Origin of the sequence: Haemophilus pittmaniae, assembly GCF_900186995.1 — a bacterium.
GTDB classification, from domain to species: Bacteria; Pseudomonadota; Gammaproteobacteria; order Enterobacterales; family Pasteurellaceae; genus Haemophilus_D; species Haemophilus_D pittmaniae.
Map to the genome: position 1 here is coordinate 1,900,074 of NZ_LT906463.1, position 115,343 is coordinate 2,015,416.

Here is a 115,343-nt window from a genome sequence, read left to right on the forward strand (position 1 = left end):
TTTCTCTAATAAACGTACCGGTTTTGGCGTGTCAAAAGGTGGAATTTCAAATAAGTCACGAATATTTTTAGCTGCTTCTTGGTTATCTCCTACATCATCTCTAAATAGTATTGTAGATGGTGTAATTCCTTGTTTTACTTCAGTAAGGAACTTTTTGATTGCAGGGACATTATTTCCATTGGTCCCAAACCACACTCGATTATCGGCTAATAATTTTTCAAAATTTTCTTTTGATGTTCGCCAACAACGACTTGGTGGCGGATTCACTATTCTTCCGGATGGAGTTTTAATTGGATAATCATAATTTGCTGAATATGTTTTTACAGAGAAATCCGTTGCTTTCCAAACTCCACGTTCATCATTATCCGGATTTGAATAACGTGCATTTTGTTCTTCTGTTCTTTCTAGTAAATTTGGTCTCCAAATTTCTTTATTTTTGGCATAACAGAAAATGTAATCATGCATCGTAGAAAACCATTTAGCATCATTTTGTGGACTATATTTTTTCTGCCAAATTAAATCAGCTACAAAATTCTCCTCCCCAAACACCTCATCACATAACAACTTCAACTGCGCCTGCTCATTGTCATCAATGGAAATAAAAATCACACCATCGTCTTTCAGTAAATTCTTTGCCAAATGCAAACGGGGCAACATCATATTTAGCCATTTGCTGTGGAAGTGCCCGTTTTCCTTACTATTTTTCTTGAAAGCCAGTTTGAGTTTGCCTGCCTCATCTAATTCGCCGCTTTGTTCCTGGTAATCTTTAAGATCCTGCTTAAAATTGTCGTTATAAACAAAATCATTACCGGTGTTATAAGGCGGATCGATATAAATCATTTTGATACTATTGAAATAGGATTTTTGTAACACTTTCAACACATCCAGATTTTCCCCTTCAATAAAAATATTTTCAGTGGAATCAAAGTTGACACTTTCTGCAGGTTGCGGTGTAAGGGTTTTACAAGTTTGTGCTTGTAATATGCGATAGGCTTCCGATTTTCCCGCCCAGTTCAACATATAACGCTCGGGGTCAGAAGTGATGTGTTCAGAGAAAAGTTGTTGGAATTTTTGGAAATCAATTTGCTCTTCGCAAAAAATTTCAGGTAATAAAGCTTTTAGTTGAGAAAGTTGTTGCGCTTTAAGTGAAAAGTTAGCAAGGCTGTGCTGTGCTGTGCTGTGCTGTGCTGTGCTGTGCTGTGCTGTGCTGTGCTGTGCTGTCAGGCATGATAATGTTCCTTTTGATTAACTCAATAATAATTGAGCATTTTTAAAATTAATAAATCCAGTGTCAAGGACATACTCAATGAAATTCCCTTAATCTAAAGATAAAAGTAAACGCTTTTTACTAGATATTATATTTCTTCATAGGCAATGTATGATTTTTAAGGGGGCAAGGGAAAGAATGAATGGGAAACAAAGGTAACTAAAAAAGTTACCCTTGTTTAGAATGGATTTTATACAACAAATTAATATCATCTATTTAGTTTAATTTTCCGCAGCTAAGGCAATAGAGATACTGTCCTTGTGGATCATTGAACTGGCGTAAAAAGGATAGCGGCCGTTGAGCTTGTGTAAACACGTTTGATAAACCAAACCATTCGGCTAAATAGCTTTGACTCTTTTCTTTAAAGCGGCGATCCAAACGGCCAAGCCAACTATCATCTTCCTCGACTAACCATTCCACAGAAAAATCTTCCATTGCACGTTCCGGTTGTTGGTTTACTAATTCGCCCGCTTTCTCTACTGCTGCATCAAAATCCCCCAATTCATCCACTAGGCCGAGTTTTAACGCATCACTTCCCAACCACACCTGTCCTTGGGCTATTTTATCCACAGCTTCCGGTAATATTTGGCGGCCACGGGAAACGATATTTAAAAAACGTTGATAGCCATTTTCAATGGCCAATTGATAAATTTCTTCACGACTTTTATTCATTGGGCTGAATGCCGAACTTTCTGCCAATTCTCCGGTAGAGACACCATCGGCATACACGCCCCATTTTTTGATACTGTTTTCAAAGGTTGGCGCTAAGGCAAAAATCCCAATGGAACCGGTAATGGTATTTTTATCGGCCATAATGTAATCCGCGGTGGAAGCAATCCAATAACCACCGGAGGCCGCCATTCCGCCCATGGAAACCACCACCGGTTTACCGGCTTTCTGTAGATTTTCGGTTTCTTGGCGAATCAATTCGGAAGCAAAAGCACTCCCGCCCGGTGAATTGATACGTAATACTACGGCTTTCACCCGTGGTTCATCGTAAGCCTTGCGTAATAAGGTAACCACGCTATCACCGCCGACATTATCCGAATCACTGTCACCATCAATAATTGCACCTTCCACATTCACTACAGCAATCAAATTTTGTGCCTGCTCCTGGCCTTCTAAACGATCCGGCAAGGCATCTAAATAATCCTCATACGCCAATAATTTCGGTGCGCCTTCTTCATCTTTGCCAAATAGCTCGCGTAATTTGTCATCCACTTCTAAACGGGTGGCAAAATCCGTCACTAATTGACGCTGTTTCACATAGGCCGTTTCATCACCGCGTAAGGCCTTAAGTTCTGCAATATATTGACGTGGTGCCGGCAATAATTGGGTTGACGTAATATGTCGATTGGCCATAACCGTTTGCTGATAATGTTGCCACATGCCGCTTAACCATTTTTGAGCGTTGGCTTTGGCTTGAGGTGACATATCATTGCGTAAAAATGGTTCTACTGCGGCTTTGTAGGTGCCTACACGGAATACGTGCGGTTCTACTGCCAAATTATCGAGTAATTCTTTGTAGTACAGGGTTTCTTGACGTAGCCCGTGAATATCCACCACACCAAGACCGTTTAAATAAATCTGATCGGCAAAGCTGGCTAAGAAGTACTGGCCTTGCGAATAATTATCCGCATACACAATCACCGGTTTCGTGGATTCTTTAAAATTACGGATAGCCTGCCCAATATATTCTAAGGATGGTAAATCGCCGCCCTCAAAGTAATTGAGATCCAATACTAAACCACGAATACGTTCATCATCTTTGGCATTTTCTATCGCATAAACTACATCAAAGGTCGAAATTTTGCCCGCCACACGACGATTATCCAAGCGTAGCAATTCATCCTGCCAGCGCGGCATCATTTCCCGATTATCCGCTAGATAACCATCAAGGTTTAATAGCAAGGCACCTTGATCGCCGGATAACAATGTATGGCTTTTCGAGGCAGCAAACAGCCCGATAAATGTGAGTAAGCATAGAGTGAAAAGAATAAAAACGGCATTCATCACCAGATTGCGCACAAAATTAAGCACCATCCAGCAGCCCTTAAGGAGTTTAAAAAAAGGATTCATAAACTTGATTTGGTTAGCAAAAAAGTGCGCGTAGCGTATCACAAGCAGGCGTTAAAAACTATGCTATAATCCACCGTCTATTTGCTTAATTAAGGATTTATTATGGATGCTTTAAGCCTTTTAACGAGCCGTCGCTCGACTAAAAAACTGAGCGCACCGGTACCGAATACCGAGCAACTCAATGCATTATTTGCTGCCGCACAACGCGCGCCCGATCACGGTAAATTACAGCCTTATCACTTTGTCGTTATGCAAGGCGCCGGCCTGCAACGTTTGGGCGAATTATTGAAAGCCGCAGTAGAAGAATTCGAACTGGGTGAGGAGCGCTTAAAGAAAGCAGAAAATTTCGCTGCTCGTGCACCTATGGTCATTGCGGTAATTGCGAAAATTAACCAAGAAGCGGAAAAAGTGCCGGGTTGGGAACAGATGCTAACCGCCGGCTGCGCCACCTATGCCTTGCAATTGGCTGCTGCGGCGCAAGGCTTCAGCAGCTTTTGGGCGAGCGGTCCCTTTGTCAATGGTAGTGCTTTACGTCAATCCTTGGGCTGTCGGGAGCAGGATAAAATTGTCGCCCTATTACAGCTTGGTACGGCAATCGAGCCTTCCGATAAGCCATTACGAACTACTAATCTAGAAGAACTGGTCGACTACTGGGAATAATTTCATTTTAAAATCAACTCTAATAAAATCAATGACTTAGAATTGATTTTTGAGAAAACTCTAATAATTAAGGGGGCGTTTGGCCGGCGGACTTAGTCCTTGGTTAAACGCTCACTACCGCAATAAACATTGGCTCGACCCGGACGAACAAAACCAAGCAGGGTCAAATGATAGCGCTCAGCCATAGCGACTGCTAAATCAGTGGCGGCAGAAATTGCTGCTAACATTTCAATCCCGCAACTAATGCTTTTCTGTACCATTTCATAACTGGCTCGACTGGACACCAATACAAAGCCTTGCGGCTTGCCTGCTTTAGCATGCCAACCAAGTAATTTATCCAACGCGACATGCCGCCCCACATCTTCGCGAATCGCCAACATTTCACCTTCAGCCGTAAAAAACGCTGCAGCATGAGTAGCGCCGGTAATCTGCGCCAATTCCTGATGCGCTTGTAATGTTTCTAAGCATTGATCTAACTGCTGTGGATTGACTTTTAAATGCTGCTCGAGCGGAGTTAATTTTTTATATACCTGATCGATTTGCTCGGTGCCGCAAATACCACAACCGGTGCGTCCGGTTAAGGTGCGCCGATGCTCCTTGAGCGCCATAAAACGACGCGAGGAAAGCTCAATTTGCACTTCAATACCATTACATACTTCCACCACATCAATACCATAAATCTCCTGTGGTTGCTCAATAATACCTTCGGTAAGGGAAAAACCGAGGGCAAAATCCGCCAAATCCTGAGGTGTGGCCATCATCACGGTATGGGCAATGCCGTTATATACCAAAGAAATTGGCACTTCACAGGCGAGGTTATCGGTTTTGTCGGTTAAGGAAAATTCTTCGTCAGAACGACGAAAAAATTGGATATTTTTTTCGAGAAATCGATTCATAACAATGGTTAATATTGAGAGCTATTTTCATTTAACGAGGTATTTACTTTTTTTTAACAAAAATAGGTAAATTTGTGATCTAACGCAAACTTTTCCCCCGAACTACCCCGTAATGATTGTAGATTTTTGGTTAAAAAATAAGTATTCTGAGCCACCTTTAATTGGTTTATATCGACCAATTGGGCGTTACAATATTGTAACGAAATTCAATCATTTAGTCAGACGAATTTTTACTATCTAATACTCTAACGTCAATAGTCGTTGGAAAAGGAGTGATTATGCAGGTCTCCAGAAGAAAATTCTTTAAGATCTGTGCAGGTGGTATGGCGGGAACTTCTGCCGCGATGCTGGGTTTTGCCCCGGCTACGGCATTGGCAGCACCACGCGAATATAAACTTTTGCGTGCTTTTGAATCCCGTAACACTTGTACTTATTGTGCGGTAAGCTGTGGTATGTTGCTATATAGTACCGGCAAACCTTACGATACCTTAAGCAGCCATACAGGCACCAATGTCCGTTCAAAATTATTCCACCTCGAAGGTGACCCAGACCATCCAGTAAGCCGTGGTGCACTCTGTCCTAAAGGTGCGGGCGCATTGGATTACATCAACAGTGAAAGCCGTAATCTATATCCAGAATACCGCGCGCCGGGTTCCGATAAATGGCAACGTATTTCTTGGGAAGATGCAATTAAACGCGTTGCTCGTTTACTCAAAGATGACCGTGATGCTAACTTTGTTGAAAAAGACGCAAGTGGCAAAACCGTTAACCGTTGGACAACTACAGGTATTATGACCGCCTCCGCCATGAGCAATGAGGCTGCACTTCTTACCCATAAATGGGTGCGAATGTTAGGCATGGTGCCGATGTGTAACCAAGCGAATACTTGACACGGACCAACGGTAGCAAGTCTTGCTCCATCATTTGGTCGCGGTGCGATGACAAATAACTGGGTTGATATCAAAAACGCCAATCTTATTCTTGTGCAAGGTGGTAACCCTGCTGAAGCTCACCCTGTTGGCTTCCGTTGGGCGATCGAAGCGAAGAAAAACGGTGCAAAAATCATCGTGGTTGATCCTCGCTTTAACCGTACAGCTTCTGTTGCTGACCTTCATGCACCAATTCGTTCCGGTTCTGATATTGCATTCTTAATGGGTGTGATCCGTTACCTATTGGAAACCAATCAAATTCAACACGAATACGTAAAACACTATACCAATGCTTCATTCTTAGTTGATGAAGGCTTCAAATTTGAAGATGGTTTATTCGTTGGCTTTGATGAAGAAAAACGTGCTTACGATAAATCTAAATGGAATTACCAATTCGATGAGAATGGTTTCGCTAAACGTGATATGACCTTACAAGATCCACGTTGTGTAATTAACATCTTGAAAGACCACGTTTCTCGCTATACGCCAGAAATGGTTGAACGTATCACTGGTGTAAAACAAAAAACCTTCTTACAAATCTGTGAAGAAATTGGTAAAACCTCTGCGCCAAATAAAACCATGACGCACTTATACGCGTTAGGTTTTACGGAACACACAATCGGTTCACAAAACATTCGTTCAATGGCGATGATCCAATTACTCTTAGGTAATATGGGTATGCCGGGGGGCGGTATTAATGCATTACGTGGACACTCAAATGTTCAAGGTACTACAGATATGGGCTTATTGCCGATGTCTTTACCGGGTTATATGCGTCTACCAAATGACAAAGATACCTCTTATGAGCAGTATATCAATGCGATTACGCCAAAGGATATCGTACCAAACCAAGTAAACTACTATCGTAATACTTCGAAATTCTTCGTCAGTATGATGAAAACGTTCTACGGTGATAAAGCCACCAAAGAAAATGGTTGGGGCTTCGATTTCTTACCAAAAGCAGACCGCTTATACGATCCTATCACTCATGTTAAGTTAATGAATGATGGCAAATTAAACGGTTGGATCTTACAAGGTTTCAACGTATTGAACTCATTACCAAACAAAAACAAAACTGTTGCAGGTATGAGCAAATTGAAATTCTTAATCGTAATGGATCCGCTTCAAACTGAATCCTCTGAATTCTGGAAAAACTTTGGTGAATCAAACAATGTAAACCCAGCAGATATTCAAACTGAAGTATTCCGTTTACCAACCACCTGTTTCGCAGAAGAAGATGGTTCTATTGCTAACTCAGGCCGTTGGGCACAATGGCACTGGAAAGGCTGTGACCAACCGGGTGAAGCCTTACCAGATGCTGAAATTCTTTCTATGATTCGTGAAGAAATGCATCATCTTTATCAAAAAGAAGGTGGTCGCGGTATCGAATCATTTGAAGCTATGACTTGGAACTATGCTCAACCGCATTCGCCAAGCGCTGTAGAATTAGCGAAAGAGTTAAATGGTTATGCACTTGATGACCTTTACGATTCTAATGGCAACTTAATGTATAAAAAAGGCCAATTACTCAGTGGTTTTGCCCATTTACGTGATGACGGTACCACCTCATCGGGTAACTGGATCTACGTTGGTCAATGGACCGAAAAAGGTAACCAAACCGCAAACCGTGATAACTCTGACCCATCGGGTTTAGGTTGTACATTAGGTTGGGGCTTCGCCTGGCCGGCAAACCGCCGTATTCTTTATAGTCGCGCATCACTTGATATTAACGGTAATCCTTGGGATAAAAACCGTCAATTAATCAAATGGAATGGTAAAAACTGGAACTGGCATGATGTAGCTGACTATGGTACACAACCACCGGGTAGCGATACGGGGCCGTTCATTATGTCTGCAGAAGGTGTAGGCCGTTTATTCGCTGTAGATAAAATTACATCAGGTCCATTACCGGAACACTATGAACCAATTGAAAGTCCGATTGACACAAACCCACTACATCCAAATGTAGTCTCCGATCCGACTGTTCGTATTTATAAAGAAGACCGTGAATTTATCGGCTCAAACAAAGACTTCCCTTATGTGGCAACGACTTATCGTTTGACCGAGCACTTCCACAGTTGGACAGCTCAATCTGCATTAAATATCATCGCGCAACCACAACAATTCGTGGAAATCGGTGAAAAATTAGCTGCAGAAAAAGGTATCCAAAAAGGTGATATGGTGAAAATTACTTCTCGCCGTGGCTACATCAAAGCCGTTGCAGTGGTAACGAAACGTTTGAAAGATTTAGAAGTCGACGGACGCACCGTACATCACGTGGGTATTCCAATTCACTGGAACATGAAAGCCTTAAATGGTAAAGGTAATCGTGGTTTTGCGACTAATACCTTAACGCCTTCTTGGGGTGAAGCGGTCACTCAAACACCGGAATATAAAACATTCTTGGTAAACATTGAGAAAGCGGAGGCATAACATGGCAGGAAATGGTCAAGGCGTTCAAACGCAAGACATTATTAAGGTCTCCGCTACGTCAGGCTTAACGCCGGCACCTCAAGCGCGAGATCATAAAGTTGAAGTAGCAAAATTAATCGACGTATCCACCTGTATCGGTTGTAAAGCCTGTCAGGTGGGCTGTTCAGAGTGGAATGACATTCGTTCTGATGTTAATGCTCAATGTGTGGGGATCTACGATAACCCAGTAGATCTCAATGCAAAAGCATGGACTGTGATGCGCTTTAACGAAGTGGAAGAAAACGATCGTTTAGAATGGCTAATCCGTAAAGATGGCTGTATGCACTGTTCCGAACCAGGCTGTTTGAAGGCCTGCCCTTCACCGGGTGCGATTATCCAATACAAAAATGGTATCGTAGATTTCCAATCGGATAAATGTATCGGCTGTGGCTACTGTATTGCTGGCTGTCCGTTCAACATTCCACGTATGAATCCAGACGATAACCGTGTGTACAAATGCACTCTTTGTGTGGATCGTGTTTCTGTAGGCCAAGAACCGGCCTGCGTGAAAACCTGTCCAACCGGTGCAATTCGTTTTGGTTCTAAAGAGGAAATGAAGGTTTATGCAGAACAACGCATCGCCGAATTAAAATCCCGCGGTTACGAAAACGCAGGACTTTATGATCCGGAAGGTGTTGGCGGTACACATGTTATGTATGTATTACATCATGCCGATAAACCAGAACTTTATAGCGGTCTACCGAAAGATCCACAAATCGACCTCACAGTAACCTTGTGGAAAGATATCTTGAAACCGGTAGCTGCGGTAGCAATGGGTGGTTTAGCACTTGCTGAAATCGGCCACTACTTAGCTGTAGGTCCAAACGTTGAAGAAGACGTAGAAGATCATCACCATAAATTTGAAGAAGAAGATAAAAAAGGGGGCAAAGATGAGTAAGATTGAGATTAGCAATGATACTCGAATCATTCGTCATAGAACGCCTGCTCGTTTCAGCCACTGGTTACTCGTAATCTGCTTTTTTATGACGATGTTCACTGGTGTGGCATTCTTCTTCCCAGATTTTGCGTGGTTAACTGAAATTTTAGGTACTCCGCAACTGGCTCGAGCAATTCACCCATTCACCGGTATTATTATGTTCGCTGCCTTTATTTTCCTTGGCTATCTTTACTGGGATCACAACATTCCAGAGAAAAACGATATCCGTTGGTTAAAAGGCATGCTTGAAGTATTAAAAGGAAATGAACACGCTGTTGCTTATAACGGTAAGTATAACCTTGGTCAAAAAATGTTATTCTGGACATTGAACTTGGCGATGGTTACCTTGCTTGTAACTGGCATCATTATGTGGCGTCAATATTTCTCGCACTACTTCTCTATTCCAGTATTACGTTTTGCGATTTTACTTCACTCTTTAAGTGCATTCATGTTGTTTACCGGTATCTTGGTACACATGTACATGGCATTCTGGGTGAAAGGCTCCATTCGTGGTATCGTGGAAGGTTGGGTAACCGTTCGCTGGGCGAAAAAACACCACCCTAAATGGTATCGTGATGAAGTCCTTCCTGAATTGGAAAAAGATCTCCAAAACGAAGCTGAAGGCAAACATGTCAAAACAAAAGCTTTATTTAAAGGCATCAATGGCTAAAAACTAAAGCTTAAAAGAGCGACCAATTGGTCGCTCTTTTTATTATCGACAATATTTTTTCTAAATAATACGCCCCACTATTTTCCAGAATTTTTCTAAAAATACAATATAAGTCATTGATTTTATTATGGTTGTCTAAAAATATCCTTTATACAAAAAAATAATGGCAGTATTTAAATCCAAGACATAAAAAAACCGCAAACTAATAAACAGATTGCGGTTTTTTTATATAAACAATTTAAATACGACGTACTTGCCAAAAAGTTTTCGTCCAATAAGGACTATTCATTGAAGAATAAATCACTCCACCTTTAGTTGATGCGTGCAAGAATTTATCTTCTTTAACATAAATTCCTACATGGTATCCATTTGGCCCTCGGCCGGTTTTAAAGAATACCAAATCGCCAGTTTGAATGTCCTGTTTACGCACCAATTTACCGTATCCGGCCTGATCACTGGTTGTTCGCGGTAAACTGATATTAAAACGATCCATAAAGGTTTTTTGTACGAATCCGGAACAATCAATACCATTACGCGATTGCCCCCCCAGCACATATGGCGTTCCAGCCCACTCGTATTGCTGCTCACTCAACATCGCGATCGCCATAATAGGATCATCAATTCGTCCTTTATAGTTCATTGCATATTGATTGCCACCAAGCCCAGAACAGGCCGTTAGACATAAGAAGCCACCGACTAATAGAAAATGCTTTAATGATTTCATTGCATGCCTAAAAAATGCGGTTCGATAAAACCGTCCCGCATCTTTATTGCTAAGGTTTAACCTTTACATGTTCAAGGCGGCCGCGTAATTTTTGTCCTGGTTTAAAGGAAACAACACGACGTGCTGAAACCGGTACGCTTTCCCCGGTTTTTGGATTGCGTCCTGGGCGCGAAGCCTTATTGCGCAATTCAAAATTGCCAAAGCCTGATAACTTAACTTCTTCACCAGAAGCCAACGCAATACGGATTTCTTCAAAAAAGCCCTCAACCAGCATTTTTGCATCGGCTTTATTCAAATTGTGTTTTTTACTTAAAAACTCAATGATGTCGATTTTGGTCACTGTCATAATTTACTCTCTTAACTCCGCATTAAAACGTTGTTTCACTTCTTTTAAAACTGCTGAAATCACAGTATTGATTTCTTCGTCAGATAAGGTTTTTTCATTATCCTGGATTGTTAGGCCGATTGCTAGGCTCTTATAACCACTTGGCACACCAATACCTTGATAAACATCAAATAAATTAACTTGGACAAGTTTCTCGCCACCTGCAGCTTGGCATGCTGATAGTAAATCACCTGCCGGCACATCTTCAGCAACCACTAATGCCAGGTCACGACGGTTCGCAGGGAAGCGGGAAATTTCTTTCGCAGTTATGACTTCACGCACAGCTAGAGGTTCCACTAACACTTCACAAACGAATGCTTTACCATTAATACCGATTTTTTGTGCGATAGTCGGATGTAATTGACCAATAAAACCAATTTCTTGCCCATCCAATTCAATTGAGGCTGATTGTCCTGGATGGAGTGCGGCAAAGCTTTTCGCAACAAATTTTACCCGTTTGCCCGCAGCACTCAACGCAAAGAGATTTTCCACATAGCCTTTCAGATCGAAGAAATCTGCAGGTTGGGATTTTTCTCCCCAAGATTCGTTGTTTTTCGCACCAGTCATTACCGCAGCGAACACCGCTTCTTGACGCACTCCGAACTCAGCTTGACTATCCGGAATAAAACGAAGTCCGTGTTCAAATAAACGGATACGGCTTTGTTGACGATTTTGGTTGTATAACACCGCCCCTAATAAGCCTGTCAAAAGTGACACTCGCATTGCAGACATTTCTGAGGAAATCGGATTTGGCAACACAATCGGCTTAATTTCCGGATGTAACAAGCTCTGGATTTTCGGATCAACAAAACTATAGGTAATCGCCTCATAGAAATCGCAACTAACTAATGCGGTTTTGAAGGTTGAAATTTCAACATCGGACTCCCGATGCTCACGCATTCTTAAATGTGCTAATGGCGCATTGTTTGGAATGCTGTTGTAACCATAAATTCGTGCAACTTCTTCAATCAAATCTTCTTCAATTTCAATGTCAAAACGCCAGCTAGTCGATGTTACCGTCCATACATTATCCGCGTAATCTACGGCAAAACCTAATCGATTGAAAATATCGGTGACGGTTTCAGTCGGAATGTGGTGACCTAATAATGCATCTAATTTTTCGCGACGTAAGCTAACGGTATTGACTTTCGGTAGATAGGTTTCATCCACAACCTCACAAATCTCACCGGCTTCCCCACCACAAATTTCCAATAATAATGCCGTAGCCCGTTCCATTGCCTGACGCTGTAAATTGAAATCCACACCACGTTCAAAACGATGGGATGAATCCGTATGTAAACCATATTGTCTAGCACGGCCGGCAATAGCCAACGGAGCAAAAAAGGCGGCTTCAAGGATAACATCTTTAGTTGTTTCAGCATTCACGCCACTGGCTTGTCCACCAAAAATACCCGCCATAGCCAATGGACCGTTGCAATCAGCAATGACCAACGTATTGGCTTGTAATTTTGCCGTAGAGCCATCGAGTAAAACCAAACTTTCACCTTCTTTGGCTAAACGCACCTGTACCGGCTGAGCAACTTTTGCTGCATCAAATGCATGCATCGGTTGACCTAATTCAAGCAATACATAGTTGGTAATATCCACAATCGGATCTATTGAGCGAATATCGCAACGGCGTAATTTTTCCTGCATCCAGATTGGTGTTGGCGCTTTTACATTGACATTTTTCACCATACGCAACAAATAGCGCGGACAGGCTTCTGGGGCTTTTAACTCAATAGAAACTTTATCGCTAATCGTAGCAGCAACCGGTGTAATTGAAGGTTCTTTCATTGCTTGTTGATTGATTACTGCAACCTCACGAGCAATACCCGCAATACTTAAGCAATCAGCCCGGTTTGGCGTCAAACTGATTTCAATGGCTTTATCATCCAAATCTAAGTATTGACGTAAATTCATGCCAATCGGCGCATCCTGTGGTAATTCGATAATGCCATCTGCATCAACATCGATACCTAATTCACTGAAAGAACAAAGCATACCTTCGGACGGTTGGCCACGCAGTTTAGTTTTCTTAATTTTGAAGTCACCTGGTAATAAGGCACCTTCGGTTGCACAAGCTACTTTTAGTCCCTGACGACAATTAGGTGCACCACAAACAATATCTAATAAACGTTCGCCACCGACATTAACTTTTGTCACTCTTAATTTATCGGCATCCGGATGTTGTGCACACTCAACAACTTCACCTACAACCACGCCATTAAACTCACCAGCAATTACATCAACACCATCGACCTCTAGGCCAAGCATGGTAATTTGTTCACATAATTGCTCAGTTGTTACCGCCGGATTTACCCATTCTCTTAACCAATTTTCACTAAATTTCATATTTTATCCTTTACTCATTAACGCAATGTGCTTTCTTATTCACTGTCGATTATTTAAATTGTTTTAAGAAACGAAGATCATTTTCAAAGAATGAACGTAGATCAGTCACGTTATAACGCAACATTGTTAAGCGTTCCACCCCCATTCCCACAGCAAAGCCCGAATATTCATTCGGATCAATACCAACATTGCGTAATACATTCGGATGCACCATTCCACAACCTAAAACCTCAAGCCATTTACCATTTTTCCCCATAACATCCACTTCGGCAGAAGGTTCAGTAAACGGGAAATAAGATGGGCGGAAACGAACTTGTAAATCCTCTTCAAAAAATGCACGTAAGAAATCATGCAATAGACCTTTAAGTTCAGTAAAGTTTGCTTTTTTATCTACATAAAGCAATTCAATTTGATGGAACATTGGGGTATGGGTTTGATCGTAGTCATTTCGATACACTCGACCTGGCGCCATAATTCGAATTGGTGGCTGCATTTTTTCCATTGTACGGATTTGCACACCTGAGGTTTGGGTTCGCAATAGTAATTCTGGATTAAACCAAAATGTATCATGATCCGCACGAGCCGGATGATGCTTCGGAATATTCAATGCGTCAAAGTTATAGTAGTCACTTTCAATTTCAGGACCACTCTCTACACTGAAACCTAATTCAGAAAAGAATTTTGTCACACGATGAATAGTTAATGTCACAGGATGCAAAGCCCCCATATCGACCTTACGACCAGGTAAACTAACATCAACCCTTTCCATCTCTAATTTAGCATTAAGCTCTGCAAGCTCCCAAGCCGACTTGGTTTCATTTAAAAAATCTAATGCAGCCTGTTTAGCCTCATTAATTTTTGCTCCTATAGCCGGCCGCTCTTCCGCGGCGACATTGCGTAGTTCTTGCATCAGTTGGGTAAAATGTCCTTTTTTACCAAAATATTCCACTCTAATTTCATCCAATGCGGATAAGCTTTTATCTTGAATTGACTCGATTGCCGATTTTGCCTTTTCGACAAGCTCTTGTAGATGTTGCATAATTTCCTCTAGATTCTTACTACGTAATACAAAAAATTTCGCCAATAATAATACCTACGCCCTAAAAAATCACGTTTTTATTTTATAATTCAATATGTTTCATCAGTTTATCCGTTCATCTAAAAACAAATATTTAATCATTTTTTAAACGCCTAGTTATAAAGTCTCGCATCATATCCTATTAAGCTCAGTATCATTTATTCAATTGAATTGGAAAAAATAAGCTCAATGGGCGCTTTTTCACAATTTGACAAACTTCATGCCAAATTGGCCACCAGCTATCAATTTCCGCATTCAAAGAACGCAATGCCACCCAAAGCGTTAATGAAAAACTGACAATTAAATTCACTAAACCAATCAACAATACAAAACCAATGCATTGTAAAAGCAATGAATAGGCGAATTGTCCGCTCACTGCAATATAGCCTACATTCGCAGATGAAAATGCCACATGACGAATATCTAACGGAAGATGCGTTAAGTAACCTACCACACCGGTAATCCCAAGCAACATACCAAAACAAAGGTTACCGATAAGCGAGCCATAATTCTCATGCATATAATTAGCAAATTTAACGCGAGACTTCTCCGACATCAATTTTTTCAATAACGGATGTTGCGTTAAACGCATACGCATATTCAAATAATTGCTACGGTTATCAAAATACCCCGAAATAATCCCCGAGCAGAATAACCATACACCCGCAATGGCTGCAAACCATAAGGTTCCCGCAAAAGGATCAATACTATGCAACTGATAAGCGATTTGATCAGCATTCATCAACGGCTCACCTGTTTTATATTGGTAACCAAAAGCAATCAATGCGGCCAATCCCATCGCTATGAGCACATTGCCTAGCACTGCAATACTTTGAGAGCGAAATACATCCACTAATAATTGGGCTAATTTCATATTGACGGTTTTACCTTGAGGCGTTTTCTCGACGGCCTCAGCAAAACGAGCGGCTGTCATGGCAGGCTGTTTCGTTGCAACAGTAAAATGCAACATAAAGATCACCATAAAACCTAAGCCGTAATTCAAGCCTTCTGCAATGCCTTTCCAGACTTTGTCATCAATGATACTGCCTAGATAGGTTTTAAATAGCGCCATCAATGCAATTAATACTCCACCACCTGCGGCAGAATAAAACATTGCCCAATACTCTTTTTTATCTCGAGTAATGTAATGCTCACCATGATCGCCTGCATTCTGCGTAACACTACGAGCCATTAATCCTGAGCTTTGTTTCCATAGTCGCGAAATACTATGACGTTCTGCTGCCGCACGGGCAAAACAACCGGTTAATAATAAGATTCGACGCGGCAAATAGCGATTTGAAACAAAAATCGCCATCAACGTTTCTAATCGTTCTAAAGTCTGGGAAAGACGTTCCAATAAATACGCCGTATTTAAGGACGATCCCACTACCGCTCCTCGTTTTTGCAAACGCTCAACTAATTTTTTACATTGGCTAAACATTACCTGTAAATGGCCATCATCAAAAATCGTTGATTGGCGACGCGCCTGCAGCCAATCCACCACTTCACGGTGTAATGCCACAAAAGGAGAATCGGCATTCAACAGAGATGGTTCCATTCGCATCAGTTCAGGATCCATATCTTCAGCAGCAATCCAAATTGAAAGCATTTCAATGGCAAATAATCCTTCACTTTCAATATGGTTTCTTAAACGTTCACGATCTTTTTGTTCTGTATAACGGGTTAAAATACCAAATACGCCTCGCCACGTTTTTAAGGGAACGGCATCAATCCAACGAGCATCATTTTTATCGCTAAACAATAAATAGAAAATATCACGTAAATCATTAATATCTTTAAAAGACGGATTGAAACGCTCATAAATACGCGTTTTCATTTCTTGTCCAAAACCGCCACGTGTAAGAATGCCGCTACTAATAAACAACGGGTAAAGGCGTAAGTCACATAACCAACCACATAATAATTTCGAAACAGAACAGCCTAATTCTTTATCGTTCTTTAAGATAAACTTAAACAAATGCAAGGTTGGAGAAATTTTTTCTGTGGGGCTATTACGTAATAATTGGCATAGCCCTTCCACAAGACCAAAGGCATCGTTTTCCTCGACTTTATTACGCAAAAATTGCGGTAAAGTATCAGGTTTTATCATGCTTTCCTCCTTCAATCGTTTATATTCAAAGGGCAAATATTATACAGTTCTGTTGAGGAAAATAAAAATGAGAGGAAAAGTGCGGTCAATTTTGAAAGGATTTTAAAAGAAAAGGCGTATGTTTCCATACGCCCTTAGATTGACATTATTTCTCTTTTTTCAACAAGAAAATACCTTGTTCAGAGAAGTTCACATAAGCGTGTTTGAGATTAGCATTGAAGTCTTCTGGTTTGGTGTTAATGAGCAATTCTTTGCCAGCCCAAATTGCCACCACTTCCCAATGGTTACCCATATAGACTGCACTCTTAATTTCACATTGTTGTGCTGCCTCGCCTTCTGCTTTTAAGTAAATCGCTTCAGGACGTACGCCCACTAAGCATTCGCCATCGGGTAAATTAAATTGCGCGGCATTACTTAATGGCAATTTGTAACCATTAACATCAATAGTGTTATTTTCCAATTTAGCTTCAAAGATACTCGATTCGCCCATGAAGTTTGCTAGGAATAAAGAGTTTGGACGCAAATAAAGCTCTTTTGCAGGTGCCTTTTGCATGATTTTACCTTTATTCATGACGATAACTTCATCGGATACCGCAAATGCTTCAGTTTGGTCATGAGTCACATAAAGTGAGGTAATGCCTAAACTTTGTTGCAGTTCACGAATTTTTTCACGCATAGAACGACGTAAGTTGGCATCTAAGTTACTTAATGGTTCATCAAAAAGTAATACTTTGGGTTTTAACACTAATGCACGCGCTAATGCCACACGTTGTTGTTGACCACCTGAAATTTGATCCACGAAACGATCTTCAAAACCTGCTAAGTCAACCAACTCTAATGCTTCTTTTACACGTTTAGCGCGTTCTTCTTTGCTCACGCCTTGCATACGTAAACCATAGCCTACGTTATCACCGATACTCATATGTGGGAACAACGCATAAGATTGGAATACGATACAAATATCACGATTTTGAATAGATGATTTGGTTACGTCTTCACCATCAATAAAAATCTGACCTGAAGTTGGGTTTTCTAAGCCAGCCACTAAACGTAACACAGTAGTTTTACCACAACCAGATGGCCCTAATAAGGTCACCATGGTGCCACGTTTAATAGTTAAATCTAAATTATCAATGACTGTGGATTTACCAAAAGATTTAGTGATATTTTTTAATACTAAGAAATCATTATTACTCATAATATTTACCTACAACTTAACGAGTTAATTCATTTTTTTCGCTTTAGAACGGGAAATTCGGGTATCACCCACAATCCAGTCAAAGAATAAAATAATGGCCATCATAACTACTATCAGAATTGAACCATACGCAATTGCTATGCCATATTCACCATCTTCTACACGATTTAGAATATAAGATGTGGCAACACGAGTATCTGCTGTAACTAAAAATACAATTGCACTTACTGTAGTCATTGCTCGAACAAAACTTGTGACAAGGGCTGAAAGTAAAGCCGGCTTCAATAAAGGGAAAACAATAAAACAAATCGTTTTAAAGGAACTACCTTTTAACGATAAGGACGCCTCATCTAAAGATTTGTCTAATTGCCCCAATCCTGCAATAGCCGCCCGCATACCTACAGGCATATTACGCATAACCATTGATAAAACTACAATTAATGCTGTTCCTGTTATATAAATTGGGGCATCATTAAAGGCCAATATATAAGATACCCCAGCAACTGTACCTGGTACGGCAAAACATAACAAAGTGAGAAACTCTAAAGTTTTTTTGCCTTTAAACTCCCGTCTCACTGTAATATAAGCAATAAGCAAGCCAAATAATGCTGTTATTGGTGCTGCTGTTGCAGCAAAAATAACTGTTTGAATTAGAGATGGCCATGCACCATCACTAAAGCCTTGACCAAATAACGTAATATAATTTTTAAGTGTTAAAGTATAATCAACACCCCAATTCACCGTAAAACTACCGTAAAAAATACTACCATATAACAGTACATTAAATACTATCCAAAATGCTAACACAAAAGTAATAGCGTACTTCATGGTTACAGGAAGATCTTGCACATCACCACGATAAGACTTACCCGACACAGTAGTGTATGAGCGATTACCAATCCACCAATATTGAATAATAAAAATACCCAATGAGAAAATAAGAAGGATTGTTCCCAATGTACTTGCAGATGCATAATCTAGCTGAGACCCCGCTATATAAAAGTAAATTTGAGAAGAAATAACATCAAAGCTTCCGCCCAAAACTAATGGCGTACTGAAATCTGCTATAGACTGAATTGCAACAACTAAAAAAGAATTTGCTAATGCAGGTTTAAGTAATGGAAAAATGATATTGAAGAAAGTTTGGTAACGATTTGCACGCAAGGTGTAAGAAGCTTCTTCAATTGATGGATGGATAGACTTTAAAGCGCCTTCCAATATCATGAAAGACATTGGCGTCAGAGCAAGTGTATGTGCAATTACAATCCCTGTAAAACCATATAACCAGTTACTTTCAAATCCCAAATACTCAACTAAATAATGGGTAATATATCCTGAACGACCAAGCATTAATGTCACCCCCAAGCCAACAACAAATGGAGGGGTCACAATTGGAAGAATAGAAAATATTTTACCAATAACTGCACTACGCTTTGCAATTCTAGTGGTATAAAGAGCAAATACTAAACCAAACGCTGTTGCCAGAATACCTATTGTCCCTGCTACAGCAAGTGAGTTTAAAATGATACGTACAACATAAGGCTGTTTAACAATATCGAGTACCTGCCCAGGAACAAATTCATCTCCTTTATAAAACATAGAGATAAAAATGGCTAAAGTAGGATAAACAATAAAGAAAAATATAAGTAAAACAATACTCAGTAATGATGCGATAACAAATTTATCACTTTGCATTACTTTCATTTTTGCAAGAGCGTTCGTTGAAATACCTATTAAGGCAATTGTAAGAATAAATTCAGAATAACCTAGACTGAATTTTTCAACACTTGCAGAAATCATTACAAAAGAAAAAATTAAGCAAGCTAAGAAAAACTCTACTTTACCTTGTAGTACGGTTCCTCTTCCTCTATATAAAAAAGAAAATATTGGAATAAGAAACAAAGAACCAAACCAAAACCAACTCAAATTTATTGAACTCCATCCCATGGCCGCAAGGATTTCATCTTCTGTTGAATCAAAAATACCATAATATAATGCCATAGAAGGTAAAAGGGCAAAGCCTGCCATAGCAAGCATTACCCAAAATAGATTGGAATTGAGAAAATAATACTGCTTTCTCATAAAGCCTCCATTTATTTATTTAATTTAACTTCTCTAACCCAGCGATCAATTAAGCCACTACGAACATCTGATGCACCAAATTTATTAAAATCATAATTAATTAAATTTAACTCATTAGATTTCAATGCATAGGGAGAAGATGTAGCATTTACATTTGTAAGAATGTGGTGAGATTGTGCTTCTTTCCAGGAAATTTCTTGTGCTTCTTTAGACATAACCCAGTCAACAAACAATTCTGCATTTTTTAAATTTCTAGCATTCTTAATTACACTCACCCCACCCAATTCATAACCGGTACCTTCGCAGGGAACAACAACTTCAATTGGGGCGCCATTCTGTTTCTCAAAAGAATAGTTTTGTAAAAAGCCAATACCAATTGTAGTTTCACCCCGAGCTAAGTTATGAGCAGGTGCTGTTCCAGCTTTAGGATACTGTGAAATATTTTTATCTAGTGCTTTTAAATAATTAAATGCCTCATCCTCTCCCCAAAGCTGTACAAATGTTGCTATTGCGGTATACGCCGTTCCAGCACTTTGGGGATCTGAAATTTGAATTTCGTTTTTAAATTTAGGATTAAGTAAATCTTTCCAACATTTTGGAATTTCAGTAATTCCTAATTTTTTCAGTTTTTCTGTATTAACTCCAAAACCTAATACCCCCATATAAACTACTGAGCTATAGTTTCCCTTACGGCGCCCAGGATCTTTAAATTGAGGCATAACTTCTGCCAACATTGGTGATTGATATGCAGTTAATAAATCCATCTCTGCTGCCTGAGAATGGGTATCAAATGTTCCGCCATACCATACATCAGCCTGAGGATTATTCGTCTCAGCCTTTATTTTCGCTAAGGTACTCCCTGAACTGTTGCGAATAAAACTAGCATCCACATTGTATTTTTGAGCAAAAGATTGCACTTGTTTTTCACATACTGAGTTTTGGGCGCTGCAATACACCACTAAACGGCCTTCAGCAATTGCTGAGCTATTAAAAAAGATTCCACTAAATAAAACTGCTGACAGACTCAAAGATATAGTTGATTTTTTCATCGATTCACTCCCTTTTATATTTTTAGCTACAAACTAAACAAATTAGGCGGGCATCACCCCGCCTAATTCATCTGTAAATTATTTCGCTAACTTAACATCTTGAACCCATTTTTCAATTAAGGCTTTGCGTTGTTCGGTCGCACCATATTTTTCAAAGTCGTAATTGATCAGGTTAAGTTTATTTGGATCAAATGCGGTTGGCGATTGCTCTGCTGTGGTATTAGTTAAGATTTGTAAGGAGTCACCTTGTTTCCATGCTAACTCTTGACCTTCTTTAGATAATGCCCAATCCACGAATAATTTTGCATTATCGATATTACGCGCACCTTTTAAGATACTCACGCCACCTAATTCATAGCCGGTACCTTCACAAGGTACAACTAATTCCAAAGGCGCACCTTGACGTTTTTCAAGCGCATAATCGTGTAAGAAACCAATACCTACAGCGGTTTCACCACGTGCCGCATTGCGAGATGGAGTTACACCTGATTTAGTGTATTGAGATACATTTGGATGCAATGCTTTCAAGAAATCAAATGCTTTTTCTTCGCCCCAAAGTTGGACGAATGTAGCAAGAGCCGTGTACGCTGTACCTGCACTTTGTGGGTCCGCAATTTGCACTTCACCTTTTAAGCGAGGATCTGTTAAATCTTTCCAGCATTTTGGTACTTCTTTAATACCTAATTTTTCTAAGCGTTCGGTATTCACTCCGAAACCTAAGATTCCCATATAAATAGCTGATACATAATGCCCTTTGGTCTTAGCTGGATCACGGAAACGCTCTATGATTTCATCAATATGTTTTGATTTATAAGGTTCTATTAAACCTAATTCTGCAGCTTGAGCTTGCGGGTCGAATGTACCGCCAAACCAAACATCTGCCTGCGGATTATTTTTTTCAGCTTCAACTTTGGCAAAAGTACTGCCAGAACCATTACGAATAAAAGATGTTTTTACATCGTATTTTTCACCAAACGCTTTTGTGGTTGTCTCACATAAGATGTTGGTTGCACTACAATACACAACCAAACGACCTTTAGCGGCAGCATTACCGGAAAAAGCTAATCCGGCTGTCAATAAAGCGGTAGATACGGCAAAAGAAACTCTAGCTAATCGCATAACAATAACCTCAGTGTTAATTTAATAAATAAAAACGTGCTGATCCTAAAAGAAAAAAGCCCAAAATACCGTGAGCTCGTTCACAAAATAAAAATTTTCCAAATAATGAATTCCTAGCAATTTTTCTTTATAATTACTTCTAATTTTTCTTGAAATTAGGTCGCTCTATGTCCAATCAATCCTGCATTATCATTGCAATTACCGGCGCTTCCGCCTCTGGTAAAAGCTCCATTGCCTCCACCGTCCACAAAGAACTTTGTCACGAATTGGGTTGTCAAGAAATCGGTATTATCGCCGAAGACAGCTACTACAAAGATCAAAGTCATTTGGAAATGAGCGAGCGGATAAAAACCAACTACGACCATCCAAATTCAATGGACAGGGATTTACTAATTCAGCATCTAAAATTCCTCAAAAACGGACAAGCCGTAGATATCCCGGTATATAGTTACGTGGAACACACCCGCACCAATGAAACCAACCACTTCACACCTAAACGAATTGTTATCCTGGAAGGCATATTGTTATTGACCGATGAACGGGTTCGTCAATTGGCCGATATTTCTGTATTCGTTGATACTCCGTTAGATATTTGCTTTATCCGCCGTTTGCAACGAGATATGGAAGAACGTGGACGTTCATTACAGTCAGTAATTGATCAATATCGCGCGACCGTGCGGCCGATGTTTTTACAATTTATTGAACCATCCAAACAATATGCCGATATTGTGATTCCTCGAGGCGGTAAAAACCGGATTGCGATCAATATGCTGAAAGCTCAGATTCTTCACTTACTTAACCAAAAATAAGGACATCATATGCGCTTGTGCGATACTGATATTGAACGCTATCTGGACGAAGGAACTATCTCACTAACCCCTCGCCCGGCCAATGACAAAATTAACGGAGCAACCATCGATGTTCGCTTAGGTAATTCCTTTCGAGTGTTTCGTGATTATTCTGCACCTTATATTGACTTAAGTGGCCCAAAAGAAGAAGTTTCCGCACAATTAGAATCAGTGATGAGCGAAGAGATTATCATTGCCGATAACGAAGCCTTCTTTCTTCATCCTGGCGTGTTAGCGCTAGCAACAACCTTAGAATCTGTCAAACTACCAGACAATATTATTGGTTGGCTTGATGGTCGTTCTTCGCTTGCCCGATTAGGTTTAATGGTGCATGTCACCGCCCATCGCATAGACCCAGGTTGGGAAGGCAAAATCGTACTGGAATTCTATAACTCCGGTAAGCTTCCATTAGCATTACGCCCTAACATGGTAATTGGCGCACTTAGTTTTGAAGTGCTTAGCGGACATGCTGCACGGCCTTATAATCGTCGCCAAGATGCTAAATACCGTAACCAACAAAGCGCTGTTGCTAGTCGTATCGATAAGGATGAGTAAAAAATGAAAAAGATCGCAATCGGCCTTTTGATCGTGCTAATTGCGGTCTTTGCCTTTTTTTATCTGCGTCTTAACGGCTTCGTTAATCAAATCAATGAACAGCTAAGTCGTCGTCAAATAGCCGTACAGTCCATCGAGCTATCGTTCATACCAACTCCGGCAATTACCCTTAGCAAGGTAAAATATCAACAATTTTCAATGGCATCGCTAAATGCCCGTTTAGATCTTGGCCAATTTATTCAAGGTCATGCCATCTTGCGGGAACTATCCATTCACGAGGCCAAATTTAGCGATGATGCCATCAATAGTATCGATGTTGATGCGCAATTTAGCGGGCTTTATCTCAATAATTTATTGACCCGTAATTTACCTTTTAAGAGCAACGGAGAAATTCATATCAATCTGGCCAAGCCGGTTTATGGTAACAATCGCAAATTTGTGTTTGCTTTCAATAAAGGCAATATTTCCAGCCAACAAAACGGCCACTATTTATTGCAATTTGTTGATAGTCGTTTAAATGGGCAAGCCATAGGCTATATTGAAAGTTATCTGGATCTCTCCGAGCCAGATAAATCATTTACCGCCTATATGCGTCCTGATTGTCAAACTAGCTGTTTAGCTACCTTAAAAATCGCTAAACAGAGTAGGAACGGACAAAGCAGTTTAAATTTCTTTGGGAATAATTTTCCGATTGAGCGTTTAAGTAAAATCCTTAGCCTGCCGAATACTCTAACTGGCAATGCAGATTTTGATATTCAACTACAATTTAAACAGTCCTTACTAAGCCGTGGACAAATGGATTTCGATGTTTACAATGGCGAGCTTCTTGGTTTTAACCTACTAGATTTGGCAGCGCAATATCTACCAATTAATTATAATCAGCAACTACTTAATGGTAAGGAACTCAATACGGCCTACCAACACCTGAGTTCAAGCGCCTCAATTGATGAAAATAAATTCCGTATTCAAAAACTACAATTACAGGCACCACTATTTGAAGCTAAAGGACAAGGCGAAGTGAATTTAACTCAGGCGACATGCGATTTCGAAATAGGCTTAAGTCCGACAAGCGAAAAATATCGTCGATTAACGCTACCTATTCATTTTTTTGGTAGCTGCTATTCACCACAATACAAAATTCAATTCAACAAGGATGTACGGGATCAAATCAAAGCATTGCTTAAAGAGAAGTTAAAATAATGTCGTTTTACCACAAAGTGGAAAAAATTCAGTCCTGGCGGGTCATTCTAATGGCTTGCGCAGCCTTTGTATTCAACACCACAGAATACGTTCCCATCGCCCTCTTATCGGATATTGCCGAAAGCTTTTCCATGACCACCGCCCAAACCGGGCTGATGGTCACCGTCTATGCTTGGACAGTACTGACTATGTCTCTACCCGGCATGCTATTGACCGGAAAAATGGAGCGTCGTGGGCTTCTGATTAAACTTTTTCTACTCTTTATTGCCAGCCATATTTTGTCGGTGATTGCGTGGAATTACTGGATCTTGCTACTTTCCCGTATCGGCATAGCACTCGCCCATTCCATTTTCTGGTCAATCACCGCGTCCTTAGTAATGCGGGTCGCGCCGAAAACTAAGAAAACCCAAGCCTTGGGGATGTTGGCGGTGGGCACGGCTCTTGCGACTATTTTAGGCTTACCGCTCGGTCGCTTAATCGGTCAAGTCGTAGGTTGGTGGGTAACCTTTGCCATTATTGGAGCGCTTGCGCTAGTCATCATGCTGTTGTTGATGCGCATTCTGCCGAATATTCCAAGCAAAAATGCCGGTTCCTTAGCCAGCCTTCCCGTCCTGGCCAAACGTCCGTTGTTGTTAGGCATCTATGGTACCGTCTTGATTGTGATTGCCGCACACTTTACTGCCTACACCTACATTGAACCTTTTATGTTACAAATCGGTGGGTTGGATCCAAATTTTGCCACCGCGGTATTATTGATTTTTGGTGTGTCAGGATTGCTAGCTAGCCTTCTATTTAATCGCTTATATCGTCTTGGCCCGGCCAAATTTATCGTAAGCGCCGTATTATTGGTGGGATTGTCGCTCGCCTTGCTATATTTCTTTGTGCAAAACGAAATTTCCATGGTGGCAATTGCCTTACTATGGGGAATCGGCATTTCTTGCATCGGTTTATCCATGCAAATGCGGGTGTTGCAATTGGCTCCTGATGCTACCGATGTAGCAACGGCTATTTTTTCTGGGATTTATAATGCGGGCATCGGTGCCGGCGCACTACTTGGCAACCAAATTATGAACCATATTGGATTGCAATATGTTGGCTTTAGTGGTGCTATTTTTGCACTACTCGCGCTATTACTGTTCTTAGCTGTGCATTATAAATATCGGGTAAAGGCCTAAATACACGCATTACTCAAAAAATGTCACATTTCCTAAAGACTTTAAAAGCATCACTAATAAAATCAATAAGTTACAATGATTTTTAGGCAAAACTTTTAAAATCGAGGGGGCATTTAGATGTCACATTCTTCAAACAAAAAGCCCATCGAACACTCGATGGGCTTTTATTATCCGAATATCGGAGGAATTATTTCCAAATCCGCGGATCAAAGACTTTCTTACGAATCTCCGGATAAGCATCCAATTTAAATTCCGGCTCCTTGCCTGCCTTTAACTGGGCTTGATAGTCCTTCACCAACGTCCACACAATCGGTGATAGCCACACAATCGCTAACAGGTTGATAATTGCCATCACAGCCATCACCGTATCGGCAAAGTTCCACACCACATTACCTGAACGCACTGAGCCAAAATAAATAAAGAACAGTACGCAAAGTCGGAAAAATACCACTACCCAGGTTTTATTTTTTAGGAAACGGACATTACTTTCCGCATAGGCATAGTTACCGATAATGGAAGAAAAAGCGAATAACAACAAAATAAATGCCAAGAAATGCACACCAAATTCACCGATATGGAAACGCAGAGCATTTTGCGTTAAGGAAATGCTTTTGAGATGTTCACCACCATAGTTATCGGACAATAGAATAATGATCGCAGTACAGGAACATACCACCATAGTATCCACAAATACGCCCAACATTTGGACTAAGCCTTGGCTGGCCGGATGGCGTACATGAGCTGCCGCCGCCGCATTTGGTGCAGAACCCATCCCCGCTTCATTGGAATACAATCCGCGTTTAATCCCCATCAACATCGCTTTAGAAACTAAAGCGCCAAAAAAGCCGCCTGCTGCAGCATCAAAATTAAAAGCACTGCGATAAATACCGGCAATCACCTGCGGTACCATATCAATATGCATCCCCAGAATAATTACCGCCATAATCAAATAAAACAGCGCCATCACCGGTACAATAGTACTGGAAAAAACAGCAATACGTTTAATGCCGCCCCAAATAATCAATGCGGAAAGCACAACTAAACCAATACCAACATATTCGCTTTGCCAGCTCCACGCATTTTTAGTCGCTTCAACAATGGAATTAGCCTGTACCGCATTAAAGGCACAGCCATAGGTAAAAATAAAAATTACCGCAAATAACCACGCCAAACTTTTTGAACGGATCCCTTGGGTAATATAATAGGCTGGCCCCCCACGGAAAGAACCATCCTTATCTTGAATTTTAAATACTTGTGCTAAGGTTGACTCGGCAAAGGCACTGGCCATACCGACAAAGGCAGTAACCCACATCCAAAATACTGCACCTTCCCCACCTAAGGCGATCGCAGTAGCAACCCCACTGACATTACCTACCCCAACCCGGCTGGCTAAACCGGTAGCAAACGCCTGAAATGGCGTTAACGAGCTGCCTTCTGCAGCTCGTCCAAACCACATTTCCCGCAAGCTACGTGGAAATAGGCGTAATTGCACGAAACCGGTAGTCACGGTAAAAAATAAACCGACCCCCAATAAAATCACAATGGTCAAATTCCACAAGGGTTCATCAAAAGTGGTAATTAACCATTGCAAAATGGCTTCAATGCGTAGACTAAGTTCGCTAAACATTACTTACTCCTATCGTTTAACGGCTTAAAAATAATGCTGCAGCTCCCCGTACGCCACCGGAATCACCATGTTTGGCCTTTTTAATCGGTGGAACTTTGGCACTACGCATCAAGTGCGCAGGAAGAGCCTGTGGCAATGCTTGGTAGAGATAATCAAAATTGGATAAACCACCACCCAACACGATCATATGTGGATCTAATGCAGTAATAATATTACCGACGGAAATAGCCCATAACTCCACAAATAAATCGGTGAATGCTTTGGCCTTTGCATCACCAGCGTAAAAACGCTCAATGATCTCTTTGGCACTTAAAGCCTCGCCCTGTAAATCTCGATACAGCATTTCAAAACCACGACCGGACAAATAGGTATCCAAACAGGCGCGCTTACCACAACCACAATCATAAATCGGTGCTTTATCCCAACCTAATAATTGCAATGCATGATAATTCAAGTGCATATGCCCCAACTCACCGGCCATGCCGATTTGTCCGGAATATACTTTACCATCAATCACCAAGCCACCACCGAACCCAGTACCAAGAATTAAGCCTAATACGGAAGGATAATCACGATTTTCCTCATCCCAGGCTTCTGATAGGGCAAAGCAATTGGCATCATTTTCTGCGCGAACTTCGCGTCCTAAATGAGCGGTCAAATCCCGGATAATGGGTTTATTATCAGCCACCCGAATATTGGCCACCTCGGCAATCCCCGTTTGCTGATTCACAAATCCCGGCAAACCAATACCTACAGTCCCCTTTTCGGCAAAATGCGCATCAGCTTTATCCACCAAATCTTTAATGGCGTCCAACCAATGATCATAATGCGTTTGCGGGGTTGCTACCCGTTTGCTATACAGGCGGGTTAAATTTTCATCAAACGCGGCTAATTCGATTTTTGTGCCGCCGATATCCAATCCGTAGTACATAGTCACCTCGATAGTCAATTTAAAAGCAGCCCTATTCTAGCCTTAAAATGCCAATAAAAATAGGCATTCACTCGAATCTTATTGACCGTATTGCCGTTTTCGGTATGATTCTTGCGTTTTATCAAACCAGGAATACTTATGAACAATAGTGTAAAGCCCTTAGATCCCGATACGGCCATTGATCTGGCCTATGATATTTTTTTAGAAATGGCCTCGGAAAATTTAGATCCTGCCGATATTCTGCTATTTAATTTACAATTTGAAGAGCGCGGTGCCGTGGAGTTCGTCGAAACTGCCGATAACTGGGAAGAAGAAATTGGTGTGTTAATTGATCCGCAAGACTTTGCTGAAGTCTGGATTGGTTTATTGGATGACAAGGATGAGATGACGGATATCTTTGCCAAATTCTTAATTTCCCATCGAGAAGAAGAACGCGAATTCCACGTCGTTTGGAAAGAATAATGGGAAGCGCCCGCTAAATTGGCAGGGCGCTAAAAAAGACCAATAAAAATGGTGGCAGAATGTTGGTAATAAATCCAAAGGAAATCGCCATCGAAGTCACTTCAAGTCCACCCGCCCGTTGCAAAATCGGTAAGGTACAATCAATCGCGGTAGCTCCGGTAATCCCGATAGCCGCTGAGCGAAAACGTCCCATCAACAGAGGTATCGCCACAAGGCTAACCAATTCCCGCAATAAATCATTTAAAAAAGCGATACTCCCCTGCATCGGCCCCCAGGCATTACCAATCACCACGCTAGACAGTGAATACCATCCCATTCCCGAAGCGAAAGCCAGACCTTGAGTCACCGGTAATGCCAGCCAGTAAGCCGCCAACATACCACCAAGTAAAGTTGTCAACGTAAAGATCACCCCGGTATAGAATCCCCGTCGATGGAATAATGCTTCGCGTACTGAAATACCGCTATTACGCAGTTGAATACCGACAAAGAAAATAAGCACAATTAAAAAATAGAGATTAATTCCTTCCGGCAAACGCAAAAAAGAATGGCCGACATAACCCAATATGGCTCCGATAATCACGGTGGATAACAACTTTGCCGAATCCTTCAGCGAGCTCCAAGAAGAACTGCTTTGCCCATGGGATTTCAAGGGAGCTGCAGGCTTGCACAAATCATAGGCTATCAAACCGAGTAAATTACAGGTCAAAATAACCAGCGCCAGTCCAATTGCAGTTTTACCGATTAAAGGCAACTTTATGGATAAATCTTCCAATTGGCCAAGCAAATAGCCCATCAGAAACAGGATTAAATACAGTAATCCCATTACGATATGGTTGATTTTCTTTAAATAATCCGGCCGATTTAATTTGATTAAATAGCCTAAGAGCATCGGGCAAAGCACCACCAATAGCCCTTGGATCATATCGCTCATGGAATCCCCTCAGTCCAAACGCCCTTACGATTTTCAGAGTTTTTATAAAAATAAACTCTAAGTTATTGATTTTATTAGATCTGTTAAAAAAACAGTTATCCACATAATGAACGGGCAAATTATAGATATAAAAAAATCTGCCCCCGAAGGCGCAGATTATTTTCTAAAGCCAATCTTATTTAGCCCGGCGCGCCAATACGGCATCGGAAAGGGATTTTAGCACTGCTTCGCTATCTTCCCAACCGATACAGGCATCGGTGATACTTTGTCCATAAACCGCTGCCTGTCCATCGACTAAGTCCTGACGACCTTCCACTAAATTACTTTCAATCATCACACCAAAAATTTGTTTCGAGCCGTCGGCAATTTGCTGACACACGCTCTCACAAACATCCAATTGTTTTTTGAATTGTTTGCTACTGTTAGCATGGCTGAAATCCACCATAACATGTGGAATACGGCCGGATTTTTCGATAGCTGCACAAACTGCTGCGACATCTTCTGCGCTGTAATTAGGCCCCTTGTCACCACCACGCAAAATAATATGACAATCGTTGTTCCCTTTGGTGGAAACAATCGCTGAGTGGCCGAATTTAGTTACAGACAAGAAATAATGCGGCGCTTCCGCAGCTCCAATAGCATCTAAGGCAACTTTCACCCCACCATTGGTACCATTTTTAAAACCAACTGCACAAGACAAACCGGAGGCTAATTCACGATGCACTTGGGATTCTGTGGTACGCGCACCAATTGCGCCCCAGCTCATAAAATCCGCCACATATTGTGGGGTGATCATATCTAAAAACTCACCGGCGGACGGCACACCTAAATCATTGATGTCGGATAGTAATTTACGGGCAATACGTAAACCGTCATTCAAGCGGTAAGTATCGTTAAGGTAAGGATCATTAATTAAACCTTTCCAACCCACGGTAGTACGCGGTTTTTCAAAATACACGCGCATAATCACTTCTAAGCTATCTTTATATTTATCACGCAATACTTTCAAACGTTTAGCGTATTCAATCGCTGCCTTCGGATCATGAATAGAACATGGACCGATAATCACCAACAAACGATCATCTTTAGCATGAATAATATCATGGGCTTTATGACGGGTTTCTTGCACTAATGCAGCCGCCGCTTCACTGGCCGGAAATTTTTCCAATAATGCAATCGGTGGTAGCACCTGATCAACCTTATCAATACGGGTATCATCATTGGCGACTTTAATTTCAATTTTTTCTTTGTGTGCCATACATCTCTCTCTTGTATATTATTTATTAGGAAAACGTTAAGTAAGATACACTTATTTTTTGTACTAGTAAACTAGTTCAAAAAAAAGAAAGGAGCTTCTTGATTCACAAAACGCTATGAATCACTCTGAATGAGCGTTATTTTTTATAATAATTTCAAGTAGATAAAGATACCGCATTTAATGCGGTATCTTTAGGATTACAAAAATTCCTTTTCTGACTCTTGAAGGTGCTTGCTAACCTTATTGAAATGCTCTTGGTCTAGCCGCTGGAAACAACGATCAAGTAATGTCTGGCTTTCTTTTGCGGCTAACTCATAATTATTTGCCTGCCACTGAGCCAGAGGGATTCCAGCTTTTTCTTCATTACAGGTAAACATGCCATCTACACGTGAATATTTAATATAAACGCTAAATCCCACTCTTAATTTATAGTCATCGTTATCCCCGTAAACGAGATAATTTTGTCCAGGAATAAAATAAACTGGGATTTTCGTGAAATCCCCCGCTTTATCGAAGGATAATTTTTCCTGTAGTAAGGCTTTATATTTAGGATAAGCGTAAGTTTTGGCCAAGTTTTCTATGGTGGTGTCATCCCCCTGCAAATCTTCGCGATTATGCGTATAAATTTTAGCTCGGCAAGCACCAATTATATTGAACAAGGAAACCGGGTTACAAAAAATCGTACTGGCGACATCACCGGCAACGGCTTTTGCATTATGTCCACGATCAATCACTCGTAACATTTTTGTTTTTTTAGTATCAACGCCCCTAGCTAACGACGCAATATAACCGCCATATTGAATTGCGATTTGACTGCCATTTTTCGTTATTAGTTGCTCCGGTGCTTCTTGTGAAACATTACTGCTTCCCGAAGAGCAAGCAACTAGTCCTAAAGGCAACGAAAGAATTAATGCTTGGCGTAAAAAAGATAATTGGTTCAACATAGATTTTCCTTAGTCAAAGTGAATTTTCTCAAAGAGAAAATAAAAATTTGCATAACGCAAAATAATAAAGCCACCTACCCATTGTTTATTGGCGGGCAATTGTTGATGGCAATACCGCATAAAACTGGACGGCGCCATTTCTTAAATTAGCTTATAAAAAATATCAATTAATGATTACTCAAAACTTGCGCAGGTTGAAGTTTTGCCGCTCTTGTTGCCGGATAAAGGCTTGCCAATAAACTAAGGACTAATGCAGCAACTAAAACTAACAAAACATCAAACCAATGCAATTCACTCGGTAAGAAATCGACGAAATAAATGCCATCCGATAACAATTTTTTACCGAGCAATGCCTCAATACCTTGAATAATCGAAGTGAGATTAAAAGAAAGTATCACTCCTAGCACAATACCAATCAAACAGCCTTTCATGCCGGCTAATAAGCCATACCAAATAAAAATCCGTTTAATAAAACTATTGTTAGCGCCGAGAGTGCGCATAATTGCAATATCGCCTTGTTTATCTTTTACCGCCATAATCAAAGTAGAAACGATATTAAAACAGGCCACTCCTATCACTAATACCATGGCGATATACATCACCGTGCGAATCAATTGAATATCACGGTACATATAACCGAATTTAGCAATCCAGTTCTGAGCGTAAAGTGGTTCTGGATAATCGCTCAACGTACTGTAATCCATCTGCTGTACATTAAAAGGATCGGCTAGTTTAAACTCCACGCCACTCACTTGATGGTTGTGTAAATCCAGCATCTGTTGCGCTTGATTGAGGGGCAATAGCGCATAACTATGATCCAATTGACCATCCAATCGCAAAATACCGCTCACCTGCACACGCTCTCTTTCCGGTTGAGCCATTTGCTCTCCACTATTTTGTGAGGAAATCAGCAAACTCACCCAATCACCAACGGATACATCTAAATCTCGGGCAATCGCTGCGCCCAAAATAAGCCCGCCATCCTGACGAAAACGTTCCCAACCGTCATTCTGTACAAATTTACTTAAGGCACTAACTCGATCCTGATATTGCGGATCAATTCCTTTTACCTGTACAACCTTTAATTTACTGCCATTTTCAATCAAGGCGGTAAAGTTCACAAAGGGCGAAAATCCTTGAATATGCTTGTTATCTTTAAATCGCTCAGTTAAACGATGCCAGTCCTCAATTACAGGTCTTTGAGCGTTGCCGGAGGATATTTCGACATGTGGTACAACGGCTAAAATACGCGAATTTAACTCCCGTTCAAACCCATTCATGGCACTTAATCCAACAATCAGCACAGCAACACCGAGAGCAATACCTATTGCTGAAAATTTAGCAATCAACGAAACCAATGGATTTTTTTGCTTCCCTCGTTGATAACGCCAACTAATAAAAAAAGGCGTATCCATTATGCACCTTCCTGCAAAATACCATCTTGCATAGTTAAACAGCGGGAGAGCTTTTGCGCCAACGACATATCATGCGTAACCAATAGAAAAGCGATATTTTGTTCCTGATTTAATTTTTGGATTAATTCAAAAATACTTTCGGTCGTTTTATGATCTAAATTACCCGTTGGCTCATCAGCCAATACCAAATCAGGGTGATTCACTAAAGCGCGAGCAATCGCAACCCGTTGACGTTCCCCGCCGGATAATGCGGAAGGTCGGTGTTTTAAACGATGACTTAATCCCACCGCCTGTAACATAGCTTCAGCACGATCCTTCGCTTCAGTTTTATTTTGCCAGCCAATTAACATCGGCATCATGACATTTTCCAACGCATTAAAATCGGCCATTAAATGATGAAATTGATATACAAAGCCTAAATGGCAATTGCGTAAAGATGCTAACTGATTGGCCGATGCCTGTTGCAAGGACTGCCCTTTAATAAACACTTCACCTGAAGAGGGTTGATCCAATCCACCTAGAGTGTGTAATAAGGTACTTTTGCCCGAGCCGGAACTACCGACAATGGCAGCCAATTCCCCTTGTTGCATGGAAAAGGATACCTCTTTTAACACCTGGGTTTGATTCTCTCCCTCAGTATAAAATTTCGATACTTTTTTACATTCTAATAGCATTGTTGGTCCAAATAAGAGTAAATATGAAATGACGGCTATTCATAGCGTAGTGCATCTGCTGGTTCGGTTTGTGCCGCTCGATAAGCCGGATAAATAGTCGATAATAAAGAGAGAAATAGTGAAAATATCACCACGATTGTGATTTGCCAAAAATCTAATTTTGTTGGTAAAAAAACACCATTAGGATTAATAGCCATTAAAATCGACTCTAAATTCAATACTGTCAATATTCCCAAAATAGCACCGAATAAAGTTCCGAACACTCCAACCAACAAACCTTGATAAATAAAAATAGAACGGACTTGAGATTTTTGTAACCCTTGCGTTTGCAAAATAGCGATTTCTCCTTGCTTATCCACCACCATTAAACTAAGTGAAGTCACAATATTAGAAATGGCTACTACGATAATCAGACTAATCAGTAAGCCCATCATATTTTTTTCCATGCGCACAGCTTGGAAAAATTCGCCTTTTTGCACCCGCCAATCAACTATACTGTAATTCTGTCCAAAATAAGTCGGCAACTCGGTAATTTGAAAAGGATCATCCAAGAATAAACGGTAACCTTGAGCCTGTTGCGGAGACACCCGCATTAACCGACCGATGTCCGTTAAATTAGCAAAGGCTTCATAAGCAGATACTTCACCATAAGCCGGATAAATATCGCTTACCGTAAATAAACGCTGCATGGGCATCCTACCAAAAGGCGTATATTGACTATTTTCGGTAATCATTAAACGCACTTTATCACCGATACCAACATTCAGTTTTTGGGCTAAAGCATCCCCAATAATCAGCTTGAACCCCCCCTCAGGTAATACTTCATTAAAATTAGCGCCATTTAGGGACTCAAGTAAAGGATCATCAGTAAAAGCACGTATACCAATAACCTGACCGGCACTAATGCCCTGTGTAGTTTGAAACACGACATCCGTCATATTAATCGGCACTGCTTTTTGAATAAAAGGAGGTAAAACAGGCTGTTGTTCATCAAGGGAAATATTGCCATTCCGATAAATTCGGGCATGGGGAATATCGGATAGAACTTGTTGTTTTTGGTATCCCTCTAAACCATTCATCACCGATAATACGATAACTAATGCCATCACCCCCAACAGAATCCCAAATCCTGCCAAGCGACCGACCAATAAACCAAAACGATCGGCGCTTTTTGCCCGCCAATAACGTAATGCAATAAATAAAGAAATAGGTAGATTCATTATTTGTGATTTAATTGTTGCACAAAATCTTCAATATTTTGTGTCACTTTTTTCGTTAGCGTAGTCACCGCACTATCGCTCGCCCAAGCAATATGAGGCGTGATAATTAAATTCGGCATGTTTTTTGCTAATTCAATAAGTGGATTATTTTTCTCTGGTGGTTCTTTTACTAACACATCTAACGCCGCACCACCTAATTGGCCCGACTTCAATGCATCACAAACTGCTTGCTCATCAATTAATGGACCTCGACCAGTATTGATTAAATACACACCTTTTTTACAAAGTGACAAGGTTTCTTGATTGATTAAATTTTTAGTTGTTTCAGTCAATGCACAATGCAATGTAAGAATATCGGCTTGTTTTACCACCTCTTCAAAAGGCGTGTAACCTTCACGGCACGTTGTTGCATTTCGATGTTCAGCATAAAGGACTTTCATGCCTAAAAGCTCTGCTAAACGCCCCACTTCCGTACCTAAACAGCCTTTTCCAAATACACCTAATGTTGAACCTTTGACATCCGTAATCGGATAATCAAAATAACAGAATTGTTTGCTCTCAGTCCATTTGCCTGTCATCTGATCACGTTGCCAGCCAGCCAAGCTGTGTTTTAACGCAAAAATCATCCCCAACACATGCTCAGGTACCGTTGTGGCAGAATAACCCGTCACATTTTTAACTGCCACACCCAATTCTTTTGCCGCGTCTAAATCTACGTTATTAGTACCTGTTGCGGTGATTGCAATGAGTTTTAATTTGGGTAATTGTTGCAACACCTCACGGCTTAAAATCACTTTACTGGTGATAATAATATCCGCGTCTTTTGCTCGCTCAATGGTTTGTTCTGCAGAAGTATATTCATACTCAACCCAGTTATGTGGAAAGCTTGGACGAGGAATAGGAATATGTTTTGGAATTGCGGTGCTGTCTAAAAATACGATATTCATTGTTGTCTCCTTTTAACAGAACAAAAGTGCGGTGGAAAACAACGCTGTTTTCAACCGCACTTCTCAATTAGATAGAAGTATCCAATTCAGGGAAAGACTTCACTAAATCATCAATCGCTTTCATCTGCGATACAAAACCTTCTAATGCTGAAAGAGGCAATGCAGAAGGGCCATCACATTTTGCTTGATTTGGGTTTGGGTGAGCTTCTAAGAATAAACCAGCAATCCCAATTGCTAAGCCAGAACGAGCTAATTCAGTAACCTGTTCACGGCGACCACCTGAAGCAGCACCAAAAGGATCACGACATTGTAATGAATGGGTTACGTCAAAAATGACAGGGCTGCCTTTCGACACTTTTTTCATCACGCCGAAGCCTAACATATCCACCACTAAATTATCGTAACCGAAGTTTGAACCACGATCACAAAGGATAATTTTATCGTTACCACATTCCTCAAACTTATCGACGATATTCCCCATTTGACCAGGGCTTAAGAATTGTGGTTTTTTCACGTTAATTACCGCACCGGTTTTTGCCATGGCTTCGACTAAATCCGTTTGACGAGCTAAAAATGCCGGCAATTGGATCACATCCACCACATCAGCAACGGGTTGGCATTGATAGATTTCGTGCACATCGGTAATCACTTTCACGCCAAAGGTTTCTTTTAATTCTTGGAAAATTTTTAAACCTTCTTCCATGCCAGGGCCACGGTAAGAATGAATTGAAGAACGGTTAGCTTTATCGAAAGATGCTTTAAAGACATAAGGCACACCCAACTTTTCAGTCACTTTCACGTAAGCTTCACAAACTTGCATTGCCATATCACGGCTTTCAAGCACATTCATTCCACCGAATAGAACAAAGGGTTTGTTATTAGCAACATCAATATTGCCGATCTTTACAATTTTATTTTGCATAGGATTTCCTTTAGTGGGTAATTTGTAGCGAAGAAACTTCGCTTTTTAACTCTTCAAGTTGGGATTTAATCAGTACAGCTGAAGGATCTTGCGGGCATTCACGCACATAATATTGCAAATCATCAATAGCAGCCTGATAAGCACCTATCTGAGCCAACACGAGTCCTCGATCACGAATATCCGCTGCTTTGGGATGATTAACATTCTGCTCAATTAACCGTTCAATATAACGAAATGCAGCTTCATTTAAACCTTCACGAATCAGCGTATTTTTTATCAACTGTTGCAAACGTTCAATTAATGTTGCTGCATCAGCCCGCACCAAATCAGCCGAGGAAAGTTCGGCACCAAAGCCAAAAGCACCTTCATAAAGTTGCTGTAATCGGGCTTTACTAATATATTCGCCATGCCAAGGATCGATAAAAAATACCCCCTCAGCGGTTTCAGCCCGTAAAATCAATTGAGTCGGGAAATTAATCGGATAGATCGGCAAATTCAAGCTATTTGCCAAATAAAGTAACACAGCCCCCAAACTCACAGGCATACCGCTACGTTTTTCTAAGATCATCGGCAGAAAAAGATTACTGGGTTCAAAATAGCTATCCGAATCACAATGAAAACCCCAATTCCGATAAAACAGCGTCAACAAGCAATCGATCTGCTGTTTATCGTTCCATCCGGGCTCCATCGACTGACGAGCCTTGCGGGTAAGGGCTCCAAGTTTGCCGCGTAATTGGGGTTCAGAAAAGCCCTGTTCCTGCGCTATGGCAAGACAAAAGGCAACTAACTCATCATATAGCGTTTTTTTATCGGCCAACATCTGTTTTCCAGCATCCTAAAGTCACGCGCTCATTGTCCCCGTAATCCCTTACTGTTTCAACCTCTTGCCAAGAATTTTGTTGGAAAATCGAACGAACTGTGTCGCCCTGTTTCCAACCATGTTCTAACAATAAATAACCACCATTTTTTAAATACTTAGGAGCCTCATTAATGATCTGGCGTAGATCCGCTAAACCATTTTCAGCAGCCACTAAGGCAGAATTTGGCTCGAAACGGACATCACCTCTTAATAGATGTTCATCCTTTTCATCAATATAAGGAGGGTTACTCACGATTAAATCAAATTGTCCTTCAATATCTTCAAACCAGTTACTCTGCAGAAACCGCCCTTTTAAGCCATTTTTTGTTGCATTGGATCTAGCTAACTCCACAATTTCCGGCGTTAAATCAACACCGATAATTTCCAATTCAATTTTTTGATCTTTACAAATAGGTGTCAGTTCTGAAGATAGTGCTAAAGCAATTGCGCCAGTACCGGTACCGAGATCGAGAACACGAAAATTCCGTGGATTTTTTCTCAGCTGTTTAGTGGCAATTTGTAACGCTTTTTCGACTAAAGTTTCTGTATCCGGTCGTGGAATAAGCGTATTTTCAGAAACATTTAGTGGCAATGACCAAAATTCTTTTTCACGAAGAATATAAGCAATCGGTTCGCCTTTAGCTCGACGAATAAGAAAACCAGATAATCTTTTTAATTCATGTTCATTTAATAGAGTTTCCGAAAAAGCAAAAATTTGCGATTTACTTTTTCCGGTAACATGGCTAAGTAACACATTGGCATCCGTCTTCGCCTCATTTTCAGACATTACTAGCTCAAGTAAGTCAACTGCTGAATCAATCCATTGTTCATAAGTTCTAGGATATATCTTGGTCACTTCAAAATGCTCAATCAACATCTCAAAATTATCGATAATTTGATGATTTTTTATTCCCAGTGATAAATCTGTTTGCGGAACATGAAAATCATCGTTCACCGTATTTAGTTCTTGAATTGCAAGATAAGATGGTTTCGCTAGCACTATATTTGAGGAATAATAGGTACTTAACTCATTACTGAGCACTGTATATAAAAATAACTTCCATTCCTTAAATCCGAAGTACCCATCCAACTCGGCGTCATTTTCTGAAATATCCTTATATGGAAGAATCGAAATATCGGTAAATTTAATATCGACAATTGGAGAGTCATCAAATACATCGGTTAATGTTACCACTTCTCCTATTTTAGGAATTTCTGCGCCTTGCCATTGATAAAATAGGCGCCCAGAAAAAAACGCTTTTTTATTTCCACTTATGATATTAGGAAAAATAAAATCACTAGACTGATACAACTCTGTAATATTAATTTTTTTGACTTTCTCCGGTATTGGCTCCCCATAAAATTCATCATCATCTTCGTCATCAATATCTACTGATTTATTAGATTTGTCTTTACCATACAAAAAGAATAAAGGCACACAAAGTATGGCGGAAAAAAACAGCAATATGTCCTGTTCCTCATGATCAGGCTTACTATAATTTTCATAATTCATGTATAAGAGCAACAAAAACACTATAAAGATAAGTACCTGTCTAGGTGTCAAAGAGATACTCTGTTTAGCTTGCGCCGGAGACGCTTCAACATTAGCTTGAGTTTCATTAGCTGTAGGTTCTTTGGTATGCGATTCTTTTATCGACGACTCTTTTACCGAAGTAGCTCGCGTATATGTCCCTATTGACGACGTCTCACTCTTACCAAAAAGAGACTCTTTCAGTCGTTTAAAAATTGATTTTTTCTTAGGATCTTCAACAAGCATTTATTTACTCCTATAAATTAGGGCATCTTCTGATGCCCTAATAATTAATTGCTCTCAGACAATGCGGCTAATTGATCCGCCTGATACTCGGTAATAATAGGTTGAATCAATTCATCTATTTTACCGTTCATCACTTCATCTAAACGATAGAGCGTTAAATTGATACGGTGATCTGTTACACGACCTTGTGGATAGTTATAAGTACGGATTTTATCGGAACGGTCACCTGAACCTAATAGGTTACGGCGCATATCCGTCTGTTCCGCAGCCTGACGCTCCTGCTCTGCTTGCACGATGCGTGAAGCCAATACGGACATTGCTTTCGCTTTATTTTTATGCTGTGAACGTTCGTCCTGGCATTCCACCACAATCCCTGTCGGGATGTGGGTAATACGTACCGCAGAATCCGTTGTATTAACGTGCTGGCCACCTGCACCGGAGGAACGATAAGTATCAATACGCAAATCTGCTGGATTGATTTCCGGCATTTCGGATTCCGGTAATTCCGGCATCACCGCAACGGTACAAGCGGAAGTGTGAATACGACCTTGGCTTTCGGTTTTCGGTACACGTTGTACACGGTGGCCACCCGATTCAAATTTCAACTGACCATACACCCCATCACCGCTGACTTTCACAATCACTTCCTTATAACCGCCCTGCTCGCTTTCATTTGCGCTGAGCATCTCTACGCGCCAGCGTTTACTTTCAGCATAACGGCTATACATACGGAATAAGTCGCCGGCAAAAATACCAGCCTCATCACCACCGGTACCGGCACGAATTTCTAAATAGCAGTTATATTCATCATTCGGATCCTTCGGTAATAAAAGAATTTGTAGCTGTTGTTCTACTTCTTCAATTTCCGCTTTGGATTCTTCGATTTCCATTTCTGCCATTTCTTTCATTTCAGGATCATCCAACATCAACTCAGCATCAGCAATATTGGTATTAAGCTGATTCCAGCGATTAAAACATTTCACCACTTCCTCAAGTTGTGAATATTCCTTGGAATAAGCGCGAAATTTATCCTGATCAGCAATTACCGAAGCATCGCCCAGCAATGCCTCTAATTCTTCATAACGTTCTTTTAAACTGTCCAGTTTGGCAATAATGGATTCTTTCATCATTTGTCTACTTGTTGGCTAAAAATAAAATCGGCGTATTCTAGCGGATTTTCCATCCGATTGACAGACCAAGCTAAATCCGGTTGACGTCAAAACGTCTTAAATCAATTCGATTTTCCGTACCATAAAACGCACATAATGCCTGGCGTAAAGTTTCCGCTCGTTTTGGCAGACCATGTTCGGCATAATATTTCACCTGTTCGAATACCGCTTGTTTAAACGGCCCATTGTCGCCCGGATTACCATCCAAATTATCGGCGCTGGCGAAATAACGAAATCCAGCGGCTGTTGCCAAAATCCACTCGATAGCCTGTGGTTTGATTTCCACTTTTTCAAATTCTCGTTGGCGTTCGGCACTGCGTCCATCCGGCTCATACCAATAACCAAAATCTTCCAGTTTCCGTCGCTCTGCCCCGGCCACCAACCAATGGGCAATTTCGTGTAACGCGCTGCTGTAAAAACCCCGCGCAAAATAAATTGCATGATAAGGCACAGTATCATTTGCCGGAATGTAAATTGGTTCATCGCCGCCCTTAATTAAACGGGTGTTATACTCAGCAAAAAAACAGCCATCAAAGATGGCCATAATATCTTCTAATTTATGTTCCATAGTTCCTCCAAATAGGCGGCAAATTGTATCACAAGGCCGGACTTTTCCCGCGGGGAAATGTCGAAGCCTCCTATAAAATGTCACGTTTTTAAAGTTTTTTAAACTACTTATAATAAAATCAAAGGGTTACATTCAATTTTTAAGAAAAATCGAAAATCTAGGAGGCCGTTTGATGTCACATTGCTAGCCCATCGTCCAGAAAAAATAGAAATAAAAAAGCGGGCTTAATGCCCGCTTCATCGTTTTGCTTAATTTAACGCTTTTAAAATATCATCCACACGCTCTTTAGCATCGCCGAATAACATTTGCGTATTTTCTTTAAAGAACAACGGATTTTGTACCCCAGCATAACCTACTGCCATGGAACGTTTGAATACCACCACATTTTGTGCTTTCCAAACTTCCAATACCGGCATACCGGCAATCGGACTGTTCGGATCTTCCATTGCCGCAGGGTTTACGGTGTCGTTGGCACCGATAACCAAGACAACATCAGTATCGGCGAAATCATCGTTGATTTCATCCATTTCCAATACGACATCGTAAGGGACTTTAGCTTCCGCCAACAATACGTTCATGTGTCCCGGTAAACGACCAGCAACCGGATGGATACCGAAACGGACATTCACACCGCGCTCACGCAATTTGGCAGTTAAATCAGCCACCGGATATTGCGCTTGAGCCACCGCCATACCATATCCTGGAGTAATAATGACAGAACTGGCATTTTTTAGCATATCGGCCACTTCTTCCGCCGTAGTCTCACGGTGTTCGCCGTGCTCTTCATCGGAGGCAGCTTGTACATCGTTACCGAAACCACCGGCAATAACGCTGATAAATGAACGATTCATCGCCTTACACATGATGTAAGAAAGAATCGCACCGGAAGAACCCACTAATGCACCGGTTACGATCAGTAAATCATTATTGAGCATAAAGCCTGCTGCTGCAGCGGCCCAACCGGAGTAAGAGTTCAACATGGATACCACTACCGGCATGTCAGCACCACCGATAGAAGCAACTAAGTGCCAACCGAAAGCAAGAGCAATCACAGTCATAATCAATACCGGGAAGATGCTTTCAGGATTTTTCACAAAGGCCACCAACAAGAAAGCGGAAACAACTAATGCTGCTAAATTGAGTTTATGGCGATGCGGTAACATTAAAGCTTTAGAATTAATTTTGCCGCTGAGTTTACCGAATGCAACCACAGAACCGGTGAAAGTCACCGCACCAATAAAGATGCCTAGGAACACTTCCACGTTATGAATGTTGCTCAAAGTGGCCTGTTCAGCTAAGAATGCAGCTTGCGCGACAGCATCCAGATTTTCCGGCATAACCGCTTCATGGTGCAAACCGTAGCTGTTAAAGCCGACTAATACGGCCGCCAAACCAACGAAACTGTGCAAAATTGCGACCAATTCCGGCATTTCAGTCATTTCTACTTTTAATGCGCGTTGTACGCCGATAATGCCACCGACGATCATCGCAATGATGATCCACAATGTACCTTCGGAATGTGGCCCGAAAATGGTGGTCACCAACGCAATCGCCATCCCGACGATACCGAACCAACAACCGGCTTTAGCCGTTTCGTGTTTGGAAAGGCCGGCTAAGCTCATGATGAATAAGAGTGCGGCAATAATATAAGCCGCCTGTACGAAACCTTCAGACATGATTCTCTCCTTAACCTTTTCTAAACATTGCCAACATCCGTTGGGTCACCCGGAAACCACCAAAGATATTAATGCTGGCTACCAGAATCGCCACGAAGGCTAAAATATTAATAAAGAAATTACCACCCGGTTGGCTGATTTGTAATAAAGCGCCTACCACGATAATCCCGGAGATCGCATTGGTTACCGCCATTAATGGGGTGTGCAAGGCATGGCTCACATTCCAAACCACATAGTAGCCAACGACACAAGCCAATACGAATACCGTAAAGTGGGAAAGGAACGCTGCCGGAGCAACGGAAGCCAACCATAAGAATAATGCGCCGACACCCGCCATTATGCCATATTTCACGCGCGGATCCGTCGGTTTTTCTTCTTTCTTAGCGGCTTGTGGTGCAGCTTGTGCTGCTTGTTTTGGTTGTGCGGAAACCTGAATTTGTGCCGGTGGAATTTCTTCCCCATCACGTACCACGGTTACCCCACGTAATACAACATCATCAAAATCGATAGTGATATTGCCGTCTTTTTCTTTACACAACAATTTCAATAAATTCACCAAATTGGTGCCGTAAAGTTGTGAAGACTGGGTTGGTAAACGGCTTGGGAAGTCCGTATAGCCGATCACTTTTACTTGATTCTCCGTAGTGATCACTTTACCAGCTTCGGTATAGGCACAGTTACCACCGGTAGCAGCAGCTAAGTCCACGATCACGGAACCCGGTTTCATGGAATCGACCATTTCTTTGGTGATTAAACGCGGTGCCGGTTTGCCCGGAATCGCAGCGGTCGTCACGATAATATCCACTTCTTTGGCTTGTTCGGCATAAAGAGCCATTGCACGGCGATTAAATTCTTCCGACATAACTTTGGCATAACCATCACCACTACCGCCTTCTTCTTTAAAATCGATTTCCAAGAAAGAAGCACCCATACTTTGCACTTGCTCTTTCACTTCCGGACGGGAGTCAAAGGCACGAACGATAGCACCTAAGCTGTTCGCTGCACCGATTGCAGCAAGACCTGCAACACCGGCACCGATGACCAACACTTTGGCCGGTGGTACTTTACCTGCCGCGGTAATTTGTCCGGTGAAGAAGCTACCGAATGCATTTGCCGCTTCAATAATGGCACGATAACCGGAAATATTTGCCATTGAGCTTAACGCATCGAGGGATTGTGCACGGGAAATCCGTGGCACGGCATCCATTGCCAACACATTAATTTTCTTGGCGGTTAATTGCGCCATCAATTCCGGATTCTGTGCGCGCCAAATAAAGCCGACCAAGGTCGCGCCTTCTTTCATTTGGGCTATTTCGTCCGATGTTGGCGGATTCACTTTGAAAATAATATCCGCTTGCCACACGTCCTGCGCGGTGCCGATTTTTGCACCGGCATCCAAAAAGGCCTGATCTTCAAAGCTGGCATTAAAACCGGCATCGTGCTCAATCAGCACATCAAAGCCAAGTTTTAAAATCTGCCCGACGGTTTTCGGCGTTGCCGCAACCCGGTTCTCGCCCGCAAGCAGTTCTTTAGGTACACCAATTAACATAGAATGTTTCCCTCAAGTTGTTGATATTTTAAGCGGTTTACCGCCCCCTGTGACAGAAAGTCAAACGGCCTTAACTCTACCATTGTTCCGTGCGCAATGGGTAACATTTTTCACTGGTTTTACAAGATTTAGCAATAAATTGAACCAATCATAAACCTAAAAAAATGCACAAAAACAAGAACTTTGTATTTCCAATTAGCAAATTATGGGCATAAAAAAGGCATTTCCATGAAATGCCTCGAAATTTAAGATTTTAAAATCATATCTAATAAAATCAATGACTTAGGTGTTGTTTCAGCGAAAACTCTGCGTTTTCGGAGGGCGTTTTAATTGGTCCCGCCCACGGTGATTTCGTCAATTTTTAAGGCTGGCTGTCCTACCCCCACCGGAACACTTTGACCATTTTTACCGCATACGCCGATGCCTAAATCAATGGAGGTTTCATCGGCCACCATTGAAATCTTTTGCATCACCTCAATACCGCTGCCGATAAGAGTAGCTCCTTTCACCGGCTTGGTAATTTTGCCTTTTTCAATCAAATAGGCTTCTGCGGTGGAAAATACGAATTTACCGGAAGTGATGTCCACTTGGCCTCCACCAAAATAAGGCGCATAAATGCCCTGCTCCACGGAAGCGATTAAATCTTCGAAACGACTTTCCCCTGCCAACATGTAGGTGTTCGTCATACGTGGCATCGGTAAATGCGCATAGGATTCGCGACGGCCATTACCGGTCGGCGCAACGCCCATTAAGCGGGCATTCATTTTATCCTGCATATACCCTTGCAAAATACCGTCTTTAATTAGCACATTGCATTGGCTCGGAACCCCTTCATCATCCACTGTCAAAGAACCGCGACGATTCTGTAAAGTCCCGTCATCTACGATGGTGCATAAAGGCGAAGTCACTAATTCACCAATTCGACCGGAAAATAAGGAGCTTTCTTTGCGGTTGAAATCGCCTTCCAAACCATGGCCCACAGCCTCATGCAGCAATACTCCCGGCCAGCCGGCTCCCAGTACCACCGGCATCAAACCGGCCGGAGCGGCCACCGCATTAAGATTGACTAATGCTTGACGTACAGCTTCCTTAGCAAAACCTACCGCGCGCATTTCACCCTCTACAACATCGAAGAACCAATCCAATGCAAAACGACCGCCGGCTCCACAGCTACCGCGCTCACGTTTGCCATCTTGTTCCACCAAAACAGAAATCGATAAACGTACCAATGGACGAATATCCGCCGCTAAAGTGCCATCGGTGGCAGCGACCAATATTTCTTCATAGACCGCACTAAGACTTGCAGAAACCCGACTTACTCGCGGATCTTCGGCGCGCGCGGTACGATCGACCAAATATAATAATTCGATTTTTTTCTCTTTACTTAACCCTAATAACGGGTTCAGCGCTGCATAACGAGGTACGGCCTGCACCGTATGGAAAGCCTGTGGCGCCAATAACTGACCTTGATTGGTTTGCGCAATGCCCTTGGCAGCATCGGCGCATTGCTGTAATGAAGCTAAATCGATTTGATCGGCATAAGCAAAACCGGTTTTTTCCCCAGATATCGCCCGCACCCCAACGCCACGATCAATATGAAAACCGCCTTCCTTAATAATTCCATCTTCCAATACCCAGCTTTCATCTTGGCTTAACTGAAAATACAAATCGGCATAATCAATCGCCCGATGGGACATACGATCAAAAATATTAGATAAATCTCGTTGCACTAAATGACTTGGTGCCAACAGACTGTCTGAAACTTGCTTTAACATTTGTTCTCCGAAATTCATAAATGCTGTGTATTTTTCCTAAAGGTTATCCAAGCCGAATTGATATAAGGCATTTTTCTTATAACCATAAAGTTCCGCTACAATCGCTGCTGCTTTTTTAAGTGGTAATTCCTGTGAAATTAAGCGGAGAGCTTTAATTGCCTGAGCAGAAAACTCCGCTTCTTTATCCAACTTCGCTTTTCCCTCAACAATCACGACCATTTCACCTTTGGTTCGATTAGCATCTTCGCTTAGCCATTGGCGTAGAGTAATCAATCGATCACCTACTATAGTTTCCCAGGTTTTAGTAATTTCACGAGCAAGCACCACATAGCGATCTTCTCCCAATACCTCTTGCATATCGGCAAGGGTTTCTAAAATGCGGTGGGTCGATTCGTAAAAAATTAAGGTACGTTCTTCCTCGAGCAAACTTTCCAATTTATCTTTGCGCGCTTTGCTTTTCGCCGGTAAAAATCCCTCGAAGCAGAAACGATCGGAAGCTATACCTGAAGCACAGAGCGCGGTTATCGCTGCACAAGCCCCCGGTAAAGGCACCACTTTAATCCCCGCTTCACGACATTGGCGCACCAAATGAAACCCCGGATCGCTGATTAACGGTGTACCGGCATCGGAAATCAGAGCGATATGGGTTCCATTTTTAAGTTTTTCCACTAATACTTGGGCTTTTTCTTGTTCATTATGATCATGTAGTGCAAAAAACGGTTTCTTAATGCCGTAATGACTCAACAATAGACCGCTATGTCGGGTATCTTCAGCAGCAATTAAATCCACCTCCGCAAAGGTTTGTAGTGCCCGTTGAGTAATGTCCGAAAGGTTGCCAATGGGGGTGGCAACTATATATAAAATTCCGCTTAAATCATTCATTTTTGTTTGCTTTTGAAGTTCGAGATAAGTAAGATCCGCCCGTTATTGTGTCTTCTATGGAGCGAAAAGATGTCTATTCTATTACAAGGCTCGCGTTTTAAAAAACGTTTAATGCCGATTTTATTGTCCGTTGCGTTAGCGGGCTGTTCCAATCTTTTTGGTAGCAGTTTTACCGAAACTCTCCAACGCGATGCCAATGCCAGTTCTGAGTTTTACATGAATAAACTCGAACAGGCACAAGATGCTGAAGATAAACAAACCTATAAATTACTCGCAGCCCGTGTCTTGATCGATGAAAACAAAATTGCGCAATCGGAAGCCCTACTTGGTGAATTGGGTGAATTAAACGATAAGCAAAAATTAGATAAAACCTTGATCGATGCCCGCATTGCTGCCTCTAAAGGCGATAGTAATCAAGTCACCATGCTACTAAACAGTTTGGATTTGAGTAAACTGAGCCCATCACAAAAATCCCGCTATTTTGAAGCGCAAGCCATTGCAGCAGAAAAGAGCGGAGATAACCTTGGGGCTGTTAAAGCTCGTATCAGAATGGATGAAAATCTAACCGATGTACAGCGCCGTCAAGCCAACGTGGATAAAAGTTGGAGTCTATTACGCGCAACTAATAGTGGCGTGATCAATAATGCTTCTGATGAGGGTAGCCCGGCATTAGGGGGCTGGTTAACCCTAATCAAAGCCTACAACGACAACATCAATCAACCAATGCAATTAAGCCAAGCGCTCCAAAATTGGAAAGCTGCCTATCCAAACCATTCTGCGGCAACCCTATTCCCGAAAGAATTGCAAAGCTTATTGAATTTCCAACAAACTAACCTGGCGCAAATCGGTTTATTACTTCCACTCAGCGGCGATGGTTCTATTTTAGGTACCACTATTCAATCCGGTTTTAACGATGCCAAAGGTTCTTCAACCTTACCGGTACAAATTTTTGATACCTCTAACACTACTGTAGATGAAATCGTTGCACAAGCTAAAGCGGCCGGAATTAAAGCCTTAGTGGGTCCGTTATTGAAACAAAATGTCGATACGGTAATGAACAATGCTGCCAATTTGCAAGGAATTGACGTACTGACCTTGAATACCACACAAAATCCTCGTGCAATAAACCAAATGTGTTATTACGGTCTTGCACCGGAAGATGAAGCGCAATCCGCTGCGAATAAAATGTGGCAGGACGGTGTACGCAACCCAGTCGTAGCAATGCCGCAAAACGAATTAGGACAACGTGTGGGTAATGCCTTTAACGTTCGTTGGCAACAACTTTCCGGTAATGATGCAAATGTCCGTTACTATAACCTCACTGCGGATGTGCCTTACTTCGTACAAGGTAGCAGCGCACCAGCCATTTACCTTATTGCTTCGCCAAGTGAAGCGGAGGAAATCAAAGGCTATTTGGATCAAAGTACACCAAACAGCAAAATTTACGCCAGTTCCCGAATCAATGCTGCGGCTAATGGTGAAGAATTTGCTAGCAAAATGAATGGCGTGCAATTCAGCGATATTCCATTCTTCAAACAGGCAGATTCCGAGCAATATCAAAAAATTGCCAGCTCCACGGGTGGTGAATACCAATTGATGCGTCTTTATGCGATGGGTGCTGATGCTTGGCTGATGATCAACCATTTCAACGAGTTACGCCAAGTGCCGGGCTATCGTCTGAGCGGTTTAACCGGGGTATTAAGTGCCGGTCCTAACTGTAATATCGAACGTGATATGACTTGGTTCCAATACCAAGACGGCAAAGCGGTGGCGATAGCTAACTAATGTTTTCGCCGAAACGCCTACAAGGGGCGGGTTTTGAACATCAAGCCCGCCTTTTTTTACAAGCGCAAGGCCTGCGCTTTGTAGCCGCTAATCAAAATTTTAAATGCGGTGAATTGGATCTCATTATGCAGGATGGCTCAACCCTAGTGTTTGTGGAAGTCCGCCAACGTAGTAATGATGCCTTTGGTTCTGCCGTCGAAAGCGTTGATCGCCGCAAACAGCAAAAATGGCTGGATGCAGCTGCACTTTGGCTGGCTGCACAAGGTTTAAGTCTGGAAGACACCGATTGTCGTTTTGATTTGGTTGCATTCGGCAAAACCGCTGATGATATTCAGTGGTTCCCTAATTTCCTCGATGAATAAGCACTTCTGATATGTTACAAAAAGTTAAAGATATTTATAGCGAAAGCATTCAAATTCAAATTTCCGCTTCCAGTTTATTATCCGAAAATATCGCCAATGCGGCACAAATGGTCATGCAATGCCTGCTTAGCGGACATAAAGTGATTGCCTGTGGTAGTGGCCGTTCCCATGCCAATGCGCAATTATTAGTTGCGAATCTACTCAATCGCTATGACTTAGCCCGTCCTAGTTTTCCTTCTGTGTTATTGGATCTCAACGGCGCTATTGGTAATGCGTTGATTTTTGAGAAAGCACGGGAAACGCTTTATCAACACCAATTTAATGCCATAGCCTGCCCAGGTGATTTATTGTTGGCCTTTGCGCCGTTAGGCAGTGAAAAAACCGTATTAAATGTGATTGAAAATGCTGTGGAAAAAGAATTGCGGGTGGTCGCACTAACCGGCGCTAATAACGATACAATTCAAGGCATTTTAGCCGCTGAGGACCTCCAGATCGCCGTGCCGGCAACAAAGGAAAGCCGTATTTTGGAAAATCATTTGTTTGTGATCAACGCGTTGTGCGAATTGGTTGACCTCAGCCTATTTCCCAGCGCTTGACAGCTAAAGCCTTTATCTGCAGACTATGAGCCGTTTTCATCTAAAAAGGAGCATTGAATGAAAAGCAACAAACTAAAAAAACTCGCCTTTATCATCGGCGCCTCCATCGCTCTACAGGGCTGTGTGGCGGCAGTGTTAGGCGGTGCTGCAGTGGGCACTAAAGTTGCCACCGATCCACGTACCACCGGCACCCAATTGGATGATGAAACCCTAGAAATGCGGGTAGAAAATGCCGTTGAAAAAGATCAACAAGTAAAATCCGAAGGGCGCGTGAATGCCGTATCCTACAGCAAACGTATCCTCTTAATCGGCCAAGTACCAAGCGAAACCGCTAAAGAAACCGCCGGTAGTCTAGCCAAAGGCGTCGATGGAGTGAAAGAGGTTTACAACGAATTACGCGTTGGCCCGAAAGTAACCATTGGCCAAATCAGTAAAGACAGCTGGATCACCACGCAAGTGAAATCCAAACTCTTTGTTGGGAATAACGTTAAAGCTACCGATGTAAAAGTGATTACGGAAAACAATGAAGTCTTCTTACTGGGTGATGTCACCCAAAGTCAAGGGGATGCTGCTGCAGAAATCGCAAGCAAAATCGGCGGTGTGCAAAAAGTTGTTAAAGTATTTAACTACCTCCACTAATTTCATGCATGAAAAAACGGCTGACACCAAAATGTCAGCCGTTTTTTTGTTTTTTCAACCAACTCTAATAAAATCAATAACTTAGAGTTTATTTTAGGTAAAACTTAGTTTTCTATAGGGGCGTTTCCCGTGACCTGTCGGAATAAATCCTTGCTATAAATAACGCCTACCGGATTCTTCTCTACACCACCGAGATCCGGCGCAATATCCACTGCTTCCGTATATTGGAATAGTGGCAATAGCAGATTTTGATTTTGAATATGCGCGCTCAATTGTAGATAAAGTGCTGCCTGCTCACTTTCCGAGGTACTTTTTAAGGCCTGCTCAAATAGACGATCATAGTCCTTATCGGCATAACCGCTTTTATTATCCGGACTATGCGAATAAAACAGTGACAAAAATGCCATCGGATGATGAAAATCGGCACACCAGCCGGAGCGAATCAACTGAAACTCTCCCGCCACACGTTTTTCCTGTAGCTGCGGCCAATCAACGCTTTGTGCACTCACCCGCAACATATCCGATTGCGCCAAGCTACGAGTTAAGCGATTGGCTATTTGTTGATGCAAGGGGCGATTGTCATACAGAATATGCAGCTGTAGCGGATGATGCTCATCAATTTTTTGCTGTGCTAATAACTGCTCTGCGACCACCGGCTCCCATTGCGAATCCTGCCCATTGAGCATCGCTTTTGGTAAAAAATAAGAACTAGCAATAGCGTGTGGCATTTCGTTATCGGTGATAGAACGCACCGAAATTAATGAAGCAATGGCTTTGCGTACAGCGGCATTTTGTAGGCGCGGATCACGCAAATTGAATTCATAAAAATAACTACACAGCTTTGGAAAATATTGCACGTTGTCCGCAGGTTGTGGCGGAGCAAAGAAAATATCCGCCCGCTCTGAATTACTTGAGGAAAGATAATCTACTTGGGCGAAGTGGCCTTTTTGTAAATCATAATAATATGGATTTTTTACTAAATGAACGCCCTTTTCATCCACCGATTGTTGTAGATAGGCACCGTTAATCTGTAACTCTCCTTTTTCGTCAAGAACATGTGGCAATAAAATCGCGTGAGCTAACATAGCCGGCAAATAAGGTGTTGGTTTATCCAATTGAAAAATCAGCGTACGTTCATCCGGTGCGCTAATTTGTAATTGTTCGGGAGGCATTTGCCCACTTAAAACGGCCTGCGCATTGCCCAAGTTCATGTAGGCTAAATATTGCTTAAGCGGCGTATCGGAAATGGCTAAAGCCTGAAAGCTTTGCACCAATTCAGCTGCAGTTAAAGGCGCACCGTTGGCCCAATGCAAATTTTCCCGTAAATTAAACCGCCATAATTTATTGTCTTGGGTTTGCCAACTTTCAGCCAATCCACCAATGACCTTACCGGCCGGATCATAAATAGTGAGGCCTTCCAGTAAATCACGCACTAATGCCTGTTGTTCCTCATTTTCCAAACGCCACGGATCCGCCACCAGCGCGCCATTCACGCGACGGGTTAAACGAGAATAAGCATTTTCCTGCGTTGGTGTAGGAGCTTCAGTTTGCATCCCATTTTGTGCCGATGAGGTTTTCGGCGGGCTGTTAAGTTTGTCACAGCCGCCAAGCAACAGACAACCAAGCAAGGCGGTCAGCCCCAGGGTTGAATTACGCATCTTCGGTTTTTACCCAGAATAAGAAGAACCAATATTTAATCAGGATCACCATAATAATCAACACTCGCCCCAGCATGCTCGGTGTCATATAAAAACCGATAAGCAACATTGTTGAAGCAAAGGATAAAATCGCGATTTTACTTTTTTTACTCAAGGAACGGCGCTCATGGAAGGATTGTAAGTGTTTACGATACAATTCTGTTTGTAAAAACCATTGTTCCAAACGGCTTGAACCTTTAGCGAATAAGAAAAGGGTGAGTAATAAAAAAGGCGTGGTTGGTAAAATCGGTAGAAAAATGCCGATAATCCCGAGGGCAAGGGAAATAAATCCTAATAAAACATAAAGGTATTTCATAAAGTATCCAAATAGTTAACCACGGCTCATTCTACCGATTTTTTAGATTTTTTCACCTTGATATTATAGAATTCGGCGTCATCTAATTGAGACTTATTAGCAAACAAGGAAACTTTATGGCCAATCCATTACTTCATTTAAACGGCTTACCGCCTTTTTCACAAATCCGTCCGGAACATGTTCAACCGGCCATCGAACAACTGATTACCGACTGTCGCCAAACGATTGAAAATGTCCTCACACAACCACAACTTACTTGGGACAACTTTATTGTGCCATTAGCCGAAAGCGGCGATAAACTTTCCCGTGCCTGGTCACCTGTTTCCCATTTAAATTCAGTACAAAATAGTCCTGAACTACGCCAGGCCTACCAAGCCTGCTTACCCTTGCTTTCTGAATACAGCACTTGGGTCGGCCAACATAAAGGCTTATACGAGGGCTATTTAGCAATTAAAAATAGTGCAGAATTTGCCACCTATTCCACTGCGCAGAAAAAAGCCATTGAGAATTCATTACGTGATTTTGAACTTTCCGGCATTGGTTTACCGGCGGAAAAACAGCAACGCTACGGTGAAATTGTTGCCCGTCTGTCCGAATTAAGCTCAGAATTCTCCAATAATGTCTTGGATGCCACCATGGGTTGGGAAAAAGTCATTGAAGATCAAAGCCAATTAGCCGGTTTGCCGGAATCCGCCCTTGCTGCCGCCCGCCAATCCGCTGAAGCCAAAGGTCTGAAGGGATATCGCTTTACCTTGGAATTTCCAAGTTATCTGCCGGTTATCACCTACTGTGAAAATCGTTCATTACGCGAAGAAATGTATCGCGCCTTTGCTACTCGTGCATCTGATCAAGGTCCAAATGCCGGTAAATGGGACAATAGCGCAATTATGGAAGAAATCTTAACCCTGCGTGTCGAATTAGCTCAATTACTCGGTTTTGCCCATTACACCGAACTATCCCTGGCCACCAAAATGGCAGAAAACCCGCAACAGGTGCTAGATTTCCTAAACAATTTGGCGGACCGGGCAAAAGCGCAAGGGGAAAATGAATTAGCCGAATTAAAAGACTATTGCCGTAATGAGTTCGGTGTTGAAGAGTTAGCGCCTTGGGATATTTCTTTCTATAGCGAAAAACAAAAGCAGCAACGTTATGCCATTAACGATGAAGAATTGCGTCCGTATTTCCCGGAAAATCGGGTGTTAAACGGCCTATTTGAAGTGGTTAAACGCATCTTCAATATTCGTGCAGTAGAACGCTCCGGTGTAGACACCTGGCATAAAGACGTCCGTTTCTTTGATTTAATCGATGCCGATAACAAGGTGCGCGGCGGTTTCTATTTGGATCTTTACGCACGTGAAAACAAACGCGGAGGGGCTTGGATGGATGACTGCATCGGCCGCAAACGTCAAGCCAATGGTGAGCTACAAACGCCAATCGCCTATTTAACCTGCAATTTCAATGCACCTATCGGCGATAAACCGGCCTTGTTCACCCATGATGAAGTCACCACCCTATTCCATGAATTTGGTCATGGCTTGCACCATATGCTGACCAAAATCGATGTGCCTGATGTGGCGGGGATCAATGGGGTGCCTTGGGATGCGGTAGAACTACCAAGCCAATTTATGGAAAACTGGTGCTGGGAAGCGGAGGCTTTGGATTTTATTTCCGGTCACTATCAAACCGGGGAACCATTGCCAAAAGAGAAACTACAACAGTTATTGAAAGCCAAAAATTATCAGGCTGCACTGTTCGTATTGCGCCAATTGGAATTTGGCCTATTTGATTTTGTATTGCACCACCATTTCAGCGCCGGTAAAGATAATCAAATTTTAGATACGTTAAACGCTGTAAAAGCTAAAGTTGCAGTCATTAAAGGCGTGGAATGGGCGCGTACACCACACAGCTTCAGTCACATTTTTGCCGGCGGTTATGCAGCGGGCTATTACAGCTACTTATGGGCGGAAGTGTTATCGGCGGATGCATTCTCACGCTTTGAGGAGGAAGGCATTTTCAATCCAACTACCGGTCAGTCCTTCTTGGATGAAATTCTGACCCGCGGTGGTTCAGAAGAACCAATGGCGCTCTTTAAACGCTTCCGCGGACGCGAACCGCAATTGGATGCGCTATTGCGCCACAAGGGCATCGTGCAATAACTTCAATATCAACGGGCTAAATAAAGCCCGTTTTTTTACCGCCAAACGCCCTGTTGAAAAATAGAGTTTTCTCGAAAAACAAGGCTAAGTTATTGATTTTATTAGCATTGACTTAAAAACAAAAAAAACGGACGCTAATGCATCCGTTTTTCTTATCAATCAATCTTAGCCTTGATAACGTTTAAAGATCAATGCTGCATTCGTACCACCGAAGCCGAAGCTGTTGGACATCACGGTGGTGAGGCCTGCATTTTCTTTAGTTTCGGTTACGATATTACAACCCTGCGCCGCTTCATCCAAGGTTTCAATATTGATACTTGGCGCGATAAAGTCATGGTGCAACATTAATAAACTATAAATTGCTTCATGTGCACCGGCAGCACCTAAGGAGTGGCCTGTCATTGATTTAGTTGAAGAGATGGCTGGAATTTTATCGCCGAATACATTTTTGATTGCGCCTAATTCTTTCACATCACCTACCGGAGTAGAAGTACCATGTACGTTGATGTAATCAATCGGGCTATCCACGGTTGCCATTGCTTGACGCATACAACGTTCCGCACCTTCACCACTTGGTGCAACCATGTCATAACCATCGGAAGTTGCGCCATAGCCTACGATTTCCGCATAAATTTTCGCACCACGTTTTAATGCGTGTTCCAATTCTTCCACAACCACAACGGCACCACCGCCGGCAATGACGAAACCATCACGGTTGGCATCATACGCACGGGAAGCTTTGGTTGGCGTGTCATTATATTTAGTTGATACCGCGCCCATCGCATCAAATTCAGTCGCACATTCCCAAGACAATTCTTCAGCACCGCCGGCAAATACGATGTCTTGTTTGCCCAATTGAATTAATTCAAGGGCATGGCCGATACAGTGAGCGGAAGTTGCACAAGCGGAGCTGATGGAATAGCTTGCGCCACGGATTTTATAAGGAGTTGCCAAACAGGCAGAAACACTGGATGCCATGGTTTTGGTAACCGCATAAGGGCCAATCGCTTTCACTCCACGTGGTCCACGTACCGCATCACAAGCCACTAATTGGTTGTGCGCAGAACCAGTACCAGCACCGATCACCAAACCGGTACGCTCGTTAGAAACCTGATCTTCGCTTAAACCTGCATCTTCAATTGCTTCACGCATAGAAAGATAAGCATAAGCGGCGGCATCGCCCATAAAACGATACACTTTACGATCGATATGTTCGGCCGGATTTAATTTCACGGTACCAGCCACATGGCTGCGCATTTTCATCTCTACGAATTCAGGCACGACTTCGATACCTGATTTGCCCGCTTTAAGAGAGGCCAAAACTTCTTCTTTATTGTTACCGATACTGGAAATGATACCAAAACCGGTGATTACTGCTCTTTTCATTGCTGATCCTTATGGGTTGATGAATTCAATTCAACGTACAGTTGTTAGCTGAACGGCAATTTACTATGAAATGAGAATATTGCAAGCACAAATTGATTTGTTCGACCAGTTATTGTATGAAATCGGCTAAAATAGCCACAAAATCAATAAGGAAGAGATTATGTTAGTAAATTACGCCGATATTCGTTTTAACTCCGATGGAACCCCAGTTTCCAATCAATTTGATGATATTTATTTCTCTACTGCCGATGCTTTGGCGGAAACCGAATATGTTTTTTTAGCCGGCAATCGACTGTGGGAACGTTGGCAGCAAAGTCAGGCCGAACGTTTTATCATCGCGGAAACCGGATTTGGTAGTGGCTTAAATTTTTTCGCGACCATTGCATTATTTCGCCGATTTCGCACAGAATTCCCCACCGCTCCGTTAAAACGGCTGTTTTTTATTTCCTTTGAAAAATATCCGCTCAATCCACAAGATTTGCAGCTCATTCACCAACAATATCCGCAATTTAATGAACTATCACAACAATTACTCCAACATTGGCCACAGCCGCTAAGTGGTTGCTATCGACTACATTTTGCAGAAACCACTCTGGATCTGTGGCTTGGTGATGTTGCCGAAAATCTACCGGCTTTGGGAGATTACATGCAAAATAAGGTCGATGCTTGGTTCTTGGATGGTTTTGCCCCGGCTAAAAATCCCGAAATGTGGAATGAACACTTATTTCAACAACTCGCTCGCGTTACCGCCACCAATGGATCTTTTGCCACATTCACCGCGGCTAGCATTGTCCGCAAAGGTTTATTAGCTGCCGGATTTCATGTGGAAAAACGCCCGGGTTTTGGACATAAACGTGAATGTTTAGTCGGCGTAAAACCGCAAAGCATTCAGCAGCCCTCGACAACGCCTTGGTTTAATCTACAAGCGGCACAAATGCCAACTCAGGATATTGCCATTGTTGGTGGCGGTATTGCTTCTTTATGTACCGCATTAGCATTACTGCAACGTGGCGCTAGTGTTACCCTCTATTGCGCAGATGATACCCCGGCATTGAATGCCTCCGGTAATAAACAGGGCGCTTTTTATCCGCAACTTTCCGATGACAACGCCGCCAATATTCGTTTTTATTTGCATGCCTTTAGCTATGGTGGCCAATTGTTGCATTGGTTGCTTAAACAAGGTATCGAGTTTGAACATGCATTTTGTGGCGTAGCCTTAAGTGGCTACAACGGCAAAGCCGAAGAAAAACTCAGAAAAATTGCCGAACTCCATTTACCATCCGCGATTTATCAGCCAATGGAGCAGACGCAATTAAGTGCTGCGGTTGGCCTACCTCTCCCGTGCGGTGGTGGTTTTATCCCCTTAGGTGGCTGGTTAGCGCCGCGCCAATTGGTGCAAAATACCTTTGCTTATTTGCAGCAACAGGGATTAACCATCCAATGTCAGCAAACCATCCAAAGCCTCAGCCAAACCACCACGGGTTGGCGTTTAACTAACACACAAGGTGCTACCTTTGAGCATGAAGTTGTCGTGTTGGCAAATGGCCATCAACTCAATCATTTCGCCCAAACGGAAAAATTACCACTCTATCCGGTACGCGGCCAAGTCAGCCAAATTCCAACTTCAGCCAATCTTTTAAAACTTAATAGCGTACTTTGTTATGACGGTTATCTCACACCGGTTGATCAGGCAGGAGAAAGCCATTGCATTGGTGCGAGCCATGTACGTGATAGTGCCGACCGAACATTTAGCGCTCAGGAACAGGTGGAAAACCAACACAAGATTCAACACAATATTCCTGAGGACTGGACGAAGGAAGTGGACACCTCCGGCAATCTGGCGCGTATTGGTGTGCGTTGTAGCGTGCGTGATCTCAGTCCGATGGCCGGTAATGTGCCAAATTTTGCCACGCAAAATGATGCCTATCACAATTTATTCAATTTGCGCCGCCGCAAACAACCAATTCCCGCGGCTGAGAATTACCCGAATCTATACCTTATCGGAGCCCTCGGTTCACGTGGTCTCACTAGTGCGCCATTACTCGGCGAAATGCTGGCCTCTTTGATCTATGGTGATCCTTTACCATTGGATGAAAGCCTGCAGCATTGTCTTAGTGCCAACCGTAGCTGGGTGCGTAAATGGCTGAAGGGCGCTCCGGTGGAGTAGGATTTTTAAAACGCTATAATGGTTTTGCAAGTTTTTGCCAAAAACGATTGTAACCTATTGATTTTATTAATATTGCTTTAAAAATCCATTTTTCTCCTACCAAAGCTAGCAAAACTGTATTTAGCGCATAAAAAACGGTGCAATTTTTTGTTGCACCGTTTTTGAATGATTGGATTTAATCCCGCTTACGACTGAGCAGCCACCAAATAATGACGATAAATAGCAAACTCGGCATTAATGCACCTAAGAATGCCGGCGCGTTATACACCACGCTCATCTGGCCAAAGATTTCATTGACGACATAAAATAAGAAGCCGAAGCAAATACCGGTGACGATCCGCGCACCGGCAGTCACACTGCGCAGGGAACCAAAAATAAAAGATAACGCCAACATCATCATCACGCCAACTGATACCGGTTGTAATAATTTACGCCAGAAGGTCAGTTCAAAGCGACGCGAATCTTGTCCCGTGTCCTTTAAGAAAGCGATATAACTGGACAGTCCGGAGATCGATAATGAGGTCGGACGCAAGGATACTGCACCTAATTTATCCGGTGTGAGTCCGGTTGGCCAATCTTCACTCAAGCGGTTGGTCGTTTGAATTTGTTCGCTGGAAATTTGCGAATCACTCACCTGGCGCAGCTGCCATTTATGCTCATCCGCTGAATAGGTGGCTTGATTTGCATGTTTAAGATGGGTGAGATTACGCTCATTATCAAAGGTATAAATATATACGTCATCCAACTTCGCATCATCGGTAATACGGCGGACAAACACAAAATTATTGCCATCCTTTGCCCAAACACTATTTTTTACCGACATCATCGAACCACCGGACAACGCGCGGGCACGCATATCACGAGCGAATTGCTCGGTCTGCGGAATCCCCCATTCTCCCAATAGCATAGTCAGCACCACCAAAGGTAAGGCAGTCTTCATTACAGCTAAACCAATTTTAAAGCGTGAAAAACCTGACGCCTGCATCACAACTAATTCACTACGGCTGGCCAAATTCCCCAAAGCAATCAAAGCTCCCAGTAATGCGGCCATTGGGAAAAAGGTTTCAACATCCTTTGGCATGGTCAATAGGGTAAAAGCAACCGCCTGCCAAATATCATAGCTACCGCTCCCTACACTACGGAATTGTTCTACAAATTTAATAATCGCCGACAATCCCACCAAGGTCAGCAAAGTGGCAAAAATCGCGCCTAAAATGCTCTTGCCGATATAACGATCCAGGGTATTCATCATTGATTAATTATCCTTCTTAAACAAATGGCGGATTTTGTACATAAAACTGGAATCCCAACTATTGAGCAAGATCCCCAACAATAGGAAAGAGACATTCACCAGCGGCATCCACAACGCTGCATTCAGTTTATCCGCACCACCGGCAGATTTCAGCGAGCTTTGTAACAAGAAATAAATTAGATAAAGCAATAATGCCGGTAGGATTTTGGCAAACCGCCCCTGACGCGGATTAACCCGGCTCAAAGGTACAGCCAATAACGCCATCAGCGGCACAGCCAAAATCAAAGTAATACGCCAATTCAGTTCAGCTTTATTGGCCGCCGTAGGTTGTTCCAATAATTTGGCTAATGACAAAGTGGCCGCTTCATCGCTTGCATTCTCTGTAGCCTGATACCCCATATAGGCCTGGTATTCATCAAAATGGGTGATGCGGAAATCCGGTAATACAGATGTCCCCTCTACCCGTTGGGTATTTTGCAAATTAAGAATTTGGTCACCGTTTGGTAAGGCTTTTAATTCACCTTTTTCCGCTACCACGACGGAAGGTTTAGCCGAGCCTTTGGCTTCCATTTGGAAAAGATAAACATCGTTGATTTGGTTACCATTGATTTTATCGATAAACAGGACAAAGTTGCTGCTGTTGGTCGACATAAACTGGCCTGAAGCCAACGCGCCCATCGTTGGATTTGCTTTAGCATCGGCGACAATAGTGGCCTGTTTGTCGATAGCCCAAGGAGATAGCCAAAGCGCGTTGTAAGCCGCAAGGGCGGCAGTAAAGAGGGAGAGTAACAGGGCGACCCGCACTAAAATACGCTGTCCGACCCCGCAGGCGCGCATAACGGTGATTTCGCTTTCCGCATAAAGCCGCCCAAATGTCAGTAAAATCGCGATAAATAAACACAATGGCAACATCAATTGTGCCATGGTCGGCATACCTAACCCCAACAGGGAAAGTACTAAATCTGCCGGCACCTTGCCACTAGCGGCTGAACCTAATACGCGCACCAATTGTTGGCTAAAGAAAATCACAAGCAAAATGAACAAAATCGCAATCTGACTTTTGAACACTTCTTTTGTTAAATATCGGGTTAAAATCATAGCTTTATCGCGTTAATTCAAGGAGTAATCTAGATAATTAGGGTGGCGTATGATACCTTATTTCCAGTCAATTAAATAGCTAAATTAAGGAAAAGCAATGAAATATCAAGCCCAATCCGTTCACCTTAAACATCCCCATGAATGCCTAATTATCGGCCTCTTCGAAGATGGCCAAACCGCAGCCTTCAACAAATGTGATCAACTTACCGAAGGGTATTTAACCGGCCTTGTGAAATCCAGTGATATCAGCGGTAAAATTGGACAACTCTGTCTACTACACCATGTGCCCCAATTGGATTGCAAACGTCTAATTATTGTCGGTTGTGGCAAACAGCCAGAACTCAATGAACGTAATTACCAAAAAATTTATCAACGACTTTGGCAAACCCTCAAAGAATTACCGGTAAGCGAAGCCGTCAGCTATTTAACCGATTTACAAATTAAGGGGCGTAATCTCTATTGGAATGTCCGCTTTGCGATCGAAACCTTAGAACATGGCAACTATCAATTCGACAATTTCAAACAGCAAAAAGCGCCAGCTATAAAATTACAAAAACTACTGTTCAGTACGGATGATGCTACAGCAGAACAGGCCATCCGCCATGCCCAAGCGATTGCTCATGGTATGCGGGCAACCCGAGACTTAGCGAATCAACCACCAAATATCTGTAATCCGGCTTATTTAGCCGAACAGGCTCAAGCTTTGGCGGCAAAATCAAATAAAGTTAGTGTGGAAATCCTAGATGAGGCTCAAATGACCGAACTAGGCATGCAGGCTTATTTGGCAGTATCTCGTGGTGCAACCAATCCGGCTTATTTGTCTTTAATCAAATTTAATAATGCGCCAAATCCCGATGCAAAACCTATCGTATTGGTCGGTAAGGGGTTAACCTTCGATGCCGGCGGCATCTCCTTAAAACCCGCGGCCGATATGGATGAAATGAAATATGATATGGGCGGAGCGGCTTCAGTATTCGGTACCATGACCGCATTAATCGAATTGGATTTACCACTAAATGTCATTGGTGTTTTGGCTGGTTGTGAGAACCTGCCCGATGGTAATGCCTATCGTCCGGGAGATATTCTCACCACGATGAATGGCCTAACAGTGGAAGTACTTAATACCGATGCGGAAGGACGCTTGGTGCTCTGCGATACCCTCACTTATGTAGAACGTTTCGCTCCACAGGCGGTGATTGATATCGCTACCCTCACCGGTGCTTGTGTCGTCGCCTTAGGACAACACAATAGCGGACTGTTAAGTGAAGATGAGGCCTTAGCCACCGAGCTAGCCCAAGCCGCCACACAAAGTCATGATAAAGCCTGGCGCTTACCAATATCCGATGAATACCGCGAGCAACTAAAATCACCATTTGCCGACTTAGCCAATGTGGGCGGACGTTGGGGTGGTGCGAGCACAGCCGGTGCATTTTTATCGCACTTTACCAAAGCCTACCCTTGGGCTCACCTAGATATTGCCGGCACCGCTTGGCTACAGGGCGCCAATAAGGGTGCAACCGGACGCCCTGTACCGTTATTGGTACAATACCTAATTAATGCCGCAGAATAATCGGCAAATAAAAACGGTCGGAATACATCCGACCGTTTTTTGGCGCCAAATAAATCACATTAATCAGCACCAATGCGAAATTCCAGTAAAATCGGATTATGATCCGAAGACTTCACCGCCAAAACATTCGCCGTTAATATTTGTACCCCACGGCTAAACACATGATCCAATGGTTGTCCCAAAAAACGTACGCGTTGATCGCTTTGTAAAGGCACGGCGTGCAAATCATATTGCGCCATCAATCCATTCAAGAAATCAACCCGTTTTCCGCGCCACGAATTAAAATCACCGGCCACAATCATTGGCCCTTGATGTCTCCCCACCAAGGCAAATATTTGCTCCAATTGCTTGCGATAATTGACTAACTTCAATTCAAAATTAATTAAATGTAAATTAACCACCAGTAATGTTTGGCCATTTTGTAATGGAAATGCCATTGCACTACCAACCTTAGGAATTTGAATCCAAGGCTCTGGCAAACTATCTGCGCAATACCATTGTGGAGCAGATTTGGCGAAGGTTTTCACACCGGAAGACTGCGCTTTATAAGCAAAGGCTGAGGCAAACAAACTGCTGGAAAATTGCTGTAAGCTTTGTTGCGGTGTCGCTTCCTGTAATAGGACAAAATCCTGCTCTGCCGATAACCTTTGTAAATCTTTCTGCCAACCGGCATCTTGTCCCTTATGAATATTCCAACTCAGTAACTTAAAGGTTTTCGCAGGTAAGACTGCCACCGCTTCGGGTGATTGATAACATTGTAGCGGTGCATATTGGGTGATGGCTTGATAAGGCTTATCTCGGCCACTGACAAACTGAATTTGCAATTTATCGAAAATAGTCAATTGTGATAAGAAATAGCCGGCCAATGCCATTGTTGTCACCATACTCCCTAAAGCAATTTTTACTTTTCTACCCATTATTTTTCCGAATACCTTTCTAAATGCCATTGCATTTTTTATACTGTCGCCCGCTTAACGACGAGGCCGTTAAGATATTTATCTTTTTTCACATATTCAAGGCTTTTTAATGAATATTTACACTTACCTCTGTTTTTTGGCTGCTATCGCCATCCTTATCAGCTTCATTACCCAAAAACTCAACGACAATATTCAATACACCATCGCCATTACCGCCACCTCCATGATAGGTTCGCTCGTTTTGGTATTATGCGGTTATCTCAATTGGTTTAATCTGGATGATATTGCCACCCGAGTCATTGAACGCATCGATTTTAAAGATTTTTTACTTAACGGGATCCTAGGTTTTTTACTATTTGCTGGGGCATTGGGCATCAAATTACCGGTGCTCAAAAATCAAAAGTGGGAAATCACTATTTTTGCCCTGTTTTCCACCTTCGCCTCTACTCTATTCATCGGTTTTTTATTGAACGGGATCACCCAATTATTCGGTTGGCACGTAGATCTTATTTATTGCCTGCTGTTCGGTGCACTTATTTCTCCCGATGACCCCATTGCCGTCTTGGCTATTATCAAGAATCTTAAAGCCCCGAAGCGCCTTTCCATGCAGGTTGAAGGAGAATCCTTATTTAACGACGGGATTGGCTTGGTAATTTTTACGACCGTGTTTGCGGTGGCTTTCGGTGGACATGAACCAACAGCCGGCGGCATTTTGCAGCTATTCCTTAAAGAGGCCATTGGTGGTATTTTATTTGGCTTGGCACTAGGTTTATTTGCCCATTATCTCATTTCAGCAACCGATGATGGCAGCTTGGAGATCTTACTCACCCTTATCGTGCCTACTGCCGGTTTTATGTTAGCTAATCTATTACATGTATCAGGTGCCTTAGCAATGGTCGTTGCGGGAATTCTGATTGGAAACTGGACGCGCTACACCGGTTTTTCCAAACAAAGCCAACATTATTTAGATCACTTTTGGGAAATGATTGATCATTTTCTAAACTCTCTGCTATTTATTTTAATCGGTTTAGCCATTTTGCTAATCCATGTCTCCTGGCAAGGGATGATTTTAATCTGTTTAGCTATTCCAATTTGCTTGCTATGTCGCTATCTCAGCGTTTGGTTGCCGTTTCAGGTGATGAAACGCTACCGTAAATACAATCCTTACACCCTAAAAGTGCTTACTTGGGGAGCACTTCGCGGAGGGTTAGCATTGGCCATGGCATTGTCAATTCCGGCCGGAAAATTCTTCATTGAAGGGCTAAATATGGATGTTCGTGATTTAATTCTGGGAATGACCTATGCCGTAGTGACCTTTTCCATTTTGGTGCAGGGCGCAACTATCGAGAAAATGATTCGCCAAGCCAAAGCCGCAGTAATCCGTGAAAAAGGCTATATCGGAATCGGTTTAGCTAAGGACAAATGACAGAAAAACGCCGAAATTTCGGCGTTTTTTCATTTTTAAATCAATATCAATAAAATCAATGACTTACAATCATTTTTAGAGAAAACTCTGATTTTCAAAGGGGCGTTTGACATTTCTCTGTACAAAAAATACTGGATTTTTTTAGCTTTATAACCTAGTATTTTACTCAACTTTCTATACTACCCCTGGAGGATATATGTCTTTTGCCAATCAACAACTCGGCACTATTGCTGTGCATGTTCCCGGCGCAACTGCCCTATTTCGCGAATTAGAAATTGATTTTTGCTGTGGTGGCGCACGCACACTCAGTGCTGCGGCGGAAGCCAAAAATTTGGACTTAGCACAGATTGAAGCCCGTTTAACGGAATTGGCCAACAATCAGCCGACAGAAAACGATCAAGATTCCGATGTTTACTGGCTGAACGCACCTTATGCGGAAATGACCGATTTTATTATCAAACGTTATCATGATGTGCATCGCGCTCAGTTACCTGAACTGATTGAATTAGCTGAAACGGTAGAACGCGTACATGCCGAACGCGCTGAATGTCCGCAGGGTCTTGCCGCTGAATTACGCGCTATTTTCGAAGAACTCAGCAATCACACGATGAAAGAAGAGCGTATTTTATTCCCAATGATCAACGCCGGTAACTATGCGATGGCACAAATGCCGATTCGTGTGATGGAAATGGAACATGAACAAATGGGTGATCAACTGGAAGTGTTGAAAAAACTCACCAATCACTTTGTTCCACCGGCAGATGCTTGTAATACCTGGCAGGCGCTCTATCGTGGTATCGCGCAATTTACCGATGATCTGGTCATGCATACCCACCGTGAAAACAATATTTTATTCCCAAGAGTGTTAGCAGAGATTCGTTAATCCGTTCCCGAATAAAATAAATAGGCCTTGCAATCGCAAGGCCTATTTTTATATCCATCTATTGGGCTTCAGCCCCCCGATATAAGCGATTCTTATACAAATAGCTACCTAATAGCGCATAAGCCAACGCCTGTTTCTTCATCGCCTCCGGCACTTCTGATGGTGTTAAAGTATCTTTTTGCTGATCATAGAAATATCCCTGTGCCGGTCGATTTGGAATTTGAATAACAACTTGATGCTTTCCATCCATCATCGCTTGGGTTTGGTCAAACTGCATCAATGCACGGTTCGGATTCACATTTTGGGTTAAATCAAAGCCTATCATCGGGTAATCGCCACTCACACCAGCTAAGGAAAGTAAGGTCGGTGCCATATCAATTTGACTGACTAACCGATTGTCGCGGCGTGGTGTAATCCCTTCTCCCAAGATTAGCCCCGGAATATGGAAATGTTTAATCGGCATCAAACTGGCACCAGCCACCCGTGAATCATGGTCGGCAATAATTAAGAAAATCGTATCCGCCCAATAATTGGATTGTTTAGCCAATTTGAAAAAATGTCCAATCGCATAATCGGCATACTTAGCACTGTTATTGCGAGTTGTTTGTGGTTGTTCATAAAGATCGATTTTTCCAGAAGGAAATTCAAAAGGATCATGATTGCTAGAACTGAAAACCAAACTAAAAAACGGTGTCCCTTGCGCTTGCCATTGGCTAAACATTTCGTTGGCTTTATCAAATAAATCCTCATCACTCACCCCCCAGGTAGCAGTAAATTGCGGATTCTGATAATCAGCCTGATCGATAATGGTTTGAAAGCCGTTACCGTAAAAAAAGCCGGCCATATTGTCGAAGTGTTTTTCACCGCCATAGATAAACGAGGTGTGATATCCCTGTTTAGCTAAAAGTTCAGCTATCGTAAAGAAGCCATTTTGACTGTTATTTAACTTCACCACAGCTCGTGCTGGAGTTGGGGTAAAACCTGCAGTCACTGCTTCAATACCACGTACTGAGCGGGTACCGGTGGCATACAAATTATCAAACAGCCATCCCTGTTGGGCTAATTGGTCAAATTCCGGTGAGAGTGGCTTACCACCAAGGCTACCAATAAATTGAGCCCCCAGGCTTTCCTCCAAAATAATTACAATATTTTTTGGCTTGCCTTGGAACGTTGCAATATTACGGGTAAGCGTTGGATATTTTGAGGAAATATAATCGCTATCCGGACGACCACGTGTTGTCTTTATGGTCGCTAGCATTTCATCAACCGGCATTTTGCCATAAGCCTCAGAGGAAATTTCCTCATCCTTAAATTGCTGCACCGCATATAACACCGAATAACCGGAATTTAATACTAACGAATTAACTAGGCTATCTGAAGAAAATGCTACCATCGCCGGATTCACCCCGCGATGTTGCAAACTGGAACGGGCTCCAACAAAAGCAATTACCGCCACCAATAACGCGGCAACAGGGCGCCAACGCCAGCGCATCGGGCGTAAATCGGATACCGCCCAAGCGCTTAGTCGCCAGTAGCTCCAAATGGCGAATAAGGTAATTAATAATGTGATAATCACGGCACTTAAATGGCCGTTCACTAGCATAGAAAAAACTTCTTGGGGATAAATTAAATACTCAATAAAAAGCCGATTTGGACGGAAATCATAGGTTTCAATAAACGCTGGCGTAGCCAATTCCATAAAAAGAATAAAGACCGAACCAATCGTTAGCCAACAACGTAAAATGCATAACCACAGACGATTTGTGTGAAATAACAGCGTAAATAATGCCGGCACACCAAATAAATAGCATAGGGCAACAATATCCATGCGTAACCCTTGCAAAAATAATTGCCCCCAACCATTTACGGCGGTTACCCGTTCTGCCTGCCATAATGAAAGTCCCAACCGGGATAAACTGAAAACAAATAAATTAATCAGGATAAAAATCCCAATCGGAAAAAAAGGAGATCGGGTCTTTTTCATAAATATTCCCCATAATAATGAAACACCGCGTTTCGACAATATATGTCTTTGAAAGTGCAATAAAAAATACGGCCGCTTCCAAATTATAAGATTGGAAACGGCCGTATGATTTCAGTAATTATTGTTCTTGTGCTTTTACTGCTGCATAAGCAATCATATTAATAATGCGTCGAACAGAAGCACTTGGATTTAAAATATGCGCAGACTTATTCATGCCCATTAAGATTGGCCCTACGGTAATTGCCGTAGTCGTACCACGCAATAAGCTATAACTAATACGCGCCGCACTTAAATTTGGGAATACCAATAAGTTAGCCGAACCTTTCAATGGACTTTCAGGCATGATTTCCCGGCGATGCGCTTCATTCATCGCAAGATCACCACGCATTTCACCATCAATCATTAATTCCGGTTTACGCTCATTCACCAATTGCAATACTTCTCGCATTTTTGACGCGCCTAATGCGTTGGAAGAACCGTAATTTGAATGGGATAGCAAGGCTACCGCCGGTTCTAGACCGAAACGACGTACTTCCTCCGCTGCCATTAGCGTAATTTCAGTCAATTCCTCGGCATTCGGATCAGTATTTACGTGCGTATCGGTTAAGAACACGTTACCACTTGGTAGAACCAAACTGTTTAAGGCAGCTGCTGCTTTTACGCCTGGTTTCAAACCAATGATATCGGTAATGGAGGCCAAATGTTTACCGTAGGAACCAAATAAACCACAAATCAAACCATCAGCATAGCCCAGATTCACTAAAGTGGATGCCAATACTGTTGTATTGGAACGTACCACCCGTTTGGCGATGGCTTCGGTAATTCCTTTACGTTTAGTTAGTTGATAATAATGCTTCCAGCATTCTTCATAGCGTGGGTTATTTTCATTATCGATTAATTCAAAATCCACACCCGGTTGCATACGCAAACCTAATTTTTTGATTTTTTCTTCGACAACACTCTGACGGCCAATCAAAATTGGTTTAGCTAATCCCATTAAAATCACTTCGTGAGTTGCATGTAATGCATTTACCTCTTCCCCTTCAGCAATAATAATGCGTTGTTTGGATTCTTTCGCCTGATTGAAAATTGGGCGCATAACCAAACTGGTTTTATAAACGAATTGGGTTAATTTTTCGGTGTAATTATCCCAATTTTCAATTGGACGGGTAGCCACACCGGAGTCCATTGCCGCTTTCGCTACCGCTGGTGCAATGCGTACGATTAAGCGCGGATCAAATGGACGAGGAATGATATATTCCGGACCAAAAATCGCACCTTCACCGCCATAAGCGGAAGTCACTACATCGCTTTGTTCTTCCAATGCAAGATCCGCAATGGCATATACCGCGGCACGTTTCATTTCTTCATTAATGGCTGTCGCGCCAACATCTAATGCTCCACGGAAAATAAATGGGAAACAAAGCACATTATTCACTTGGTTCGGATAATCGGAACGGCCGGTACAAACAATCGCATCAGGACGAACAGCCTTAGCTTCTGGTGGAGTAATTTCCGGATTTGGATTTGCCAACGCTAAAATAATCGGATGTGCAGCCATGGATTTAACCATATCTTGAGTTAAGGCTCCGGCAGCAGAACAGCCTAAAAATACATCGGCATTCGGAATAGCATCGGCCAATTTACGCCAGCCATTGTCTTCAATCGCATAATCCAATTTGGTTTGGTCCATACGATCACCGCGCTCTTTATAAACAACGCCTTTAGAGTCGCAAATCACAATATTTTCCCGTTTCATGCCAAGGCTTACCAATAAATTTAAGCAAGCAATAGAAGCAGCCCCGGCACCAGATGCAACCAAACGCACATCTTCAATTTTTTTATCCACAATACGTAACGCATTAATTACCGCTGCAGCACTAATGATCGCAGTACCATGTTGGTCATCATGGAAAACAGGAATATTCATGCGCTCGCGTAATTTACGTTCAATATAAAAACATTCCGGTGCTTTAATATCCTCAAGGTTCACACCACCAAAGGTCGGTTCTAAGGAAGCGATAATATCCACTAATTTATCCGGATCATGCTCATTCACTTCAATATCAAAAACGTTAATGCCGGCAAATTTTTTAAATAATACGCCTTTACCTTCCATTACAGGTTTTCCGGCCAAGGCGCCAATATTCCCCAACCCCAACACAGCGGTACCATTAGAAATCACCGCGACTAAATTACCACGGGCTGTGTATTTATAGGAATTTAGCGGATCTTTTTCGATCTCTAAGCAGGGTTCGGCAACACCTGGAGAATAAGCTAACGCAAGATCGCGTTGGGTAGCGAGGGATTTAGTTGGGGTGACTTCAATTTTTCCCGGAATTGGAAACTCATGGAAATCCAATGCGGCTTGGCGTAGTTGATCGCTCATGCTAATACTCCATATTTTTCATTAAGGGTTAAGAACGCGAGGATTATACGCATGTTTACAGGTTAAATTTGTGACCTGCCGCAAATTTTCACAAATTTGTTACATCGTTTTGGAACTTCTATTCATTAAAGAATATTATCGCCTTTCTTCACATTTATTAGCAAAGGAGCTACCATAACGCGCTAATTAAATGAGGTCATTATGCTGTTATTTACGAAATTTCGAAGTGCGATTAATAAACTCCAACGTTTGGCAATCAACAAACAACTCAAACAACGGCTCACCAATCACAATATGTCTGTTATCTCGGCCAACTGCGTTGGAGCTTTTATCCTGCATGATTTAAATGAGCCCTTTAACTCCCCTTTCGTCAATCTCTACCTGACACCCCGCGATTTTATCCGTTATCTGCAAAATATGCCCCATTATCAACGACAGCCATTAAAATTTATCGAAACGGACAAACGCTATCCTGTCGCCCTATTGGATGACTTAGAAATTCACTTTATGCATTACTCCAATCCCCAAGAAGCCGAGCAGAAATGGCAACAGCGTAATCAACGCATTGATCCGAATAATCTTTTTATCATGATGACTGATAAGGATGCCGGACGAGGAGCCAGCTATGAAGAATTACAGGCTTTTGATCGTCTACCGTTTAAAAATAAAGTGGTATTTACCCACAAACCTTACCCAGAACTAGCCAGCGCTTGTTATATCAAGGGATTTGAAGATGCCAAAGAAGTCGGTGATTTATTTACCTATCCCGGCTGGAACGGACATAAATACTATGATCAATTCGATTATGTTGACTGGTTTAACCATCCTTAAGGACACATTGTGAGACTGGACAAATTTATTGCAGAAAATACCGAACTCACTCGCTCTCAAGCCACTAAAGCATTACGTAGCGGTTTGATTAGCGTCAACGGCACTATTCAAAAAAGTGGCGCTACCCAGGTCACAGAGCCCGATCAAATTATGTTTGATGACGAACTTTTACCTTGGGTGGAAGAAAATCTCTATTTCATGTTTCATAAACCGGTCGATGTAGTTTGTGATCATGATGATGCTAACTATCCTTCTGTTTACCAATTCTTTGCACCGCCTTACGCACAAAAACTGCACACCGCCGGTCGTCTGGATGCAGATACAACAGGCTTAGTCTTACTCACTAATGACGGTCAATGGTCACATCGTATTACCTCACCCAAACACCATTGTGAAAAAACTTATTTAGTTACCTTGGCCGATCCCGTAGAAAGTTATTATCAGCAGCGCTGCCTGGAAGGTATTTTGCTGCGTGGTGAAAAACAACCAACAAAGCCCGCAAAATTAGAAGTCTTAGACGATTACAACGTAAATCTCACCCTGAGTGAAGGTCGATACCATCAAGTAAAGCGCATGTTTGCGGCCCTTGGCAATAAGGTCGTTGGACTACATCGTTGGAAAATCGGTAATTTAGTGCTGGACGAAGAGCTCGCCGAGGGTGAATACCGCCCATTAAGCCCACAAGAAATTGAAGATCTCGTGCATGAATAACGGCAAACCTACCTTTATTTTTATCCTCGCCCTAAGCATCCTATCGATGCTACCGCCCTTGGGCGTGGATATGTACATTCCCGCATTTCTGAGTATCGCTAAAGATTTTTCGGTAAGCCCAGAAGAAGTTCAACATACCCTCACAGCATTCGCTTACGGGATGGCTACCGGACAATTGTTTTGGGGACCATTTGGTGACAGTTTCGGGCGCAAACCTATTATTTTGCTTGGTGTGATTATCGGAGCCTTAACCGCATTGTTATTAACCGATATCAGTAGTCTCGGCAATTTTATTGCATTGCGTTTTATCCAAGGTTTTTTCGGTGCTGCACCCGTCGTATTAGCCGGAGCATTACTGCGTGACCTATTTAGTAAAGATCAGCTTTCTAAGGTCATGTCTACCATCACTCTAGTTTTTATGATCGCACCATTACTAGCTCCAATTATTGGGGGGTATATCGTCAAATATTTCCATTGGTCGATGATTTTTTACGCTATCGGTACTATGGGATTACTGGCCGCACTATTGGTTTGGCGCATCGTGCCGGAAACCCATCAAGAAGAAAATCGCATTCCTCTACGCCTCAATATCATCGCACGTAATTTCATCAGCCTCTGGAAACAAAAAGAAGTGCTTGGTTACATGTTTGCTGCCTCCTTTGGTTTCGGCGGACTATTTGCCTTTATTACAGCTGGCTCTATCGTGTACATCGGGATTTATCACATTCAGGTTGATCACTTCGGTTACTTTTTTATGCTAAATATTGCCATTATGACCGGTGCAACCTATCTTAATCGACTTCTTGTATTGAAACTCGGTGCAGAGAACATGCTGCGTTTAGGGTTGAGCGTACAATTTATCGCAGCGATTGTATTAGTACTCACCGCCCTATTTGACTGGGGCTTTTGGCCAATGGCTATCGGTATCGCCTTTTTCGTTGGACAAAATCCGTTAATTTCCTCCAATGCCACAGCATCAATCTTAGAAAAATTCCCACTACTTGCAGGGACTGCCAATTCGATGGTTGGTAGCGTACGATTTGCAGTCGGCGCAATCACCGGTTCTTGCGTGGCGGCAATGAAAATGGACAGCGCGGCGCCAATGTTGTTTACCATGGCGGTTTGCTCGCTAATAGCCGTCAGCAGCTATTATTGGCTGATTGTCCGTCCGAAAAAATGATTTTGTGACGACACCTAATAAAATCAATAACTTAGCTTTATTTTTTAGAAAAACTCTGTAAAATGCGGGTGCGTTTTAAGTTTTCTTAAAACTCAGGAAAATACAAATTTTCCGTTTATTTATAAACTTCTACTAAGTTTTACTGTCTAACCCGCTACTGTCGTCTTATAATTGACAGGTCGATTTTGACAATTAGCTTCATAAAAAGGATCTCAATCTATGAACAAAATGACTAAATTCAGTGCAGCAGCGCTTCTTGCACTTTTCTTAACCGCTTGTGACAAACCGGCAGACAAAGCTCCTGCAGCAGATGCAGCACCAGCGAAAACTGAACAACAAGCAGCTCCAGCGGCTCCAGAACAAGCTCCTGCAGCAGATAAAGCACCGGCTAGCGAACCAGCAGCTGCACCAGCGACTGCAAATGCAAGCGCCGATGAAACAGCAGATTATCAAGCCTTCATGAAATGGAATGAAGAACAAGCACCGACTCAATTAGCTGCTCAACAAAAATTCCAACAAGCGTTAACTGAAGCGGTTGCAACCAAGGATGAGAAAAAAGTTCGTGCTGCAATCGATGAATTCAACAAATCCGTTGAAGATGCAATTAACAGCTTAGACAAATTAGAAGTAAAAACTGAATTGCTAAAAACTATCAAAGCTCAAAACCAAGATGTGTTGAAATTAGCAAGCGGTTTATTGGTTGATCAAGCAGATTTCGCATTAAAACAACCAACTGAAGCACAAACTAAAGCTTATGCTGAAAAAGCACAACAATTACAAGACAAAATGATGGAATTGCAAAAATCTGGCGCTGCATTAGCCGCGAAATTCGCTCCAGCTGCACCACAAGCGCCAGCTGCCAAATAATCATTTTTTCTACATTAAAAACCTTACCCTTCTCGGTAAGGTTTTTTATTTTCAAAAACCATCATCTCCATGATTTTGAGCCACTTCAGATCATTTTCAAAACAACCCCAATAAAATCAATAGCTTAGCCTACATTTTAAGAAAAACTCGGTAAAACGATAGGGCGTTTTCTCTAGTGTCAAAACCATTTACCGATTTGCTATCCATTGATTCCTCAAAAAATTGTGAGAAAAAACAATAATAATCCATATTTTTTGAACAAAAACATAGAATTTGCATTTTCCTATTATTTATTCTGCTCTTCACTTTACAATAGGGAGGTTTTAGGATAATAAGGAAACTTCACATCCAAACGCCTAATGACAAGGAGGCTCAAATGCAACACAAATTACTTCTTTCAGCGCTTACCCTCGCCCTTTCCTACTCCGTGCAAGCGGTCGTCGTGCCAGAGGGAACGCAACTGGACGAAAAACAACATATCGTGATCAATAACGGGGCGGAACCACAAAGTTTTGACCCACAAAAAACCGAAGGCGTACCGGAATCACAAGTGGCCTACCAATTATTCGAAGGCTTAGTCACTACCGATTCAGACGGTAAACTTCTACCGGGTGTTGCTGAAAGTTGGGAAAACACACCGGACTTCAAAACCTGGACATTCCATTTACGTAAAGATGCCAAATGGTCCAATGGCGAACCGGTCACAGCTCATGATTTTGTGTTTGCTTGGCGCCGTTTGGTGGATCCGGCTACAGCCGCACCTTACGCAAGCTTTTTGAGCTATTTGCAGGTTGAAAATGCCCAAGACATTATTGATGGCAAGAAAAAACCAGCCGACTTAGGTGTTGAAGCGAAGGATGATTATACCTTTGTTATCCATGCGACAAATCCGGTGCCTTATGCAGTTAGTCTAACCACCCACCAATCCCTATTACCATTGCCGCAAAAAGTAGTCGAAAAATTCGGTGATGCTTGGGTGAAAAAAGAAAATATCGTGGGTAACGGTGCTTATAAGCTCACCAACCATGTGATTAATGAAAAAATCGAATTTGAACGTAATCCACTCTATTGGAACGATAAAGAAACCGTAATCAATGGTGCGACTTTCCTGGCTATTGAAAACCCAAGTACCGATGTAGCACGTTATCGTGCCGGCGATTTAGATATCACTAGTTATGCTTTACCACCGGAACAATTCGCTAAATTACAAAAAGAGTTACCTGGTGAAGTATTCACAACACGAACTCTTGCGACCTATTCTTACGAGTTAAACAATAAGAAAGCGCCTTTTGATAACGTGAATGTTCGTAAAGCCTTGAACTTATCCCTTGATCGTAATGTGATCACCGATAAAGTTTTAGGCCAAGGTCAAACACCAACTTATGTGTTTACGCCAACCTACATCGAAGAAGGTCAGCTCATTCAACAACCTGCTTATTCAAAAGAACCAATGGCACAACGTAATGAAGAAGCTATTAAACTCTTAGAGGAAGCTGGTTACAGCAAAGCGAATCCATTAAAATTCAGCATTCTTTACAACACCAACGAAAACCACAAGAAAGTCGCCATCGCTGCAGCTTCTATGTGGAAAGCCAATACTAAAGGCTTAGTGGATGTAAAATTAGAAAACCAAGAATGGAAAACCTATATCGATAGTCGTCGTGCCGGTCGTTACGATGTTGCTCGTGCAGGATGGAATGCGGACTACAACCAAGCAACCACATTTGGTAACTATTTCTTATCTAATTCCAGCAATAACACCGCGAAATATGCGAATCCGGAATATGATAAAGCAATAGCCGAATCCTACGCTGCAACCGATGCTGAAGGGCGTGCAAAAGCCTATGCGAAAGCCGAAGAAATTCTTGCAAAAGATTACGGTATCGTACCAATCTTTAACTATGTCAATCCGCGTTTAGTGAAACCTTATGTAAAAGGCTACACTGGCAAAGATCCGCAAGATCAAATCTACTTACGCAATCTTTATATTATTAAACATTAATTTATTGCCGATATTTAGTGCGGTTAAAAATCCCTTGTTTTTAGCCGCACTTTTCCTATTTTGGTTGGAGTTGTTATGCTCAAATTTATTTTTAAACGGCTGTTGGAAGCCTTACCGACGCTGTTTATTTTGATTACTTTTTCCTTCTTTCTGATGCGCCTCGCCCCTGGCAGTCCGTTCACCTCGGAACGTGCTTACCCGCCAGAAGTTATGGCAAATATCGAGGCTAAATACCATTTAAATGAACCATTACATAAACAATATTTTCTTTATTTGGAAAATCTCTCCAAAGGCGATTTTGGTCCCTCTTTTAAATATAAAGATCAATCGGTCAACGACTTAATTGCCTCCGCTTTTCCTGTTTCCTTAAAATTAGGTATGATCGCTTTCGCCTTTGCCGTGGTCTTGGGCGTAACCGCCGGTACCCTTGCCGCACTCAACCAAAATAGTCGTTGGGATTATATTTTGATGAGTTTCTCTATGCTCGGGGTCATTATGCCAAGCTTTGTCTTTGCCCCGGTTTTAGTGCTGATTTTCGCTATTTATTTAGGCTGGTTGCCGGCCGGTGGTTGGAACGGTGGCGCGGCCATGTATATTGTGTTACCGGTGGCTTCGTTGACTATCGCGTATGTCGCGGGAATTGCGCGGATTATGCGAGGATCCATGATTGAGGTACTGCACTCCAACTTTATTCGTACCGCCAAAGCTAAAGGACTTTCAACCTCAAGAATCATTTTAAAACATGCTTTGCGCCCTGCTCTTTTACCTGTGATTACCTATTTAGGGCCTGCTTTTGTGGGGATTATTACCGGCTCAATGGTAATCGAAAGCGTATTTGGTTTACCTGGCATGGGGTTATTATTTGTAAACGGTGCATTAAACCGTGATTACTCTTTGGTGTTAAGTCTCACCATTTTAGTGGGCACATTGACCATTTTATTTAATGCGATTGTGGACATTCTATACGCCATTATCGATCCAAAAATTCGTTATTAAGGACAAGTTATGACAGATTATCGTACTCAGCCGATTAATCAGAAAAATGCGGATTTTGTGGAGCAAGTGGCTGACCGTATTGAAGAAATGCAACTGGAAGGCCGCAGCCTATGGCAAGATGCGAAACGCCGTTTTTTCCGCAATAAGGCTGCCGTTGCCAGTCTCATTATTTTGGCATTTATTATTATATTTATCACCATTGCGCCTTGGTTCTTCCCCTTTACCTATGAAGACACCGATTGGAATATGATGAGTAGTGCACCGACTATGGAAGGTTATCACTTCTTTGGTACTGATGCCTCTGGTCGAGACTTGTTGGTACGTACTGCTATCGGTGGACGTATTTCCTTATTGGTCGGTATTGCTGGTGCTTTCATTTCCGTGACTATCGGCACAATTTATGGCGCAATTTCCGGCTATGTGGGTGGCAAGACAGATATGTTAATGATGCGTTTTTTAGAAATTCTTAGCTCATTTCCATTTATGTTTTTCGTCATTTTGTTGGTGACCCTTTTTGGCCAAAATATTTTCTTGATTTTTATCGCGATCGGGGCCATTGCCTGGCTTGGTCTTGCGCGTATCGTGCGGGGACAAACCCTCAGCCTAAAAAATAAAGAATTTGTCGAAGCGGCGATTGTTTGTGGCGTGCCACGTCGCCAAATCATTTTCAAGCATATTATTCCAAATGTATTGGGCTTAGTGGCTGTGTATGCCTCACTTGAAGTACCAGGACTCATTCTATTCGAATCATTCTTAAGCTTCTTAGGCTTAGGAACTCAAGAGCCGATGAGTAGCTGGGGAGCGCTATTAAGTGATGGTGCAGCACAAATGGAAGTCTCGCCTTGGTTATTAATTTTCCCGGCATTTTTCCTTTGTCTCACATTATTTTGTTTTAACTTTATTGGTGATGGGTTGCGTGATGCCCTGGATCCGAAAGACCGATAGGAGCGAATAATGACCCCTTTATTAGATGTAAAAAATCTCTATGTTCGCTTCAAAACGCCGGATGGCATTGTCACGGCGGTGAATGATTTAAACTTTACCCTCAATGCCGGTAGCACACTCGGTATCGTAGGCGAAAGCGGTTCGGGAAAATCGCAAACGGCATTTGCTCTAATGGGTTTGTTAGCTGACAATGGTGAAGTGGAAGGTTCGGCTATCTTTGAAGGCAAACAATTAGTTAATCTGCCTAAAACCGAACTCAATAAAATCCGCGCCAATCAAATTTCCATGATCTTCCAAGATCCCATGACATCGCTGAATCCTTATATGAAAATCGGCGAACAACTCATGGAAGTGCTACAGTTGCACAAAGGTTATGATAAACAAACCGCCTTTGCCGAATCGGTAAAAATGCTTGATGCAGTCAAAATGCCGGAAGCAAAAAAACGCATGGGCATGTATCCGCATGAATTTTCCGGTGGTATGCGTCAACGGGTCATGATTGCCATGGCCTTGCTATGCCGTCCACAGCTACTGATTGCCGATGAGCCAACCACCGCTTTGGATGTGACCGTACAGGCTCAAATCATGACCTTATTAAATGAGTTGAAACGGGAGTTTAATACTGCAATTATCATGATCACCCATGATTTAGGCGTAGTAGCAGGAATTTGCGATCAAGTCATGGTGATGTATGCCGGCCGTACCATGGAATACGGCACAGCAGAACAAATTTTCTACCATCCAAGCCATCCTTACTCCATCGGTTTAATGGATGCTATTCCACGCTTAAATAGCAACGAAGAGCATTTAGTTACCATCCCCGGAAATCCACCGAATTTGCTGCATTTACCGCAGGGGTGTCCATTCTCACCACGTTGCCAATTCGCCACCGAACAATGCCAAACAGCACCGACATTGAGCGTATTTAATCACAATCAATTGCGCAACTGTTGGCTACCAGCGGAGAAATTTGCCCAATGACAAGCTCAGATAACAAAAACTTACTTCTTGAAGTTAATCACTTAGGCGTTAGTTTTAAAATTAAAAATGATAAATCCCTTTTCTTCGCTAAACCACAAACCTTAAAAGCGGTGAAGGATGTTTCGTTTAAACTTTACGCCGGCGAAACCCTCGGCGTAGTAGGTGAATCCGGCTGTGGTAAATCCACGCTAGCACGCGCCATTATCGGTTTGGTAGAGGCCAGCGAGGGGCAAATTTTATGGCTTGGCAAAAATTTGCGAAAACAATCGGCCAAACAATGGAAAGAGACCCGCAAAGACATTCAAATGATTTTCCAAGATCCGCTTGCCTCTCTCAATCCGCGCATGAACATTGGTGAAATCATTGCCGAACCATTGAAAATCTACCAACCCCACTTAAGCGCGGCTGAAGTAAAGGAAAAAGTACAGGCAATCATGTTGAAAGTTGGTCTGTTACCGAATTTGATTAACCGCTATCCCCATGAATTTTCCGGTGGCCAATGTCAGCGTATCGGCATTGCTCGCGCCTTAATCATTGAACCGAAAATGATCATCTGTGATGAGCCGGTTTCTGCATTGGATGTATCGATTCAGGCTCAAGTGGTGAATTTATTAAAATCCCTACAAAAAGAAATGGGGCTTTCCTTAATTTTCATCGCCCACGATTTAGCCGTGGTAAAACACATTTCCGACCGCGTATTGGTGATGTATTTGGGTAATGCAATGGAATTAGGCAGCGACGAGGAAGTGTATAACGACACCAAACATCCTTACACAAAAGCCTTAATGTCAGCCGTCCCTATTCCCGATCCGAAATTGGAACGCAACAAATCCATCGAATTGCTTGAGGGTGATCTGCCTTCACCAATTAATCCTCCGTCCGGTTGTGTATTCCGAACCCGCTGCCTCAAGGCTGATGAAAATTGTGCCAAACAAAAACCACCGTTCACCAGCCAAAACAATAGTCATTTTGTGGCTTGTTTGAAAATATCATAAACAAAAAGTGCGGTTTTCAAAGACCGCACTTTTTTCTCAATTCGCTTATTTTACCCGTTTAATTCGATATGTTTGCACAAACTCCGGTTTAAGCAAAGGCGCCAATTCTCGCCAATTGATGAGTAAGTCGTACACTCCTGCCGCATATGGGCCAATCTGATACACATTATAGAAAAAATGCACGCCATCATCGTCAAAATAAATATTGTCAGTGACATCAATTTTTTCTTTTGAGCTCTCATCTTCTGTCATTGCCTTTTCATAATTTGGATCGGTCAATGCCTGCCAAATCAACTCTTTTAGCTTATCCTCGCTACTGGCCTGAAAAATATCCTCTGAAGTCAACAACTTATGACTCCGCATATCCACCATAAGATAGTTCCTCGTCCCCACACCGTGAGCACCGCCGGCAAATTCATAGGTATCAATACTAAAGGTTGCTATACGTTCTTTTTGCCCTTCAAAATTTAGGGCCAGTTCACGCTCAATCGTATAAGCGCCTTCAGTGACATCTTTCTTATCCGCATCATAGGCTTGTTGTAGTTGTGCGATAAGCTGTTCTTGCGTCGTAACATGAATTTCCTCACGATTATCCATGGTAGTATTGTTTACGCGAATTAATTGTTCTAGCAAAACAGAATTCAACCAATCCACATTCGTTTTTAATCCCATGATCCGATAAATTAAAGCGCCTTCCGATTTCTGCGCGAATTCGGACGATTCGGTAAATTTCAGCGTCTCACTTTTATCAAAAATAGCCTCTTCCTCGGCAAAAATCACCGGAATAATGGCTTCACGCAGGACTTTTTCTTCCTTCAGCGCATTCTCCAGCGCTGTATTTTGCGCAGTGAGTTGCGAGACTTGCAGAGTAAGCTGAGCGATTTTCTCCTGTTGCGCCTTATCCTCACAACCGGACAACAGTACTCCGGCAACGAGCATCATTGTAGTAATCAATTGTTTTTGCATAATGTTCCCTAATAAAAGAATCAAACCTGCGCAAGTATAGGGGATTTTCAGCATAAACCCTATTGATAATCTTAGTAAATCTGCCTGCGATATCATTTTTCAACCAACCCTAATAAAATCAATGAGTTACACCGCATTTTAGGAAAAACGTTGAAAATTAAAAGGGCGTTTATCGAACAACGAACACGAAAAGCAAAAGAATCTAACAATCGGTTTATTAATATAAATAGAATATAACTATCAATTCTAGAGAAAATATGAAATAGCCAATAGAAAAATGCCCTCCTATAATGACCGCACTTCCCAAGCAGGGAATAAATTAAAATCAACAACAGAGAAGGAAAACACTATGTCAAAATCAAAAACATCTATCGGTTTAGATAAAGCAGCATCAGAAAAATTAGCAGCAAAATTAAATGAATTATTAGCAACCTACCAAGTGTTCTATACCAATGTACGTGGTTATCACTGGAACATTAAAGGCGTTAACTTCTTTGAATTACACGCAAAATTTGAAGAAATCTATACAGATTTAGTGGAAAAAGTGGACGAAGTTGCAGAGCGTATCCTAACCCTAGGCCATACTCCGCATAACGGCTATTCCCAATACTTCCAAAGCTCACGAATTAAAGAAGAATTGGGCGTAAGCGATGCTCAATCCTGCTTAAAAGGCACATTGGAAGGGTTAAAAGTATTGCTTGAACAACAACGCGAAATCCTTGAATTAGCCGGTGAGTCCGATGATGAAGGTACCGCTTCTCAAATGAGCGACTACATCAAAGAGCAAGAAAAACTGGTCTGGATGTTCCAAGCCGCTTGCCAAACTTGCCATGCTTAATTAAAGCGCATTGAATACCAAAAAGCCGACTGATGTCGGCTTTTTTATTCTCTACACAACCGGTTTTTGTCGATAGAACAATAACCCTGGTAAGGCTAAACCAAAAACAAGAGCCCCTAAAATAAAGCTGGTATTAATAAAGGAAGCAATCATTTGTTCAAACAAAGCATCTGAAAAACCATAATGATGAATTTGGACGATGGCAATCATCGCCTTATAAGCATGAACACCAGGCACCATCGGAATAATCGCTGCCACCGTAAAGACCTTTGGATGCGCTAAATAACGATGGGACAAATGCACCCCAATAAAACCAATGACACAGGTTGCCAAAAAGGTGGCAAATACGATAGGAACATCAAAATTTAACAATAAAGTTCGCGTGACATGCCCAATCGCACCCAAAATAGCACAATATTTTAAGGCTTTAGCAGGCACATTAAACACTAAAGCAAATCCCACTGCAGGGATAGCCGAAAACAACATATCATCTAATAAATTCAATAAAAACATCATATTACCCCACCCAGGAAACGATATTTAAAAGATTTAATGCAAAGACGATACCTAAACAAGCGCCAAAAGTGAGCACAGTGGCGATAGTCCAGCGCCCTAATCCCATATTGACATACCCTTTTAAAATATCCGCAAGTGAATTAATTAACGGGAATCCCGGAACCAGTAATAAAACGCTAGAAGCTAATGCAATATGCGGATCGTTGCCGAAGTTATATTTCAAACTTATACCGGCAATAAGCGATGCAACAAAGGATGTAATAGCGAAAACAATGAGTGGATTGTAATGACGTTTGGAAAATTCTTGTCGCACAAACATGGCAACGGCGGAAGCAATAAAGGTGAGCGCGCAAATTGCCATATCACCGCCAGAAAGGTGAGCAAAAGAGGCACAGGATAAACCAATCATCAATATCACCAAATAGCGGTTATATTTTAGTGGTTTTAACTTATCCAGTTTTGTTTGTGCCATAGATAAATCATACACCCGACGTTCTACGGCAATCACAATACGTTGAACATCAGTAACAATTTGCATATTAATGCCTTTATCGACATTCTTGCGCACGGTGGTAATACAATGTTGCTTGGACAACGTAGTGAGTAATACAGCATTTGCCGTTAAAGCACACTCCACGCTTTCTAAGCCTAAAGCAAGACCTAATCGTTGAGCCATTTGCACGACTACGGCACTTTCAGCACCATGCTGTAACAATAATAATGCGGTTTGTACACAAATTCTGGTGACTGCACGTTGGTATTCTTGATCCATATTTCCACGCTCTCATCAAAATAAAGGGGCAGTAAATAACAACTAAAAAATCCCATTTAAATAAAATGCCGTAATGAGAAAAAGTGATCTGCTCCCGAAAGTTGGACAAATTAAACCTAAGTGAAATATTGAGTTCTGCATTACGTACAGGATTTTTAACCCGACGCTAATGCGTTCCTTTTTATCATAACGAATATCCTCATCTATAGCCCGTCTTAATTCATCTATTTTCCCAAATCAGACAAGCCTAAAAAAACTCCCTTCCTCTCGCCGAACTACAGGCAATATCCGATTTATGCAATCTGTAATCGCCATATCCTTAACAACAGAACAAATACTCTAGCTCCAATTGCAACCCAATAAGCTTAAAGCACCGAATAAACGCCCATCCATTTTCCGAAGTTTTATCTAAAACACCATCTAACTCATTGATTTTTATTATAATTGTTTTAAAAAACTTTAGGCCGATAAATAGCCCAATTTCACAATCATACCAGAGGCTTTTAAGATGTCGCGAAGCAATAAAAAAGTGCGATCAATTTTTAAAGCTTACTAAAAACTAACCGCACTTTTAGTATAAAGTTTAACTATTTTATTTTTTCTTCTTTGCTTTTACTCGTTCTTCCCAGATTTCTCTAGGAATCCCATATTCCTTTAGCTCATTTTCTTCAAGATCACTAACTCCTCGAAGATAGAGCATTGGCCAACTATCTTCATCTGGAACATAGGCAAATTTAATATTAAATTCCATATTATCAAATAGGGAAAACTTATATTGGGTCCATTCTTGAGATAAGGTAGATCTCAATTGTTTCATTAAATTTATAATTTCACCTTCAATTTCATCAGGTCTTTGACCTAATGGGAAGTAATGAATATCGCCGTTCGCAACAACCCATTCAGCTCCACCAGAATAATGTTCAGGATAAATAGAGCCAATAAAATCAATCCTTACGGCTTCTTCAGGCATTATTGACCACAATAACTCTCCTATTTTTTGATAAATCTCTTGTTCTTTCATTTTTAATTTCCTGTATGCATATTTTTATGATTATTTAATATCTTATCATCAATATAATAAAATTATTTAAATAACCTCTTATTCTAAACATATATTTATATAAAGAGAATCAGTCAAATGAAAATATATACATTCTGTTATATTCATTTTATCAGAAACAGTACTAACACCTAACTCATCAATAACAATCCCCATACCATCAGAATCATACTTTATATTTAAATTAGATAAAATTTTCTCAATCTCATCCTTTCTCTTACCTAAAAAATCAATATCTAGGATAAATACAAAACTAGGTTTAAAAATTTCAATTTCTTGCAAGAAGTTATGTTCATCATAAAAACAATGAACGCCAAATTTATTGAAATTATCTGCAGTATTTGATGAAAATTGGCTTTTTCTAAACTCTACATAATCAGAAGCTAAAACAGTTCTTACATGTTCTCTTGATTGTTTAAAAAAAAGACATTTTTCTCCTTTTTCTTTTGATAAAGAAAATTTCATACTTATTTCCTCTTGTCCTTAAATTGGTTAGGAGCTAGTTTTTTAGAGTATTCTAGCATGTCCTCTATAGCCTTATCATATTTACTAGCAAATTTTTGTCTTATATCCATTACATCTATATCAATAGCCTCTTCTAATTTATCTTTATTCAAATATTTCTATATTCTTGATCTTCTCTACTTCTTCCGTAACTAGCTGTCAATCGATGAGCCTCTGGGCTATTTTAATCGTTGATTCAAATTCATCACTTACAAGAAAATTTTTATAACAATCTTTTACAGGACAGTGATAAGAATCTAAGCCATCATTTTTCGGTTTTTTAGTATCTGTAGGGACAGGTTTTATACCTGTCCTTTGCCCTTACATAATGCCTTAGCTACTAGCAAATAAACTTAAAGCACTTCAGAAACGCCCTGCTATTTTCAAGAGTTTTTCAAAAAAATCACCTAACCCATTGATTTCATTAGAAGTGTTTTAAGAACTGTTTTGAGGTGTTTGATAAGTAATAAAAAAGTGCGGTCAATTTAAAGAGGTTTTAAAACTCTTTGAAAATTGACCGCGCTTTACACTTAGATATTTCAAATTATATATCGCACAGATATTTCATAAATTAGTATTGGAGTGGAACTAAAGGTTCACTTACGAATAAACAAAAACATAAAATATTCGAGGTTATTTCCAACTTTGCTAGTTATGAAATTTCATCTTTTAAAATATCATCCATACAAGACTGAATATCATAGATAAATTGTGTTTTTGCTTCTCCTTTCTCATTGAGCGTTAAAATAAACTTTCGCCAATCACCACCAGTATGGTTCTGCATTTCATCGTGCAATTGCTGACATAAATTCACGATTCTATCTTCATCCTGTTCAGCTAATGTTAGATATACAACTTTTCCCTGAAACATAGTCCCTAGTTTTGTCCCAACCCAATCCTCCTCAGGATTAAATTTATATTCATATTCTAATGAATCAAACTTTTCAGATGCTGAAAAAAATATTGAACAGATTTCATTTAACAAATCAAATTGCTTTTGCATTTATTTACCTCCACCATACTGGTTTTTAAATACATTAACATATCTATACTTACTACCTCCAAACTAATTTCTAAACTCCTATTCACTCAATACTCGATCATTTATCTCTTTTTTAGCAAAATCTAGCATATAGGCTATTAATTCTCTATATTTGTTATCAGGATGTATTTCTAGAAATCTTTCACAAGCTTTTTCTGTATATTCTAGATTTTCCCGTTCTGTTACAATAGCTATCCAATCAGGATCATCAAATCCATCTTGAAAATAAACTCCTTCAAAATGATCTCTTGGATCGGGGCTATTCATATCTGGATGATACCAATAACAACCATCTTGTGCATAACCATTCTTATCCACTAGCACTAAATAGACCGCATATAAGAAAACACCATAATCATATAAAACAGAGAAACATTGCTTTACTGTTTTTTCAGGATTATCTTCATCAAAATTTACTTTATAAAAAAGATTATATGATTTAGATCTGATTGGTATATAAGAAAAATCATCTTGGGTGAACATTTTGAACCTCTCCTGTTTTTTATTTAAATATATTTTATATTCAATTCCATTATAAGTTTCATTATATTCTCTAAGATCAGAAGCTCCCATAGACTCTTTATATCCTTCTGATGCTATTCTTTACTCAAACCTTAATATATTATTAATTTACCTATCAAAATAGACATAAATTTTGACTTTTATTTCATCTTTAATGGTTCCCAATTATTTAAAATATCATAAATAAACTCTACATATTCTTTTTCAGGATGTAATTCTAAAAAATATTTGCATGCCTTTTTAAAATACATAAAACAGATTTCTTCAGATACATGAATCTGGTATCTAGGATCACATAGGCCTCCAATCTCAAACCTTACCCCTTCAAAGTGAGCTTCTGGAAATGGGCTATTCATATCAGGGTAATAGCAAGCAGCTCCCTCCTCACAGAATCCATCTTTTTCTACTAGAACAGAATAGATAGCTTTTAAAAAATCTCCCTCATAATATACATTGTCAATATACCCACTTATAGTAAGTTCTATTTTATCATTTTCATGCACAACTTCTTTAAGAATAGGTGTATAGAAAGCTCCTATAGGAATGTACTTAGGAATGGTGTTATTTAGGGTGAACATTAGTACTCCTTTAGTATCTTTATCAAGATAATAACGAAATTTATTCCCATTAATTTACTAGAAATCGGCATCTATGAGGTAGAATTTAGGGCTAATCTACCTTAGCCCTAAATATTAACCAACATCACTAAACCATAAAATTAAATCATAGGATTTAATTTATTAATATTTTATAAAAATCATCATTCACCATACTTATCTTTAATATTTTTATATATTTCCTCAAAAACATTATTAACTTCTTCATCTCCGCTATGATAAAGCTCCCAATCAAAATCATTTAATTCCATTGGTTGAATATTTATATATAATCCACCATTTTCAATTCTTTTATCCCAATTCAAGATATCATTTGAATTTATCACATTAAATTGAGATAGCTCCTCCAAAACAGGAGTTAAATCCGATGGTCTCCTTATTAATACATAAATCTTATTTAAATATAAATTAATAAATAATCCAAAACCAAAATATAATTCACCAACTTTGAATTCAAAATCTGTTTTTTTAGATTCCAACATCATCTTTTATTTTCCTCCATTTTAAATTTAAAGTCATTAACTTCTCCTTTAACTTTAAAATCTTTTGTCTCATAATCAATTTTTCCTGTTTTAGCGTTTTTATAAAAATGGATCTGATTAAACTGCCCATTAGGTAATTTTATTGACTCCGTAGTCATTTTCTCCCAATCTTCTATTCTTGATCCATCTTTAGTTAAAACTTTAACAATCTCTGACAAGCTCATCTAATCCTGAACAATTTTCTAATGAATATGGAATTGTAGGGACAGGTTTTATACCTGTCCTTTGCCTGACATGATGCCTTAGCTACCGGCAAATAAACTTAAAGCACTTTAGAAACGCCCTGCCATTTTCAAGAGCTTTTCCAAAAATATCATCTAACCCATTGATTTTATTAAGGATATTTAAAAAATCGCTTTAAGGTGTTTATCAAGCAATAAAAAGTGCGGTTAATTTTTAAGAGTTTTAAAAAAACTTTGAAAATTGACCGCACTTTATGTCCCAATTCAAACTGTATGCACCTTAAATATCAAACAGTATTGGTATCTTTAGTCTAACTAACTTAACATTCTTTGAGCATGTTTTTCGAAGTCGCTAACTGATTAATATTCTCAGAAAAAACTACCTCAAACTTATCATCCTTTGAGCAAAAATTTAAGAATTCTATCGCCTTATTACAGTCATCACTTAAAGAAATGCAACCATACCCAATATCTTCATGCGGATATAATGCTATTTTTAATTTTGGATTAACTAGAAAACAATAATCTCCTACCACCTTATTATATTTATAAGCCATAGATAATTCACAAAAATTCAATATATCTTGTTTATCAAAACTCAATGACATTATATTAGCTAGAAATGGATATTTATTATCTTCATAAAATTCTTCAATAAGTCCATTATATGGGATTAATACTCCCATTTCTTTAGCCTTATTATAAACATTTTCATAATAAGAAACCTCTAAATCAGAAAACTCAGGGATAGAAGCGCTATCATCATATGCTAATGCAGTTAGTAGGAAAAAGTCATTCATAGAGTCTTTAAAAAAGGACTCTATCATTTTAGATGACATTTGTATTACTGATTGCATAGTAAGATCTCTTGCATAAAAGTAGCCCACCCAACCCGGGCTACTACTAAAACTATTAAAATTTATTTTATTAAAAGATATAACGCTATTTGTTGTCGAATTTAATGATTTTTCCATCACTTTTACCTATTGTAATCTTTCTTCTTACTTCTAGGGCGTTCCCTTTTAATCCAACTTTCCATTCACCATTTTTATCTGAGTGAGAAGTATGACTTTCTGACCAAATTTCACCAGTATATTTATTTTTAAAATTTTTACCTCCTTTTAATTTAATGAAATCATCTGGATGTGTTGTTGGTGTTCTTACTATATCACCCACACTTGCACTGTTGACCTTTTGTTTTGGCATATCAAGGAAACAATCATTATGCACCCAAACGCCATCAAGGTCAGAATTCGCTCCTTTGATAAAGTAAGTGTGGTCAGTATCAACTGTCAGGTTATACGCACTTAACTTCTCAGCCTTGATGCTAACACCTTTCACCATCTGCCAGTGATTATTTTCTGACAATAACTTATAGCCGGCTTTCAGATTTTGTGCATCTACCCATTGGGCATTTTGGATTTCTCCGTTGTAATGTAATAAAAAAGTGCGGTTAATTTTTGAGAGGTTTAAAAACTCTTTGAAAATTGACCGCACTTTATATTTCAATATAACATTTATAGAAACTTATAACTGACAATAAAATAACTAAATTCTTAGCAGCATACTTTTAAAAAATCTAACTTTCCTTGTATCCTATTTTACTTTCTCTCCTACAATAAAATATCCAGAGAAGTAGAGAATAAATAATCCCCCCCATATTCTTAAGCAAAGAATCAGATAATCTTTATTTACAAATAATCTTAACTGATCTATCTCACCTGTAGAAAGAAATCTATAAAAAAAAACTATTAATTGTAATCCAATTAGCATAAAAAATGAGTTTCGGAATGATACCACTATATATTTCATTATTTTTCCCCTTCCTTATTTTCTGAATTTAGTAGTTTATTTACAAATTCTCCAGCAGCTAAGCCAATATAAGAAGCTACTGGTTTTAATGGCGTAGGTGTTAATTTCTCTACGCCATAACTGATTCCCGTAGTTCCTGCATATTTTGTTTGCTCCTTAATTTGAGATTTACTATCAGAAGCAGCTGATATTGCAGTATCAATAGAGCCAATTAACACTGCCATACCAATAGGAGCATTTAACGTATAAGGTGTCATAAAGCCAGTTTTTATAGCATCATTATAATTTATTTCTCCGTTTACTGAATATTGTGCAGCCGCACCAAAACCAGTACCAATTGCAGCTTGCTTAACATATTGATTAGTAGTCATTTGAGTTATAGGTTTCAAACCATGCTCAATTCCCTGAACAGCTGTTTGAACTACTTTAGCCTGTGTAGGATTATAAGAATAATAAACCCCTTGACTCACTAATTCCCGGGTTCCTTCAATACCTTCTCGTGCCGCCACTTTAGATATATTGATCCCTTTCTCCACAGCATCCGCATACGCAAGCTGTCCGTTGATATAGGCATTTGCTGCTTTTGTTGAAGCGGCACTGTAGGCTTTAATCCCTTTATCGACTAAATTAACATAGCTTAATTGTCCATTAATGTAAGCTTTTGTTGCCAAATCTTCACTAAGGCGTAACGCTTGCTCCCCTTTACTAACTAGAGTAAGAGCCTTGCCTCCAACTGTTGCTGTAGCTTCCTCCACAAGGGCAACACCTCTTACAACACCAGTTACACCACCTAAAGCAAGCAATGAGCCTGCCTCCAACCCATCCTTAACTGAATAAGCTATTTTCCCATTCGCTGAATTTTTATAATTCTCAAGAGCATCAAGTTCGTTCTTGATAGTATGATACATCTCTTCATCACGAGAATGTTTTTCAGAGCGCCACCCTAGCCAGTTCTTGCTCTCTTCTGGCAAGGTATTCACTGCTTGCGATCTTTGTGCATCCGTACCTGCAAAAGGGAAATGACCATAATCTCGTTTTGGTACAGGATCGTTTATTAAATATTCTGATTCAAAACGATTTTTAGCATTAACTGGTGATGTTGATGACGCCAATTTATAACCAGATGCTGTATTTCCCGTAACGGTTTCTATGTAATAGCGCTCTACATAGCTTAAAAATTCCTTTCTTTCATCGCTATTTAAGGAATTTGGATCTTTTCTAAATTTATCCAAGAGAACGTCACTACGCTGATCTGATTGAATTAAATCTCTAAACTCTAATTTTTCTTTGTTTGTTAATTTTTCTCCACGATAATATTTTGCTTTTAATGCATTTAATCTCGCTCTTGATGCATCACTCAAGAAATTATTCCCCACCGCATTATTCGCCACGGTCATTCCTACGGATGTGTCATTCAGTGAACTCACTAAATCTTGGCCTTGCATTGCTGAAGAAAGCCCGCCGGCTATACCAGCTATCGCTTTCGCGGCATCACGCACCTTGCTGCGTTCTTCTGGGCTGAGTTCGGCTGCTTTCTTGCCAAAAATATGTTCTGCCAAATAAGCAGCACCCAGCTCACCCGCCGCGGTACTAATCGCGCCGGTTGTAGCACTACCGCCCGTCAATTCCGCTTCAATGGCTCCCCAAATCACATGCGCCGGTAAATTGAGACTTGGAATGTCCTTTGTGACATCCTTAATCACTTGATTCACATAAGGAGAAGCACCCGCTGCTGCAATCGCCTGCGCCGAACCGCCGGATACGCCCATTAACACCGCTTGTGTGAGGGCATCCGTCGCTCGCTTATATTCACCGCCAGTCCCCCACTGGTCTTGGCTAATTCTCGCGTTGAGAATTTGCTCATCCAAGGCATTCGCTTGTGCACTATCTCCTCTCGCTTCTGCTGCCTCTTTTTGACTTTGCAGCACTTTAATCTCTTTCGCTATCGCTTTTTGCTGCACATCAATATATTTATTCACCGCCGTTTGGATATGCCCTGCCGCCTCCCGTATCTGCCGTTGCTCATCCAATTGTTTATTCACATCTTTTGGCGTTTCGACTTGAGGGTTCGCTTGAGCAAGCTCGGTATTAATGCCGAGTGCTTTGGCTGTGGTCGCGATTGGTGTGGTGTCTTTAGTTAAGATTATCGTGCCTTCGCTTAAGGTTGCCTTCGTAAGACTGCTGTCGCTGTCACTTTGGCTCATTGGCAGGCCACCGTTCACACCTCCGGAACGCTCACCCTTCACCAGCGTGCTATCCGGCGCATTTTCTTTTACGACCTTGCCCGTTTTATTATCAATCTGTTCATCTGCCGTTTGCTTCAGGTTTAGATTTAAGCTACCGCTAGAGGCTTTACTAGAAGAGTGATTGTGAATATCTTCAAAGGTTAGGGCGTTGGTTTCTAAACGGTTGGCTTCGGGATTTTGCCCGATAATCGCAGCCCCTTTTAAATGCACGTTGTCGGCTTTTACATTGTAATGGTCTTCTGCAAACAGGCCTGCTTGCTCCAATACTTGGTGATATTCCGTTGTCCCCTTAGCCGCTTGAGCCCCAACTGAGGCACCCCAAGCCGAACCAAAACCGCCCTCCACTTGTAAATTTAAACCGGAGGAAGTGTTTTTGCTCTTCGCATGGCTTTGTAGGCTTTCAACCGTCAAATCCCCTTGAATATCCGTTTCAATCACCCGCGCTTTGGCGGTGACTCCCCGAAGATGCGCATTGGCTTGTGGGCTTGACTTCGTGCTATCGCCCGTTTTTAGGCTTAAGCGTTCGGTATCAATTTGGCTATTACGCACCGTTTGGAACTCGCTGTCCTGTTTACCTTGGCCAAAACCTAGCTGTAAATAGAACGACCAACCGGTTTTCGCGCCAACACTGACGGCGGTTCCCACCTCAACACCACTATTTTGTTGGCGACCTTTGTATTGTCCTAAATCAAGCTCCGCTTGGTAATCAATACCATCTCGGCCGTAAAGGCTAATATGGCTATCCGCTAAACGTTGGCCTGTTTTATCTCGACTGGTCAGATCCGTGTGGGTTAAATCTAATTTGCCTGAATGAGCATTTAGCTCAATATCCTTCGCATTCATGCGGTTGGCTTGGCTGATTTTTTCCCAGCCTTCACGATTATCTCGATGATGGCTAAAACCTGTCCCCGTTTCAATCCGTAAGAGATAACCCGCATCCGTTGGATTCTTGCTCCAGTTGCTAATATCGACTTCCTTCGCCAATTCCAAGGCATTATACCCTTGCGCTGCAATGCTCATTAAATTAGCGGCTTTCACGCGGTCGGAGGCATCCTTGTTTTTTACCGTGCTTTCAATGGTATTAATGAGATCAATAATCGGTGATTTCACCCGAGTAAAGTTACCGATTTTTAAATCACTCTCATGGCTTTTTAAAGACTGTTCATTAAATACTGTATCGGTTTTTATTGAAGCGGCATCGACGCTAATTTTATTCTTAGCCAACAGTTCACTGGAAGTTTGTTGATATTCGCCGCCGGCATTTACCTTCACATCGCCATTGAGGCTGCTAATTAAGCTGCCGCTATGTACGGTTTGCCCCTGTTGTTTGGACGATAGCTCGCGGTGATACCCGAAGAAACGTTCTGTATCCGATACCTTAGCCGCACCAACTGCCCGTTTAGTGCTGCTTTCATCCGTATTGATATGTTCCACCGCTGTCGTCAAACGAATATCTTTTCCGGCCTGTAACTGTGCATTCTGCTCACTAATGAGTTTTAACCCTTGAGCGCTAATATTACCGGTTTGTGCCACAATCGAAGAGGCGCCTCCGGCTGTCATTAAAGCGCCTTGTTGTTGACTATTTTCACCAATGCCGTGGGATTTATCGTTATACACCCCAAACATGCCATCTGCCCGTTGTGCGCCGTCATAGTTTGCACCTTTGCGACGCTGCTCGTTACGCGATGATTGCCAACTTTGTGCAGCTTCCAAAAGTACATTCCCTTTGGCGTTTAGCTGTAGATCCTTGCCTGCATGATATTGACCACCTTGCGCAGAGATATCAGCTTCGCGTGCTTGTATGGTTAAATTCCCCTTCGCACTGAGTTCAGCCCCCTTCGCGGTTTCACTTTGCGCATAATGATGGGATTCAGTTTGTTGACGATAGCCATAGCCCGCTACTCGGTTAGCGATTTGATGATTTGCCTTATCTGTTGCTTCCACAAAATTTATGATTTTGCCTACCAAGGTTTGCGTTGAACCGTTAGCGCTTTCATCTTGATATTGCTGTTTTTTTACTGCATGCTCATCTATTGTCGCACGAACCCCCACGCCCTTCACTTTGGTGCGGTTGTGTTGTTCACTTTGGCTGCGATCATAAACCGCATTAACTTTCACCTCTGAACCACTAAGCAACATATCACCGCCTGCATCCAAATGCGTACCATCAAGCGTGGACGCTTGCGCCATCAGGGGGGCACTGTAGCTAATTATCCATACAGTACATAGACTAGTAATTAAATTATTTTTTAGATTTTATAGGAAATAAAGGTTTATCCAAATTCCAAGTTAAATTATTTTCGGAAAAAATATTTTCTACTTTAGAAATAAACATAGCCCATCTAATATCATTTTCATCAAATTCTTCATATCCATTTAAACCACATTCTTCACATATTTTAATTAATTTATTTGTTCCATCAAAAAATTCACAAGTCCATACTTTATTTTGTAGTGGTGTACCTATTCTTTTCCATTCATCCTGCCCAATGGGTGAATTAGATAAAAAAGAAGCATAGCCTTCTAATGAACATATCTCATCAGATGAAAGGATAGAGCCATTTAAAAAAATAATTAAATCACACTTGAGACACCTATAGATAAACTCAATACTGATCTGGTTATACATCAGCTCCTCATCATAAGATATATCTTGATCATAAGGAAAAAAATCAGTAATAGAAAAATCTTCTTGGCTACACCACTGTAATTGCTCATATAATCTCTTTATATAATAATCCATACCCTTATTTCACCTCACTTTTAATTGGGAACTTCATTTTCAATTGCTGATTTCTATTTATATTTCTAAGTTCTTGACTATTTATTTCAACTGTCGCCGTAGTATCAGTTGTTTTACTACTAGCAGTCCCGGCTGGTCGATAAAGAATAGTTTCACCTCCATTTTTTGCCCCCCCATTGATATCATAGCGGTGAATTCCATTATCGATCTTTGGTTTAGGTAATTGGTAACCTTTAGATTTAGCATATTTATTAATAAAATCTTTAGCTGTTTCATTTGGTGTTGATGTTGGTGTCATTTCTCTCGGTACTCCAACTCTATTATTAGTCGACACGCCTGGTAATTCTCCCTTTATTAGTTTGTTAACTGAATCAATATTAGAAATAGTTCCTGCTGGCTTAACAGAGATATTTTCATTTAATGAAATGTTAAACCCCTTGTTATTTAGTCCTAGGTTTGCATTATCCCTTGAATAATCCACATCTGGTGAACGAACCCACTTACCCCCAATCCATTTCATGGTTTTGCCAGCCACTGAGACCGTTGCAGCACCGGTTGTTAAACCAAAGAAGACCTCTCCTACATCTTGAGGATTTCCATCTGTCATCTCACGTAGCGCTTTCTCAACAGAATGCGCAGGGATATCTTGCTCAATCCATTCTTTTGGTAGACGAACAAGTTTCTCACCTATGCGCAAGGTATCATCTAATGCCTCACCGAAAGATGTATTATCAATATAATCTTTCGCTGATTTTAAACTTTCCTTCGTTTTTTGTGGCCCTGAATTTGTTAAGCCATACCAAATTGAACGAAAATAGGCATCATCTGGATAATAATTTCTTGCTAGGGACTCAAAATCCTTACCTTCTGATACATGAGCCAAATAAGCATTAAGTTGTTCTTTAAAATGCTTATTCGCCTCCTGTGAATAGGCTAAATAACAATCTGCATTACCTGCACATTGTTGCTCCGCTCTACGTTTTGCTGCGAGAAGCTCCCGCTCAAGGGATTGACGATATTCATCCAGTTCTTGATTACGTTTTTTACTAAGCTCATTAGTTTCCTCGACCACTCTCATCTCGCAATCAGAATCACCTTTACAAGCTTTATATTTTCTTTCTGCTTCAACTAAATCAGATGGTTTTAAATAATTATTCTCCACCGCATTATTCGCCACGGTCATTCCTACGGATGTGTCATTCAGTGAACTCACTAAATCTTGGCCTTGCATTGCTGAAGAAAGCCCGCCGGCTATACCGGCTATCGCTTTCGCGGCATCACGCACCTTGCTGCGTTCTTCTGGACTGAGTTCGGCTGCTTTCTTGCCAAAAATATGTTCTGCCAAATAAGCAGCACCCAGCTCACCCGCCGCGGTACTAATCGCGCCGGTTGTAGCACTACCGCCCGTCAATTCCGCTTCAATGGCTCCCCAAATAACATGCGCCGGTAAATTGAGACTTGGAATGTCCTTTGTGACATCCTTAATCACTTGATTCACATAAGGGGAGGCTCCGGCTGCTGCAATCGCCTGCGCCGAACCGCCAGATACGCCCATTAACACCGCTTGTGTGAGGGCATCCGTCGCTCGCTTATATTCACCGCCAGTCCCCCACTGGTCTTGGCTAATTCTCGCGTTGAGAATTTGCTCATCCAAGGCATTCGCTTGTGCGCTATCTCCTCTCGCTTCTGCTGCTTCTTTTTGACTTTGCAGTACTTTAATCTCTTTCGCTATCGCTTTTTGCTGCACATCAATATATTTATTCACCGCCGTTTGGATATGCCCTGCCGCCTCCCGTATCTGACGTTGTTCATCCAATTGTTTATTCACATCTTTTGGCGTTTCGACTTGAGGGTTCGCTTGAGCAAGCTCGGTATTAATGCCGAGTGCTTTGGCTGTGGTTGCGGTTGGTGTGGTGTCTTTAGTTAAGATTATCGTGCCTTCGCTTAAGGTTGCCTTCGTAAGACTGCTGTCGCTGTCACTTTGGCTCATTGGCAGGCCACCGTTCACACCTCCGGAACGCTCCCCCTTCACCAGCGTGCTATCCGGCGCATTTTCTTTTACTACCTTGCCCGTTTTATTATCAATCTGTTCATCTGCCGTTTGCTTCAGGTTTAGATTTAAGCTACCACTAGAGGCTTTACTAGAAGAGTGATTGTGAATATCTTCAAAGGTTAGGGCGTTGGTTTCTAAACGGTTGGCTTCAGGATTTTGCCCGATAATCGCAGCCCCTTTTAAATGTACGTTGTCGGCTTTTACATTGTAATGGTCTTCTGCAAACAGGCCTGCTTGTTCCAATACTTGGTGATATTCCGTTGTCCCCTTAGCCGCTTGAGCCCCAACTGAGGCACCCCAAGCCGAACCAAAACCGCCCTCCACTTGTAAATTTAAACCGGAGGAAGTGTTTTTGCTCTTCGCATGGCTTTGTAGGCTTTCAACCGTCAAATCTCCTTGAATATCCGTTTCGATCACCCGCGCTTTGGCGGTGACTCCCCGAAGATGCGCATCGGCTTGTGGGCTTGACTTCGTGCTATCGCCCGTTTTTAGGCTTAAGCGTTCGGTATCAATTTGGCTATTACGTACCGTTTGGAACTCGCTGTCCTGTTTACCTTGGCCAAAACCTAGCTGTAAATAGAACGACCAACCGGTTTTCGCGCCAACACTGACGGCGGTTCCCACCTCAACACCACTATTTTGTTGGCGACCTTTGTATTGTCCTAAATCAAGCCCCGCTTGGTAATCAATCCCATCTCGGCCGTAAAGGCTAATATGGCTATCCGCTAAACGTTGGCCTGTTTTATCTCGACTGGTCAGATCCGTGTGGGTTAAATCTAATTTGCCTGAATGGGCATTTAGCTCAATATCCTTCGCATTCATGCGGTTGGCTTGGCTGATTTTTTCCCAGCCTTCACGATTATCTCGATGATGGCTAAAGCCTGTCCCCGTTTCAATCCGTAAGAGATAACCCGCATCCGTTGGATTCTTACTCCAGTTGCTAATATCGACTTCCTTCGCCAATTCCAAGGCATTATATCCCTGCGCTGCAATGCTCATTAAATTAGCAGCTTTCACGCGGTCGGAGGCATCTTTGTTTTTTACCGTGCTTTCAATGGTGTTAATGAGGTCAATAATCGGTGATTTCACCCGAGTAAAGTTACCGATTTTTAAATCACTCTCATGGCTTTTTAAAGACTGTTCATTAAATACTGTATCGGTTTTTATTGAAGCGGCATCGACGCTAATTTTATTCTTCGCCAACAGTTCACTGGAAGTTTGTTGATATTCGCCGCCGGCATTTACCTTCACATCGCCATTGAGGCTGCTAATTAAGCTGCCGCTATGTACGGTTTGCCCCTGTTGTTTGGACGATAGCTCGCGGTGATAACCGAAGAAACGTTCTGTATCCGATACCTTAGCCGCGCCAACTGCCCGCTTAGTACTGCTTTCATCCGTATTGATATGTTCCACCGCTGTCGTCAAACGAATGTCTTTTCCAGCCTGTAACTGTGCATTCTGCTCACTAATGAGTTTTAACCCTTGAGCGCTAATATTACCGGTTTGTGCCACAATCGAAGAGGCGCCTCCAGCTGTCATTAAAGCGCCTTGCTGTTGACTATTTTCACCAATGCCGTGGGATTTATCGTTATACACCCCAAACATGCCATCTGCCCGTTGTGCGCCGTCATAGTTTGCACCTTTGCGACGCTGCTCGTTACGCGATGATTGCCAACTTTGTGCAGCCGCCAAAAGTACATTCCCTTTGGCGTTTAACTGTAGATCCTTGCCTGCATGATATTGACCACCTTGCGCAGAAATATCAGCTTCGCGTGCTTGTATGGTTAAATTCCCCTTCGCACTGAGTTCAGCCCCCTTCGCGGTTTCACTTTGCGCATAATGATGGGATTCAGTTTGTTGACGATAGCCATAGCCCGCTACTCGGTTAGCGATTTGATGATTTGCCTTATCTGTTGCTTCCACAAAATTTATGATTTTGCCTACCAAGGTTTGCGTTGAACCGTTAGCGCTTTCATCTTGATATTGCTGTTTTTTCACTGCATGCTCATCTATTGTCGCACGAACCCCCACGCCCTTCACTTTGGTGCGGCTGTGTTGTTCACTTTGGCTGCGATCATAAACCGCATTAACTTTCACCTCTGAACCACTAAGCAACATATCACCGCCTGCATCCAAATGCGAACCATCAAGCGTTAGTGCTTTATTAGCCAACAACATTACATCGCCATTTTTACTAGTCAGTTGCGCTACCTTAGCCTGCTGCTCACTTGCTTGGCCATCCAATGCGTGATTAGACTTCTCATAACCAACCCGTGCGACACCTCCGCTATAACCACTGGTGAGACCTGATTTTTGGTGTTTCTCCCACTCGATACGCTTCTCACTATCTATGGCTGATTCTAGATTCAGCTTACCGCCAGCAGTAAAAATCAGATCGCCGGTTGCAAGTACTTGTGTTGCTACCGCCGTTAAATCACCTCCGGCTGCAACTTTAACGGATTGGCCATTCAATTGCGTGGCTTGTTGGGTTTGACTCTCCGTGTGCAGATAACTTTCATGCGATTCACTACCGCCCAATCGCTTGGTCTTATCCTTGTGGTACTCTTCCAAACTATGGTTTTCTGTTGTAGTACCAAGGCGAAGAGCTTCTGTTGCACTCAGCTGAAGCGCACCTTTTGATTGTAACTGAGTCCCTTCAGCTGTCATTGTATTGGCCTGCAACGTCACATCACCTTGACTATGGACTCGGGTAACCTGTGCTTTTGTAGCCTTCTCGTGTTTACGATGATTACTGCTACCACCTAATTGTTGTTCACTTTGCTCCATCACCGTGCCAAGCTCAAGCTTGTCGGTAGCATGAAGCCGTGTTTGACCTTTGCCATCATTAATAATATTGACCGCATTCAGTGCAATATTTTCTGCTGCTAAAGTTAAACTGCCGTTCTCTCCTTTAACATACACTGTTGCTTGACGATCAATATGAGTTTGATTATTGCGATACCCACCCGACTTAACTTCATTCGTCGCCGTAGTCGAATTCAGCGCAATTTGCTTACCGGCTTGTAACAATAATGCATTATCCGCTTCAAATCGGCCCGCTCCGGTAATGTCGTTTTCTGCAAGTAATGCCACCTGTTGACCATTAATCTTGCCATCATTATGTATGTTATTTGCTTGAATATAAGTCAATGTTCGAGCGGCCATTTGTGCTTGATTATGAACGTCTTTATCCGTATCGATAATGATTTGATCAGCCGAAATTAATGTCGCGCGGCCATCCACACCACTGTTCTTAATATCTTCTTGACGAGTCTTCGATAAATACACTTTCGGTGCCAACACAACTTGTTGACTACCATCTTTTAACGTCACAGTTTGGGGTTCAAACCATACAATATCACTGGTTAAGGCTTGAACCTGTTCCTTGGAAAGGGCTACTCCCGGCATTAAGTGGAACTGTCCCGCCGCGGTCACCGCATTATCCATTAAGGCTTTATATTGCGCTTCAAAGTTCGCATAATTATCTAAGAATGGACGGCCGGTGAGTTGATTTAACTGATTGCGTATCAACTGTTGTTCATAATAGCCATCACCTAAACGTTTCAAGATATTTTGTGGATCTGCACGTAACATCTTGAACATATAATCACTACTTAACCATTTACGACGATCAGTAAATTGCGGATCAGTTTCCACTAAAACCTGATTATTAGATGTCGGATTAACTTTATATAGTGATGAACTCGGTAAGCTCATTCCTCTGTCATTTTCATTTGCCAACTCATGGGCATCAAAGGTGTAATCGGTAAATACATTGGCTACCGGCAATGTAATAGTTCGACTATCCGTGTAAAGACGTCCAACTGTTTCATTTGTCTCACGACGTTTATATTTATTACGGCCACTGGCGGTCTTAGATTTACGTTTAAGTAAACGACTATATTTTTTATCACCATAAGCTTCCGTGTATTGCATGCCTTCCGCATTGATATTGTCAATTTTGGCATTTAATAAATGCAAAGCACCGCCCAATAGCACTTGGGATTTATCATTGGTGAATTTATCTGTATCTACGGTCATCTCACCATCCATTACAATTTTTGCTGGTTGGCTTTGTGTCACCGTAGTGGCTCGAATCACCTCTTTATTTACATTGGTTATCCAATAATCTTCGATCTTACGTCCCACGTAAGCGGCAATCGCAGCATTATGATTTTCAATAGCTGTCGCCAAGGCATTGAATTGTGCCTCGTTATCTTTCATCCATTGAACGTAAAGCGGTTTAATTGTTTTATCAAACTCAGCCTTCTCTAACTGATAGTTTTTTAATGCTTGCTGGTAATCATTTAATTGCGTCTGATATGCCGCCTTCGCTGCTTCATCTAAATTCGCAAGATTAGCCGGCTCACTCGGTTTAATAGGCTCAACCGGCACTTGGGCTGTACTTAACACCCGCTCGATATGATTACGTTGTTGAGTGTAAATACCAAAAACTTTCCAGGCGGGATCATTTGGCAGGTAGTAGGTTTCCGGTTGAATATCACAATTCACATCCTGGCAAATCGCAACCGAAGGTAATAGGAAGGAAAGCACATCTCCATTCTTTGGTTTATCCACTGCTGAAGGTAATGATTTCACCCGATAACCATTTTTCCCACGAACCCCGGAATAATGTTGCAGCAAACTCATATCCAAATGAAAACGTTGTTCCGATTCTCCTTTTGGCACAATATAGTGGCGATCAACATTTTTCTCTGAAACAACGTTGACTTCAGTCTCAAAAAAATCATTGGTTTGCACAACTTCACCAACACGCCACACACCACCACGACCTTGCATTAAAGCACTGCGGTTCTCTACTTTGTCCGCTTTACCGGTGGATTCATCGTTTTCATCTAGTGCATCACCAATAGAGAAACGCCCTAGGCTAACCATTGCGGTAGCACCATCCGTATTCCCCGTATAAAAACGACTTTGATTTAATATTCGCTTCGCACCTACATCCAATTGTTCCCGTGCCGCAATAGTTGCGGAAACGACATTACCCTCAGCATCTTTTTCATCTAGATTCTCAAGCAATGCAGTTCCTAATGCCACTTTGTCACCATAAATACGGCCAGAGCCAATATTTTGGATAGCACTCCCCTTAATAACAGTTTTTGATGGCGCCTCCCCTTCCTCTGCATGACGCGCATTGATCAAACCTCGGTTAACGACTGCACCTTGCGTTTCTAGTCTTACATCACCGCCAACGATTTCTCCGTTCACACTTTGTTCTAATGAGGCACTTTTTATATCGATTTTTTTCTTAGCAAGGATTTGGCCGTTTTGCTTGATCTCCCCTTTGGTGCTGACAGAGGCTTTTCCTTTATGAGCTACAAGGCTGGCGCCTTGGGCATTGTGCAACTCGCTAGCAGCCACTAGTGCATTTTCCTGCGCTTGAATATGCCCCTCATTAACAATTTTACCTTGGCTATCAATCTTCACATCGCCCGCTGAAGCACCGATATGGCCGGCATTGCGCACACCAAGGCCTTGGCCGTTATCCACTAAATGAATTTTCTCGGCATACATTCCGCCCAATTGGCTAACATCAACGCTGTAAGTAGATTGGTTTTCGGGCGTTGTCGGGGTGTTGGCTGCCGGTTGTTCTCCCACATACACTACCGAATCATTGGTGCGGTCAACCTTGTTTTTGCCGGTGGTGACTTTAATCCCTTTGTTCGACCAAACACCGCCCTTGATTTCAGCTTTCTCACTGATGATGTCGGTGTAATCCGCTTGGCGGTTATCCATGCCTTTTTCACCCACGGTAACTTTGCCGCCCTGTACGCGATAGCCCTTCAGGTTGCCGTTTTCCACTTCAGCCTTACCGGTGGTCAAGGTGGCTCGGCCGGCATTAATCACCCCACAGCCATCACAATGAATGCCATTTGGGTTGGCAATCACAACATCGGCTTTTTTCCCCGCCACTTCCACATAGCCTTTTAAGCGGCTTGGATTAGCCGAGTTCACCTCGTTAAGAATGACTTTAGCTTCACCACGCGCAAGATTCGGGTTGCCCTGCACCCAGCCGGCCATTTGGGTTTGTACCGCCTTACGGGCGTTGTTGAGGATGGCGCCCTGCTCGGCCACATCAAATTGTGTATATTGGTTGCGTGAGACCCCGCCCGCACTTGGCGTTTGGATATTGACCTGTGGCAGGCCGTTTGCGGTTTTCAGTACGGTTGGTTGTTGATTGCCCGGCGCCGATTTATCCGCTCGAATCGCCATTTCTTGTGCCTGCGCTTGCGGCATCCAGACAAATCCTAAGGACAACATCAATGCAAACGCCACCCCGGTAAGCGGAGCTTTTCCTAAATTAGCATCTAACCCATTGATTTTATTAGAGTTGCTTGAAAAATGCGTTTCTACGCTATCCACCGCCGCTTTGCCCGCGCTTTTGGCCAGTTCGGACACCACCACCAGTTGATTTAACACGCGGCTGAAGATGACTTTATAATGATGTTTATTCATTTTTAATTTCCTTTAAATTTTAAAATCAATGTTAATGTAGCTTGAATCACTACCATAAATCGCCACACTCAAACCTGCTCCAGTTTGAGTTTATTTGCTATCGTAATAATTGTTGCAATTTTAACGACTTTCTAAATATTTCAATATTACTTCATAATCATTAAATATCAGTCAAAAAAAGTACGATCAATTTTTAAAACTTAGTAAAAAATAACTGCACTTTTAGTATAAAGTTTAACTATTTTATTGTTCCTTCTTCGCTTTTACTCGCTCTTCCCAAATCTCTCTAGGAATCCCATATTCCTTTATCTCATTTTCTTCAAGATCACTAACTCCTCGAAGATAGAGCATTGGCCAGCTATCTTCATCTGGAACATAGGCAAATTTCACATCAAATTTTCCATTTTCATCTAAAGTAAATCTGCTTTGAGTCCAATCGCTACCAAATTTAGCCATAGTTTCTTTTAGCTTAGAATAAAAATTAAGAATTTCTCTTTTTTCTTCAGGAAATCCTCCTAAAGGAGTTTTTTTCCTCTCCATTCTGATCAATCCAGTACATTCCATAATTTTGATCATCAGGTTGTAACTCACATTCAAATATATACTTCGATGCATCAAGTGGCATAATTTTCCATATTGTTTTAGCAATATTCTCATGTAATTCATTGCATTCTTCAAACAACATATTAATCTCCTGTTGGGGTATTTCTCATGATTCTTTCAAATTGCTTACCATCAACTGAATAAGATACTTCAAATGAATCAGGACTCTTACTACTACTTGAATAAGTAGGATATTTCAAATCCCCTTACCTTGTTTATCGACCAAATAATGAACTCCAAAATCCTTTTTTATTTTCAACTTTCTTTTGCTTCGCTTCTTCCATTCTTTGTTTGACATAATTTACCCAAACTTGATGGGGCGCATCAAAATCAAATGATTTCATAAAATCATAAGGAATTTTATATTCTGCTAATGGATTTATATCAATCAATTCTTTGGGCGCTATAGGGCTATCAATACCCAAATCAAAACCGTGGATTACTGCGATTTTGGCATACATTAAAACTTGCGGTTGCAAGTAAAAATCAAAATGTAAAAGTGTGTCTTTGGCTGCTCGTTTCGCAAACTTAAGTTCGAGTAATTTATCTAAAGCCTCTTGCATTCCTTTTATATTTTTATCCGCTAGTGCCACATAAAATTCATAATCGGGAATGCGCTTTAAATCGCTACGGGCTTTTTTCTCATCATTTAAGAACGTGAGTGAGCGTTCTTTTAATAATGTCCAATCGCCACTTAACGCCAATAAAGTGTTCGCATTAAAAAAAGGTCTGGTATCAGTTCGTTTATAGGGGACTGAAATATCCACAATTTCATCACGATGCTTAATTAAATAATCAATTAACTTTTGATTATCTGAGAGCAAACTCATAAAAAAGAAGTTAGTATTAAATCCATTATATGCCCATTGAAAATCATATTCAGACAAAATACCTAAGAAACCAGCAATAGAAGCATTTTCTTTAAATCCTTCGATAGAATTTTCTAACAAACATTTAGAGGATAATGCTCGATGATAGTCATCTAATAAACCAATTGAAAAAAACACATTCCCTCGAAAATCATCAATTAATTTTATTCTTTGAAATAATTCGAGATAAGAATCATCTGAAAACGAATTAACCCGTTCCCAAGTAAATTTTTTAGCATCACTGTAAGTCTTTGCAATATCACTACCTAAAAACACCTTATATTTTTCCATATTTACACCTATTATGACTAATTCTTATTAGGAATTCTAACTGGTAATAACACAACTTTACTATTTGATTTATCTACACCAGCTATAATTGTTTTAATTGATTTACCATTATCAATAGCTTTTATTATCGCAATTCTTGTTGGAGCATTTTCAGGTAATTTATACACAACTTAATTAATCCATTTTTCTAACAACTGATTATAGGTGCTTTAAAAATAGTTTTTTAAAGCCTTAGTCCGATAAACAACCTAATTTCACAATCATACTCGTGGCTTTTAAAGTGTTCACTAAGCAATAAAAAGTGCAGTAAATTTTTAAAAATTAGTAAAAATTAACCGCACTTTAATTTATTGTATTAGCTAAAAATCTTCTGCATATTGCATAAAATCAAACTCCCCCTCAGCACGTGAGAATAAATGAGCGGCATAATGATCTATTGCCTCTGCCGGGTTAGTCAATTTTTTAATACCCATCACATCTGCTCTAGGTATCACATAAACATTACGTTCATCATTATGTGAAGATACAAATAATTGATATCCTGTTTTACTCCAATCATCATTGGAGCGGGTATCAAGCAAACATCTTAATTCAAAATATTTTTCATCATTGAATTTATCATCGTCATAACTTTGTCTAAAAGCATGATGAAATTTCTGTTCTAGAAACGCTGTATATTCAGGAAGTGCAACGCCATGACTATCTTCAAAACCTTCTATAATTGAATGAATGGGCATTAATAATAATGAAGGTAAATTACTTTTATATATATTTGAATTTATACCCTCTGAGATAATCCATTTATCACTAAAAAATAACCAAGAGTTAAGCAATTCATAAGGGATACTTTTATGATGTAGCTTATATTCTCCCTTGGAGAATGAAAATGGGTCATAACTTATGTAATAAACAATATCATTAATTATTACGCCAAATTCAGTTATATCATTCATTACTGGAATCTGGCTTCTTTTAATAGCATAAAAAAATCTTCCATCGTATAAATAAGAATATGACTCAGGCTGTATAACTTTAAATCGTTCAATAAGATAATTTTCTGGTTTAACTTTATTTACTAAATTTAAACCATCAAATTTCATTGGGTCAAAATCATCAAATTTTCGATAAAATAAGTTTATTTTATCAAAGCATAGCTCTGATAAGTTGAAATAGACTTCGTCAAACTCTTTATATAAATCAGATTCTGTCATGAATTTCATTTGAGACCTCTCTTTTTAAGCGTTTCCTCAACTAAAGCTATCATATTTCTTTGAGTGTTTTCTAAATATGCTCTATATGTTGGTGATATATCTTTGTTTTCCTTAACATATCTCTGCCAACCTTCCGTTCCTGTTTCAATTTTAGCACTCTTAGATGAATTTAATTCCTTTGGTAAAGGCTGTGAATTCATAGGGTGATTAATTAATTCATTTTGAACATGTTTTGGTAATTTATCAAAACCATCAATTTTATTAAATGCGCTTTGTGGCAAAATATGATCCACCGAAGCTATTGCTCCATCTGGACAATCTTTAAATTTACCATCGAAAGGATCAATATACATCACCCGATCATTTTTTGAATTAACCCAACCGCCTTGCTTAAATTTAGCCTCAACATCACCATATTTTACATTCACAAAATCACAACAATTTGCATTGTGAACCCAAACACCAAATTTCCCTACATGGTAAGTGCTAAATTCTTCTACGGCGATGTTATAAACTGTTTCTAGTTTTCCAGTAGCCTGTTGCGATACCACTTGTAAAGATGGCAAGCCATTTCTATCAAAAAGTAGAACGAGCTTATGCAAAATTGGATGTGAAATTATAAAACTAGCTTAAAGATAAGCAGCGCTGAAAATACAAAAGTGCGGTTAATTTCAAATTTTTTTAAAATCACTGAAAACCAACCACACTTTTAGTATAAAGTTTAACTATTTTGTTGTTCCTTCTTCGCTTTTACTCGCTCTTCCCAGATTTCTCTTGGAATATTGTGCTCTTCAGCTTCTTCCAAGGTAAGAGCACTAATTCCTCTTAAATAAAGAGATCCCCAACTATCTTCCTCTGGAATATAGGCAAATTTAATATTAAATTTGCCATTCTCATTTAGAACAAATTCACATTGATTCCATTCTGACCCTAAAGAAGTCATCAACTTTCTCAATTCCTGAAGATAATGTAATATCTCGGATTCTTTCTCTTCAGGATAATTATCAAAGTTATAATCCATTCTTATCCCATCATGAGTAACCCAAAACATACTTCTTCTTGCTGAAGAATCAATAAACTCACATTGAACTACATATTTTTCCGCCTCAGTTGGCATCATAGACCATATAGTCTCTGCTATATTCTTATAAATATTTTCATATTCTGAGTTAATTTTTATTCTCATGTTGGTATATTTTTAATAAATTCTTTAGGTAAAACCTTACCATCTACAGCATAAGATATTTCAAATTCCCTTACTTTGTTTATCGACCAAATAATGAACCCCAAAATCCTTTTTTATTTTCAACGTTCTTTTTCTTCGCTTCTTCCATTCTTTGTTTGACATAATTTACCCAAACTTGATGAGGGGCATCAAAATCAAATGATTTCATAAAATCATAAGGAATTTTATATTCTGCTAATGGATTTATATCAATCAATTCTTTGGGCGCTATAGGGCTATCAATACCCAAATCAAAACCGTGGATTGCTGCGATTTTGGCATACATTAAAACTTGCGGTTGCAAGTAAAAATCAAAATGTAAAAGTGTGTCTTTGGCTGCTCGTTTCGCAAACTTAAGTTCGAGTAATTTATCTAAAGCCTCTTGCATTCCTTTTATATTTTTATCTGCTAGTGTCACATAAAATTCATGATCGGGAATGCGCTTTAAATCACTACGGGCTTTTTTCTCATCATTTAAGAACGTGAGTGAGCGTTCTTTTAATAATTGCCAATCTCCACTTAACGCCAATAAAGTGTTCGCATTAAAAAAAGGTCTGGTATCAGTTCGTTTATAGGGGACTGAAATATCCACAATTTCATCACGATGTTTAATCAGATAATCAATCAACTTTTGATTATCTGAAAGTAAACTCATAAAAAAGAAATTTGTATTAATCCCGTTGTATGCCCATTGAAAATCATATTTAGACAGAATCCCCAAGAAACCAGCAATAGAAGCATTTTCTTTAAATCCTGAAATATTATTTTCTAATAAATACTTAGAGGCTAATGCACGATGGAAATCATTTAAATAATGAATTAAAGAAAAAACATTACCTGTAAAATTATCTATAGGAGCTAACGTTGAAAATAATTCTTTATGATTAAATTCAGTATATTCATCTACTCTAGCCAGAGTAAAATTCTTTGCTTCATCATAGCTTTTAGCAATCTCACTACCTAAAAACACCTTATATCTTTCCATATTTACACCTATTACGATTAATTCTTATTAGGAATTCTAACTGGTAATAACACAACCTTACCATTTGATTTATCTACACCAGCTATAATTGTTTTAATTGATTTACCATCCCGCTCTGCATTTTTTATTGCTAACTTAGTTGGATCATTATTAGGTAATTGATCCAAGACTGCATTTATCCATTCACTTGACAATTGGTTTGTTTTGCCTGCCCCTTTCGAACTCACCTGAATTGCCCCATTAGTTTTTATTTGTTTACTATCAATAATGACTACAGAGCCATCTTTGCCTACTAACACATGATCAAAGCCATTATTTGAGCCATATTTTCCTCCTTGTAATGGTTCATAACCTGAACGTTTTGCTAAATCATGAATTAACGACTCTGTTTTTCCACCTTTAATATCACCATTTTTGACAATATCATCGATTAAAGCTTGCTCAGCTTTGCTAGTTGCTTTTATTTCACAACTTGCTCCACAAACTTTGGTGGCATTGATAAATCCTTTATCAGTTGATACAGCGATATTATCAACTTCATTAATTACTCGATTCAAAACAGTGTGATTAACTACTCTATGAACTTGATGCTTCGTAAAAGTAGCAGCTGTTTTCGTTAGCTTAATTCCAACTTTAGCCAAACCCGCTCCACCGGCAAATATTTGTAATAACTTACCGGCTTCTACACCAGCTCTATATGATCCCTCTGCCCCTGCTTTATTATATTCAGCTTTTAAGGTTTCAATTTTATTAAGGCTATCTTGTATAAAAGCATCCCCAAGTTTACCTTCCTCAATCAGCGTCCCAATAGCATCCAATGCCGCAATTGGATTTTTCGCAAACTCAACAAGCCCTTTAGCCGTTTCATAAATTCCTTCAGGAATCGACATCGCTAATCCAGCACTAAAACTCGCATCTTGCCCAACATCCACCGCAGCCCAATAGACATTTACTTTAAATTTACAACTCCAACCATCACAAGCAGCTAATTCTTTCTCTCTTTGAACTTTTTGCCAATCTGAAAGATAGTTATTGGTTACTGTGTTTTCAGCAATCTGTGCATTAATTGCTGCATTACCTATGGTTTCTATGCTATCTGCTTTGCCATTCATTAAGGCTCCGGCAATCCCTCCGGCTAAACTGGCCATACTAATCACACCAGCTTTTTCATCCGGCGTTAAATCAGCTTCTGATTTACCATAAAGGATAGAGGCAATTTGTGGTGCCAGTAATTCAGCCCCCGCTGCACTTATCGCACCATGTGCGGCACTTCCACCATTGACTTGAGCCTCAATCGCTCCCCACACTGCATGAGCAAGCGCATTCGTTACTTTATCATGTGTATTATCCGCAATCAGTTTATTAACCGTTGGTGATAATGTTGCTACTGTTGTTGCTGAAGCACTTTGTCCTGAAAGTACCCCAGTAAATAAAGCCGTTATCGTATCAATTGTACGACGACTGTCCCCTCCATATTCCCATTTACCCTTATCTCTATTAGCCTCCATCAACTTAAATTCAAGTAAACCCAACTCTTCTTTACTCGCATTATTAGCTTTTGCTTTCTCGTATTCAGCTTTTGCTCGTTGTTCAGCAATTTCTGCTTCATTTAATTTATTTGATGTATAAGTGTCTATAGCTGATTTTATATTACTAATCGCTGTAGATATTTGCTGTTGTTCAGCAAGAATAGCTTTCACATCCTTCGTCTGTGCAACTTGCTCGTTAGCTTTTGCAAGGTCTGTATTGATGCCTAAATCTTTTGCTGTAGTGATGGTTGGATTAGTATCTTTATTCAAGATAATAGTCCCTTCCGTCAATGTCGCTCTGGTAACAGAACTGTCACTACTTTGGTCAAACATCGGTAAACCCGGGCTTAAGCCGCCACTGCGTTGACTGTCTATTTTTGTACTATTTTCACTGTTTGGTTTAACCGCTCTGCCCGTTTCATTATCCACCCATTTTTCTTTTGACTCTTTGAGACTTCCGCTAATACTTGCACTCGCCGCACTGCTGCTCGATTCATTTTGAATATCTTCAAAGGTCAGCTTGTTTGTGGCTAATTTGCTGTTTGTTGGGTTAGTGCTGGCAATCGCACCACCTTTCAAATGAACATTTTCCGCATCGATGTGATAACCACCTTCTTCAGCAAAAATTCCTGCTTGTTCATTTACTTGTTTTCGGTCGTTTTCACCTCTTGAGGCATTGCCATAGCCACTTAAGCTCCAGTTATTACCAAACCCAAACTCGACTTCTAAACCACCTCCGCTTGATTTGGTTTTAAAATGTTCCTCATCTTGTAGGCTTTCAATAGTTAGTTTTCCACCCACATTGGCATTTACTGTTTGGCCTTTTACTTGGCTACCAATGATATTAGTATTGCCTTGGCTATTTAGAGTTACAGTTTGTGCATCTAAGTGGCTGGCTTGATAAGTTTTGCTTTTACCGTCATCCTTACCTGTGCTTGCCCCAACTCTCGCATAAACCCCTACGCCGGTTTGAGCACCAACCGTTGCCGCGACACCGGCCTCCACACCAACACTTTGGCTGCGGCCTTTAAATTGGGTATTGCTTTCGCCCGCTTTAATGTTCAACTCATTAGCAGTTAAGGTAATTTTACTATCTTGAATTCGTTTTCCCGTTTCATCGCGTGATGTGAGATCTGTATGGGTTAAGTTAATGTTACCCAGCTTACGTTCACCTTTTTCATTCAGGCTACCGTCACCACGTGCAACAAGATTGATTTCTTTCGCATTAATACGACTACCCTGACTAACATCCGCTAGTCCTTCTTGGCTTTGACGACTATGAGCAACGCCTGTACCGGATTCCACTCGAAGTAAATAGGTATTCGATTTTGGATCTTTCGTCGCCATCTTACTGATGGAGTTATATAGATTATATCCCTGAGCAGCCGCACTCATCGCATTCGCAACCTGCAAGCGATCTGATGCCTTATCATTTTTCACAGCGCCTTCAATAGTGTTAATCAAATCGATAATCGGAGATTTTACTCGACTAAATTGCCCTATTTTTAAATCGCTTTCGCTGTAGCTGTTGTCTTGATGATTGAGCGCATTATTAATGGTGATATTTTGTGCATTGATATCAACCTTCTCTTTAGCCAACACTTCACTTGCCGTTTGTTGATAATTTTTGCCGGCATACACTTCTACATTATTATCGAGACTCGCAAGTTGACTACCTTGATGTGTTACCTGCTCACCATCCTGATTCATTCGGGTGCGGTTATAACCAAAGAAACGTTCAGTATCTGAGATAGCCGCTTCTCCGATACTATGTCCTTTACGTTTCTGAACGCTGTTATCGGTGGTTTCTGCTGTCAGTAATTGCACATTACCCGTATTGGCTTGAAGGATATTTTTACCGGCAGAAACAAATGTTGTCCCTTTCAGCGTAATATCGCCTTCCTCTGCAATCGTTGTACTATTGCCACCAATAGAAATTTGACTTCCTACTTCTTGGCGAAGCAGGGTATCTCCATTTTCGCGTTGTGTATACACTCCGGCGACATATTTGGCTAAACCATCTACTCCCACACCGCGTTGTCGGGATGAAGCATGCTGTGATTGCTCATGTACCGCCACACCAAAATCCACATTTTTAGCTGCAACAAACTGAGCATCACCTTCTGCAGTTATACGCCCCCCCTGAGTGCGAATATCGCCCTCTCTGGCATGGATCTTCATATTACCGCCGGCTTCAAGTGATGTTGTTTTGGCTATTGTTTTTTGATTGTATTTATGCGATTCACTGCGATTGTGGTTAGCATAAGGTTGGATGCCCCGCATCGTTGATTCGATTGAATCAACAACCGCATCGGATGCCCCTAAGGCTTTACCAACAATGCTATTTGTTGCGCCTTGTGCTTCTTTCTGGCGATAATTTTCTTTTGCCCGTGTAGCAGGATCGTACACAAAACCCATTCCGAAACCTGTTGATTTTTGTTTCCGATGATATTCACTATTGTGCTGTTCATTCACTGCATTTAAGTGAACATTTTTACCCGTAAGTAGCATATCGCCACCGGAAGCTAAGTGGGAAGCATCTACATTGACATCCTGGTTAGCATAAATAGATAAATTGCCATTTTGCGCAACTAGCTCGCTACCATTTACACTTTCACTATAACTTGAACCATCATTGTTCAATTTGCCACGTTGATAACCAATCTGCATTACGCCTCCTTTTCCAGAGACATTTAATCCAGATTTTTTCGATGAATAAGAATCTTGCTCCATGACCTTATCACGGCTAGCAGTCACTCTAACTTGATTACCCTGTAAATGAATATCTTGTTCAGCCTGTATTTCAGCTCCTTTCACAGAAACATTGGCGGTTTGAGAAAGAACTTCAACATTTTTCCCCTGCAATCTACTGCCTTCGGCTAGATCATAATCGTGATGATGACGGCTTTCTTCGGTCTCTTTGGTGAATAAACCTTTAGATTTTTGTTTATTACGAGTATCCAATTGTTCAAGGCTGCGACCTTCTTCAATTTGAATATCACCTTTAGATGCAACCATTACCTTATCATCATGGCTTATCACTTCCGCTTGACGAAGTACCGTTTCTTCTTGTCCGACTAAACGCACTCCTTGTTTACCTTCAATCACTGAGCTCACTTCGCTTTCTTGATTTAAGTGATAATGATGATTGTCGCTGAAATTGTAATGCTCTTTATTGGTTTGCTTTTCTGTGGTTACAGAAAGTTTGCCTTTCGCATTAACATCAATCGCGCCTTCTGATTTCAGATTCGCGGCTTTTACCGTAATATCACCACCGCTTTGAACGGATAGCACCCCATCTTTACCGGTGACGGTCAATTCACTTTTACGATCTACTCCGCTATTAGCGGTTTGCGTGCGACCTAGCTGACTTTGGTTTTCAGTTTTCGTTGCTGCAAGTTCAACCGATTTTCCGCCATAAAGTGAAATTTGCTCTGCAGCCGTAATTTTGCCACCGAGGTTCACTAATTTTTGTTCAGCATTCAGATTGACATTATTGGCGAATATAAGACCTTTATTTTGTATATCTTGGCCGTATAAATTCACTAAATTACGCGCAAGCAAGGTTCCCTCGTTATTCATATCCGTAACCGTGCCAACAATACTATCCCCAGAAATTACAGCTCCAGTCGGAGTCACTTGAGCGCGATTCGAAGCTAAATAAATTTTTGGTGTCAAGACATTGAGTTTTTTACCACTCGGTAGGGTGATCTCTTCATTCACCATCCATACTAAGTCGGTAGTCAGTTCTGACATTTGTTGTGCGGTTAGCCCAACTCCCGGCACTAGATTAAATTGTTTTGCATAGTGCACACCGTTATTCATTAGGCCTTTATATTGCTCTAAATCATTTTGATAACCGTCAAGATAACGACGACCGGTCAACTGATTAATTTGCTCGTTAACAAGACGTAATTCATAAAAACCATCCCCCAAACGCTTCAACATATTGTTTGGGTCATAGCGTAAAGCATTGAACATATAATCCGAACTTAACCACTTCTGTTTGTTGGCAAAACGAGGATCAGTTTCCACCACATAACCTTTTGGAGCATCTGGATTAACGTTATAGAGCGATGATTTATCAAGAGATTGCGTGAGACGATTTAACACCACATCACCGGCATTGGCTTTGCTTGCAACATCGTTATTCACAAACTCAGGAGCCATATTTTCTTTATAATCAAATATGCCTAAATCCTTCTCTGTCTCTCGTTGTTTGAAGTAACCGCTAGTATCGCTTTTAGTGGTGTAGTAACGATCGACACATTTTTTAAGCACTCTTCGACAATCCCTTCCTTTGTAGAAAGCGGTTACACGTCCTTTGTCCGTTACAATGGTGCGACCTTTAAACTCTTCATTATTCAATTGCCCCTCAATGATTTTAATTAATCCACCGGCAATCACTTTACTGTCTTGGTTGTCAACATGTGCATCATTAAAATCAATGCCACCGCCACTTAAAATTTTACCTTCCTGATACTCCGGTTTGAGCACCATAGTTTCATTTACTGTGCGGGTATAGCTATATTCGTGCCAGTTATTGCTTTCGATTTTTCCATCTGGAGAATAAATGTGATAAAGGTTTTTGACTTTACGATTTAAACCACCACGACTACTTTTATTATCTTGTTTAACTTTATAAACACCGGAGTCTCTGCCATAGATTGTTGAATTATTGCCGATGCGATACTCAAAAATTGGTGTGGAAGAAGTATCTATATTCTCTGTTTTAAGGAAAAAGTGTTTATTTTCAACACTAGCTGTATTGAAGTTAATAGCATTGCTTTTGGCATTATCGTAAAGATTTAATGCTTCAATGAGACCATTGTAGTTATGCACATAAGTTGATTTTCCGGTTGCTTGATTATTCGCATCAAGCGCTTTCCCCACATAAATTTTGCCTAAACTTAATATGCTACTTTCATTGCGATTTAGAATCTTATCTACGCCAAGATCTAAACGTTCACGCGCGGCGATCACCGCAGATTTTTCACCTTCTTCAAGGTTGTTTAGGTTATCGCCTTGCAAAGCAATATGGTCTCCATAAATACGACCAGTACCAAGGTTATTGATGGTTACCGCTTTTGCAACGGTAACAACCCCATCAATTAATCCTCGGTTAGTTAAAGTATTTGCGGTAACAAGCGTTTCATTACCGCTAATTTCAGCATCTTTGGTATTTTCTACATTAGCAGCCTGAATATTCGCCTTATTACCTACTCGTAGTTGACTGTTATTTTTTAAGTCGCCTTGGGTTTTAAAATCTAAATTACCACCGACTTGGAAGGCATTATTCAGTTCTAATCCATCTTGCAAACGAACAGTTAAATCACCTTTAGTTTTTACAGAACCTTCGTTCTCTAGAGTTTTAGCCGTTAGTTGAATAGATTTACCCGCTTCAATCTCACCCTCTTTGTTATTAACGGTTTTATCGATATTTAAAGTGGTATGCTCATCGGCATAAATACCACCTTGTTGGTTAGAAAGATCATCCGCAGCAATTACGACTTGAGCAGCACGTAGCCCTTGCTCCGTTTTGCCATTCACTTTCGTACCTTTGTTATCAACATGCTTGGCTTTAATAGCAAGCTTATCGGATGCCACGATTAAGGAGCCTTTATCTGACTGTTTGCTGTTATCCACGTTATTAGCATTCAGTTCAACTTGTTTAGCTGCAATCACACCTTGTCGGTTATCTATATCTTGTGCTTTCAGCGTTGCCTGACCTTTCGCATAAACGGTGCCTCGGTTTTCAATTTTCTTTTGACTATTTAACGCGGTATTTTCGCTAGCACTAATATGCCCTTCATTCACAATCCGCCCTTGAGTATCAATCTTCACATCACCCGCAGAAGCACCGATATGGCCGGCATTGCGTACGCCAAGGCCTTGGCCGTTATCCACTAAATGAATTTTCTCGGCGTACATTCCGCCCAATTGGCTAACATCAACGCTGTAAGTAGATTGGTTTTCGGGCGTTGTCGGGGTGTTGGCTGCCGGTTGTTCTCCCACGTACACCACCGAATCATTGGTGCGGTCAACTTTGTTTTTGCCGGTGGTGACTTTAATGCCTTTGTTCGACCAAACACCGCCCTTGATTTCTGCTTTCTCACTGATGATGTCGGTGTAATCCGCTTGGCGGTTATCCATGCCTTTTTCACCCACGGTGACTTTGCCGCCCTGTACACGATAGCCCTTCAGGTTGCCGTTTTCCACTTCAGCCTTACCGG

Annotated in this window: 88 protein-coding genes (2 of these 88 cut by a window edge); 28 read left to right on the top strand and 60 right to left on the bottom strand. The window is 41.1% G+C overall.

Annotated elements, in window-relative coordinates; translation table 11 throughout:
• Positions 1–1,101, bottom strand: the 5' portion of a protein-coding gene (locus tag CKV74_RS09100; protein ID WP_039847900.1) for a site-specific DNA-methyltransferase. 639 nt of this gene lie to the left of the window's left edge; the window shows 1,101 of its 1,740 coding nt (coding positions 1–1,101); it begins with the start codon at positions 1,099–1,101; its stop codon lies beyond the left edge, outside the window.
• Positions 1,102–1,483: 382 nt separating this feature from the next.
• Positions 1,484–3,346: a signal peptide peptidase SppA gene (gene sppA, locus CKV74_RS09105; protein ID WP_164703792.1), complete on the bottom strand. Its 1,863-nt coding sequence runs from the start codon at positions 3,344–3,346 to the stop codon at positions 1,484–1,486.
• Positions 3,347–3,448: 102 nt separating this feature from the next.
• Between sppA and CKV74_RS09110 the strand changes: the two genes are divergently transcribed.
• Entirely contained in the window at positions 3,449–4,006 is a 558-nt protein-coding gene (locus CKV74_RS09110) for an NAD(P)H nitroreductase (protein WP_007243128.1), read from the top strand.
• 92 nt (positions 4,007–4,098) lie between these two features.
• Here CKV74_RS09110 and fdhD read toward each other — a convergent pair whose 3' ends face one another.
• On the bottom strand, positions 4,099–4,902 hold the full coding sequence (gene fdhD, locus CKV74_RS09115; protein WP_007243109.1) for a formate dehydrogenase accessory sulfurtransferase FdhD: 804 nt from the start codon (positions 4,900–4,902) through the stop codon (positions 4,099–4,101).
• Between the two features lie 278 nt (positions 4,903–5,180).
• Here fdhD and fdnG point away from each other — a divergent pair, with 278 nt between their 5' ends.
• From fdnG to CKV74_RS09135, 3 genes are read left to right on the top strand one after another with little or no spacing between them, the layout of a single operon-like run.
• Positions 5,181–8,264 (top strand): formate dehydrogenase-N subunit alpha, encoded by a 3,084-nt coding sequence (fdnG, locus tag CKV74_RS09125; RefSeq protein WP_164703793.1) that lies wholly within the window; start codon positions 5,181–5,183, stop codon positions 8,262–8,264.
• A gap of 1 nt (position 8,265) precedes the next feature.
• Positions 8,266–9,201, top strand: coding sequence for a formate dehydrogenase subunit beta (fdxH, locus tag CKV74_RS09130; protein ID WP_007243122.1), 936 nt, complete (start codon positions 8,266–8,268; stop codon positions 9,199–9,201).
• Entirely contained in the window at positions 9,194–9,910 is a 717-nt protein-coding gene (locus tag CKV74_RS09135; RefSeq protein WP_039847901.1) for a formate dehydrogenase subunit gamma, read from the top strand. The genes fdxH and CKV74_RS09135 overlap by 8 nt, the downstream gene beginning before the upstream one ends.
• Before the next feature lie 238 nt (positions 9,911–10,148).
• On the opposite strand, the gene CKV74_RS09140 is transcribed toward CKV74_RS09135, so the two are convergent.
• The 9 genes from CKV74_RS09140 to CKV74_RS09180 form a co-directional block, all read right to left on the bottom strand.
• Positions 10,149–10,634, bottom strand: a complete 486-nt coding sequence (locus tag CKV74_RS09140) for a C40 family peptidase (protein WP_095177053.1) — start codon at positions 10,632–10,634, stop codon at positions 10,149–10,151.
• Positions 10,635–10,683: 49 nt separating this feature from the next.
• Complete coding sequence (locus CKV74_RS09145) at positions 10,684–10,980, bottom strand: integration host factor subunit alpha (RefSeq protein ID WP_095177054.1); 297 nt, start codon at positions 10,978–10,980, stop codon at positions 10,684–10,686.
• A gap of 3 nt (positions 10,981–10,983) precedes the next feature.
• A complete protein-coding gene (gene pheT / locus CKV74_RS09150) occupies positions 10,984–13,374 on the bottom strand; it encodes a phenylalanine--tRNA ligase subunit beta (RefSeq protein ID WP_007242552.1) in 2,391 nt (796 codons plus the stop codon).
• A 49-nt stretch (positions 13,375–13,423) separates the two neighbouring features.
• Positions 13,424–14,413, bottom strand: coding sequence for a phenylalanine--tRNA ligase subunit alpha (gene pheS, locus CKV74_RS09155; protein ID WP_007242573.1), 990 nt, complete (start codon positions 14,411–14,413; stop codon positions 13,424–13,426).
• A gap of 193 nt (positions 14,414–14,606) precedes the next feature.
• Positions 14,607–16,562 carry a site-specific recombinase gene (locus tag CKV74_RS09160; RefSeq protein ID WP_095177055.1) on the bottom strand — a complete coding sequence of 652 codons (1,956 nt, stop codon included), beginning with the start codon at positions 16,560–16,562 and terminating at the stop codon, positions 14,607–14,609.
• 145 nt (positions 16,563–16,707) lie between these two features.
• The gene (gene fbpC, locus CKV74_RS09165) at positions 16,708–17,760 is read right to left on the bottom strand and encodes a ferric ABC transporter ATP-binding protein (protein WP_007242583.1); all 1,053 of its coding nucleotides are present in this window, start codon (positions 17,758–17,760) and stop codon (positions 16,708–16,710) included.
• Positions 17,761–17,784: 24 nt separating this feature from the next.
• Complete coding sequence (locus CKV74_RS09170; protein WP_095177056.1) at positions 17,785–19,842, bottom strand: ABC transporter permease; 2,058 nt, start codon at positions 19,840–19,842, stop codon at positions 17,785–17,787.
• An 11-nt stretch (positions 19,843–19,853) separates the two neighbouring features.
• Positions 19,854–20,891, bottom strand: coding sequence for an ABC transporter substrate-binding protein (locus CKV74_RS09175; protein ID WP_095177057.1), 1,038 nt, complete (start codon positions 20,889–20,891; stop codon positions 19,854–19,856).
• 78 nt (positions 20,892–20,969) lie between these two features.
• The gene (locus CKV74_RS09180) at positions 20,970–22,010 is read right to left on the bottom strand and encodes an ABC transporter substrate-binding protein (protein ID WP_007242556.1); all 1,041 of its coding nucleotides are present in this window, start codon (positions 22,008–22,010) and stop codon (positions 20,970–20,972) included.
• A 167-nt stretch (positions 22,011–22,177) separates the two neighbouring features.
• Between CKV74_RS09180 and udk the strand changes: the two genes are divergently transcribed.
• Genes udk through CKV74_RS09200 form a run of 4 tightly spaced genes read left to right on the top strand, consistent with a single transcriptional unit; the run spans position 22,178 to position 25,788 of the window.
• Complete coding sequence (gene udk / locus CKV74_RS09185) at positions 22,178–22,819, top strand: uridine kinase (protein WP_007242576.1); 642 nt, start codon at positions 22,178–22,180, stop codon at positions 22,817–22,819.
• Positions 22,820–22,828: 9 nt separating this feature from the next.
• A complete protein-coding gene (gene dcd / locus CKV74_RS09190; protein ID WP_007242557.1) occupies positions 22,829–23,413 on the top strand; it encodes a dCTP deaminase in 585 nt (194 codons plus the stop codon).
• A gap of 3 nt (positions 23,414–23,416) precedes the next feature.
• Positions 23,417–24,613, top strand: coding sequence for an AsmA-like C-terminal region-containing protein (locus CKV74_RS09195; RefSeq protein ID WP_007242515.1), 1,197 nt, complete (start codon positions 23,417–23,419; stop codon positions 24,611–24,613).
• Positions 24,613–25,788 (top strand): sugar transporter, encoded by a 1,176-nt coding sequence (locus tag CKV74_RS09200; RefSeq protein WP_007242553.1) that lies wholly within the window; start codon positions 24,613–24,615, stop codon positions 25,786–25,788. The genes CKV74_RS09195 and CKV74_RS09200 overlap by 1 nt, the downstream gene beginning before the upstream one ends.
• A gap of 187 nt (positions 25,789–25,975) precedes the next feature.
• Here CKV74_RS09200 and CKV74_RS09205 read toward each other — a convergent pair whose 3' ends face one another.
• A complete protein-coding gene (locus CKV74_RS09205; protein WP_095177058.1) occupies positions 25,976–27,415 on the bottom strand; it encodes an alanine/glycine:cation symporter family protein in 1,440 nt (479 codons plus the stop codon).
• Between the two features lie 16 nt (positions 27,416–27,431).
• Positions 27,432–28,346: an N-acetylglucosamine kinase gene (gene nagK, locus CKV74_RS09210; protein ID WP_007242540.1), complete on the bottom strand. Its 915-nt coding sequence runs from the start codon at positions 28,344–28,346 to the stop codon at positions 27,432–27,434.
• A 138-nt stretch (positions 28,347–28,484) separates the two neighbouring features.
• On the opposite strand from nagK, the gene CKV74_RS09215 reads away from it, so the two are divergent.
• A complete protein-coding gene (locus CKV74_RS09215) occupies positions 28,485–28,808 on the top strand; it encodes an HI1450 family dsDNA-mimic protein (RefSeq protein ID WP_095177059.1) in 324 nt (107 codons plus the stop codon).
• Between the two features lie 13 nt (positions 28,809–28,821).
• On the opposite strand, the gene CKV74_RS09220 is transcribed toward CKV74_RS09215, so the two are convergent.
• From CKV74_RS09220 to rsmI, 16 genes are all read right to left on the bottom strand, one after another.
• A complete protein-coding gene (locus CKV74_RS09220) occupies positions 28,822–29,739 on the bottom strand; it encodes a LysO family transporter (protein ID WP_007242567.1) in 918 nt (305 codons plus the stop codon).
• Between the two features lie 175 nt (positions 29,740–29,914).
• A complete protein-coding gene (gene aroG, locus CKV74_RS09225) occupies positions 29,915–30,997 on the bottom strand; it encodes a 3-deoxy-7-phosphoheptulonate synthase AroG (RefSeq protein ID WP_007242539.1) in 1,083 nt (360 codons plus the stop codon).
• Positions 30,998–31,194: 197 nt separating this feature from the next.
• Positions 31,195–31,941, bottom strand: a complete 747-nt coding sequence (locus tag CKV74_RS09230; RefSeq protein ID WP_095177060.1) for a hypothetical protein — start codon at positions 31,939–31,941, stop codon at positions 31,195–31,197.
• A 167-nt stretch (positions 31,942–32,108) separates the two neighbouring features.
• Positions 32,109–33,356 (bottom strand): lipoprotein-releasing ABC transporter permease subunit LolE, encoded by a 1,248-nt coding sequence (lolE, locus tag CKV74_RS09235; RefSeq protein ID WP_095177061.1) that lies wholly within the window; start codon positions 33,354–33,356, stop codon positions 32,109–32,111.
• On the bottom strand, positions 33,356–34,030 hold the full coding sequence (gene lolD / locus CKV74_RS09240; protein ID WP_007242549.1) for a lipoprotein-releasing ABC transporter ATP-binding protein LolD: 675 nt from the start codon (positions 34,028–34,030) through the stop codon (positions 33,356–33,358). The genes lolE and lolD overlap by 1 nt, the downstream gene beginning before the upstream one ends.
• A 35-nt stretch (positions 34,031–34,065) precedes the next feature.
• Positions 34,066–35,250 carry a lipoprotein-releasing ABC transporter permease subunit gene (locus tag CKV74_RS09245; RefSeq protein ID WP_095177062.1) on the bottom strand — a complete coding sequence of 395 codons (1,185 nt, stop codon included), beginning with the start codon at positions 35,248–35,250 and terminating at the stop codon, positions 34,066–34,068.
• Positions 35,250–36,197: a 2-hydroxyacid dehydrogenase gene (locus tag CKV74_RS09250; RefSeq protein WP_007242512.1), complete on the bottom strand. Its 948-nt coding sequence runs from the start codon at positions 36,195–36,197 to the stop codon at positions 35,250–35,252. Before CKV74_RS09250 ends, CKV74_RS09245 begins: the two co-directional genes overlap by 1 nt.
• Positions 36,198–36,264: 67 nt before the next feature.
• Positions 36,265–37,119: a 3-deoxy-8-phosphooctulonate synthase gene (gene kdsA, locus CKV74_RS09255; protein WP_007242568.1), complete on the bottom strand. Its 855-nt coding sequence runs from the start codon at positions 37,117–37,119 to the stop codon at positions 36,265–36,267.
• A 10-nt stretch (positions 37,120–37,129) separates the two neighbouring features.
• Positions 37,130–37,939, bottom strand: coding sequence for a SirB1 family protein (locus CKV74_RS09260; RefSeq protein ID WP_095177063.1), 810 nt, complete (start codon positions 37,937–37,939; stop codon positions 37,130–37,132).
• A complete protein-coding gene (gene prmC / locus CKV74_RS09265; RefSeq protein WP_095177154.1) occupies positions 37,926–38,855 on the bottom strand; it encodes a peptide chain release factor N(5)-glutamine methyltransferase in 930 nt (309 codons plus the stop codon). Before prmC ends, CKV74_RS09260 begins: the two co-directional genes overlap by 14 nt.
• A gap of 944 nt (positions 38,856–39,799) precedes the next feature.
• The gene (gene prfA, locus CKV74_RS09270; RefSeq protein ID WP_039847835.1) at positions 39,800–40,882 is read right to left on the bottom strand and encodes a peptide chain release factor 1; all 1,083 of its coding nucleotides are present in this window, start codon (positions 40,880–40,882) and stop codon (positions 39,800–39,802) included.
• 73 nt (positions 40,883–40,955) lie between these two features.
• Complete coding sequence (locus CKV74_RS09275; protein WP_095177064.1) at positions 40,956–41,492, bottom strand: elongation factor P hydroxylase; 537 nt, start codon at positions 41,490–41,492, stop codon at positions 40,956–40,958.
• A 248-nt stretch (positions 41,493–41,740) separates the two neighbouring features.
• Positions 41,741–43,168: a Re/Si-specific NAD(P)(+) transhydrogenase subunit beta gene (gene pntB, locus CKV74_RS09280; RefSeq protein WP_007242537.1), complete on the bottom strand. Its 1,428-nt coding sequence runs from the start codon at positions 43,166–43,168 to the stop codon at positions 41,741–41,743.
• Positions 43,169–43,178: 10 nt separating this feature from the next.
• Positions 43,179–44,717, bottom strand: a complete 1,539-nt coding sequence (gene pntA, locus CKV74_RS09285) for a Re/Si-specific NAD(P)(+) transhydrogenase subunit alpha (RefSeq protein ID WP_007242532.1) — start codon at positions 44,715–44,717, stop codon at positions 43,179–43,181.
• A gap of 326 nt (positions 44,718–45,043) precedes the next feature.
• Positions 45,044–46,492, bottom strand: a complete 1,449-nt coding sequence (gene tldD / locus CKV74_RS09290) for a metalloprotease TldD (RefSeq protein ID WP_007242559.1) — start codon at positions 46,490–46,492, stop codon at positions 45,044–45,046.
• Between the two features lie 36 nt (positions 46,493–46,528).
• The gene (rsmI, locus tag CKV74_RS09295; RefSeq protein WP_007242541.1) at positions 46,529–47,374 is read right to left on the bottom strand and encodes a 16S rRNA (cytidine(1402)-2'-O)-methyltransferase; all 846 of its coding nucleotides are present in this window, start codon (positions 47,372–47,374) and stop codon (positions 46,529–46,531) included.
• 69 nt (positions 47,375–47,443) lie between these two features.
• Here rsmI and CKV74_RS09300 point away from each other — a divergent pair, with 69 nt between their 5' ends.
• From CKV74_RS09300 to dolP, 4 genes are read left to right on the top strand one after another with little or no spacing between them, the layout of a single operon-like run.
• Positions 47,444–49,159 (top strand): penicillin-binding protein activator, encoded by a 1,716-nt coding sequence (locus tag CKV74_RS09300; protein WP_007242524.1) that lies wholly within the window; start codon positions 47,444–47,446, stop codon positions 49,157–49,159.
• Positions 49,159–49,521 (top strand): YraN family protein, encoded by a 363-nt coding sequence (locus CKV74_RS09305; RefSeq protein ID WP_007242578.1) that lies wholly within the window; start codon positions 49,159–49,161, stop codon positions 49,519–49,521. The genes CKV74_RS09300 and CKV74_RS09305 overlap by 1 nt, the downstream gene beginning before the upstream one ends.
• 11 nt (positions 49,522–49,532) lie before the next feature.
• A complete protein-coding gene (locus CKV74_RS09310) occupies positions 49,533–50,117 on the top strand; it encodes a D-sedoheptulose-7-phosphate isomerase (RefSeq protein ID WP_007242516.1) in 585 nt (194 codons plus the stop codon).
• Between the two features lie 57 nt (positions 50,118–50,174).
• The gene (dolP, locus tag CKV74_RS09315; protein ID WP_095177065.1) at positions 50,175–50,756 is read left to right on the top strand and encodes a division/outer membrane stress-associated lipid-binding lipoprotein; all 582 of its coding nucleotides are present in this window, start codon (positions 50,175–50,177) and stop codon (positions 50,754–50,756) included.
• Between the two features lie 104 nt (positions 50,757–50,860).
• Here dolP and CKV74_RS09320 read toward each other — a convergent pair whose 3' ends face one another.
• Positions 50,861–52,414: a peptide ABC transporter substrate-binding protein gene (locus tag CKV74_RS09320; protein WP_007242529.1), complete on the bottom strand. Its 1,554-nt coding sequence runs from the start codon at positions 52,412–52,414 to the stop codon at positions 50,861–50,863.
• Positions 52,407–52,769, bottom strand: a complete 363-nt coding sequence (locus CKV74_RS09325; protein ID WP_007242582.1) for a YbaN family protein — start codon at positions 52,767–52,769, stop codon at positions 52,407–52,409. Before CKV74_RS09325 ends, CKV74_RS09320 begins: the two co-directional genes overlap by 8 nt.
• A 116-nt stretch (positions 52,770–52,885) precedes the next feature.
• On the opposite strand from CKV74_RS09325, the gene prlC reads away from it, so the two are divergent.
• Complete coding sequence (gene prlC / locus CKV74_RS09330; protein WP_007242518.1) at positions 52,886–54,925, top strand: oligopeptidase A; 2,040 nt, start codon at positions 52,886–52,888, stop codon at positions 54,923–54,925.
• Between the two features lie 165 nt (positions 54,926–55,090).
• On the opposite strand, the gene fabB is transcribed toward prlC, so the two are convergent.
• Positions 55,091–56,311 carry a beta-ketoacyl-ACP synthase I gene (gene fabB / locus CKV74_RS09335; RefSeq protein ID WP_007242569.1) on the bottom strand — a complete coding sequence of 407 codons (1,221 nt, stop codon included), beginning with the start codon at positions 56,309–56,311 and terminating at the stop codon, positions 55,091–55,093.
• Positions 56,312–56,471: 160 nt separating this feature from the next.
• On the opposite strand from fabB, the gene mnmC reads away from it, so the two are divergent.
• Positions 56,472–58,478 (top strand): bifunctional tRNA (5-methylaminomethyl-2-thiouridine)(34)-methyltransferase MnmC2/FAD-dependent 5-carboxymethylaminomethyl-2-thiouridine(34) oxidoreductase MnmC1, encoded by a 2,007-nt coding sequence (gene mnmC / locus CKV74_RS09340; RefSeq protein WP_095177066.1) that lies wholly within the window; start codon positions 56,472–56,474, stop codon positions 58,476–58,478.
• A gap of 175 nt (positions 58,479–58,653) precedes the next feature.
• Here mnmC and lptG read toward each other — a convergent pair whose 3' ends face one another.
• Complete coding sequence (lptG, locus tag CKV74_RS09345) at positions 58,654–59,730, bottom strand: LPS export ABC transporter permease LptG (RefSeq protein ID WP_095177067.1); 1,077 nt, start codon at positions 59,728–59,730, stop codon at positions 58,654–58,656.
• A 3-nt stretch (positions 59,731–59,733) separates the two neighbouring features.
• Positions 59,734–60,828 carry an LPS export ABC transporter permease LptF gene (lptF, locus tag CKV74_RS09350; protein ID WP_007242566.1) on the bottom strand — a complete coding sequence of 365 codons (1,095 nt, stop codon included), beginning with the start codon at positions 60,826–60,828 and terminating at the stop codon, positions 59,734–59,736.
• A 97-nt stretch (positions 60,829–60,925) separates the two neighbouring features.
• On the opposite strand from lptF, the gene CKV74_RS09355 reads away from it, so the two are divergent.
• Complete coding sequence (locus CKV74_RS09355; RefSeq protein WP_007242527.1) at positions 60,926–62,398, top strand: leucyl aminopeptidase; 1,473 nt, start codon at positions 60,926–60,928, stop codon at positions 62,396–62,398.
• Between the two features lie 59 nt (positions 62,399–62,457).
• Here the strand turns inward: CKV74_RS09355 and CKV74_RS09360 are convergent, their stop codons facing one another.
• Complete coding sequence (locus CKV74_RS09360) at positions 62,458–63,315, bottom strand: endonuclease/exonuclease/phosphatase family protein (RefSeq protein WP_007242588.1); 858 nt, start codon at positions 63,313–63,315, stop codon at positions 62,458–62,460.
• A 109-nt stretch (positions 63,316–63,424) separates the two neighbouring features.
• Here CKV74_RS09360 and CKV74_RS09365 point away from each other — a divergent pair, with 109 nt between their 5' ends.
• Positions 63,425–64,741 carry a cation:proton antiporter gene (locus CKV74_RS09365; protein ID WP_007242585.1) on the top strand — a complete coding sequence of 439 codons (1,317 nt, stop codon included), beginning with the start codon at positions 63,425–63,427 and terminating at the stop codon, positions 64,739–64,741.
• Between the two features lie 196 nt (positions 64,742–64,937).
• Positions 64,938–65,624 carry an iron-sulfur cluster repair protein YtfE gene (gene ytfE / locus CKV74_RS09370; protein ID WP_007242536.1) on the top strand — a complete coding sequence of 229 codons (687 nt, stop codon included), beginning with the start codon at positions 64,938–64,940 and terminating at the stop codon, positions 65,622–65,624.
• A 58-nt stretch (positions 65,625–65,682) separates the two neighbouring features.
• On the opposite strand, the gene CKV74_RS09375 is transcribed toward ytfE, so the two are convergent.
• Together CKV74_RS09375 and CKV74_RS09380 are read right to left on the bottom strand one after the other, a co-directional pair.
• Positions 65,683–67,608 carry an LTA synthase family protein gene (locus tag CKV74_RS09375; protein ID WP_095177068.1) on the bottom strand — a complete coding sequence of 642 codons (1,926 nt, stop codon included), beginning with the start codon at positions 67,606–67,608 and terminating at the stop codon, positions 65,683–65,685.
• Between the two features lie 118 nt (positions 67,609–67,726).
• On the bottom strand, positions 67,727–69,997 hold the full coding sequence (locus CKV74_RS09380) for an NADP-dependent malic enzyme (protein WP_095177069.1): 2,271 nt from the start codon (positions 69,995–69,997) through the stop codon (positions 67,727–67,729).
• Between the two features lie 201 nt (positions 69,998–70,198).
• Between CKV74_RS09380 and CKV74_RS09385 the strand changes: the two genes are divergently transcribed.
• The 9 genes from CKV74_RS09385 (at position 70,199) to oppF (ending at position 79,505) form a co-directional block, all read left to right on the top strand.
• On the top strand, positions 70,199–70,828 hold the full coding sequence (locus tag CKV74_RS09385) for a DUF1919 domain-containing protein (protein ID WP_007242533.1): 630 nt from the start codon (positions 70,199–70,201) through the stop codon (positions 70,826–70,828).
• Positions 70,829–70,837: 9 nt separating this feature from the next.
• Complete coding sequence (gene rsuA, locus CKV74_RS09390) at positions 70,838–71,539, top strand: 16S rRNA pseudouridine(516) synthase RsuA (protein ID WP_007242574.1); 702 nt, start codon at positions 70,838–70,840, stop codon at positions 71,537–71,539.
• Positions 71,532–72,719, top strand: coding sequence for a Bcr/CflA family multidrug efflux MFS transporter (locus CKV74_RS09395; RefSeq protein WP_039847831.1), 1,188 nt, complete (start codon positions 71,532–71,534; stop codon positions 72,717–72,719). The genes rsuA and CKV74_RS09395 overlap by 8 nt, the downstream gene beginning before the upstream one ends.
• 219 nt (positions 72,720–72,938) lie before the next feature.
• On the top strand, positions 72,939–73,586 hold the full coding sequence (locus tag CKV74_RS09400) for a PM1805 family lipoprotein (protein ID WP_007242534.1): 648 nt from the start codon (positions 72,939–72,941) through the stop codon (positions 73,584–73,586).
• 376 nt (positions 73,587–73,962) lie between these two features.
• Positions 73,963–75,588 carry an ABC transporter substrate-binding protein gene (locus CKV74_RS09405; protein ID WP_007242530.1) on the top strand — a complete coding sequence of 542 codons (1,626 nt, stop codon included), beginning with the start codon at positions 73,963–73,965 and terminating at the stop codon, positions 75,586–75,588.
• Between the two features lie 75 nt (positions 75,589–75,663).
• Positions 75,664–76,584, top strand: a complete 921-nt coding sequence (gene oppB / locus CKV74_RS09410) for an oligopeptide ABC transporter permease OppB (protein ID WP_007242550.1) — start codon at positions 75,664–75,666, stop codon at positions 76,582–76,584.
• Between the two features lie 9 nt (positions 76,585–76,593).
• Positions 76,594–77,529: an oligopeptide ABC transporter permease OppC gene (gene oppC, locus CKV74_RS09415; RefSeq protein WP_007242575.1), complete on the top strand. Its 936-nt coding sequence runs from the start codon at positions 76,594–76,596 to the stop codon at positions 77,527–77,529.
• 9 nt (positions 77,530–77,538) lie between these two features.
• Complete coding sequence (gene oppD, locus CKV74_RS09420) at positions 77,539–78,510, top strand: ABC transporter ATP-binding protein (protein ID WP_095177070.1); 972 nt, start codon at positions 77,539–77,541, stop codon at positions 78,508–78,510.
• Complete coding sequence (gene oppF, locus CKV74_RS09425) at positions 78,507–79,505, top strand: murein tripeptide/oligopeptide ABC transporter ATP binding protein OppF (protein WP_007242570.1); 999 nt, start codon at positions 78,507–78,509, stop codon at positions 79,503–79,505. Before oppD ends, oppF begins: the two co-directional genes overlap by 4 nt.
• A 45-nt stretch (positions 79,506–79,550) precedes the next feature.
• Here oppF and CKV74_RS09430 read toward each other — a convergent pair whose 3' ends face one another.
• The gene (locus tag CKV74_RS09430; protein ID WP_007242571.1) at positions 79,551–80,471 is read right to left on the bottom strand and encodes an RsiV family protein; all 921 of its coding nucleotides are present in this window, start codon (positions 80,469–80,471) and stop codon (positions 79,551–79,553) included.
• Between the two features lie 349 nt (positions 80,472–80,820).
• Between CKV74_RS09430 and CKV74_RS09435 the strand changes: the two genes are divergently transcribed.
• Positions 80,821–81,309, top strand: coding sequence for a Dps family protein (locus CKV74_RS09435; RefSeq protein ID WP_007242584.1), 489 nt, complete (start codon positions 80,821–80,823; stop codon positions 81,307–81,309).
• 51 nt (positions 81,310–81,360) lie between these two features.
• On the opposite strand, the gene CKV74_RS09440 is transcribed toward CKV74_RS09435, so the two are convergent.
• From CKV74_RS09440 to CKV74_RS09550, 21 genes are all read right to left on the bottom strand, one after another.
• A complete protein-coding gene (locus CKV74_RS09440) occupies positions 81,361–81,825 on the bottom strand; it encodes a threonine/serine exporter family protein (RefSeq protein WP_007242564.1) in 465 nt (154 codons plus the stop codon).
• 1 nt (position 81,826) lies between these two features.
• Positions 81,827–82,597 (bottom strand): threonine/serine exporter family protein, encoded by a 771-nt coding sequence (locus tag CKV74_RS09445; RefSeq protein WP_007242546.1) that lies wholly within the window; start codon positions 82,595–82,597, stop codon positions 81,827–81,829.
• A 592-nt stretch (positions 82,598–83,189) separates the two neighbouring features.
• On the bottom strand, positions 83,190–83,618 hold the full coding sequence (locus CKV74_RS09450) for a hypothetical protein (protein WP_095177071.1): 429 nt from the start codon (positions 83,616–83,618) through the stop codon (positions 83,190–83,192).
• A gap of 78 nt (positions 83,619–83,696) precedes the next feature.
• Positions 83,697–84,122: a hypothetical protein gene (locus CKV74_RS09455; protein ID WP_095177072.1), complete on the bottom strand. Its 426-nt coding sequence runs from the start codon at positions 84,120–84,122 to the stop codon at positions 83,697–83,699.
• Between the two features lie 691 nt (positions 84,123–84,813).
• Positions 84,814–85,164, bottom strand: coding sequence for a hypothetical protein (locus tag CKV74_RS09460; protein WP_095177073.1), 351 nt, complete (start codon positions 85,162–85,164; stop codon positions 84,814–84,816).
• Positions 85,165–85,242: 78 nt separating this feature from the next.
• On the bottom strand, positions 85,243–85,776 hold the full coding sequence (cdiI, locus tag CKV74_RS09465) for a ribonuclease toxin immunity protein CdiI (protein ID WP_197691632.1): 534 nt from the start codon (positions 85,774–85,776) through the stop codon (positions 85,243–85,245).
• An 89-nt stretch (positions 85,777–85,865) separates the two neighbouring features.
• The gene (gene cdiI, locus CKV74_RS09470) at positions 85,866–86,303 is read right to left on the bottom strand and encodes a ribonuclease toxin immunity protein CdiI (protein ID WP_094188649.1); all 438 of its coding nucleotides are present in this window, start codon (positions 86,301–86,303) and stop codon (positions 85,866–85,868) included.
• A 182-nt stretch (positions 86,304–86,485) separates the two neighbouring features.
• A complete protein-coding gene (locus tag CKV74_RS09475) occupies positions 86,486–86,827 on the bottom strand; it encodes a hypothetical protein (RefSeq protein WP_007242526.1) in 342 nt (113 codons plus the stop codon).
• The gene (locus CKV74_RS09480; RefSeq protein WP_039847832.1) at positions 86,824–87,048 is read right to left on the bottom strand and encodes a hypothetical protein; all 225 of its coding nucleotides are present in this window, start codon (positions 87,046–87,048) and stop codon (positions 86,824–86,826) included. The genes CKV74_RS09475 and CKV74_RS09480 overlap by 4 nt, the downstream gene beginning before the upstream one ends.
• A gap of 338 nt (positions 87,049–87,386) precedes the next feature.
• Positions 87,387–88,040, bottom strand: a complete 654-nt coding sequence (locus tag CKV74_RS09485; protein ID WP_095177074.1) for a hypothetical protein — start codon at positions 88,038–88,040, stop codon at positions 87,387–87,389.
• Positions 88,009–88,575 (bottom strand): polymorphic toxin-type HINT domain-containing protein, encoded by a 567-nt coding sequence (locus tag CKV74_RS09490; protein WP_095177075.1) that lies wholly within the window; start codon positions 88,573–88,575, stop codon positions 88,009–88,011. Before CKV74_RS09490 ends, CKV74_RS09485 begins: the two co-directional genes overlap by 32 nt.
• A 302-nt stretch (positions 88,576–88,877) precedes the next feature.
• Complete coding sequence (locus tag CKV74_RS09500) at positions 88,878–93,314, bottom strand: hemagglutinin repeat-containing protein (RefSeq protein WP_095177077.1); 4,437 nt, start codon at positions 93,312–93,314, stop codon at positions 88,878–88,880.
• A gap of 52 nt (positions 93,315–93,366) precedes the next feature.
• Positions 93,367–93,867, bottom strand: coding sequence for a hypothetical protein (locus CKV74_RS09505; protein WP_095177078.1), 501 nt, complete (start codon positions 93,865–93,867; stop codon positions 93,367–93,369).
• A 4-nt stretch (positions 93,868–93,871) separates the two neighbouring features.
• On the bottom strand, positions 93,872–102,397 hold the full coding sequence (locus tag CKV74_RS09510; protein ID WP_095177079.1) for a two-partner secretion domain-containing protein: 8,526 nt from the start codon (positions 102,395–102,397) through the stop codon (positions 93,872–93,874).
• 243 nt (positions 102,398–102,640) lie between these two features.
• Entirely contained in the window at positions 102,641–102,973 is a 333-nt protein-coding gene (locus tag CKV74_RS09515; RefSeq protein WP_231897295.1) for an immunity protein YezG family protein, read from the bottom strand.
• A 242-nt stretch (positions 102,974–103,215) separates the two neighbouring features.
• Positions 103,216–104,160, bottom strand: coding sequence for an immunity 49 family protein (locus tag CKV74_RS09525; RefSeq protein ID WP_007243353.1), 945 nt, complete (start codon positions 104,158–104,160; stop codon positions 103,216–103,218).
• 359 nt (positions 104,161–104,519) lie between these two features.
• Entirely contained in the window at positions 104,520–105,371 is an 852-nt protein-coding gene (locus tag CKV74_RS09530) for a hypothetical protein (protein ID WP_123947617.1), read from the bottom strand.
• A gap of 5 nt (positions 105,372–105,376) precedes the next feature.
• Complete coding sequence (locus tag CKV74_RS09535) at positions 105,377–105,973, bottom strand: DUF1524 domain-containing protein (protein WP_123947618.1); 597 nt, start codon at positions 105,971–105,973, stop codon at positions 105,377–105,379.
• A gap of 119 nt (positions 105,974–106,092) precedes the next feature.
• Positions 106,093–106,557, bottom strand: a complete 465-nt coding sequence (locus CKV74_RS09540) for an immunity protein YezG family protein (RefSeq protein WP_039847913.1) — start codon at positions 106,555–106,557, stop codon at positions 106,093–106,095.
• A 79-nt stretch (positions 106,558–106,636) separates the two neighbouring features.
• The gene (locus tag CKV74_RS09545; RefSeq protein ID WP_095177080.1) at positions 106,637–107,581 is read right to left on the bottom strand and encodes an Imm49 family immunity protein; all 945 of its coding nucleotides are present in this window, start codon (positions 107,579–107,581) and stop codon (positions 106,637–106,639) included.
• A 17-nt stretch (positions 107,582–107,598) separates the two neighbouring features.
• On the bottom strand, positions 107,599–115,343 hold the 3' portion of the coding sequence (locus CKV74_RS09550) for a two-partner secretion domain-containing protein (RefSeq protein WP_231897296.1). Its footprint extends 640 nt past the window's final position; only the last 7,745 of its 8,385 coding nucleotides appear in the window; its start codon lies off the right edge, out of view; its stop codon occupies positions 107,599–107,601.

Coding starts and splice junctions, on each gene's coding strand:
- CKV74_RS09455 (WP_095177072.1), bottom strand. CDS start 84,122: ATGAAATTTTCTTTATCAAAAGAAAAAGGAGAAAAATGTCTTTTTTTT.
- CKV74_RS09365 (WP_007242585.1), top strand. CDS start 63,425: ATGAATATTTACACTTACCTCTGTTTTTTGGCTGCTATCGCCATCCTT.
- cdiI (WP_094188649.1), bottom strand. CDS start 86,303: ATGTTCACCCTAAATAACACCATTCCTAAGTACATTCCTATAGGAGCT.
- CKV74_RS09460 (WP_095177073.1), bottom strand. CDS start 85,164: ATGCAAAAGCAATTTGATTTGTTAAATGAAATCTGTTCAATATTTTTT.
- oppB (WP_007242550.1), top strand. CDS start 75,664: ATGCTCAAATTTATTTTTAAACGGCTGTTGGAAGCCTTACCGACGCTG.
- lptF (WP_007242566.1), bottom strand. CDS start 60,828: ATGATTTTAACCCGATATTTAACAAAAGAAGTGTTCAAAAGTCAGATT.
- oppC (WP_007242575.1), top strand. CDS start 76,594: ATGACAGATTATCGTACTCAGCCGATTAATCAGAAAAATGCGGATTTT.
- lolE (WP_095177061.1), bottom strand. CDS start 33,356: ATGGATACGCCTTTTTTTATTAGTTGGCGTTATCAACGAGGGAAGCAA.
- CKV74_RS09145 (WP_095177054.1), bottom strand. CDS start 10,980: ATGACAGTGACCAAAATCGACATCATTGAGTTTTTAAGTAAAAAACAC.
- fdhD (WP_007243109.1), bottom strand. CDS start 4,902: ATGAATCGATTTCTCGAAAAAAATATCCAATTTTTTCGTCGTTCTGAC.
- nagK (WP_007242540.1), bottom strand. CDS start 28,346: ATGTACTACGGATTGGATATCGGCGGCACAAAAATCGAATTAGCCGCG.
- fdxH (WP_007243122.1), top strand. CDS start 8,266: ATGGCAGGAAATGGTCAAGGCGTTCAAACGCAAGACATTATTAAGGTC.
- fabB (WP_007242569.1), bottom strand. CDS start 56,311: ATGAAAAGAGCAGTAATCACCGGTTTTGGTATCATTTCCAGTATCGGT.
- CKV74_RS09300 (WP_007242524.1), top strand. CDS start 47,444: ATGTCTATTCTATTACAAGGCTCGCGTTTTAAAAAACGTTTAATGCCG.
- CKV74_RS09140 (WP_095177053.1), bottom strand. CDS start 10,634: ATGAAATCATTAAAGCATTTTCTATTAGTCGGTGGCTTCTTATGTCTA.
- CKV74_RS09380 (WP_095177069.1), bottom strand. CDS start 69,997: ATGAGCGATCAACTACGCCAAGCCGCATTGGATTTCCATGAGTTTCCA.
- CKV74_RS09275 (WP_095177064.1), bottom strand. CDS start 41,492: ATGGAACATAAATTAGAAGATATTATGGCCATCTTTGATGGCTGTTTT.
- CKV74_RS09110 (WP_007243128.1), top strand. CDS start 3,449: ATGGATGCTTTAAGCCTTTTAACGAGCCGTCGCTCGACTAAAAAACTG.
- aroG (WP_007242539.1), bottom strand. CDS start 30,997: ATGGCACACAAAGAAAAAATTGAAATTAAAGTCGCCAATGATGATACC.
- CKV74_RS09375 (WP_095177068.1), bottom strand. CDS start 67,608: ATGAAAAAGACCCGATCTCCTTTTTTTCCGATTGGGATTTTTATCCTG.
- kdsA (WP_007242568.1), bottom strand. CDS start 37,119: ATGCAAAATAAAATTGTAAAGATCGGCAATATTGATGTTGCTAATAAC.
- CKV74_RS09230 (WP_095177060.1), bottom strand. CDS start 31,941: ATGTTGAACCAATTATCTTTTTTACGCCAAGCATTAATTCTTTCGTTG.
- CKV74_RS09440 (WP_007242564.1), bottom strand. CDS start 81,825: ATGATGTTTTTATTGAATTTATTAGATGATATGTTGTTTTCGGCTATC.
- lolD (WP_007242549.1), bottom strand. CDS start 34,030: ATGCTATTAGAATGTAAAAAAGTATCGAAATTTTATACTGAGGGAGAG.
- CKV74_RS09445 (WP_007242546.1), bottom strand. CDS start 82,597: ATGGATCAAGAATACCAACGTGCAGTCACCAGAATTTGTGTACAAACC.
- CKV74_RS09325 (WP_007242582.1), bottom strand. CDS start 52,769: ATGAAATACCTTTATGTTTTATTAGGATTTATTTCCCTTGCCCTCGGG.
- CKV74_RS09195 (WP_007242515.1), top strand. CDS start 23,417: ATGAAAAAGATCGCAATCGGCCTTTTGATCGTGCTAATTGCGGTCTTT.
- CKV74_RS09385 (WP_007242533.1), top strand. CDS start 70,199: ATGCTGTTATTTACGAAATTTCGAAGTGCGATTAATAAACTCCAACGT.
- CKV74_RS09135 (WP_039847901.1), top strand. CDS start 9,194: ATGAGTAAGATTGAGATTAGCAATGATACTCGAATCATTCGTCATAGA.
- CKV74_RS09220 (WP_007242567.1), bottom strand. CDS start 29,739: ATGAGCGATATGATCCAAGGGCTATTGGTGGTGCTTTGCCCGATGCTC.
- CKV74_RS09405 (WP_007242530.1), top strand. CDS start 73,963: ATGCAACACAAATTACTTCTTTCAGCGCTTACCCTCGCCCTTTCCTAC.
- sppA (WP_164703792.1), bottom strand. CDS start 3,346: ATGAATCCTTTTTTTAAACTCCTTAAGGGCTGCTGGATGGTGCTTAAT.
- CKV74_RS09505 (WP_095177078.1), bottom strand. CDS start 93,867: ATGGATTATTATATAAAGAGATTATATGAGCAATTACAGTGGTGTAGC.
- CKV74_RS09525 (WP_007243353.1), bottom strand. CDS start 104,160: ATGGAAAAATATAAGGTGTTTTTAGGTAGTGATATTGCAAAGACTTAC.
- CKV74_RS09320 (WP_007242529.1), bottom strand. CDS start 52,414: ATGCGTAATTCAACCCTGGGGCTGACCGCCTTGCTTGGTTGTCTGTTG.
- CKV74_RS09250 (WP_007242512.1), bottom strand. CDS start 36,197: ATGAATATCGTATTTTTAGACAGCACCGCAATTCCAAAACATATTCCT.
- CKV74_RS09160 (WP_095177055.1), bottom strand. CDS start 16,562: ATGATAAAACCTGATACTTTACCGCAATTTTTGCGTAATAAAGTCGAG.
- cdiI (WP_197691632.1), bottom strand. CDS start 85,776: ATGGGAGCTTCTGATCTTAGAGAATATAATGAAACTTATAATGGAATT.
- dolP (WP_095177065.1), top strand. CDS start 50,175: ATGAAAAGCAACAAACTAAAAAAACTCGCCTTTATCATCGGCGCCTCC.
- CKV74_RS09430 (WP_007242571.1), bottom strand. CDS start 80,471: ATGCAAAAACAATTGATTACTACAATGATGCTCGTTGCCGGAGTACTG.
- pheT (WP_007242552.1), bottom strand. CDS start 13,374: ATGAAATTTAGTGAAAATTGGTTAAGAGAATGGGTAAATCCGGCGGTA.
- tldD (WP_007242559.1), bottom strand. CDS start 46,492: ATGTTAAAGCAAGTTTCAGACAGTCTGTTGGCACCAAGTCATTTAGTG.
- CKV74_RS09480 (WP_039847832.1), bottom strand. CDS start 87,048: ATGAGCTTGTCAGAGATTGTTAAAGTTTTAACTAAAGATGGATCAAGA.
- CKV74_RS09305 (WP_007242578.1), top strand. CDS start 49,159: ATGTTTTCGCCGAAACGCCTACAAGGGGCGGGTTTTGAACATCAAGCC.
- lptG (WP_095177067.1), bottom strand. CDS start 59,730: ATGATGAATACCCTGGATCGTTATATCGGCAAGAGCATTTTAGGCGCG.
- CKV74_RS09485 (WP_095177074.1), bottom strand. CDS start 88,040: ATGGAAAAATCATTAAATTCGACAACAAATAGCGTTATATCTTTTAAT.
- pheS (WP_007242573.1), bottom strand. CDS start 14,413: ATGCAACATCTACAAGAGCTTGTCGAAAAGGCAAAATCGGCAATCGAG.
- prmC (WP_095177154.1), bottom strand. CDS start 38,855: ATGTTGATTGAGCATTTTGAAGTGACCAAGATATATCCTAGAACTTAT.
- pntA (WP_007242532.1), bottom strand. CDS start 44,717: ATGTTAATTGGTGTACCTAAAGAACTGCTTGCGGGCGAGAACCGGGTT.
- CKV74_RS09200 (WP_007242553.1), top strand. CDS start 24,613: ATGTCGTTTTACCACAAAGTGGAAAAAATTCAGTCCTGGCGGGTCATT.
- dcd (WP_007242557.1), top strand. CDS start 22,829: ATGCGCTTGTGCGATACTGATATTGAACGCTATCTGGACGAAGGAACT.
- CKV74_RS09530 (WP_123947617.1), bottom strand. CDS start 105,371: ATGACAGAATCTGATTTATATAAAGAGTTTGACGAAGTCTATTTCAAC.
- prfA (WP_039847835.1), bottom strand. CDS start 40,882: ATGAAAGAATCCATTATTGCCAAACTGGACAGTTTAAAAGAACGTTAT.
- CKV74_RS09310 (WP_007242516.1), top strand. CDS start 49,533: ATGTTACAAAAAGTTAAAGATATTTATAGCGAAAGCATTCAAATTCAA.
- oppD (WP_095177070.1), top strand. CDS start 77,539: ATGACCCCTTTATTAGATGTAAAAAATCTCTATGTTCGCTTCAAAACG.
- CKV74_RS09180 (WP_007242556.1), bottom strand. CDS start 22,010: ATGCGATTAGCTAGAGTTTCTTTTGCCGTATCTACCGCTTTATTGACA.
- pntB (WP_007242537.1), bottom strand. CDS start 43,168: ATGTCTGAAGGTTTCGTACAGGCGGCTTATATTATTGCCGCACTCTTA.
- CKV74_RS09215 (WP_095177059.1), top strand. CDS start 28,485: ATGAACAATAGTGTAAAGCCCTTAGATCCCGATACGGCCATTGATCTG.
- CKV74_RS09175 (WP_095177057.1), bottom strand. CDS start 20,891: ATGAAAAAATCAACTATATCTTTGAGTCTGTCAGCAGTTTTATTTAGT.
- prlC (WP_007242518.1), top strand. CDS start 52,886: ATGGCCAATCCATTACTTCATTTAAACGGCTTACCGCCTTTTTCACAA.
- oppF (WP_007242570.1), top strand. CDS start 78,507: ATGACAAGCTCAGATAACAAAAACTTACTTCTTGAAGTTAATCACTTA.
- CKV74_RS09395 (WP_039847831.1), top strand. CDS start 71,532: ATGAATAACGGCAAACCTACCTTTATTTTTATCCTCGCCCTAAGCATC.
- CKV74_RS09400 (WP_007242534.1), top strand. CDS start 72,939: ATGAACAAAATGACTAAATTCAGTGCAGCAGCGCTTCTTGCACTTTTC.
- CKV74_RS09435 (WP_007242584.1), top strand. CDS start 80,821: ATGTCAAAATCAAAAACATCTATCGGTTTAGATAAAGCAGCATCAGAA.
- CKV74_RS09360 (WP_007242588.1), bottom strand. CDS start 63,315: ATGGGTAGAAAAGTAAAAATTGCTTTAGGGAGTATGGTGACAACAATG.
- ytfE (WP_007242536.1), top strand. CDS start 64,938: ATGTCTTTTGCCAATCAACAACTCGGCACTATTGCTGTGCATGTTCCC.
- CKV74_RS09450 (WP_095177071.1), bottom strand. CDS start 83,618: ATGAAAGAACAAGAGATTTATCAAAAAATAGGAGAGTTATTGTGGTCA.
- CKV74_RS09245 (WP_095177062.1), bottom strand. CDS start 35,250: ATGAATCTACCTATTTCTTTATTTATTGCATTACGTTATTGGCGGGCA.
- CKV74_RS09515 (WP_231897295.1), bottom strand. CDS start 102,973: ATGATCAAAATTATGGAATGTACTGGATTGATCAGAATGGAGAGGAAA.
- CKV74_RS09545 (WP_095177080.1), bottom strand. CDS start 107,581: ATGGAAAGATATAAGGTGTTTTTAGGTAGTGAGATTGCTAAAAGCTAT.
- CKV74_RS09510 (WP_095177079.1), bottom strand. CDS start 102,397: ATGAATAAACATCATTATAAAGTCATCTTCAGCCGCGTGTTAAATCAA.
- CKV74_RS09540 (WP_039847913.1), bottom strand. CDS start 106,557: ATGAGAATAAAAATTAACTCAGAATATGAAAATATTTATAAGAATATA.
- CKV74_RS09260 (WP_095177063.1), bottom strand. CDS start 37,939: ATGTTGGCCGATAAAAAAACGCTATATGATGAGTTAGTTGCCTTTTGT.
- mnmC (WP_095177066.1), top strand. CDS start 56,472: ATGTTAGTAAATTACGCCGATATTCGTTTTAACTCCGATGGAACCCCA.
- rsmI (WP_007242541.1), bottom strand. CDS start 47,374: ATGAATGATTTAAGCGGAATTTTATATATAGTTGCCACCCCCATTGGC.
- CKV74_RS09170 (WP_095177056.1), bottom strand. CDS start 19,842: ATGAGAAAGCAGTATTATTTTCTCAATTCCAATCTATTTTGGGTAATG.
- udk (WP_007242576.1), top strand. CDS start 22,178: ATGTCCAATCAATCCTGCATTATCATTGCAATTACCGGCGCTTCCGCC.
- CKV74_RS09500 (WP_095177077.1), bottom strand. CDS start 93,314: ATGGCGCAAGCGTCCACGCTTGATGGTACGCATTTGGATGCAGGCGGT.
- CKV74_RS09475 (WP_007242526.1), bottom strand. CDS start 86,827: ATGATGTTGGAATCTAAAAAAACAGATTTTGAATTCAAAGTTGGTGAA.
- CKV74_RS09205 (WP_095177058.1), bottom strand. CDS start 27,415: ATGTTTAGCGAACTTAGTCTACGCATTGAAGCCATTTTGCAATGGTTA.
- CKV74_RS09355 (WP_007242527.1), top strand. CDS start 60,926: ATGAAATATCAAGCCCAATCCGTTCACCTTAAACATCCCCATGAATGC.
- fbpC (WP_007242583.1), bottom strand. CDS start 17,760: ATGAGTAATAATGATTTCTTAGTATTAAAAAATATCACTAAATCTTTT.